The following is a 115,343-nucleotide window of genomic DNA, read 5'->3' as shown; positions in this document are numbered from 1 at the left end:
GACATCTGGGCGTAACGGCGGCTAAACCTGAGGAAACCCTTAGCGCTAGTGATTTAGGGGGATAGAAAGGGATATTAGTAGCTGAATGTGCTACCTGCGGTTTTCCCCCTGAAGTGTACGCCCAATCAACAACGGCATTAAATTTGTAAGCAACCTCTTATGTCTGCAGATCACAGGCGTAAAAAAACCAGGCCGAAGCCTGGTTCCTTAAATCAAAGCGCGAACTTACGCCTTTTCTGGCACCACGCTCAACAGTGCGGTCAGCAGTTTCCAGTACAGGCCAACGCTCTCGATGTGCACCTGCTCATCCGGTGAATGCGGACCGGTGATGGTTGGCCCAATCGACACCATATCCATGTTCGGATATGGCTTTTTGAACAGACCACACTCCAGACCCGCGTGAATCACCTGAATGTTTGGCGTTTTGCCAAACAGCGCTTCATAGGTCTTACGCGTCAGCGCCATCACTGGCGAATCGGCATCGGGCTGCCAGCCTGGGTAGCCACCTTTCGGTGCGGTTTTTGCGCCAGCCAGCTGGCCCAGTGAGGTCAGGGTTTCCACCACCCAATCTTTGCCGGTATCGATCAGTGAGCGAATCAGGCAGATGATTTCAGCATTATCCTGATCCATGGTCACCACACCGACGTTCAGTGAGGTTTCCACCACGCCTTTGGCCACATCAGAATTGCGGATCACACCGTTCGGGGTGCTGTTCAGCAAATTGATAAAGCGGTCGCGGCTGTCAGTGGTCAGCGCCTGACCCTGATGTGCCAGTGGCTCGGTAGTTAATGCAATGTTCTTCTCTTTAATGCCCAGCTCGTTCAGCAGGGTTGCCTGGAAATGGGCCGCAGCCGATTTCAGGGCGTCCACTTTATGGCTGTCGACGGCCAGCGTGGCAAAGGCTTCACGTGGGATCGCGTTACGCAGCGTACCGCCGGTGAACTCAATCAGACGCACATCCAGTTCCTGCGCGTAGACCGCGAAGAAGCGCGCCAGCAGCTTGTTGGCGTTGCCCAGACCATGATGAATGTCGGCACCGGAGTGACCGCCTTTCAGGCCCTTCAGCGTCAGCTTCAGGGTTTCAAAGCCGGCAGGAATCGCTTCACGGCTTAATGGCAGGGTAGTGATGAAATCAATACCGCCTGCACAACCCATGTAGATCTCACCTTCCTCTTCCGAGTCAGTGTTGATCAGAATATCGGCCTGCAGCCAGTTTGGTTGGAGACCAAAAGCCCCGTCCATGCCGGACTCTTCCGTCATGGTCAGCAGCACTTCCAACGGGCCGTGAATCAGCGAGTTATCCGCCAGCGCGGCCAGCGCAGAAGCCATACCAATGCCGTTATCTGCGCCCAGCGTGGTGCCGCGCGCTTTGACCCACTCACCATCAACGTAAGGTTGAATCGGGTCTTTAGTGAAGTCGTGTACCGTGTCGTTATTCTTCTGCGGCACCATGTCGAGGTGCGCCTGCAGCGCGACCGGGGTACGATTTTCCATGCCCGCAGTGGCCGGTTTGCGAATCAGGATATTGCCGACCTGATCGCGCTCAACCCACAAGCCTTGCTCTTTTGCCCAGCTGACCACGTGCTCAGCCAGCGCTTCTTCATGATAAGAAGGGTGTGGAATGGAGCAGATTTTAGCGAAAATATCCCACAGCGGTTGGGGGGAAAGTTGCGACAATTCAGACACAATGCATCTCCTGTGTCAGCGCGGCGGACATACCGCTCGCACGCCGGGTTCCAGTGAAAGATCGCCGTCAGCACATCTGACGTGATGTGGCTGAGAATATCACTGTTTTTCACCGGGTGCGTACTCAGGCGCGCTAAAATCCTGCATCCAGTGCGACAGATGCTGGTTTTTAACGCGTCAGATCCTTATAATCTCGCGCAACCTTTTCCCCCTTGTCTATTTTTTAAACCAACTATTGTTGGTCGGGATTTCTTTTATGAGCGAAAAATACGTCGTCACCTGGGACATGTTGCAGATCCATGCCCGTAAACTGGCCCAGCGCCTGCTTCCTGTGGAACAGTGGAAAGGTATCATTGCGGTAAGCCGCGGTGGTCTGGTTCCGGCATCGCTGCTGGCGCGTGAACTGGGTATTCGCTATGTCGATACCGTGTGCATCTCAAGCTACGACCACGATCATCAGCGCGAAATGAAAGTGCTGAAGCGTGCGGAAGGCGACGGTGAAGGTTTCATCGTGATTGATGACCTGGTGGATACCGGCGGCACTGCGCAAGCGATTCGCGATATGTATCCAAAAGCGCGTTTCTGCACCATCTTTGCTAAACCGGCTGGCCGTGCGCTGGTGGACGACTACATTGTCGATATTCCGCAGAACACCTGGATTGAACAGCCGTGGGACATGGGCGTGGTTTACATCCCACCCATCGTCAAAAGCTGATTGATGCAACGCAAACAACGCCCGGTTATGCCGGGCGTTGTGCATTCTACGCCTCGCACCCAGCATGCGGGTGCAGTACACTCTTAGGCATCTATGCGACTATCGCGGGAGAACGTCTAAGATGTCGGATAAAAACCTCAGCGAAGAGCTTTTTAAGCCCCGCTTTAAACACCCGGAAACCTCCTCTCTGGTGCATCGTCAGCACCATCATCCGGTTCAGGTGCACAACACCCTCGAAGGGGATACCCAACCTTGCTGGTATCGCATGCTCAACAAGCTGCTGTGGACGTGGCGCGGCCTGACACCGCAGGAGATCAGCGAAGTGCTGGCACGCATTGCCATCAGTGAGTATGAGCACACCGATGACACCCAACTTGATACGGTGATTGGCTATCGTGGCGGCAACTGGAACTATGAGTGGTCGAAGCAGGCCGCCTTGTGGCAACAGCGCGCGATGGAAAATGAAGATCACGAGGAAGCCGGGCATCAGTGGATGCGGGCATCCAATCTCTACAGTATTGCCGCCTATCCTTATATCAAAGGCGATGATCTGGCCGATCAGGCACAGGTGCTGGCAAACCGGGCATATGAAGAGGCGACACAGCGTCTGCCGGGTGAGCTGAAAGCGCTGACCTTCCAAATCAGCGGCGGTAGCCCGGTCACCGGTTTCCTGCATATGCCTGCGCAAGCTCAAGCCCCTTATCCTACTGTGCTGCTGTGCGGTGGTCTGGATTCGTTGCAAAGCGATCACTATCGCCTGTTCCACGATTATCTGGCGCCGCGTGGCATCGCCATGTTGACGCTGGATATGCCCTCCGTGGGCTTCAGCAGCAAATGGAAGCTGAACCAGGACACCAGTCAGCTTCACCAGCAGGTGCTGCGTGAACTGAGCAATGTGCCGTGGGTTGATCACACGCGCGTTGCGCTGTTTGGTTATCGCTTTGGCGCCAATGTCGCCACCCGATTAGCCTATCTGGAAGTCCCGCGTCTGCGTGCGGTCGCGACACTGGGCGCGATGGTGCACAACGTGTTTGTGGATGAGCAACGCCAGCAGCAACTGCCGGACATGTACATGGACATGCTAGCCAGTCGTCTGGGGATGCCTTCCGCGTCTGACAGCAACCTGCGCATTGAGCTCAATCGTTATTCATTGAAGGTGCAGGGCCTGCTGGGGCGCCGCACGCCCACGCCGATGCTGGCGGCTTACTGGCCGGGTGATTTGTTCAGCCCGGAAGAAGAGGCGCAGCTGATAGCTAACTCCTCCGCCCAGGGCAAAGTATTGGCTATTCCGACCACGCCGGTGTTCTCGAGCTTTGAGAAGGCGTTAAATCAAATTTGCGACTGGCTGGCAAAACAATTGGGTGTATGACTGGCAAAAATCCAACGCTCTGCTACTACTTATATCCGGGATATTTTGCGTTGCGCGCGTGAATCGCGTGACGAGAAACAATTTACGGTTTATTTGAGGGAGAATTAGCATGACGTTACCGAGTGGTCATCCCCGTAGTCGCCTGCTTAAACGCTTCACCGAATTGGGGCCGTACATCCGTGAAGGAAAATGCGAAGAACAGCGTTTCTTCTTCGATTGCCTGGCGGCGTGTGTCAACGTTAAACCTGCACCTGAACTGCGTGAGTTTTGGGGCTGGTGGATGACGCTGGAAGCGCACGAAGACCATTTCACCTATGAATACCACTTTGGTTTGTTTGATAAAGAGGGTGACTGGGGTGTGGCAACCATCAAAGGCAAAGAGAATAACGAGAGAGTGGAGAGTACGCTGCGTAACTTCCATGAGCGTCTGAAAGCGGTCTTGAAGGATCTGAAATTGGATCTCAAACCTGCATCGGGCTTTAAAGAAGAGCCAGTGAAGCTCAGCGCTTAAGTACGCAATAGAGTCGCACGGCTGTAATGCCTGCCAGATTGATAAAAGAAGAAAGAGCCGGTGATGAGCCGGCTCTTTTTTTATAGACACATTGAGGGTAAAGCTAACTACTTAGAACTGGTAAGTCAGACCTACAGCAACGATGTCGTCATTGTTCAGTGACAGACGGTTGTCGTCGTTCAGCTGGTTGATTTTGTAATCAACGAAGGTAGACATGTTTTTGTTGAAGTAGTAAGTCGCGCCAACGTCGATGTATTTAACCAGGTCAGCATCGCCGATCCCTTCGATATCTTTGCCTTTGGTCTGAACATAACCAATGGACGGACGCAGACCGAAGTCGAACTGGTACTGTGCAACCAATTCAATGTTCTGTGCTTTGTTTGCTGCACCTGACACGCTTAAACCGGTCACTGAGTTGGTGCCGCTGATTGGGGTCATGTTGCGGGTTTCGGTGTAGATTGCGGCCAGGTAAACGCTGTTAGCGTCATACTTGATGCCTGCGCCCCATGAATCTGCCTTATCACCTGAACCGTAAGCGCGAGCTTGCTGCTGGTTGGTACGGTCAGAAGAGGTGATGGCTGACATCAGGCTGATACCGGTGCTGCCGATGGTGTAGCCCAGTGACGCACCGTAACCGTCGCCGTTCTGGCGAGAGGTGTCAGTGGCGCTACCACGTGCGTTAGCGCTGGTAGAGTCGTTTTTACCCTGGTATTGCAGCGCAAAACGCAGGCCATCAACCAGACCGAAGAAGTTGCTGTTACGATAAGTCGCAACACCAGTCGCACGAGCAGTCATGAAGTTATCAGTACGCGCAGTACCGTCACCACCAAACTCAGGGAATACGTCAGTCCATGCCTCAACGTCGTACAGCACGCCGTAGTTACGACCGTAGTCGAATGAACCGTACTGACCAAATTTCAGACCGGCAAAGCCCAGACGGGTTTTGTTGCCTGAGTTAGCGTCAGAACCTTCAGAGTTGTTGACGTTGTACTGGTATTCCCACTGGCCGTAGCCGGTCATCAGATCGTTGATCTGGGTCTGACCTTTGAAGCCGATACGAACGTAAGATTTGTCACCGTCGTTTGAAGCGGCATCACTAAAGTAATGCTCAGCTTTAACGCGGCCGTAGAAGTCCAGTTTGTTACCGTCTTTATTATAAACTTCTGCGGCGTGTGCGGTGGAAGCCAGTGCAAGCGCTGATACGACTAATGCCAGTGTGCTCTTCTTCATTTGCTATCAATCCCAATGAGTAAAATTTGTTGTACCCTTGAAAGGGTTTGTAAAACAGGGGACTTTTTACCGATTGGTGATGAAAGTTTTATGACAGTTTTTCTGATTTCTTGTTAATCGCGAACTTTTGGTCTACCGCATTGTCAGGGGATTTTTGTGCTTTTCCCCTTGCTGCTGTTGGCTTCCTCGCTGACTCCTGATAAAACGTCCCTTCGCAGAATTTTTTTCTTACATGGCAGGAAAAACATGAGTGGCAGTCAGACCCTAGTGGTCAAATTGGGTACCAGCGTCCTCACCGGCGGTTCACGTCGGCTGAATCGTGCGCACATGGTGGAGTTGGTTCGTCAGTGTGCGCAACTGCATGCGGCGGGTCATCGTATCGTTATCGTCACTTCAGGCGCGATTGCCGCCGGACGCGAACACCTGGGTTACCCCGAACTGCCACCTACCATCGCCTCAAAGCAGCTGCTGGCTGCGGTGGGGCAGAGCCGTTTGATTCAACTGTGGGAACAGCTGTTCTCCATCTACGGGATTCATATCGGCCAGATGCTGCTGACGCGTGCGGATATGGAAGATCGTGAGCGCTTCCTCTACGCGCGAGACATGCTGCGTGCACTGCTCGACAACCATATCGTGCCGGTGATTAACGAGAATGATGCCGTGGCGACCGCTGAGATTAAAGTGGGCGACAACGATAACCTGTCTGCGCTGGCGGCGATGCTCGGTGGCGCGGATAAACTGCTGCTGCTGACCGATCAACAAGGCCTGTTCACGGCCGATCCACGCACCAACCCGGAAGCTGAGCTGATCAGCGATGTGCACCAGATTGATGATGCGTTGCGCACGCTGGCCGGTGGCAGTGTCTCTGGCCTCGGCACGGGTGGCATGGCGACCAAACTGCAAGCCGCTGACGTCGCTTGTCGCGCCGGTATTGATGTGATCATCGCGGCAGGCAGCCGCCCGGATGTGATCAGCGACGTGCTGTATGGCAAGCCGGTCGGCACACGATTCCACGCACAGCAATCCCCGCTGGAGAATCGCAAGCGCTGGATCTTCGGTGCACCACCGGCTGGCGAAATTGTGATTGATGACGGTGCGCTGGCTGCGGTATTAGAGCGCGGCAGTTCACTATTGCCGAAAGGCGTGCGTGAAGTGCAGGGCAACTTCTCTCGTGGGGAAGTGATCCGCATTCGTAATCTGCAGGGGCGTGATATCGCCCACGGCGTGACGCGTTACAACAGCGATGCCATGCGCATGATTGCTGGTCATCACAGCCAGGAAATCAGCGATATCCTCGGTTACGAATATGGCCCGGTTGCGGTGCATCGTGACGACATGATCGTCAGTTAAGGAGCAGATAATGTTAGAAGAAATGGGAAAAGCGGCGCGTGCAGCGTCGTACAAGCTAGCAGAACTCTCCACCGAACAAAAAAATCAGGTGCTGCTGACGATTGCCGATCGCCTGGAAGCGGAAAGCGCCGACATTCTGGCGGCTAACGAGCAGGATCTGGCCGATGCTCGCCAGAATGGCATGAGCGCGGCATTGTTGGATCGTCTGACGCTCAATCCACAGCGCCTGAAAGGCATTGCTGACGATGTGCGTCAGGTGTGCCGTCTTGCCGATCCGGTCGGACAACTGATTGATGGCGGCGTGCTGGACAGCGGTTTACGCATTGAACGTCGCCGCGTGCCGCTGGGCGTGATTGGCGTGATTTATGAAGCGCGTCCTAACGTCACCGTAGATGTGGCTTCCCTGTGTCTGAAAACCGGCAATGCGGCGATTCTGCGCGGTGGCAAAGAGACCTATCGCACCAACGCGGCAACCGTTCGCGTGATTCAAAACGCGCTGAGCGAACATGGTCTGCCGAAAGGTGCGGTGCAGGCGATTGAAAACCCGGATCGCGAGTTGGTTAACCAACTGCTGAAGCTCGATCGCTACGTCGATATGTTGATTCCGCGCGGCGGAGCAGGGCTGCATAAGCTGTGTCGTGAAAACTCGACGATTCCGGTGATTACCGGCGGTATCGGTGTGTGTCATCTCTATCTAGATGAAACCATGGATATTGAGCCCGCGCTGGAGGTGATTGTTAATGCGAAAAAACAGCGTCCAAGCGCCTGCAATTCACTGGAAACCTTGCTAATTCATCGCGAACAGGCTGAGCGCTTTATTCCTGCATTTTTGCAGCGTATGGCGCAGGAAAACATCCCGCTGCACGGCGATGAAAACGTGCTGTCGCTGCTGCAAAACGGCCCGGCCAGCGTGGTGGCGGTGAAAACTGAACAGTATGACGATGAGTGGTTATCCAACGATCTTAACGTCAAGCTGGTGGCGGATCTCGACGATGCGGTTGCCCACATTCGCGAGCACGGCACGCAGCACTCGGATGGCATCCTGACGCGTAGCATTGGCAACGCCAACCGCTTTGTGAATCAGGTCGATTCTTCCGCCGTGTATGTGAATGCCAGTACTCGCTTCACCGATGGCGGGCAGTTCGGTCTGGGCGCCGAAGTGGCCGTCAGCACGCAGAAGCTGCATGCGCGTGGTCCAATGGGACTGGAAGCGCTCACCACCTACAAGTGGATTGGCTGGGGCGACGATACGCTGCGCAGCTAATTTTCACTTCCGCAACATAATGGGCACCACTTTGGTGCCCATTTTTTTTGCTTTCGATCCAATTATTTCCAGAGCTTTTAGATTTATTTCTGTCATCTATGGCGCCGCCGAGCCTTTTCACCCATTTTTTGCTTTAGGTGCTGGTATCAGCGTCACAGAACAATCCTGAAAACCCCTGTCAGAACAAGCTGTCGGGCATTCATTGCTGGTTTCCACCCAGTCGAAGAGGATAATGATCATCCAGCTTCATTGATAAAAGCTGTTGGGTAGTAAACTGACGGTAATATAAAATGAACTGGTAGCAAAAATGAAAATAACATTCAGTCTTTAACTGATGGCAGATTATTAACTGATGGTTAAAAAAGAGAGTATTAGACAAGCTTTTACTGCCAGGCTGATTGCCGCGTGTGACAGCGCGGGAATTGTCGGACATGGACGAAACAAACAGGTTGCACAGGCACTGCAGGCAAGGGGATGCAGGATCTCAACACCGGGGGTCTGGAAATGGTTTAACGCTCAATCCATTCCAGATGATAGCAATTTGCTGGCGCTCAGCCAGTTACTGGATGTCCGCGTGGAGTGGTTGCAGTTCGGTATGGAGCAGCCCGATGCCACAATCAGCCAGCACTCGCTCATTGACCCACAGCTTCTTTTCCGTGTCGAAAGTCTGGATATTGGGCAGCGGAGTGCCCAGGGCATCGCTGCGCGTGATGAACTGGTCGAAACCATTCAGGCGATTGAGTATGGGCTGGATGAGGCGCGCGTGCTGTTTAACGGCCGCCCGGCAGAGAACATCCGCTTGATCGCGCTCAACAATGATTCAATGGCCGGTACCTTCGCGCCACGTGATCAACTGTTCGTGGATATCAGCGTGCATCGTTTTGAGGGGGACGGTATTTATCTGTTTACGCTGGACGATCAGCTTTACCTCAAACGTCTGCAACTGCAACACAGGAAGGTGGCAGTCATCTCTGATAACAAGCGCTATGAGACCTGGTACTTAACGCTGGACGAGGCGGCGTCACTGCAGGTTGTGGCGCGAGTGATCATGAGCCAGGCCCGTGATTACCAGATTTTGGGTTGACCACAAAACGCGCTCAGCGGGTAAAAAAATATTCTGGCTGAAATCATAAATTTAACTAACGGTAAATAAAAAATTAACTGTTGGTGTTTGCCAATGCATTAGATCCTGTTAATAATTTGAGCATGGAAGGACGACATCACTGCTCTCGGATGAGCCCGCTCTTAAACAATTGAGGCGCTGCACAAGCGCGATACCCACCACCCAAAGTCAGTGGATTTTGGGATGGGGTGGATGCGCATTTTGCAGCGTCGTCAGTTCTCCCCTGACTTCACTCTCCTCTGCTTATCCCTGGCCGCGAATGCAGCCGGGCGGGCTGATGTCGAGTGCATGCAGTGGAATAACGGACGTGTCGGCTTCAGCCGATACGCCGCGCCTGCCACCCCATCGCCAAAGACTCATTCACAGGAGGAGTTATGGCGATTATCCAGTATGGCAAGTCAGTTTTCACCGGTAACGCGCGTACCCGCCGTCACCGACGCCGCCAGTCACTTAGCCGCCTGAAGCGCAGTATCGACAGCGCCTTAGGCCTTGAACCCGATATTCCAACCCTACGTACCGCAGAACGTATTTGCCAGCGCCAGACGCAGTCGCGAGTCGACTGTGCAGTTATGGCACCTACCCGATCCCAGGCCGAACGCGAAAGCTTTGATAACTGCTGCTTGCCCCATGTCCATTTGTACGCCGTGCGTTAAACCCTACGTGGTATTCCCAGCTTTAAGCGGAACGTTTCGTTATTGCTCACTGTTTAGCCTCGCTTGAGCGTAGCGCGGGTCACGCGTTGCCACTTTATGGGGGATAGATCAGTGAGATTTATGTTTTGAACATTTGCGCAGTCATTTACTGACCGTTGCGCCCGTCAAAGAGGAATCGCTATGAGCCAGATTATTGCCATTTTGAATTTTGAAGAGGGCTACCGCGAGGCGCCCTACCTTGATACGCAGGGCTTTCCTACCGTTGCTGGCGGTATCCGCATCGGGCCGAAAGGGGCCTCACTCAGCAACTATATCTTCCAGGTCCCGCGCCGTGTGGGCGATGTGTGGAAGCAGTGCATTGTGGAAAACAAGGTGCTGGAGATGAACCAGCGTGCTTTGGTGCAGCAGGCGCTGAGTAAGTGCAGTGAAGCGCGCTGTGATGTGTTGATCAGCATGGCGTATCAATTGGGCGTCGACGGATTGGCGATGTTTCGCAGCATGTTGAGTGCCATCACCCAGGGCGACTTCAATGGCGCGGCCAATGCCATGCTCGACAGCTTGTGGGCACGGCAGACGCCAGGGCGTGCACGACGTCACGCCGAGGTGATGCGCAGCGGCAGCTACGACATTTATCGGGGGCTGTTATGAACATGAGATGGATGATGTTTGTCATCGCGGTGCTGGCGGCAGTGATTGTGCTGCTGTTGCTCCAGCGCTTTACCACGTTGGAGTTCGTTAAGCATGCGCGACTGCTGTTCAAAACCTGGTCAGTGTGGCTGGCCTCATTGGGATCGATGCTCAGTGCCTGGGCGCAATCCTTTCCTTCATCAGCACTGGATGCCTGGAATGCACTGCCTCAGGACATCAAAGACATTCTTCCTCACAACTACCTCGGATTGATTGGAGCCTTCATGGTAGCGATGGGCGTTCTGGCGCAGTTTGTCCGGCAGAAAACCTTGATTGAACAGCGCAAAACGCTGGAGGAGAAACCATGACGCTTATCACTTCACTGCTTGGCAGCAGCTGGCACTGGCTGGCTGCGCTGGCGGGCATTGTTGCGGCTCTGGTTGCCAGCTACTTCGGTGGCAGAAAGATTGGCAAGGTGCAGCAACAAGCCAAATCAGAGGTGGAATCCGCAAACAAAGCGGCAGTGCAGGCTGTCGCGTTAAACCAGCAGCAGCAACAGCTGCGCGAGGAGGCTAAACGTGTGGAAGCCAGCAATCTTAACCTTGATGACGCTGCTGCTCGCGACAAGCTGCAGCACTCGAAATACAACCAACCCTGAATCCCCCGTCGTTATCGACTCTGCTTGTACGCTTTTTTCCCCGATTTACACCCACGGCAATGACGCCAAACGGATGGATGTTCGCACTGTGCGCGCCATCAACAACCACAACGATCTCTGGGATCAGCACTGCGGCCCATCGGCGCAGTAACGCTGTTCCCACACTTGTATTGCAAACCTGAAAAGGCCGAGGAGGCTATGATGATCGAAGTTAACTCTTATGCTGAACTGCGTACTACCGTTCCCAGCAAAAACGGCGATTTGGCGTTTCTACGCCGCTACAACGCGGACTCTACCTTCCACGGTGGCGGTGACTTTACCGGTTTTATCGGCACCACTACCGCCACGGATGACGGCGGGACGCTGGCGGTGGGTAACGGCTTTTACTGGAAACGTGTGATTAACGATCCGTCCGACATCAACGTTTACCACTTTGGTGCGAAAGGGGATGGCTACGCCAACGACACCGACTCCTTTACGCGCATGCTGGCATGGACGCAAACCTACAGCGGTAATATCAAAGATTTGCCGGTGCGTTTTCCGGGAGGGAAATTTTTAATCAATCCGATCGACATCAGCGCCACAGACAATGCCTTCTTTGGCTTGCAGGGCGATGATGTTGAGCTGGGTTCTCTACCGCGCACCACCATCATTTCAGATAAAAGTGCCAACCCGGTATTTAAGGTGAAGGCGCGCCGCACCTCGATCCGAGGCATTGCCTGGAATGGTCAGGCTTCGGCCGATATCACCACCAACAAAGGCACGATCACTGCGGCCATGTGCAGCAACGTGCAGCCGTTCTTCGAAAATACCTGTATCGAAGGCACCACGGTAAATATCTACTGTTTCCGCGCGCAGAATAACGGCGGTACGGTGATTAAAGTGCTGGATACGCTGGACACCAAATTTGACCAGATTTACACCCTCTACACCTATGCGCGCGTATTTGATGTCGGCTGGTCAAATTCACCGAATGGCGCGTGGGATCACTCCACCGCGATTGAAATCTGCAACTGTAACTTCCAGACCGGCTATGGCGATGCCACGTTGTATATGCCGCGCTGTACCCAGGGGATTTTGCGCAATGTGTGGATCGAGCATACGCGTAATCCGGGTGATTTGTCGGATGGTGGCTGGACCATTGATACGCTCAATATTGAGGATTGCGGTAACCCTTTCAACCTCAATAATGCACGCGTAGTGATGCGCCAGATTAACCTGCAATCCGGCGCGAAAGTGTCGAACGATCTGGTAGCCGGCAGATGGCTTTCTACCTTTGAGTATGGCTATCGCCGCGATGAGAGTTACGGCAGTTTCCTCACCGGATCGCTGCGTGCCGGCTATTACAGCGGCTACAAAATCACCAATAACACCGCTACCGACAACTGGTATCGTCTGGGGCAGCTGTTCTTCCCTAATGCGAACCAGCAGTGGGTGATGGAGTTTATTGGGAAAGCCGATGCCACCCAGCCCACTGGAACAGCAGGCACGCCGGTTAACGTGGCCAGTAGCGGTAAAACCTGGATCAATCTGCAACGACTGGAAACCGTCTGGGCGGATGCCTTTCATATGGGGCAGCCCGCGATCCTGGATATGCGTTACAACCGCGTCGGCACCACTTATGCCGTGGTGTGGGTGAAGCTAAAAGCCAACAGCGGTGACACCATGCTGAACCTGAAAAACACTGGCCCAACGCGATTCGATAGCGGCTCCTGCTCGCTGTTCCAGTCCGATCTCTCAGTGGTGACGGATACCACCACGCTGGGCACGCTGAAACCGGCCGCCCGCTTCGGCATGCACAACGGGCTGGCAGGAATTGGTGCTAATGAGAAGGGCGTACTGACGGTCGCCACTGCTGCCGGCACGCCAACTAATGCGACAACGCCGACGGGCTTTGTATTAGTTAATATCAACGGCGTTGACCGTAAACTGCCTTACTACGACTGAGATCCAACCCATTTGGCGAGGCTGCGGCCTCGCCTTTTTTGTTTGTAGAAAGCATGCGACTCGTTTTATGGATTATTTTCAGGCTGGATGTTGATTGCAACGTTGGTTTGAAGGCTGATCATGCTCGGTCTCACTGCCAAAATTCACTGTATGCATTATCGGCATCTCACCCCATTCTTTAAAAATACATTTGAGGTAAGTGATCCCTTTTGGCTGCGCTTCGCTTAAATTTATAGTGTTTTGTGCTATTTGTTTGGCTTAATTTTGATAAAGAAATTGCCAGGAGAGTCTGGGAAGGGTTTTTACGTAGATTTGAGTTACTGACTACTAAATATAGTAGGTCCGATCTTATCTCAAGATTCATTACTGTTTAATTCGATCGGATAATTAGCAGGTTAACTTATAGAACAAGGTGTTAGCGATTTGTGGCCTTGTAAACCCATTTCAATCTTATTATTCCTAACAGTATGTGGTTGCCGCCCTAATCAATTTTCTGAAAACCAATTCATCCGCGCTAATCTTTCCCATTCAACGTTATCCAACTTTTAGCTAAGTAAATTCCGTATTGGCCTGTAGGCCATTGACCTTATAACGCTGTCTGGTGAGAATGCGGTTAAAAGTTTGAATCAGATCGCAAAATTAGGGCCCTGAGCCCATTGCAACCCAGCTGCGAGAGCTGTGTTGAATTAACGCCACTTGCCATTATCGAACGGTGAAAGACGCACCGTGATAATAAAATGGCAGGGCATACAGCAAACATCGTTAATGTCGTGACGTTCGTTGAGAAGGCCGTCTAAAGATGCACCTTTTCAATCCCGCCCGGCATTCCTTGTGGTGCGAGACAAATCAGTAAGCTGCACCGATTTTAATCATATTGAATGGCATATTGATGATTGGCGCTTTTTATTGGCGTTGCGGTTAATGCGTTAAGCGCCATCTTGCTTTCAAAATGGATAGTCATATAACCACATGATATTTAACTGAACTCATCTGAGTGCAGCGCGGTTTCTTTGCGCCAAAAATAGCCACAAACATGCAGTCAGTACTCTGGTAGCTGTAAGCCAGGGGCGGTAGCCTGCGTTTTAGTCAAATGAATGAATAATAAAATTGCACGATTTGATTAGCGATAATCTTATTTAACCCACCATTTTATGAGAGTTGAAAGGCCGACATTTTCTGCCTGAGGAAACTCCGAAATAAATCAAAGTTAATGTTAAGCCGGACGAAAGGGACGTGAAGTTTGGCCTGGCAATGAATCTCACTGAGGTTGATCTGTGAAAGATAAATTAAAAAATTCGATGTGGATGATTGCTGAAAAGCTCATCGCGGTGTTTGGTCTGATTTTTGTGACGTCCTATGTCGCGAAATATGTTGGACCGACCACCTTCGGCATTATCTCACTCTCCATGCTGGTGTTTCAGTTTATTCAGTCGATCGCCGTGATGGGTAGCGATGTGATTTTACTGAAGCGTATCTCGCAAAATCGTTATTCAGGTATTCGCCTGATGATGGCGACTTTTTTACTGGTGATGCTGATTTACTGCGGCTTAGCGCTCAGCGGCATGGTGATCATGGGCGAGGAGTGGAGCCACGAAGCGTTGGTGTTTATCTGCGCAGCGGCGATTGCCTGTCTGTTCTCGTCGATTGATCTGGTCAATATCTATAACGAGGCAATGCTCAACGCACGACTCAATGTGATCGCCAACGTGATTGGCCTCGCGATCAGTCTGTCGGTGCGCTTCATGATTTCGTATCTGCAACTGGATCCTCAGTTCCTGGCGATCCCCATTGTGCTGGCTACGTTGCTGCCGTTCAGCATCAAGTTAGCGATCTTCTGGCGCTATCATCGCCAGGGGCCGATTCCGGCACTGCGCCACATCAAAAAATATTCGCGCTACATGGTGGCTTCCGGCATTTCGCTGGTGTTCTCGGTGATTGCTATCGCGATTTATACCCGCGTCAATCAGCTCAGCGTCTCGTATTTCCTCGGCGTGAAAGAGGCGGGCATATTTGCCGTGGCCATGACGCTGGCAACCTCATGGGTGTTTTTGCCCAACGCTCTGTTGGCCTCCTTTTTCCCGGCGTTCTTTGCCGAGCGCGATGATGAGCAGTCCATTATCAAAGCGCAAAAACTGCATCTGTTAGTGCTGGGCGTGTCTGCCATTGTGATCATGGCGATATGGCAACTCGCAGGCTGGTTTATTCGTGATTTTTACGGCGAGGCGTATCTCGATGCCATCGCGCCAACGCTATTGCTCAGTGTGGGCGCGATGTGTGGTGTGCTCAGCAGCTTAATGGACCGTTTTATTATTAAGTACAACGGTTATCGCTTTTTAGTGAAAAAGACCTTTGCGGTATTAATTATCTGCCTGGCATCTTCCATTTTATTGGTGCCGCTTTTCGGTTTGACCGGCGCTGCTTTCAGCGTGGTATTAACCGAATTCCTCTCTTTCTCGCTGCTTAATTATTTCTTCACTGCGCAACCTGTGATGCGTATTCATCAGATTTTTTTCAACCCCAGGAAACTATGGCAGTTACTTGTCAATTACAAAACCTCAGACAGTAAAGAGAGTTTATCATGAATGAAAAACCACTTTTCAGTATTATTATTCCCGTCTATAACTCACAAAAAACCATCAAGCGGACATTGCTGAGTGTGCTTAATCAGACGTTCAACAATTATGAAATTGTGGTGGTTAATGATGGTAGCACTGATGCAACCCTGAAAGTACTGGAGGAGTTTTCACGTTATTCTCAGGTTACTGTGATTAACCAAATTAATGCCGGTGTCAGTGCAGCGCGCAATAGTGGGTTGCAACAGGCCAGCGGGGAATATGTTCTATTCCTTGATGCAGATGATTGGGTTGATAATGATTTCCTGATGATCTTCAAACAGAATCTGGATGCATGGTCGACAGAGTCTGTGGACTTGATCGTGGGTAATCTCAACGACGGCCGCGTGGGCAAGGTCTCTCAGTCTGGCTTTTTCAGCAACGAAGATATCCCTTACGTGCTCGGCGAGCTGGAGATGAGCGATAACATTGGTTATCTGCATAACAAGTGCTATCGCCGTCAGATTCTGAGTGAATTGAACCTGCGCTTTATCGAGGGGATCTCGATGAGTGAGGATCTGCTATTCAATCTCAAATTCTTCAGCTGTATTAGCAATTTCCTGGTCACTCAGGGATCGGCATATCATTATGAAGATGTAGCAGGCTCATTATCTAAGCAAAAGGTGCATTACAGCGAGTTAAAGGTGCGGAAACAGTTTCTGACCACGCTGTATGATTCTATCGTGGATAAATATCAGGGAAGTAATCTCGATTACCTGCTGAAGGGCATTTCCAAACGCGTGCTGGCGTTAGATATGCAAATTGTGACGGCGATGTATCATTCGTCGTTTTCACCTGCGGATATCGCGCAGGAGATCAATGAAATAAAGCGGGGGAAATACTCGAAAGGGATTTTTATTCTGCTCAATAAAAATGAAAAACTGAAGTACATGATTATGAATTTGAATACTATCACAGCGTACTATTTCCTTTATGCACTCTACAGAATGCGCGCATTCTGATTTGAAATTCCCCCGGGATTATTCTCTGTTATTGTCTGCTGCGGATATTCCTCAGAATACCGAGTGGAACAATGGCTTCGCCAGAGATTAGTTGCCGGGGGAGTTTCACCTTTCTCTACTGCAGTGCCTGTGGCAACGGTTCGCCGTTGCCACATTTTCCCCGCCAGCACAGCCCGCTTTCAACGCCCCTCTCTCGCGCATTACTCTACTGTCCACATCCCGTGCAGCCTGCACATCGAGCCCGACAAATCCTTGCACTCCTTCATGCTCTCAGGTCAAATAGCGCCCCATGCAAACGTTTGCGTGCGTGAATCATGCATGTCTGCTGGTTTAATAACCGATTTGCGCATTTATGACGGCTTTGTGATGCATGTCTTGCGTTCAGGCAACCTTAAGTCGTCAAAAACGCGTAGCATGTGCCCGTCGCACCATTGGCATGTTTAGCCGCCGTGATTTCGGCAGCATTGTTTATAAGCTTTAGATTCTGGAGAGACAGATGGACAACTCACAAACCGTTGCGCAGGGCACGGTTGAGGCCAGTTCAACAGGCTGGCGTAAGAGTGATACCGTGTGGATGCTGGGCCTCTACGGTACAGCGATAGGCGCAGGCGTTTTATTCCTGCCGATCAATGCGGGTGCAGGCGGTTTAATCCCCCTGATCATTATGACAATTCTCGCGTTCCCCATGACCTACTATGCACACCGCGCACTGACGCGCTTTGTGCTTTCGGGTAAAAATCCCGGTGAAGATATTACCGAAGTGGTGGAAGAGCACTTCGGTGTGGGCGCGGGCAAGATCATCACCTTGCTCTATTTCTTCGCTATCTTCCCGATCCTGCTGATGTACAGCGTCGCGATCACCAATACCGTTGACAGCTTTATCGTGCATCAACTTGGTATGGTGTCGCCGCCACGCGTGGTGCTGTCATTGGTGCTGATCATCGGCATGATGACCGTGGTGCGCTTTGGTGAGCAGATGATCGTGAAAGCGATGAGCGTGCTGGTGTTCCCGTTTGTCGCGGTGCTCATGCTGCTGGCGGCTTATCTGGTGCCTCACTGGCACGGCGCGGCACTGGAAACGCTGTCGTTTAGCCAAAGCGCGGGCGATAGCAGCATCTGGATGACACTGTGGCTGGCGATTCCGGTAATGGTGTTCTCCTTTAACCACTCGCCGATTATCTCGTCGTTCGCGGTGGCGAAGCGCAATGAATATGGCGCAGGCGCGGAAAAGAAATGTTCACGCATTTTAGCCAGCGCACACCTGATGATGGTGGTGACGGTGATGTTCTTTGTGTTCAGCTGTGTGCTGAGCTTGTCGCCGGCTGATTTACAGGCGGCCAAAGATCAGAACATCACCATTTTGTCCTATCTGGCGAACCACTTTAATGTGCCGATGATTGCCTGGATGGGACCGATAGTGGCGATGGTGGCGATCACCAAATCGTTCCTCGGTCACTACCTGGGGGCGCGTGAAGGCTTTAACGGGATTGTGGTGAAATCACTGCGCAGCCGTGGCAAAAGCGTCACGCCTCAGCGTTTGAATCGCGTGACAACCGGCTTTATGCTGTTGACCACCTGGCTGGTTGCAACATGGAATCCGAGCATTCTTGGGATGATTGAAACTCTCGGCGGCCCGATCATCGCGATGATTCTGTTCCTGATGCCGATGTACGCTATTCAGAAAGTCCCGGCGATGCGTCAGTACAGCGGTAAAATCAGCAACGTGTTTGTGGTGATGATTGGCTTGTTAGCGATTTCGTCGATTGCGTATTCGCTGATGCATTGATGCAAAAGGGCGGCGCGCTTTAACGCGCCGCACTGTCTTACACGGCGGCGGTCTTAAACACACTCATCGACTGCGCCAGACGATCGGCCTGCTCCTGCAGCGCCTGCGAAGCGGCTGAAGCCTCTTGCACCAACGCGGCGTTTTGCTGAGTCACCGCTTCCATCTGAGTAATCGCCAGATTGATCTCACTGATACCACTGCTCTGCTCGCTGCTGGCAATGGTAATTTCGCTCATGATATCCGCCACGCTCTTCACGCTGTTCACCACTTCACCAATGGTGGTTCCCGCGTGCGTCACCAGACGGCTGCCTTCATCCACTTTCGATACCGAGTCTTCAATCAGTACTTTGATCTCTTTGGCGGCTGAGGCGGAACGCTGCGCCAGATTGCGCACTTCGGTGGCGACCACAGCAAATCCACGGCCTTGTTCACCCGCACGAGCGGCTTCCACCGCAGCGTTCAGGGACAGAATGTTGGTCTGGAAGGCAATAGAATCGATGACGCTGATGATATCGACGATTTTCTTCGAGGAAAGGGTGATAGCTTCCATCTTCTCGATGACCTGTTCCATCACCACGCCGCCTTCTTTGGCGACCGTTGAGGTCGTGGCAACCAGCTGATTAGCTTCACGCGCGTTATCGGCGTTGTGTTTAACGGTAGCCGTCATCTGCTCCATGGCGGAGGCGGTCTCTTCCAGCGAGCTAGCCTGCTGCTCGGTACGGGAGGAGAGATCGATGTTACCGCTGGAGATTTGATTCGACGCGACGGCAATGGTGTCAGAACCGGCACGAACGTTGGACACGATGGTCAGCAGGTTATCGTTCATCGCCTGCAGCGCCTGCATCAGCACGGCGGTTTCATCCTTGCCGCTGACTTCAATGTGTGAGCTAAGGTCGCCCGCCGCCACCTTCTCGGCGATGCCTACCGCTTCATTTAACGGGCGCACGATTGAGCGCGTCAGCATAAAGCCGAGCAGCACGGAGGCGGCAATCGCGATAGCCGAGAAGATCAGGGTGATTTCAATTGCAGTCGAGCCGTCATCAATAATCCCAGTGCCTTCTTTGCGCAGCTGATCCGACTGTGAATTGGCAAAAGCCACGGCGCTATCGAGGAAGGCATTCTGCGTGCTGGTGATTTTCTTCAGCACATAAGTGCTGGCTTCATCCAGTTTGCCAGCGCGCACCAAGTCCAGCACTTCGTTCTTCTGCGTTTCGAACAGCTGGCTGGCGGCCAGCAGACCGGCGATTTTCTTCTTACCCACTTCGGTGGTCTGAATCGCTTCGATTTTTTTCATGGCAGTGTTGGTGCGATCGGTCGCTTCATCCAGCTGCTTGAAACGCTGTGCGTTGTTTTCCGGGCGCAGTGTATCGATCACCATGCCGCGCAGGTATTTGATCTGATCGTTCACGCCATCGCGCACGTCAAAACCCAGACGGACTTTGACATAGCGATCTTCCACAATCGAGGTGATGCCGTTTTTGATGTTGTTGATTTTCATAATCGATGTCACACCGACCACGCCCAGTAGTGCCACGACAAGCGCGAAGGCTATCCCTAAACGGGCGCCCACTTTCATATTCTTTAAGCTCAACATTGGTTCTCCCCGTAATGCTAAATAGTGTTGTTTTCAAGACGGAAAAGCAGGCGTATGGCCCGCATCAGGCTGATGTTTTATAAGGTAAAGATACTTTCCGGGCGTAATTAATCTGGTATGGCAGCACCGGTTCAAGCGCTATCAGTTATCGGTTGTTAATGTTTTAACTTTAATTTTTTAGAGGTGCGTCACAAAATCGTTAACATGATTAATGAGTGGATCGGTTTTGTCAGAGAGGGAAGGACGTAAAAAAGGCGCGAATATCGCGCCTTATGGGAGTGTGGGTGAGATGAGAAAGGATTAACGCTTCTTCTCCAGCACACGATGGATCACGCTCGACAGCTCGTTAATCTCAAATTTCGCCACATAGCCATCGGCGCCGACTTTACGCACGTGATCCTCGTTGGCACTGCCGGAGAGCGAGGAGTGGATCACAACCGGAATGTGACGCAGCGCATCATCGCGTTTGATATTTCGCGTCAGAGTAAAGCCATCCATCTCTGGCATTTCCAGATCGGTCAGCACCAGCGCGATTTTGTCGTGAATGGATTCGCCTGCCGCTGCGGCTTCTTTCTGCATCTCGTTAATTTTGATCCAGGCTTCCAGACCGGTGTTATGCATGATGGCCGGAATGCCCATGCTTTTCAGACCTTGCTCCAGCAGCTGACGCGCCACTTTGGAGTCTTCCGCCACAATGGCTACCTGGCCAGGCTTGAGATTGAAATCTTTCACTGTCTCAGCACTCGGCTCGACGCCGCGCACCGAAGGAATGATGTCATACAGAATCTGCTCAACGTCCAGCACCATCGCCAGATTGTTGCTCTGACCGTCGGTGTCGAGGCAGGCGATGCTGGTGATATTGCGGCTGCCAATGCCAGCTTCAGCTGTGTGAACCTGATTCCAGTCGAGACGGACGATATTCTCCACCGACTCCACCGCGAAGGCCTGGGTGCTACGCGCATACTCGGTGACCAGCAGCAAGTTAAGGCCGGTTTCCGGTTTACAGCCGGTGACAGCGGGCAGATCGATGACCGGGATAAACTGACCGCGGATACTGGCCATGCCGAGCAGTGGTGACTGCATACCTGCTGCACGGGTAATAGTCGGCATCGGTACGATTTCGCGCAGTTTAAACACGTTAATGCCGTAAAGCTCAGATTTGCCTTTCAGCTGATCGGAACCCAGGCGGAACAGCAGCAGTTCGAATTTATTGGAAAGCGCAAGGTTGGCGCGTTCATCGATCTCTTTCTGAAAATTATCCATCATGGCCTCAAGCGGAATCTGGGCTGGGTAAAGGGGCAATGATTAACTTATCGGCAGCGGGGAAAAAAAATGAAGGGGGCAGGGCAGAAAATTTAGCGCGAGAGTGGCTGCCCTCGCGCAAAGGGGGATTACTTCAGCAGGATGGCACGAACGCTTTTGCCTTTGATCTTGCCTTCTTTCAGCTTGATCAGCGCTTTCTTCGCGTGTGCTGCATCGATCGCCACATAAGCGTGGGTTTGCGTCAGATCGATCTTACCGATTTGATCGCCGCTGAATCCGGCTTCACCGGTGAGCGCGCCGAGGATATCGCCCGGGCGAATTTTGGCTTTACGACCGCCATCAATGCACAGCGTCATTTTAGTTGCCGGCAGCGGTTGAGCGGATTTGCCTTTCAAGGTGGCGGAGGAAACCCAGTTCAGTTTCTGGCTCAGGTACTCTTCCAGCGCATTGGCGCGTGTCATTTCATCAGGCGCCACGAAGCTTACCGCCATACCTTTCTCACCCGCACGACCGGTGCGGCCGATGCGGTGGATGTGCACTTCAGGATCCCATGCCAGCTGGAAGTTCACCACTAACGCCAGCGATTTGATATCCAGCCCACGTGCTGCCACGTCGGTGGCAATCAAAACGCGGATGCTGCCATTGGCGAAACGGATCAGGACGCGTTCACGATCGCGCTGCTCCAGATCGCCATGCAGTGCCAGTGCACTGATTTGACGATCGTTTAATGCCGCTGCGACGTCATCACACTCACGTTTGGTATTACAGAACACCACGCAAGAAGCGGGCTGCTGTTGGCTCAACAATGCACTCAGCAGGTTGCCGCGCTCATGGGCGCTGGCCTCAATAAACTGTTGCTCAATGGCAGGCAGTTCCGCTTTGTCTTCCGTGGCCACGGCCAATGCATCACGCTGGAAGCGCTGGCTGAGGCTGGCAATCGTATCTGGCCAGGTGGCAGAGAACAGCAGCGTCTGGCGCGCTTCCGGCGTGAAACCGATGATCGCTTCCATGTCGTCACGGAAACCCATCTCCAGCATACGATCGGCTTCATCTAACACCAGCGTTTGCAGTGCATTGAGATCGAGGTTGTCGCGCTTCAGATGATCAAGGATGCGGCCCGGCGTGCCGACCACAATATGCGGTGCGTGCACCAGCGAATCACGCTGCGCACTCATCGGTTGACCGCCGCACAGCGTCAGAATTTTAATGTTGCGGGTAAAACGTGCCAGCTGACGCAGCACATTACTCACCTGATCGGCCAGTTCTCGCGTTGGACACAGAATCAGCGCCTGAGTTTGGGTGCGGGTGTTGTCAATGCGTTGCAGCAGACCGATACCAAAGGCGGCCGTTTTGCCGCTGCCGGTTTTCGCCTGCGCACGCACATCGCGCCCTGCAAGAATAGCGGGCAGAGAAGCGGCCTGAATCGGTGTCATGGCGTCGAAACCCATCTCGCGCAGGTTGTCGAGTTGGCTGGCAGGGAGTTGCGTCAGGGTAGAAAAAGCGGTCACGGGAATGTCTCAAATAGCGGTAAGGATTGCGGCGGCCAGTCTCGCAGAAAGGGCTGCTATCGGCAATGCAAATTGCGTAATTGATAACATCGTGAAATCAATTAGCATGGCGATCATTTGGTTAATTAACCGCCTAAAATAGATGTAAAGTTCTAATCATTTACTTCTGCATGGCCGGTTGCTTAAAAACGTGTGAAACGTCTTTCCTGAATGAAAAGGTGCAATTAGCGTTAATAAAGGGACTATATAGCGTCTTTTTGGCCTGTTTTTGTCTGTGTTACGCTTATGTGTCACTTAAGATGGGTAAAATTCCGATTAAAATAACCTGCCGTTTTGCTTTATATTTGGCGCGCCATTTGGCGAACAATAATATATTCAGAGGTCCAGTTTGAGTCTTTACGTCCAGGGACAAAACGAAGACATTCTGAAAATCGTCGGCCGCGCCGTGTTAACCCTGCATCTGCACGGAGAGACCCTGTCTTCGGATAAAGTCAGCTCCATGATTGCCTGTTACGCGGAAGAAGAGCCTGTTAGCGACGATGAAAACCAGCGTTTATACGCGCTGGCGATTCAGATGTTATCGTAAATCCAGCACTCTGCATGGGGCGCTTGCCGCCCCTGCATTTTTCGTTCATCAAGCCTCCGCAAGGGGGCTTTTTTGATCTCAGACGCTGAACACCGGCGTTCCACGCTGGAAGGTGGCGCGCACCGGGGCGATACGAGCCACCGCTTCAGCGGAGCAGCTTGCTTCAACCAGCATCATGCTGGCGTCATCCTGCACTTTCGGCCACAGGCGATCGCCCTGGTTTGACAGCGGCAATATCCCGCCGGTGGCGATATGCAGTGCACGGCTCAGACCAAACTCATCAGAGCCGCGATAGAGCTGCGCATACAGGTTGGCCTTCTCCAGCATGCTGCCGGTGCCGAACGGTGACCAGTGATCGATCACGCTGTCGGTGCCGGTCATCACCGTGATACCTGCGGCCTGCAGTTGCGGCAACGGCATGGTCAGTTTGCCGATTGGGATGGTGGATGCCACGCTCATCTGCTGCTCGGCCATGCCTGCAATCATGTTATCGAGGGCTTTACCTTCCAGGGTGCCCAGCGCGAAGCCGTGACTCAGCGTCACTTTGCCTTTGAGTTGCGGGTTTTTGGCGATGGTATCCACCATGTACTGAATCGCCGCCACGCCAGATGGCGCGGTTTCGTGCAGGTGAATATCCACGCCGCGATTGTAATCCAGCGCAATCTGGAACATCGCATCCAGCGACGCCTGCATCGCACCATCCACATTGGTAGGATCCAGTCCGCCAACGTACTGCACGCCCATCTGCATGGCTTCGCGCATCAGGCCATCCACTTTCGAGTGCAGTAAACCGTGCTGCGGGAAGGCGACAATTTCACAGGGAAACTCGGGGTGGTTGGCTAACGCCAGTTTCAGGTGCTCAAGACTTTTTAGTCCACTCACCGGATCAATGTTGCAGTGGCTGCGCGCCTCGGTGGTGCCTTTGCTATGCAACAAACCGATCAACGCTTCGGCACGCGCCTGTGAGGTGGGCAGTAACTGCGGGATCAGCACCTGTTCACGGGCAATCATATCCATAATGGTTTTGCCCTGACGCGGACGCGGGGCTTGCCAGGGGCCGCTGTAAAAGGTTTTGTCCAGGTGGATATGCATGTCACGGGTGCGCGGCAACAGTAGCGAACCATGGGCGTCCCACTGCGGGATGTCGGCGTTGCGCGCTTTACCGGCGGCATCGATGGCAGCAAATTTGCCGTCTTTAACGGTGATATCGTAGAGGGCGGTACGCGTGGCAATGATTTCGTTGCCGTCACGCTCAAAACCTTCTTCGAGGCGGACGTTGAGCAATTGGTAATGAGCCACGCGCGGTGGCGGTGAAGACGTTAGCGATGCGGCAGAAGAGGGCGATTGTGCGGCAGTGCTCATACCGGCTGCCAGCAGGCTACCGGCAGCAGTGAGGCGTACGCCCTGGCTAATAAAATCGCGACGGCTGGGTGAAGTGAGGTGCATCAGAGGCTCCAGTCAACAAGGAAAACGTTAATCTGGCAAAACGCTGGCTGAGGCGCTGCGATATTTCCCACTGCTGAGCAGTGGAAAAATCACTGCCACTTTAACTGGCAAAATTCCACTAACGCCGCGGCCAGCGCCTGCTGCAAATCGTCTTGTGGGGATCGGCAAAAAAGTGCCAGCTCAAAGTGACTGATCGGCGGTAAACCCTGCGCTTCACCCAGAACGCGATGCCCGGGCAGGCGGCAGCTGGCAGGCAGTAAAGTCAATCCTAACCCCGCCGCGCTGGCACTGGCGAGTGCCACCAGACTCGCGCTGCTGTAACTGATGCGCCAGCTGCGGCCCAGCGCATCCAGCGTCTGACACATCTCTTCGCGATACAGCCCCTGCTGGGGAAACACCACCAGCGGCACCGGCGTTTGCTCAAAACAGGGATGCTCGGCGCTGTCCAGCCACAGCAGGGGTTCCGGTCGTGCTGCCAGCGGACGCTCACCACCCGGTTGCTTGATCAGCATAATATCCAGCTCCTCTCGTTGCCACGCGCGGTGCAGATCGACATACATGCCGCTCATCACATCGAGTCGCAGCTGAGGATGTTCACGGCTGAACTGCGCCAGCAGTGCTGCGGTGGGGGCGGCAAAATCCTCTGGGACACCGAGGCGCAGGACACCATCGCGCCACTTATCGCTCAGCACATCGTGCGCTTCGCCGTTGAGCGCAATGATACGGCGGGCATAGCCCAGTAGTTTCTCTCCCTCTTCGGTCAACACCACCTGATGCGAGGTGCGTTCCAGCAAGGCTTTACCAATCATCTCCTCCAGGCGGCGCACCTGCTGGCTGACGGTGGATTGCGATAAATGCACGCGGTCGGCGGCGCGCGTGAAGCTGGCGGTTTCGCATACTGCCACAAAACTAAGTAACTGCTGCGGCGTAAACATCGGCTGACGATTCATTTTTCCACTGATCGTTATGGTGTTATTTCATTTCCAAATAGTAACCATAAGTGCGACCCTGACAACCTTTCTACTGCAGGATTGTGTATGAACCGACATTCCAACGGATTGACGCTCGCCGCTTTGGTGCTGGCCGGGCTGAATATGCGTCCGTTATTAACCTCTGTCAGCCCCTTGCTGGGCGAACTGCGCCAGGCCATGGGCCTCTCTTCACTCGCCGCCTCGCTGTTGCCCGCCGTGCCGATGATAATGATGGGTGCGGTGGCGCTATTGAGTGCCTCCCTGATGCAACGTGTTCCGTTGCAACGTTTGTTGATTACCGGATTGATCCTGCTGCTGCTGGCGTTGGCCGCGCGCGGTGTGATTCACGACGGGCAGTGGCTGGTGGTGAGTGCGCTATTTGCCGGGCTCGGCGTTGGCGTGGTGCAGATGGCAATGCCAGGGTTGATCCGCCAGCGTTTTGCTCAGCGTAGCGCGCCTGTTACCGGGTTATGGGCTGGCGCGTTAATGGGCGGCGGCGGATTGGGGGCTGCACTTTCGCCGTGGCTCAGCGCGCACTTTGGCTGGTCGCTGGCGCTCACCGGTTGGGCACTGCCGGTGTTGCTGGCGATTGTGCTGTGGTGGATGGTGCGCGTGCCGGTGGCGCAGAGTGCGGAACCTATCGCTATGCCTTCGCTATGGCGCAAGCCGCGCGCCTGGTCGCTGGCGCTCAGCTTTGGTCTGGTGAATGGCGGCTATGCCACCTGCGTCGCCTGGCTTCCTGATGCTTATCACCACCTTGGCTGGTCAGCGCAGGCGGGCGGTTCGCTGCTGGGCGTGATGATTCTTTGTCAGGTGGCTGGCGCGTTATTGATGCCATTACTGGCGCGCAAGGCGGATCGCCGTCCACAGCTGATTGTCAGTTTGGTTTGCCAATTGCTGGGGATGTGCGGCTTCCTGTTTGCGCCACTGCTGGCGCCGTGGCTATGGGCAGCGATTGCCGGCTTCGGCCTTGGCGCGGCATTTCCTATGGCGATGGTGCTGGCGCTCGATCACCTGCCACATCCGCAGGCTGGCGCTCGCCTGGTGGCGTTTATGCAGGGGGCGGGATTTATTATTGCTGGTTGCATGCCGTTTATCGCCGGTCAGTTGCAGGCGCTGACGCACAGTTTTACCAGCGTGTGGCTGATGCAGGGGGCCGTAACGGTGGGATTGATTGTGCTAAATCTTCGCTTCCATCCCCACAGTTATCGTCGGGCCTTTGGTCAGACAGAGTGATTATTGGTCCTACCAAAACGATTTAAATGTTGCCACATCGTCACATAACACGAAAAATCACCCCAGCTTCGTTGCTTTAGGTTAACAATGCATTAACTATCTGGAGCCAGAAAGCCCCGCACTGCATTTTGGTCCTACCAATTTCGGTGAGCAGAAGGGCAAGACTTGTGGCGCAATCCTGCATTGCCGTTGCGCTGCACTCATCTGGTAACCTCTGGAGATAACGGCATGCCGGTGTGGCAACAAAACTACGATCCTCTCAACAATCTGTGGCTTTCCAGCCTGGTGGCGGTGATCCCGATTGTGTTCTTCTTCTTCGCGCTGCTGAAGCTCAAGCTAAAAGGCTATCAGGCGGGCACCGCCACGGTGGTGATTGCACTGCTGGTGGCGCTGTTCCTGTATGGCATGCCGCTGGGTCAGGCATTGGCCTCCGTGGTCTATGGCTTCCTCTACGGCCTGTGGCCGATTGCCTGGATCATCGTGGCGGCGGTGTTTGTTTATAAGATTTCGGTGAAAACCGGGCAATTCGACATTATCCGTGCTTCGATCCTCTCTATTACCCCCGATCAGCGCTTGCAGATGCTGATCGTTGGATTCTCTTTCGGCGCGTTTCTCGAAGGCGCGGCGGGTTTTGGCGCACCGGTGGCGATCACCGCTGCACTGCTGGTGGGATTAGGCTTTAATCCGCTGTATGCCGCGGGCTTGTGCTTGATCGTTAACACCGCGCCGGTGGCCTTTGGTGCGATGGGGATCCCCATTATCGTCGCCGGGCAGGTCACCGGACTCGACAGCTTCCAGATTGGCCAGATGGCCGGGCGTCAATTGCCGTTCCTGACCATCATTGTGCTGTTCTGGATCATGGCGATTATGGATGGTTGGCGCGGTATTAAGGAAACATGGCCAGCGGTGATCGTGGCGGGCGGATCGTTTGCCATTGCCCAGTTCCTCAGCTCCAACTTCCTTGGCCCTGAATTGCCGGACATCATCTCGTCGCTGGCCTCACTTATCTGCCTGACGTTGTTCCTGCGACGCTGGAAGCCGGTGCGTATTTTCCGCTTCGATGAGAAAACCGCAGTTGACCCGACGAAAGCCTCTCAGCGCTATACGCTGGGCCAGATTGTGCGTGCGTGGATGCCGTTCCTGTTCCTTACCGCCACCGTAACCCTGTGGAGCATTCCGCCGTTCAAAGCGCTGTTTGCCAAAGGCGGCGCGATGTATGACTGGGTGTTCAGTGTGCCGGTCCCGCTTCTGCATGAGCTGGTATCCCGCATGCCGCCGGTGGTGAGTGCGGCCACGCCGTATGCGGCTATCTTTAAGTTCGATGTGCTGTCAGCGACCGGCACGGCGATTATCGTGGCGGCGGTGCTGTCTGTGATTTGGCTGCGCATGAAACCTGCCGCAGCGATCCAGACCTTCGCTGAGACGCTGAAAGAGCTGGCCCTGCCGATCTATTCAATCGGTATGGTGCTGGCTTTTGCCTTTATCTCCAACTATTCCGGACTCTCGGCGACGTTGGCCTTAGCGCTGGCGCACACCGGCAGTGCCTTTACCTTCTTTTCGCCGTTCCTTGGCTGGCTTGGCGTGTTCCTCACCGGCTCCGATACTTCTTCTAATGCGCTGTTCGCGGCGTTGCAGGCCACCACCGCGCAGCAGATTGGTGTGTCGGATGTGCTGCTGGTGGCCGCCAACACCACGGGTGGCGTAACGGGTAAGATGATTTCACCGCAGTCGATCGCCATCGCCTGCGCCGCCGTGGGGCTGGTGGGTAAGGAGTCAGACTTGTTCCGCTTTACCGTCAAACACAGCCTGATCTTCACCTGTATGGTGGGCGTGATCACCACGCTGCAGGCCTATGTCTTAACCTGGATGATTCCATGACAGAAAACACGCCGCGATTAGCGGATACGCTACGGGCGCGACTGCGCGCCTGGATTGACGAACATCAGCTGGAGCCGGGCATGCGTTTGCCGGCTGAGCGTCAGCTGGCCGCTGAGTTCGGGGTTTCGCGCTCATCATTGCGTGAGGCGATCCAGCAGTTGATCAGCAGCGGCGTGTTAATCAGCAAACGCGGCGGCGGCACCTGGCTGTGTGAGCCGCAGGAACCCTGGTCGGAACAGCGTATTGTCGAGCCGATTCGCCAGCTGCTGGCGGACGACCCGGATTATCGCTGGGATATCCTGGAAGCGCGCCACGCCATCGAAGCCAGTACCGCCTGGCACGCCGCCTTGCGTGCCACTGAAGCGGATAAAGAGAAGCTGCGTCTTGCCTTCGATGCCCTGCTGAAGATGCACGACTGTGACGATCCCGATATCGCTGCGCAGGCCGATCTGCGCTTCCATCTCGCCATTGCTGAGGCCTCGCATAATGTGGTGCTACTGCAAACCATGCGCGGCTTTTTCGATTTACTGCAATCTTCGGTATTGCACAGCCGCCAGCGCATGTACACCCAGCCGGTGATCTTTAATCGCCTGAATGAACAACATCAGGCGATGTTCGATGCGGTGATGGCCGGGGATGCCGAGGCGGCACGTCAGGCGGCGATGGATCACCTCGGCTTTGTGCATACCACCTTGAAATCGCTCCATGAAGATGAAGCCCGACAGGCGCGAATTACCCGCTTGCCAGGCGAGTCCCTGGATAATCGTAAGGAAAAAAACTGATGATCATCTCTGCTGCCAGTGACTACCGCGCCGCGGCGCAACGCATCCTGCCACCGTTCCTGTTCCACTATCTTGACGGCGGTGCCTACGCCGAACACACCCTGAAGCGCAATGTGTCCGATCTGTCGGACGTGGCGCTGCGCCAGCGGGTGTTGAAGAACATGTCCGATCTCAGTCTGGAAACCAAACTGTTCAACGAAACGCTCTCGATGCCGGTCGCGTTAGCGCCCGTGGGCCTGTGCGGCATGTATGCGCGACGCGGAGAAGTGCAGGCGGCACGTGCCGCGGCATCGAAAGGCATTCCGTTCACGCTTTCCACCGTCTCACTGTGTCCGATTGAAGAGGTGGCGCCTGCCATCAACCGCCCAATGTGGTTCCAGCTGTATGTGCTGCGCGATCGTGGCTTTATGCGTAACGCACTGGAGCGCGCCAAGGCGGCGGGTTGCTCGACGCTGGTCTTCACCGTGGATATGCCGACGCCGGGCGCGCGTTATCGCGATGCGCATTCGGGCATGAGCGGGCCAAATGCGGCGATGCGTCGCTACTGGCAGGCGGTGACGCATCCGCAGTGGGCATGGGATGTGGGGCTGAATGGCCGTCCGCACGATCTCGGTAATATCTCCGCTTATCTCGGAAAGCCCACCGGACTGGAAGATTACATTGGCTGGCTGGCGAATAACTTTGACCCGTCGATCTCATGGAAAGACCTGGAGTGGATTCGCGAGTTCTGGGATGGCCCGATGGTGATCAAAGGCATTCTGGATCCCGAAGATGCGCGTGATGCCGTGCGCTTTGGCGCGGACGGCATTGTGGTGTCGAACCACGGCGGACGTCAGCTGGATGGTGTGCTGTCATCGGCACGCGCACTGCCCGCCATTGCTGATGCCGTGAAAGGCGATATTGCGATTCTGGCCGACAGTGGTATCCGCAACGGTCTGGATGTGGTGCGCATGATCGCGCTGGGTGCTGACACCGTGCTGCTGGGACGCGCCTTTATCTATGCGCTGGCGACTCATGGTCAGCGTGGCGTTGAGAATTTGCTGAATTTGATCGAAAAAGAGATGAAAGTGGCGATGACGCTAACCGGGGCAAAAACCATTGCCGAGATCACCCAGGACTCGCTGGTGCAGGCGAATGCGCTGCTGAGCGAAGCGGGGTTACATCCGGCTCGACCGCGTGCCGTGAGCTGAGGCGCGGAAAGCAAAATGAGTGACGTTGTCTATACTGACTGCTGTCTGACTAACAGGAGGAATGACATGACCATTCATAAGAAAGGATCGGCCCATTGGGAAGGCGACATCAAAGGCAAAGGTACGGTGAGCACCGAAAGTGGCGTGCTGAGCAACCAGCCTTACGGCTTCAATACCCGTTTTGAGGGTGAGAAGGGCACAAATCCGGAAGAGCTGATCGGTGCGGCACATGCGGCGTGCTTCTCCATGGCGCTGTCGCTGATGCTGGGTCAGGCTGGCCATCCGCCAAAAAGTATTGATACCACGGCGGATGTGTCACTGGACAAGCAAGGTGAAGGTTTCGCCATTACCAAAATTGCCCTGACCAGCACCATTGCGCTGCCGGGCATCGATAGCGCCAAATTTGATGAGATTATTCAGAAAGCCAAAGCGGGCTGTCCTGTGTCACAAGTCCTCAATGCTGAAATTAGCCTGGACTACACGCTGAATAATTAATCGCCCTTACGCTTTACCAGCGGTAGAATAACGATGCGCCTCAGGGCGCATCGTTGCTTTCTGCCGTCTGGAGGATGCGTGGGGAAAAAACTGGCTGCAACTAAACACTGGAAAATGATTGTGGTGCTGCTGTGCATCTGCGGCGCGCTGATGCTGATTCGCTGGGCGGCCATGATATGGGGCTGAAAGACTGGATCTGCCGCCATAAGCTCGGCGTACTAGTGATGGTGATTCTGGTGCTGGAAGGGATGCACTATCTGCTGACCGCCAGCTGGTTACCGTGGCAGCTCGGTTGATTCAGGCATATTCGCTGTCTGGCTGACGAACGTTACGCACACTGCTGCGCGCAATGCGATAGGCCTTGCGTGGGTCGCCCGCCACAAACTCAAAAGTGGGCGAGTAGTAGAACGGCAACCAGCCTTCAAAGCTGCTCTCCCATTCCCAACGTACCGGGCAGGGCCAGAGAATGCCATCATACAAAATGTAATAAACCCAGCGTCCGTTTGGACGACGGGGGCGAGTAGTCTTCATGGGATTCACAACGGTAATAGTGTAAAGCAGCTTATATTTTGGACGCTATGCGCCCATCTTGCAATGCCGCCTGGCTTATTTTTGTACAGTTCAAATAAAACTGGCACCGAATTAACGGTGCACTTCCCCGCACAGCAGGACCACATTCGGCCGGACTTTATGGATGCGGTCGGCCATTTGCTCACAGGCCACTTTGGTTGGGTAGATACGTTCTGACACGGGTAAGGCGTCACAGGCATCATGTCCACACGCGCTCACTAACAACACAAAACCAATCAGCATGATTGGACTCCTTTAACACGTTCCTGATGAGACGGAAGCAGTGGCTGTTCGTTCCTTTTTTTAATCCAGTATAGCCAAACGGCACGAGAGTCAATGATCGCCCTGAGCGGCCTGGTGGTGCGAACGGCGAGATTATAACCAGACGGACGCACAACAGCAGTACAATCTGGGCTAAACTGTGCGGCCCTGACAAAAATGATGAGTGAGTGACCAATGTTGAACGAAATTGCCCATCCGGCCAGCAGCCCGAAACAAGCCGCGCTGCAACTGGTGATTGAACTGGTGCGCGCTGGCAAACTGAGCCCGCTGCAAGGCGATGCTTCAAACATGATTTCCATTTACGAGCAGTTCAAAGCCCATTTTGAGGCGGATAAACACAAAGACTCGGCGATTTCCTGAAGCTTTTATTCTGAAAACAGCGCAAGAAATTGCGCTGTTTTTTTATGCGTAGAACCAGGCGGGCAGAATCGCGATCAGGTTATTGAGCGTATGCAGGAAAATGGGCAGCGCGAGGCTATTACTGCGCAGACGGGCATAGCACAGCAACAGTGAAAACAGCGTCAGGGCCACAATGGTCTCCCAGTGCACGTATTGCGTGTGCATCGCGGCGAACAGCAGCGAGGTGAGCAGCATGCAGGCGAAGCGACTCTTCGGTGCCCACAACAAAAATCCTTGTAACAGAAAACCGCGGAACAACACCTCTTCAAATACCGGCGCCAGCAGCACGGCAGTCAGCAGCAGGATCAGCATCGAACTGCGTCCCTGTTGGCTCTGCGCAATCAACCAGCCTTCCGGTTGCAGGAATTGCGTTTGCGCCACCATCAGCGCCACCAGCGCACCGACAAACAGCAACGCCTGACCGGGACGCAGATATCCCAGCGGAATGTCAGTTCGGCGTTGGCAGTAAAAACGATACAGCGGGTAAATCACCGCGAATTCAAACAAGCAGAGCACCGGCACCAGTAAACCGTTATTGCGCAGCGCCCCGTAGTTGGGAAACAGCGTAATCAGCATGGTCACGACGTAATACACCACAAAGCTCGCGGCGTAGAACAGCGTCAGCGTCACTTTGTCGGATTGGGTGTCCATAGTCAGCTCAATGGGCAGAGGAGAACGCATAGTAGCAATGGCGATCATTGCTGTCGAGATGGCCCCACACAGAATTGCACTGCTCAAAAATTCCGCCGCGAGGACTAAATCTGCAGCGGGCTGCGCCGATAACCAAAAAAACCATTACAGGACGGAGGCGCATCGAAAGCGCACCCTGTCTTCTTTTTTGCTGCCTCTGTTTGCGAGCACATTGCATGAATTCTGAGTATCACCGGCACGCGACCTTGCCTGCCAGGGCTAATATGGAAGCACACACGGTACGGGTGACGCGACGCAGTCTGCGCACCTTAACGTCGCTACTCTTTGGCGTGCTATTGCTTTCTGTCGTCATGGTGCTGGTGATTGCCCATCGACAAAACACTGACTCCATCCAGCAGGATGTCAACCTGATGCGCCAGGCCTGGCAACAGCAGCAGGAGAAGATGATCACCGATGTGCGTGATTACGCGAACTGGGGTGAAGGCTGGAAAAATCTGCACCTGACGGTAAATAAGGTCTGGGCGTGGGATGAAGAGAACTTTGGACCCAGCCTGTACAAGGAGTACCACTACGACGGCGTGTTTGTCATTGATGGTGCAGGCAAAACGCGCTACGCGGTGGTGGATGGCAAATTGTCAGAGGCGTCGCTGGAGAGCTGGTTAGGCGGGCAAACTGCGCTGTTGCTGGCCGCCGCACGTCACCAGCCTGACGATGGCATCACGCGCAACGCGATAATCAATCAACAGCCGGCATTGGTGGTGGCTGCGCCGATCACGCCAGGCAAGGTGCCCGATCTTCCCACCATCCCTGGCCCGTCTTCGGTGATGGTGTTCGTTAACATCATGACCCCGGAAAAATTGCAGGCCCTTGGCAAGTCGCTCAATGTGATCGCTCCGCGAATTGCGAATGGCTTAAACGATGCGTTGTATGAACCGCGGCTGGCTGAACCGGTGATTCAGGGCGAGCCGCTGGTGTTACGCTGGCAGGCCAAAAATCCCGGCTTTGGGGTGATCTGGCTGATGATGCCGCTGCTCTGTTTCACTGTACTGGCTGTTGCGCTGGTGACACGCCGGGTCATTCGCCATGCGCTGCATAACGCCGTCATTTCCGATCGTCGCTTTGAAATGCTGGCCATCAGCCAGCGTGAACTGGCCAACAGTGAAGAGCGTTTTCGCGATCTGGCGGAAGCGGCCTCGGACTGGATTTGGGAGGTCGACGATCAGGGCCGCCTTTGCTATCTCTCCTCGCGTTTTGCGGCTGTTACCGGACACGAAGTCAAAAGCTGGATTGGGCGCCCGCTGGATCAACTCCTCAGCCATCCCAGCCATTCGCTGGTGGCCTGGCTGTTGCGTCAGGGCGATGAAATCCAGCATGTGCCGCTGCGCTGCCAGTTCATGGCTGCCAACGGTGAGCGCCGTATCGGCGAATTGATGGCGAAGACCATTCGTCGTAACGGCTTGCGCACCGGTTTTCGCGGCACGGTGTCCGATATTACCCATGAAGTGGATGCGGAAGCGCGCATTCAGTTCCTGTCACGCCATGACCTGCTTACTGGCCTTGCCAACCGCATGCAACTGCAGGAATTCCTGACCACACATTTGGAAAATGCCACGCAAGAGGCACCGCTGTTTGTGATCAGCTTCGATCTCGATCAGTTCAAACCGATCAACGATTCGTGGGGCCACGCGGTGGGCGATGTGGTGCTGAATGAGATCTCTCAGCGGCTAAAAAATCTGATTGGGCCTGATGAACTGGCGGCACGACTGGGCGGGGATGAGTTTATTCTGCTGCTGCGCGAAAGCTCGCGTGCCGGTCTGGAGTATCGTTGCCGCGCACTGCAACGCGCCGTCCATCAGCCGATAATCACGGGATTGCATCAGCTGAATCTCACTGCCAGCATGGGTATCGTCAGCGCGCCGCAGGATGCCGCTCATCCGGAGGCGTTGCTGCGGCTGGCGGACATCGCACTCGGCCAGGCACGCACGGCTGGACGCGATCGCTGGGTGTGGTACTCCAACGATATGGCCAACCATATTCAATCGAAGCGCGATATGGTGCAGGCGATTGAAGAGGCGCTGCGCAACAACACGTTTTCACTGCACTATCAGCCGCGTTATCAACTGCAAACGGGACAGCTGGCAGGTGCGGAAGCGCTGATTCGCTGGCAGGTGGGCGAGGATCAATGGATTACGCCAGACCGCTTTATTCCGCTGGCGGAAGAGAATGGGCTGATCGCTGCCATCAGTGATTGGGTGCTAATGCGCGCCTGCCATGATGCCAGCGACTGGGGCGAACAGCGCTACGTATCCGTTAACATCTCACCGGTGGAATTCCGCAACAGTGATTTGGTGGATCGCGTGGCACATGCGCTGGCGGTCAGCGGCTTACCGGCAACCCGGCTTGAGTTGGAGATCACTGAAAACGTCACCTTCGAGCACCCCGATCGCGCACTGGAAATCATGCAGGGGTTGCGAGCGCTGGGCGTGAGGCTAACGGTCGATGATTTTGGCACCGGCTATGCGGCATTAGGTTACCTGAAAACTTTCCCATTCAACGGCCTGAAAATCGATCGGTCATGGATGAAAGAATTCCCGGAATCGAAGCAGGCGCAATCGGTAGTTGCGGGGATTGTCGGATTAGCGCGCGCCTTTGCGCTCACCATTACGGCAGAAGGGATTGAAACCGAAGCGCAGCTCAACGAGCTGAAGGCGCTTTCCTGTGAAGAAGGGCAGGGCTACTTCCTCGGCAAGCCGATGCCGCTCGCGGCGTTTCATGCGCGCTTGCAGGATGAAAAAGAAGCCGCTCAGTAAGCGCGGCTTCTCCGTCATGGCGGCCGTTTAGCCGCCAGCATCATCAGGACTTAACGCACCCGCACCGCCACCACGGTCATCAGGATGGTAAAGCCGATAAAAATGGCAAGTTCCATCATCGTCTCCTCAGATAATTCTTAGTTAATTATAGTGACTGAGTGCGTTATTTTTAGACAGGGCGTGCGATTAATCCTGGGAAATGAGAGGAAGATCGCGCGTTACAGCACAATTCTTCGACCAATCCACTGGCATTGTTTTCACATCAACGGCTTGCTTTGTTACTCTCGGGAACGGTTCGTTTACTATCCAGGAGGAGAAACTTGTGACCCATTATGGAAAAGCGTTACTGGCCACGGCCTTTTTTGCCTTAACCGCCTGCCAGTCCGCCAGCAAACCGGACAGCACTGCTGCCGCCAGCCACGATCCCGAAACCGATCAGTGTGGTGCATCGCAATATCAGAATTACATAGGTCAGCCGTTGGCCAGCCTTGATACCCAACGCTTTGCCGGGCCGATGCGGGCGATTCCGTGGAACGGCGCCGTGACCATGGACTTTAATCTGCGCCGTCTAAACTTTACCGCCGATCAGAGCGGTAAGATTTCGCGGGTTTACTGCGGATAAATCTAAACGGACATCGCATTGTCATCGGGCTGTCATGGCGCCGGGCGAGGATAGCTGCGCATTACGGAGATTTCCTCGTCACTCTCGAATATGCAATGCTCGTCTTGTTTCTTCCCGCCTCGGCGGGAATTTTTTTATCTATTAATCTGTAATGGATTAATTGAGGAGCGACGATGAGACACACCGGAAAAATTCTGCTAATCACCCTGCTATTAAGTCCACTGGCGCACGCCTCGAGCGAAGCCGCCTGGCAGCAAAACAGTCAAACCCGGCAGCAAGCTTGTCTGAAAGCCAGCGGCCTGAAGGCAGTAAAGGTGGTGGGTAAACCGATTCAGTATGACGATAGCGTCGGTTACGATGCGTTACTGCTGGAAGGGCGTTATCCACAGAAGCACATGAAAAATCAGATGGGACGTGAGCTATGCCTGTACCAGCGTGCGAGCGGTAAAGCCGTGGTCAGCGAAGCCGATCACCTGCGTGCAGTGAAGTAAACGGCGGTGGGGCGCGCCTGCAAAGGGCGCGTCGTGAAGTCCCTAAAGGCTGCGTATATCCCTTGAGTCCGCCCGCAAACGGCCGTCATGTAATCCATCAACGCGGTACCTGTGCTTTAAATATACGCGCACACCGGGCGGCGGCTGAATGATGGCACCTTACGGCTTTTGTTGCCGGGCTTCCAGCAGCTGCGCCAGCAAATTACGATAGTTTTGTAGCTGCTGCTCATCGCCCTCAAACTCCAGCTTGGCAATCACCCGCGCAATGATCGCTTTGCTGGTCGCGGGCTGACCATCATCCATCAATTCGCGCATGATCGCTGCCAGCAGATCGCTCTCGTGCGGCGCATGCCAGGCAGGACTGTTGAAGTAGTCGGTAATCGCCCGACTGGCGCTGTTAGGATGTGTTCTCATGGCTGACCTCCGCAGAGACAACGATGCCCACCGCCGATTATTGGCAGCATTGGGAAATATGGGTTAAGCATGGGAACTGTCCAGAACGGGCAGCGCCTCGCCAGCGATGGCCGGTGATTTTTTAAACATAGATGCGGCGTCGAATATTGTCAGTAATGGATAGACATATTTTTTCACGTTTGCTCTCCCTGGCGATGCGCTTATCTTGCTGAGTTGTTTGTTACAGCACATAAAGACACTACAAATCGTGCCCCTTACACTATTTGCTGTGAGCAGAATCACGCACGGCAGCGGAAAACTGCGTTTTTAACCCGATGCCATGTTTTGCCGTCCGGTGATGTTATGAGGTTGTTAGACTGAACCCTCATTTCATTTTTTCTGATGCACACGCCCATGCTACGCTCCATCGAGTCCTGGAAGGTCAATCTGATATCGGTCTGGTTTGGCTGTTTTTTTACCGGATTAGCCATCAGTCAGATCATTCCCTTCCTGCCGCTTTACGTTGAGGAACTCGGTATCCATGGCGCCAATGCTCTGAGCGTCTGGTCGGGTCTCACCTTCAGTATCACCTTCATCGTTTCTGCTGCAGTGGCACCGTTGTGGGGCAGCCTGGCTGACCGTAAAGGGCGCAAGCTGATGCTGTTACGCGCCTCTTTTGGCATGGGCGCAGTGATACTGCTGCAGGCGTTTGTGACCGAAGCGTGGCAGTTGCTGCTGCTGCGTGCGCTGATGGGATTAACCTCCGGCTATATTCCTAATGCGATGGCGCTGGTGGCCGCCCAGGTTCCGCGCGAGCGCAGCGGCTGGGCATTAAGCTGTGTCTCCACCGGGCAAATTGGCGGGGTGATTCTGGGGCCGATGATTGGCGGACTGCTGGCTGACTGGCTGGGACTGCGCATGGTGTTTATTGTCACAGCGGTGCTGTTGATGGTGAGCTTCTTTGTCACGCTGTTCCTGATCAAAGAGACCGGTTATACGCCGGTGAGCAAGCAGGACAAAATGAGCGGCCGCGAGGTATTCCGCATTCTCGACAATCCTCGCCTGATGATGTGTCTGTTCGTCACCACCATGGTGATCCAGATGTGTAACGGCTCGGTGAATCCGATCCTGACCCTGTTCGTGCGTGAGCTGGCGCCCGATGCGCAAAATCTGGCGTTCCTCAGTGGCGTGATCGCTGCGCTACCGGGCGTTTCGGCACTGATATCCGCACCTCGTCTGGGCAAACTGGGCGATCGGATTGGCACGCAGCGCATTCTGATTGGCACCATGCTGTTTTCTCTGGTGTTGCTGATGGCGATGTCATTTGTCACCAGCGCCACCCAACTCGGCGTGCTGCGCTTCCTGCTGGGTTTTGCCGATGGCGCAATGATGCCCGCGGTACAAACGCTGCTGGTACGTCACTCACGCGATAACGTCACCGGACGCATCTTCGGTTACAACCAATCGTTTATGTATCTCGGCAACGTGGCGGGTCCGCTGTTGGGCGCGGCGGTGTCTGCTGCAACGGGCTATCGCTGGGTCTTCTTCGCCACCGCCGTGGTGGTGCTGCTCAATGTGGTGCTGCTGCGCCGCTTCTATCGCCGCCCAAAAACCGAGCTGACTCAACCGCTGAGCCAGCCAGGCGAGGCGACGAAGAACCCTACTGGCGCAGGGTCAGAGCGTAGTGCCAGTGCTGCTGAGAAAGCAAAAACTCCGGGCTGACGCTGGGGCTCCAGGAGTCGTCTCCGCCCACGCCCATGTGGAAGCCATCAAGGTGCAGCCAGCAGCCTTCCTCTTCCCGTAACAGATGGCGATGCGAGGTATCCCGCAGCTGTTCGAGGCTGTAGCGGCTAAGCGAGAACGCAAAATCGCCGCTCGCCTGCCAGCTGCCGGTATCAAGCTGGCGCGTACCGCAGCGCAAACCATTCTCTCCCGGAAACACATAGGCGGTGCTCAACGAGGCCAGCGGCTGCTGCCAGTGTGAAAACTGCGCCGCCAGTTGACGATCCGGATAGTTTTCGTGCGGACCCAGGCCGAGCCAGCTCACCTGCTGTGGTGCGTTAATCAACTGACAACGCAACCCGATGCGTGCTGGAGCAGGCAAGCCCGGCGCCTGTTGCACCTCGACACTGATGCTCATCTCACCGTTGCCACCGATCTGATAACGCTTGTGGCTGGTAAATATCACCTGCCCATTGGCCTGCCACTGATGCCAGGTTTCAATCAACACGCTGTGCTTCAGGCTATCGACCTGCATATCCAGCAGCACCGCTTCCAGCTGGTTATAGCCCGCGTGTTTCCAGCGTTCTACCCAGGCATGAGGATCGACATTGGCGGCTTCACTGGTGCCGATATCGTTATCAATCGGCGCGCGTATAAAACACTCCTGCAACGGCGTCAGCATCGTCTCTTCGTCGTGAACAAACCACTGCACCAATTCCCCACTGCGGCGCGAGAAGTGCCAACGCTGTTGCGGAAGTTGCACAGCAACCAGATCGTGATTGGCAATCAGTTCTGGCGCGGTTGGCGTGGCATCAATCACACGTGGTATTAACGCGGCTGGCAGCGACCATTGATCCCAGGCGACACGGGCATCAGCTTCTGACCATGCGGTGGCAGCAATCTGATGCACCGCGAGATTCAGCCACGCATTGCCCTGCAAATGTTCAGCGGCTGGGATATCAATCATCTGGTTGCCCTGCGCGGCAAGGTGCAGCGGCAGTTCACCCTGCGCGAGGGAAACGCCATCCTGTTCAATCGACCAGCGCAGCACTTCGTTATCGCTGCTGCGGAACAGATACTCGCTGGAGATAGTGAAACGAAAGGCGTTACTGGCATCGCGCTGGAACTGGAAGAACTGCTGTGCACGCTGCGCTTCAAACAAAGCCGGATGCGGCGTTCGATCGGCAAACACCAGACCGTTCATACAGAACTGGCGGTCGTTAGGCGTATCACCAAAATCACCGCCGTAGGCTTGCCATGGCTGGCCTTGCTCGTCATAGCGTGTCAGGCTTTGATCGACCCAATCCCAGACAAAACCGCCCTGCAGACGCGGGAACTGGCGGAAGGCCTGCCAGTATTTGGCGAAACCCCCGAAGCTATTGCCCATGGCGTGCGCGTACTCACACAGGATCAGCGGACGCGTTTCACCCGGCAGGCCAATCCATTTTTTCAATGACCACTTCGGCACGGCAGGGAAGGGCTGATCCTGATCGACGCGTGCATACATCGGGCAGACAATATCGGTGGCGGCGGTATTGGCGCCACCGCCTTCATATTGCACCGGACGCGTCGGATCGCTGCTTTTCACCCACTGATAGAGTGCATCATGGGTGCTGCCGTGGCCGGACTCGTTACCCAATGACCAGATGATGATGCAGGCATGGTTGCGGTCGCGCTGTACCATGCGCGTGACGCGCTCGCTATAAGCGGCGAACCAGCGCGGATCGGCTGATAAGCGGTTCATTGGCTGCATGCCGTGGGTTTCGATATTGGCCTCGTCGACGACGTACAGGCCATACTCATCGCACAGGCGATACCACAACGGATGATTGGGATAATGGGCGCAGCGGACGGCGTTAAAGTTGTGCCGCTTCATCAATTCAATGTCGCGACGCATGCTGGCTTCATCCACCACCTGGCCGTTTTCCGGATGATGCTCATGGCGATTCACGCCGCGAATCAGCAGGGCCTTGCCGTTGACGCACAGCTGGCCGTTTTCAATGCTGACTCGCCGGAAGCCGACATCGTAGGCTTCGGCTTCAATCACCTGCCCGTTCTCATCCAGTAGCGTCACCACGGCACGATAGAGGTGGGGCGTTTCCGCATTCCACAGCAGGGGATTTTTTATCGGCAGCACCAGCAGCGCGCGCTCTGGATAATGCCCACGCTCGTCAATCACCGCACTGCCCGGCGCTTGTTCTTCGCTGCCTATACAGGTTTCGCCCTGCCACAGGCTCAGACGCAGACGGCACTGATTAAGCGGTTGTTCACCTGCGTGGATTTTGACACTCACGCGCAGATCGCCACGGATATATTCCGGGCTCAACGCCGTTTCAATCTGCACATCGGCTAGCTGGGTCGATGGCTTATGCAGCAGGGTGACGTCGCGGAAAATGCCGCTCATACGCCACATGTCCTGATCCTCTAAATAGCTGCCATCACTCCAGCGCAACACCATCACCGCCAGTCGATTCTGGCCACGCTGCAATGCGTTACTGAGATCAAACTCGGCGGGCAGGCGGCTGTCCTGCGAGTAGCCAATCCATTGTCCGTTGCACCACAGGAAGAAGGCGGAGTTGACGCCATCAAACACAATTCGCGTTTGTCCTTGCGTCAGCCAACGGTCATCAATATTGAATGTGAGCGAATAACATCCCGTGGGATTCTCTTTTGGCACAAACGGCGGATTCACAGGAATCGGATATTGCACGTTGGTGTAGATTGGCGCGTCGAAGCCATGCAGCTGCCAGTTTGCAGGCACGGGCAGGGAGTGCGCGCCAGACAAGTCCTGCAATAACCAGCTTTGTGGCACCGCTTCAGGTTGTGAGAAATAGCTGAAACTCCATTGTCCATTCAGTAACTGACGTGATGGAGAAGGTGCATCGTCGCGCGCACTGATTTCATCGCGCCAGCTGGAAAACGGTGGATGGGCATCAAGACGATTCAGGCTGGTGATCACCGGGTTTTCCCAGTCACGACGCGCCAGGATATCACTGAGAGAGAGGGCGGACAGAGTCATAGTAAGATCTCACTAATTGTAATGCGCTCACATTGCGTCATTTCACGCGGAGTGTAAAGTGATCGACCACCCTCAACGGCTGAAATTTTCGTCATTATGATGATGCCTCTGTGATTTTTTTGCGGGCGTAGTGCCAGTAATTTGTTAAGCGTGGTGAGCAGAGATGAATAGCGCCGGGTTGCAGAGAATTCTGTATTGTCGCGCCCGTTGCCGCCTCATACACTCAGCCCGATTTCACCATTCTGAGGTAATTATGGTCCGTATTATTAAACTCGCTGCCGTTGTGGCACTGGTGACCGCGCTGAGCGGTTGTATTTTCCCACCACCAGGCGGTGGCGGCGGTTGGGGTGGTCATGGCGGCGGTGGTGGTCCAGGCCATGGCTTTATGGGACCGCATTAATTAGCGCCATCCGTTAATTAATAACTACGCGCGAAACGTTTCGAAAAAGCATGACCAATGAAGTGAAACGTTTCGCCGTTACATATTGAAATTCCGTTTCTTTTTTCACGCTGCGCTTATGCTTAATTTTGTGCAAACCGCTAAAAATCCCTGTTGTTTTAACCCCCTCAATGCTAACGTCTGTTTTCCATCTCTTATTGAGCCCGTCGCATGAAAAACCTGATTGCGGAACTCCTGCTAAAACTGGCTGAGAAAGAAGAAGAGTCAAAAGAATTAGTGGTCCAGGTTGAGGCATTAGAAATTGTGCTGACCGCCATGCTGCGTAAGCTGGATCCTGAACAATTCAACGAGATTGCCGCGGGAATCGCCGTTGCGATGCCGCCGCTTGCTCCGGCTGCGGAAACGCCCGACACCACCCTGTTGCGTAATTACGTCGAAAAGCTGCTAAATCATCCCCGCGTATAAGCCTTATCTCTCCCTCTAAATAAGCTGTGGTGCTATCAACAGCTTTAACCGCAACGTCGGGCGAGGGAATATATTTTTTTCTGCATTGCTTATTTCCTGCCATGATTAAAAGGCAATAATTCTATGGAGATTCCGGCAATGAAATCGTGTCTTTTGGCAATGATAGCAGCAGGCCTGCTGTTGGCGGGCAATGCGGGTGCAGCAGAGAAAACGGCCCAGCAAAATAAAATGACCATGTGTAACCAACACGCTTCTTCTCAGGATTTAAAAGGGGACGCGCGTAAATCTTTCATGAGCGACTGTTTGAAAAAAGACAGTAAGATGGGCAGCATGACGCCGCAGCAAATGAAGATGAAAACCTGTAACACTGACGCGGCTGATAAAAAACTCAGCGGCGATGCACGTAAAACCTTTATGAGTTCCTGCCTGAAAAAAGCCTAACCGATTTATTCCTGTACTGAGGGTGCATACTGCGTATGCGCCCTTTTTAGTGCCTGCCTTTTATCTCCTCTTCGGGTCAGAAGAAAAAGTAATAGCCGGAGCGTCGTCACATTTTAAGCGCGGTAACGGTGCCAGGATGTATTAATCCTAGATAAGGACTAATTAAAAAATAACCTATCCTTCCCCTCGAACCGGGTTCTTTCGTTGGGCAGCTTTGACCTGTGGAGACTGCTATGAATGTGCTTGATTATGCTGTGATGGCGCTCTATGCGCTGATGATAGTGGCCATTACGCTCTGGGCGATGCGTAAAGTAGGCAGCACGCGAGATTTCTTCGCGGCAGGCGGAAAAATGCCCTGGTGGCTATCGGGCGTTTCACATCATATGTCCGGCTACAGTGCTGCGGTGTTTGTGGCTTATGCCGCGGTGGCTTACAACATGGGCATCACCATCTATTTCTGGTGGGCGTTTCCGATCTCGATTGCAGTCCTGATTGGGTCGCGGCTCTTCGCTCCACGCTGGGCACGGTTGCGAATTCATATGAATATCGAATCGCCGATGGAATATCTCGCTACGCGCTATAACCTGCCAACGCAAATGGTACTGGCGTGGAGTGGGGTGCTGCTAAAAACCTTCGACGTCGGCGCCAAATGGGCCGCCATTGCCGTGATCATCAATGTCTTTACCGGGTTAGATCCGTTAATTGGCATCTGTATTTCCGGGGCACTTAGCCTGTTTTATACCGTGATGGGCGGGTTGTGGGCCGACGCCTGTAATGACTTCGGTCAGTTTGTGGTGCAGTTCATCGCCGCGATTGTCATGGTGGTGGCCGTAGCGATGCATCTTGGCGGTTTCGGTGAACTGTTCAGCATCTGGCAGCATCTGCCTGCCACCCATACCGAGATCGTGCAGGAGCCGTATACGCTCGGTTTTATTCTGGCCTACTTTGTGATTTACACCCTGAGCTACAACGGTGGCACGTGGAATCTGGCACAGCGCTTCATCGCCGCGCCGGCGGGTCGTGATGCACGAAAAGCGGCACTGCTCTCGGCCGCACTTTACCTTATCTGGCCGCTGATTCTGTTCTGGCCGATGTGGGCAGCGCCGCTGCTGTTCCCTAATCTTAGCGATCCCTCCCGTTCTTACTCTGTGATGGCGATGGAGCTGCTGCCGAATGGCTTAATTGGATTAGTGCTGGTGGCGATGTTCACCCACACGCTGTCAATGACCTCATCGGATGCCAATGCCATCACGGCGGTGGTCACGCGTGACATCCTGCCCGGCATGCTGCCACACCGTTTTCAGCGCGGTAAAAGCTCGCTGTTAGTGGCGCGTCTGACGGCTTTTCTCTTCATCATCACCACCTTGATTATCGCCATGAACGCCAGCCGTTTCGGCGGAGTGCTGTCACTGCTGATTATCTGGTTCGGCGGATTAGTGGGGCCTATTTCGATCCCGATGCTTTTAGGCCTATTACCCGCATTTCGTCGCAGTGGCAGTGCCGCCGCGCTGGTGAGTTGGGCAGTGGGCGTGGGCACCTTTTTCTGCGTGAAATTTATCTTTACCGATGTCAGCACCGCCACTCAAGTGGCCGCACCTGTGATGTCATCGCTGGTGCTGTTTGTGGTCATGGGATGGCTGCGTCCCGCACCGGTGCGTCCGGAAGTTGACGCGCTGCTCGCGGCACTCAATCAGGATCAGGAAATGCCCGCCAGCACGCACTGGCCGAAAAGTCACAATGCTTCTCAGGAGGGATAGGAATGACGCTTTTACAACAGGGGAAGCGCGACCGCTTGTGGGTCAAGCGCTTCGCCCATCGTGATGCATTAGGTGCAGCGGCGGCACAGGACTGCATCGCGCATCTGCAGCTATTGCTGCAACAGCAGGCAGTGGTGCGGATGGTATTTGCTGCCGCACCCTCACAACGTGAGTTTCTCGCTGCACTGGCTGCCGCGCCGAATCTCGACTGGCAGCGCATCCACGCGTTTCATATGGATGAATACATTGGGCTGGATGAGGGGGCGCCGCAGCGATTCAGCCATTTTCTGCGTGAGCATCTGTTTGACCGGGTACAACCTGGCGAGGTACATCTCATTCCTTCGAGTGGCGATCCGGCGAAGATTTGTTGCGAATACGCCCGCAAGTTAGAGGCGGCGGCGATTGATGTAGTTTGTCTGGGCATTGGTGAAAATGGCCATCTGGCCTTTAACGATCCCCCGGTTGCGAATTTTAGCGATCCGCTGAGCGTCAAGGCCGTGGAACTGGATCATGCCTGTCGACAGCAGCAGGTTAACGACGGCTGTTTCGCCACGTTAGAGCAGGTGCCAACGCACGCGGTGACTTTGACCATTCCAGCGTTAATGCGCGGGGCCAGGCTGTATTGCATGGTGCCCGGATTAACTAAACGCGCTGCGGTGCAGGCAACATTGCACGACGCGATATCCACGGCTTGCCCGGCAACCCGGTTGCGGCAGCATCCCAACTGCACGCTGTATACCGACGCCGATGCCTGCGCGGAGGTGATTTTTGACTGAAACTCTGTTGCGTGGTCGCGATTACCGCACGCTGGACCCGATAGAACTCTACATGTGCGAAGGCACGCTGGCAGAAGTGCGATCGCTGCCCGAATCAGACAGCGATCTGATTCTGGCGCCCGGCCTGGTCGATCTGCAAGTTAACGGCTTTCAGGGGGTGGATTTTAATCACTTCCCCTTTAGCGAACAGGATGTGCTGCATGCCACGCACGCGTTGTGGCAACAAGGGGTCACCAGCTTTATGCCCACGGTGATCACCGCTCAGCCCGGAGAGATTACGCAAGCGTTGCAGCGGCTGGCCAGCGCCTGTGAGCACTATTCGGACGTCGCGCTGGCGGTGCCGGGTTTTCATCTGGAAGGGCCGTTTTTGTCACCGGAAGACGGCCCGCGTGGTGCGCATCCACGGGAGGCGATCTGTGCGCCGGATGTGTTCCTGTTTGAAAGCTGGCAACGAGCCGCGCAGCAGCGCATTCGTTTGCTGACGCTCTCACCGGAATGGCCGCAAAGCAGCGAGCTCATCCGGCATTGCGTGACGCAGCAAGTGCGGGTGGCGATTGGGCACACCTCGGCCTCTGCCGCGCAGATTCATGATGCGGTGCTGGCGGGCGCTTCGCTTTCAACTCATCTGGGCAATGGCGCACATCTGCAACTGCCGCGCCATCCCAATTACATCTGGCAGCAGCTGGCGGAGGATGCGCTGGCGGCCACGCTGATTGCTGATGGCGATCATCTGCCCGCAGAGGTATTGAAAGTCTTTTTACGGGCAAAAGGCGAGCAGGCGCTGCTGGTCAGTGATGTGACGTGCTTCGCCGGGCAGCTGCCGGGCATCTACGATTCGGCGATAGGCGGACGCGTGCAGCTCAGCGCGGAAGGGCGGCTGAGCATGGCGGATGCGCCACAGCTGCTGGCCGGTTCCGCACGTGGGCTGCTGGATGGCGTCAATTTCCTGCTGCGGCAAAAATTAGCCCCTTTGCAGCGGGCGATTGAGATGGCCTCGATTCGACCGGCGCAGCAGTTAGATTTGCCTCAGCAGCATGGCTTGTCACCCGGTGCACCAGCGGATCTCCTGCTACTGAAACCTCAGCCAGATAACAGCGTGGCGTTGGTGGCATGCATCAAACAAGGAAAAAAGGTGTGGCAAGCCGCTTCAGCCTGAAGCGTGATTTTATTTTTGCTCACTAACGGCGTGATAAGTAATAGCTTATTCGCCGTTACGCTTTGTTTCTCCAGCGAAATTCTCCTGCTTTGCCAGGCTTACTGTTTGTAGGGATTTAATGTCGTCAAATCCAATAACAACGCAGGAGGCTAATCGTGAGCTATCAATCTGTCGTGGAACTCAAGTCGCTGGCGCAGCGTAAGCCGACCAAATTCACCGTGGGTGATATCGATGTGGTGCTGATTCGTGATGGTGAGCGAGTACAGGCGCTGCAGGCAAAGTGCCCGCATGCAGGGGCACCGTTAGAGCAGGGCGCAATTTGCGGCGATAAGCTGGTGTGTCCTTGGCACAAGGCGGTATTTCAACTGCGCGATGGCAAAATGTGTGAGCCGCTGGCGCTGGCTAACCTTAAACGCTACCCGGTGCGTGTCGAACAGGGCAAGGTGCTGGTCAATCCGCAGGCGATGTCGCCTGCCAGTGCGCCTGCTGCTCAGGGTGAATCACCGGTGTGCGTGATTTTAGGTTCCGGAGCCGCAGGCAGTGCGGCGATCTGGACGCTACGAGATGAAGGCTTTAGCGGGCACATTATTTTGGTAGAGCGCGAATCTGCCGCCCCTTACGATCGCACCGCGCTGAGCAAATTTGTGCCTTCGGGAAAAATGGCGATCGAGGATGTGCCTAAACTCCTCAAGCCAGATGTACTGGGCTCGCTTCAGCGCATTCAGGGCGAGGTCGCGCAACTCAAGGCGCAGGATCAGACGTTGATTCTTGCTGATGGTCAGACAGTGAAATTTGATCAGCTACTTATTGCCAGCGGCGGTACTCCTCAGCCTCTTAATATCCCCGGTAAGGATTTGCAGGGTGTGCATCTGCTACGTTCGCTGAATCAGGCCGATGAACTGCTCAAACAGGTGGATGAGACACAGCAGTTGGTGATCATCGGCAATAGCTTTATCGGTATGGAGATGGCGGGTTCACTGCGCAATCAGGATGTGGATGTCACGGTGATTGCCCGTCACCCACTGCCGTTTGCAAAGCAGTTTGGTGAAGAGATTGGACGCCATTTTTACGAACTGCACCGCAGCAATGGGGTGAAATTTGTTGAGGGTGAGCCGGAAGCGCTGGAAGGCTATGAGCAGGTGCGTGCGGTGCGCCTGAAAGGGGGCAAATCTGTGCCAGCCAGTCAGGTGTTATTTGCCACAGGGGTGAAACCGGCGACGAATTTCATCCACGATTTGCCACTGCAGGACGATGGCAGCCTGCTCGCTGATGGGCAGCTACGCGTCGCAGAAAATATCTGGGTCGCGGGCGATATCGCCAGTTATCTTACGCCGCGTGGTCCGCAGCGCATTGAGCACTATCGTGTGGCACATCAGCAGGGACGTATCGCGGCACTCAATATGTTGGGCAAAGGGGTGATGTACGACCGCGTGCCGTTTTTCTGGACCGCGCACTACGGCACGCGCTACGAATATCTGGGCCATGCCGAAGAGTGGGACGACTACCGACTGCTGGGATCGCTTCAGGACAAAAGCTTTATCGCCTTTTATTGTCGTCAGGGCATCATCGCGGCCGTGTGTTCAGCTGGGATGTACACGCTGACGGCGGCGCTGGTGGAAACCATGCAGCAACCGATGACGCTGGCGCAAGGGCTGGCGATGTTTGAAGCGTATCAGGAGCAGGGCGCGTAAAGAGGTCTGCACAACATTGGGTGGATTCAGGTGCGCGGACATGCGCACCTGATGAAACCAAAATAGGTTATTGCTTACTTAATGCTTCGGACTTGGCCATGCACTGCTGCATCGCGTTGATCACCGCCGCGCGGAAGCCTTTCTCTTCCAGCACTTTCACCGCTTCGATGGTGGTGCCGCCGGGTGAGCACACCATATCTTTCAGTTCACCGGGGTGTTTGCCGGTTTCCAGCACCATCTGCGCGGAACCTTTTACCGCCTGTGCCGCGAACTGATAAGCCTGCGCACGCGGCATGCCGCCCAGCACGGCAGCATCCGCCATCGCTTCGATAAACATAAACACGTAGGCCGGAGCTGAACCACTTACGCCAACCACGGCATGAATCAGATATTCATTCACCACTGCCGCTTTGCCAAAGCTCTCGAAGATGCCGACGACTTCGTCGACTTCATGCTGCTCCACCAGTACGTTAGGCGTGATCGAAGTCATGCCTTCATTCACCAGCGATGGCGTATTCGGCATCACACGGATGATTTTGCGGTCGTGCCCCAGCACAGCGGCCAGCGAATCGAGGGTGACGCCGGCGGCAATCGACACCACGAGTGCATCTTTCTTCAGTTGGCCCGCGAGATCTTTCAGCACTTTGAGAATCACATTCGGTTTCACGGCACCAAACAGGATATCGACTTCACGTGCCAGGCTCTCTGGGCTTTCTGCCGCCGTCACGCCATATTGCTCAGCCATCGCCTGATTGGTGGCCGGTTTGCGGTCGCAAACCCAGATGTTAGCCGGGGCAATCAGCCCGCTGTTGACCAGTCCGCTGATAATAGCTTTCGCCATATTGCCGCAGCCGATAAACCCGATTTTCTTCTCCAGCATCGCTCTATCCTTTAAGTGGTTCATTTTCTCTTGCGAGTTAGCTTACGACAGCTGTGCTGAATAACAAGCCGCGTAAAAATATTTGCCATTCTGACGCAAGCGGGCAAGATCGCCTGCAATTCTGTGCGAAAAAGGAAAACACATGTCGATTTGGGTTGATGCCGATGCCTGCCCCAATGTCATCAAAGAAGTGCTGTACCGTGCTGCCGAACGCGCCAAAATCACCGTGACCTTTGTGGCGAATCAGCCGCTGCGCGTGCCGCCTTCGCCGTGGCTGAAAACGCTGCAGGTCGCGGCGGGGTTTGATGTCGCTGACAACGAAATCGTGAAGCGTGTGCAGCCGGGCGAGCTGGTGATCACCGGTGATATTCCGTTAGCGGCAGAAGTACTTGAGAAGGGCGCTGCGGCGTTGAATCCGCGGGGTGAGCGCTATTCACCGGATACCATTCGTCAGCGTCTGACCATGCGTGACTTTATGGAAACGATGCGAGCGAGTGGGGTGCAGAGCGGCGGCCCATCGGCGCTAAACCAACGTGACCGCCAGCTATTTGCTAACGAACTGGATAAATGGTTACGGCAACGCTAATCAGACGAAGCTGTCATCGTCGTCGTAGTCGCCACCGCCAAAGTCGCTGAAGTCGTTGTTATCCGCAAAGCTGTTGTTATCCCAGCTGGCGTTATCGTTAAGGAAGGCGTTGCTGCTGTCGTTACCGTTAAAGGTATCGAGGTTGTTGTCGCTACCGTTGAAGGTATCGAGATTGTTATCCACCTGCGGCAGTGCCGGTTCGTTAATGATATTCACGATCTCTTCCGGCTGTGAATGGTGGAACATGCTGGTGAGCATATCGGCCATCACAACACCACCGGCGACACCCACCGCGGTTTGCAGTGCACCACCGAGGAATCCAGTGCCGCGCGCAGGCGGAGCCGCATACTGCGGCTGTTGCTGCTGAGGCTGTGCATACGGCTGCTGAGGTTGCTGCGGCGCGCTGTTCCATACCGGCTGCTGCTGCTGTGGAGCTGACTGACGTGAACCGCCACCAAACAGGCTCGACAGGAAACCGCCGCTGCTCTGCTGAGGAGCTTGCTGCTGTTGTTGCTGAGCCTGGGCCAGGCGGTTCTCCAGATCGGTGACCTGGGCGTTAAGTTTCTTCAGCGCCGCTTCCTGGATCAAAATCGCCTGTGACATGTAGTAAGGCGCGCCTGGTTGGCTCTGTAAATGTTGTTTGATTAACTGCTCGGCACCGGCATCACGCGGTCCGCTCTGGGTTTCAGCCTGTTTCAGTCGGCTAAAGAGATTGTCGATTAACTGTTGTTCTTCATTCTGCATGGTGTGAACCTCCAATGATTCGTACCTCCTTATATGTGGTCAACGTGACAGAAAGTAAATCAATGGCCTGGTAAGGAAATGTTGCCCGCACTTACAAATAGGTTGATGCACGAAATACGCATCATTTAATCGTTAATAATCATATTGATAGTGAATTGAAGGCCGTAAATACGCGTAAATCGTGCTTCGCGGGTGGCTGATAAAATAAAATCCAGGTATCATGCGACGCAATATTGACCTGATGACCTTGCCCGTGCGGCATAAATACGGCGGAGGATGAGCCCGGATGTCATTACCCATCTATCTGATCGGCGCACGCGGTTGCGGTAAAACCACTATCGGCCAGGCCCTCTCTCAGGCGCTTGGCTATGCCTTTCGCGATACCGATCATAACCTGCAGCTCACCACTCAACGCACCGTGGCGGAAATCGTCGCGACTGAAGGCTGGGATAGCTTCCGTGCGCGCGAAACCGAGTCACTGCGTGCAGTGACCGCGCCGGCAACGGTGATCGCCACCGGCGGCGGCATGGTACTGGCTGAGGTGAATCGTCGCTTTATGCGCGAACATGGGCAGGTGATTTGGCTGAATGCCCCGTCGACGGTATTGGCCGATCGTCTCGAACGCCAACCTGAAGCTGCACAACGCCCGACGTTAACCGGCCGTCCGATTGCCGAAGAGATGAGCGATATTCTGCGTGAGCGCGCGCATCTTTACCGTCAGACCGCGCACCACGAAGTGAATGCCATGCAGGCGCCGGAACAAGTGGTTGATCAAATTCTTCAATGCCTTTCCCTGGCTCGCGCCAGCTAACCCCTTCAGATTTATCCCTCTTTTTTCTCGCGATCCTCCATTGTCTATACTGTGTTTAAGACAGGGGATCGCCGCTGTCTGTGTGGAAACCAGACATAAGAGGGAAATGTATGCCAACTAAACCACCGTACCCGCGAGAAGCGCGCATCGTTGCCGTCGAGAAAGGCGCGGCAGACAATACCGTGACCTGGTATGAATTACGCGCTGACCATCCGAAACCTGACTCACTGATCAGTGAACACAAAACCGAAGCGGAAGCGCAGGATGCGAAAGAGCGTTACGAAGACGCGGATAAAGAGTAATTCTCGCGGGCAAGGACGCCTTTTAATTATTGATAACTTTCCGTTGCTAAATAAAAATTTTCATCTGCCACAATATGGCCAATATACCCGCCTTAATCGCCATCCTTTTCTGCCATTCTGAGAACTTGCCTGATAACGTCACCCCATTTTCCGTTTGTGCCGTATTTTATGCTGCTGTGATTTGGCGCAAATTTAGCCGGTTCAAAATTTGCGCTTGACCCGATAAACGTAGCGAATTACTTTCATTGTATTGATATAGGAACTCGGTTCCATATAGTGAAACTAATGCCATGACCACTCTCGAAAACGCCGCTGCCGTACTGAAGCTTTTCCAGCGCTTTGGCGTGACGCAGGGCCATCCGGGCCTGACCTTCACCGAGGTGGTAGACGCGTTAGGATTACCGAAAAGTACCGTTTCGCGTCTGCTGGCGACCATGGAAAGTGAAGGATTGCTTGAGCGTGATCCGGATAGTCGCTGTTTTCAGATTGGTCGCGTGTTGCTTTCAGTTGCGGGGCACTACTTATCTACGCCGTTGGTGGATAGCGCTTCTGCGCCGATGGCACAACTGGCGGCCAGCAGTGGTTGTATGGGCTACATCTCCGTGCTGGATGGGCAAGACGTTCTGGTGATGCGCATGTATCACGGACGTTTTTTCACTCAGCTGGTTACGCCACCGGGCACACGCGTTTCCCTTTCCGGTACTTCGACCGGGCGCGTGCTGCTGGCACAGTTGAGTGATGACGAAGTGCGTGCGCGTTTTGCCGACAACTGGCAGGCCGCATCCGCGAACTCGCCGCTGGACATAGATGCACTCTGTAAAGAATTAGCGGTGATTCGCCAGCAAGGCTGGGCACTGGCACGCAATGAGACGTTGCCGGGCATCAGCTCACTGGCGGTGGCTGTCACCAATAAACATCGCGGCGAAAGTGCCGCACTGTGTCTCTCGTTTCTCTCGCAAGAAGCGGCCCCGGGTTATCCGGACGCGCTGCTCAGCGAATTGCGCTCTACGGCTGCATTGATGGCCGAGAAATACGGCGCATAACCTTATTTTCGATTTAAAGGCGTTTATTCGCGCCACACCAGGGAAATAGCAGGTCTTCGGACCTGCCTATTTCAAAAATCAGGGAACGATTTATAAAAAACGTTGGTGTCCCGCGTGTCGGGCATGAAACGTATTCGCGTTTTCTACAGGGTGAAAATACGGGGATAATATGCGTCAACATAATCCAATAAAGAGTTTTGGCGTGGGCTTAATGCTGGTTGTGCTCTCTGTTGCGGGTGCCATCATCGGAGTTCAGCTTATTACCACTATTGGGGTCACACCCAATACCTCAATTATCGGTGCGCTGTTTGCCATGTTGCTGGCGCGCATTCCTCTGCAATGGTTCCGTCGCTATCGCTCCATCGAAGTTCAGAACCTTGCACAAACCGCCATCTCCTCAGCCACTTTCGGCGCGGCCAACAGTCTGCTGATGCCGATCGCGGTGCCGTGGGCGCTGGGCGAACCGCAGTTGGTGTTGCCGCTGTTTGTCGGTGTCAGTGCAGCCATGCTTTTGGATGCCTACTTGTTGTACCGCTTGTTCGATACCCGCGTATTTCCGGCCAGTAATGCATGGCCTCCTGGCGTGGCAGCAGCGGAAGCCATCAAGGCCGGAGATAAAGGTGGCCGTCAGGCGTGGCTGCTGGTGGTCGGTATTGTCGGCGGCATCGCCGGTTCGATGCTGAAAATCCCCATGTCGGCGTTTGGTACCGCATTTATCGGCAACATCTGGGCGCTGAGCATGTTAGGTATTGGTTTCCTGCTGCGCGCTTATGCGCAACCGGTTGCTGGTATCGATATCAATGCGCTTTATATTCCTCACGGCATGATGGTCGGTGCAGGTTTAGTGGCGCTGATTCAGGTGGTACAGGTGATTGTCAGCCGTCGCAACGATCAGTTGAATGTCAGCCGCAGTGACAGCGAAGTGAAGCGTTCACTCGGTTTCGGCACCCTGGGCTACATCATTATTTCAACGCTACTGGCGCTGGCGGGCGGTTTATGGAGCCAGATGGGCTTGCCGATGCTGGTGCTGTTTATCGTTTATGCCGCGTTTGCTGCCTTTGTGCATGAGCTGATTGTCGGCATCGCCGCGATGCACTCGGGCTGGTTCCCGGCGTTTGCGGTGGCGTTGATTACCCTGATCCTCGGTATTCTGCTCAGCTTCCCACCGTTGGCGCTCTGCCTGCTGTGTGGCTTTACTGCCGCCACCGGACCGGCCTTTGCCGATATGGGCTACGACCTGAAAGCCGGCTTTATCCTGCGTGGTAACGGTGCCGATTTACAGAAAGAGCTGTGGGGCCGCCGCATTCAGCTTATCGCCGCCATGATTGCCTTTGTGATTTGTATTCCAGTGGTGTGGTACGCGCATAACTTGTTCTTCGCCGAAAACCTGCTGCCGCCAGTGGCCCGCGTTTACGCCAAAACCATTCAGGCCGGTGCTGAGCCTGGCATCGCGGGCAACCTGCTGATGTGGGCGATTCCGGGAGCCATTATTCAGTTTATCGGCGGGCCGAAGCGTCAATTAGGCGTATTGCTGGCGACCGGTTTGTTAATCAACAATGCCGCCGCAGGTTGGGCGGTGATGGTGGGGATCGCGCTGCGTATCCTGATCATTCGAGTGTGGGGCGAGCGTGGACGTTCACCGATGGAGGTGATGGCCGCAGGGTTTATTGCGGGCGACGCGCTGTACAGCTTCTTCCATTCACTTTTTGCCAGTAGCACCAAGAAATAACCCAGGGAATTCAATATGAGTTTACAGCAGACACTGCAGGTTTTTGAGTTACTCGACAGCGCCTACATCGACGGGCAACAGGTGGTGGATCTCTTCGCCAGTTATCCGGGCGTGAACGCCAGCTTCAAACGTGTGACCGGTCCTAAAGGACGTACTGATTTCGTGCGCATCGATATCCCGGGTTCGCAGGGCAAGAGCAAAGGCGGAACCGCGCCCACGCTGGGCATTGTCGGTCGTTTAGGTGGCATCGGTGCGCGTCCGACGCGTATCGGTATGGTGTCAGATGCGGATGGTGCAGTCGCGGCGGTAAGCAGTGCGCTGAAACTGGCTCAGATGCAGACCAAAGGCGATGTGCTGGCGGGTGACGTGATTATCACCACCCACATCTGCCCGGATGCGCCAACCCGTCCGCATGAGCCGGTGGATTTCATGGATTCGCCTTGCGATGACATCACCATGAATGACAACGAAGTGATCGACGGTGTTGACGCGATTCTCTCCATCGATACCACCAAGGGTAACCGCATTCTCAATCACAAAGGCTACGCGCTGTCGCCGACCGTGAAAGAGGGTTATATCCTGCGCGTATCAGAAGATCTGTTGCGCATCATGGAGATGACCAGCGGTAAGCCTGCGGTGACCTTCCCGATCACCACCCAGGACATCACACCTTACGGCAACGGTGTTTATCACCTGAACAGCATCCTGCAGCCGTCAACCGCCACCGATGTGCCTGTGGTGGGTGTGGCAATTTGCGCGGAATCAGTGGTGCCAGGTTGCGGCACCGGTGCCAGCCATGAAGTCGATATCGCGGCGACCGTGAAGTTTGCGGTGGAAGTGGCGAAAGAGTTTGGCCGTGAAACCTGTCAGTTCTATGACAAGCAAGAGTATGCGTTACTACACTCTCTGTATGGTAGTCTCAGCCACCTGCGTACGCGGAAAGCCTAATGATGAAACAGTCCCTGGTTACCTTAACGATTGGTCAATCCCCGCGTAGCGACATTTTGCCGCTGCTGCAGGATCATCTACCGGAAGAGCTGGTCGCCCATGCAGGGTTACTTGATGGCCTGACACTCGCCGAGGTGGAGCAGTTTTATGCACCGGAAGCGGGTGAGAAAGTGCTGGTTTCGCGGATGATCACTGGCGAGCAGGTGCGCCTGTCGGGGCCAAAAGTTGAGCAGGGGCTGCAGCGTAAAATTAATGCGCTGGAAGAGCAGGGATACGACACGATTTTGCTGTTGTGCACCGGTGAGTTTGGCACGCTGAAGACGCAAAAAGCCTTGCTGCTGGAGCCGGATCGTATTATCCCCCCGCTGGTTAAAGCCATTGTGCAGCAGCATAAAGTGGGCATTGTCGTGCCGGTAGAAGAGCAAATCGCCGAGCAGGCCAATAAGTGGCGCAATCTCAACACCGCGCCATGCTTTGCCGTCGCCAGCCCTTATCTGGCGCAGCAAAATGATTTGATCGAGGCGGGCCTGTCGCTGCAAGAGCAGGGCGCGGATGTGGTGGTGCTCGACTGTATTGGCTACCATCAGAAGCACCGGGATTTCCTGCAAAAAATGCTGGGTATTCCGGTGCTGTTATCCAATGTGCTGGTGGCGAAGTTAGCAGCAGAATTGATCCTCTGACTGAGGCCGATCACAACTCGTGTTCTAAGCTGCTTTTTCGCGTGACAGATCAGCGAGTTCCCTTGTAATCTGCCAGACACCATAATGTGCTGTGAGGAAGTAACATGCTCAACGTAAGTGAGTATTTCGACGGAAAAGTGAAATCCATTGGTTTCGACAGCGTAACCATTGGCCGTGCCAGCGTTGGCGTGATGGCGGAAGGTGAATACACCTTCGGTACAGGACAGCCGGAAGAGATGACGGTCGTGAGCGGCGCACTGAAAGTGCTGCTGCCAGGTGAAACCGAGTGGAAATGGTACGAAGCGGGTTCCGTGTTTAACGTGCCCGGCAGCAGCGAATTCCACTTGCAGGTGGCTGAGCCAACGTCTTATCTGTGCCGCTACCTGTAAACGCTGACTTTCAGCATGAGTCATCATTAAACCGGGAATGCTTTTAGCATTCCCGGTTTCTTTTTGGCTTCAGCATAGCCAGGTGTGGGGGTAATCGACTCAGGCTTTAGCGCTGGGCTTCGCCGCCTAATGCTTCCACCAGATTACTGATCAACGCGGCCAGTTCGCCGGTCATCAGGGTGAAATCGGCATCAAAGCGCATGGCGAAATCTTCGCGGTCGATATCGTCATTCTGCTCACGCAGCGTGTCGCTGAACTTCAGACGCTTGATCGAGGCATCGTCGGCAATCACCAGCTGAATGCGTTCCTGCCAGTCCAGAGCCAGTTTAGTGACGACTTTACCGGCTTCAATGTGGGTGGCGATCTCATCGGAAATCAGATCCTGTTTCTTACAACGGATCACGCCGCCGTCTTCAAGAATCGCTTTCAGCTCAGCTTCATCCATCAGCGCGAAACCGGCTGGCAGTTCACCTGAACGCACCCATTCGGTCAGCGTTAACTCAATCGGATTTTCCAGCGTCAGCGGCACCACCGGCAGTGAACCGATGCTTTTACGCAGCAGCGCTAAGGTGTCTTCGGCTTTTTTAGCGCTGGCGCAATCGACGATGATCAGGTTGTTAACGGTATCGATCCACATAAAAGTCTGGCTGAAACGGCTAAACGCGCGTGGCAGCAGGCTGTGCAGCACTTCATCTTTCAGCGAGTCTTTCTCGGTCTTCTTCAGCTTGCGGCTCTGTTCCGCTTCCAGCTTATCGATCTTCGCTTCCAGCGCTTGCTTCACTACTGGCGAAGGCAGGATTTTCTGCTCGGTGCGCGCGCAAATCACGATCTGACCATTGATTTCATGCGTCAGCGCTTCACCGCGGTTGCCCATCGGTGAGACCCAGCCGGTTTTCGCCATATCCTGACTGCCGCACGGGGAAAACGTGAAGGCGTCGAGCTGTTTTTCCAGATCGTCTGCGGACAGCGGGATGTCACGATTCAGACGATAAACCATCATATTTTTAAACCACAACATCGGGATTCCTTACCGTGGGTGCGATCGGGCGCACAAGTCTCAAAGTCAGCGCGCATGATAGCGAAACATCGGATGGGTTTCATTGCCTTTCCCGATTCAGCCTTCTACTGTATCTGTCACCTGAACGAATAATGAGGAATAAATCGTGCGTATTGGGATTGATTTAGGCGGTACCAAGATTGAAGTGATTGCGCTCTCCGATCAGGGGCAAGAGCTGTTCCGTCACCGCGTCAATACCCCGCGCGATGACTATGCCGCCACGGTGCAGGCGATTGTCGACTTAGTGCTACTGGCAGAAGAGAAAACCGGTGAAAAAGGCACGGTCGGCATTGGCATTCCTGGCACCATTTCGCCGTACACCCAGCGGGTGAAAAACGCCAACTCTACCTGGCTCAACGGCCAGCCGCTGGACAAGGATCTGGCCGAGGCGCTGAATCGTGACGTGCGCATCGCCAATGACGCGAATTGTTTGGCGGTTTCTGAGGCGGTAGACGGTGCAGGCGCGGGTCAGCCGCTGGTGTTTGCGGTGATCATCGGCACCGGTTCGGGCGCTGGCGTGGCAATTGGCGGTGAATCGCGTATTGGCGGTAATGGCAATGCGGGCGAGTGGGGGCATAATCCGCTGCCGTGGATGGATGAAGATGAACTGCGCCATCGCGAAGAAGTGCCGTGCTATTGCGGCTTGCAGGGCTGCATTGAGACCTTTGTATCGGGCACGGGCTTTGCCATCGATTATCAACGTTTGAGCGGCAAAGCATTGAAGGGCGCAGAGATCATCAAGCTGATTGAGCAGCAGGATCCGGTGGCAGAGCTGGCGATGAGCCGTTACGAAATGCGCTTGGCCAAATCGCTGGCGCAGGTGGTGAATTTGCTCGATCCGGATGTGATCGTGCTGGGCGGCGGCATGAGTAATAACGATCGTCTTTACCAGACGTTGCCAACGTTGATGAAGCAGTGGGTGTTTGGTCGCGAGTGTGAAACGCCGGTGTTGAAAGCGGTACACGGCGATTCCAGCGGTGTGCGTGGCGCTGCATGGCTGTGGCCGCTGAAATCGTAAGAAAGGTCGCTTCCATAGCGACCTTTGGACAGGGGCGCAGGTTTGCGCCCCTGCAATTTAACCATTACTCACCCATCAACATCGCATCCTGCGGTGCATTCTGACGCTGAGTTTTGGTCGCCAGGAAGTAGATATATCCCACCACCATAATCCCCACGAACAGGCCGCCAATCACCGGGTTGAACCACAGCATGGCAATCAGACACACCAGTGACAGCACCAACGCAATGCCCGGAATAATCGGATAACCCGGCGCGCGGAAGCTGCGTTCCATCTCGGGTGCCGTGCGACGAAGCTTGAACAGGCTCAGCATACTCATCAGGTACATCACGATGGCACCAAACACCGCCATGGTGATCATCGCTGCCGTCAGCGTCATGCCCTGCAGGTTAATCAGCCCATCGCTGTAAATCGCCGCAATACCGATTACTCCACCGGCAATAATCGCCCGGTGCGGTGTCTGGAAGCGTGACAGTTTTGCCAGACCCTGTGGCAGATAACCCGCGCGCGCCAGAGCAAAGAACTGACGTGAATAGCCAAGAATAATGCCGTGGAAGCTGGCGATCAGGCCAAACAAACCAATCCACACCAGCATATGCATCCAGTTTGAATGTTCGCCGACGATCATCTTCATCGCCTGCGGCAGCGGATCGTTGATGTCTGACAGCTTGCGCCAGTCGCCTGCGCCGCCGGCCAGCAGCATCACGCCAATCGCCAGTACCACCAGCGTCAGAATGCCGGTGATGTAGGCCTTGGGAATGGTGCGTTTCGGATCTTTAGCCTCTTCGGCGGCCATGGCAGCGCCTTCAATGGCGAGGAAGAACCAGATGGCAAACGGAATGGCGGCGAAGATACCCGAAAGGGCGGGCATGCCGAAGTGATCGCTACCCGCCCAGCCGTTGGCGGCAAAGTTAGCGATACTGAAGCCCGGTGAAACCACGCCCATAAACACCAGTAGTTCCAGTACCGCCAGCACTGTGACCACCAGCTCAAACATCGCCGCCAGCTTCACGCCGAGGATATTGAGTGTCATAAACACCAGATAGGCACCCACGGCGGCGGTTTTCGGATTGAGATCGGGGTACTGCACGTTGAGATAGGCGCCAATCGCCATGGCAATCGCCGGCGGGGCAAACACAAATTCAATCAGCGTCGCCAGACCGGCAATCAAACCGCCAGTTTCACCAAAGGCGCGGCGGCTGTAAGCAAACGGGCCACCGGCGTGTGGAATGGCGGTAGTCAGTTCGGTAAAGCTAAAAATGAAGCAGGTATACATGGTGGCGATCAGCGCGGTGGTGATCAGGAAACCCAATGTGCCCGCCACGCCCCAGCCATAACTCCAGCCAAAATACTCCCCGGAAATTACCAGTCCAACCGCGATACCCCACAAATGCAGAGTGCCCAGCGTGGGTTTGAGCTTACTCGTCATAATCGTCTCCCCGTCGTGATTGTTATGCGGCGGCTGCACCGCGCTGTTTTGTTCTATGCACTACAGTGAAGTGATAATGCCGCCGCCCGCTGCGGGAAAACTTGACGCGGGCGCAGTGAGTTTTGTCCTCCACGGTCAACTCTGAGGCAAGAAAAGTGCCAGATGTACGCTGCGGTCAACTTTGGGTTATCTGCGGTCAAGCAGTCAGGACGCCGTCATCCCATGCTGATAACACTTGCTTCCCTAAAGATTGATGCTGGAGAGAGATGAATGAGCGCGAAACAATCCGATTCCCTGACCGATGCTGCAATGGCGCTATTGGCACAGCAGGCGCTGGCCTGTTACCCCGCGCCATTCCACGGCGAGCTGAAGCTACTTTGTCGCTCGGAAAACGCCACCTTTCTGCTGCTGGCGGGCGGAAAGCGTTATGCGTTGCGCCTGCATCGACCTGACTATCACAGCAAAGCCGATATCCAGAGTGAGCTACTGTGGCTCGACGCGCTGCGTGAGATTGGCATTATGGTGCCGCAGGCGATTCCGGCCAGTGATGGCGAATCGGTGCTGACAATAGCCATGCCCGATGGCGGCGTGCGGCACGCGGTACTGTTCCACTGGATCGAGGGCGAGATGCCCACCACCGATGTCGATCCCAAAGCCTTCCAGCAGCTCGGACACATCACTGCGCGCCTGCATCAGCACAGCCGCAGCTGGCAAAAGCCGGCTGGCTTCCAGCGCATCATCTGGGATCATCACACCATGGTCAGCGATCGCAGCCACTGGGGGCGCTGGCAGGATGCACCGAACCTGAATCCGGCCGATCACGGTATCGTGGCTGAGGCCGTGGCGCGTGTCGGGCTGGAGCTGCAAGACTTTGGCAAAGGCACGGATCGTTATGGCTTAATCCACGCTGATCTGCGCCTCACTAATCTGCTACTGCACAAAGGTGAAACCCGGGTGATCGACTTCGATGACTGCGGCATGGGCTGGTATCTGCACGATCTGGCGGCGGCGATCAGCTTTGTCGAGCATCATTCGCGTGCGGCCGAGTGGGTGGATAACTGGATCCAGGGCTACGAGCGTGTCGCGCATATCAGCGATCAGGAGATGGCGCTGGTGCCGACGCTGCTGATCCAACGCCGCATCCAGATGACCGCATGGATGGGCACACACGCGGACACCGAGATGGCGCTGAGCCTGGGGCCGCGCTGGGCCGATCACTCCGTGCGTCTTTGCCGTCGCTATCTGGAAACCAATCTGCTGCCGGTCGGTGTTTGAGTTGCACCAGTAGCGAGCAGCACTGCGTCGTAGCGGCGCAATTCATTGCGCTCTGTGAGATGACATTCACGCCGTTGCGCGGCAAATTGCGCCGCTATGATCTGAACGGAGAGCGGGCGCGGCCTAACAGGATGCCATTGGACCTATTGGCCGCGTGTGCATCAATGCGCTTGCCAGGGAATACTCCCGATCCTTGCCGGGTCGTCATTGATGACGACCTCGCCGAGCGTCATGGTACGAATCTTGCTGGATCCCTCCATTAGTTTCACTCGCGCGATCCCTGTGAGGTTCCGATGCAATCACTGATGACTCCCTCTGAAGCGTACAGTTCGCTATCAGCTCAGGCCAACAACCGTGGCGTGCTGGCCGCAGCGGCCACCGGCTTAAGCACCTTTATCACCGACAAAGGCGGTGATGTTGATCGTATTTTTGGTATCAGCGGCATTGATTCCGAGTTGCTGGCCAGCCCCACGCTCAGTCTCGGCCTGGTGAACTACTGCCGTGTGATGGAAGAAGCGGCGCGCCACTCTGGTTTTGATAACTTCGGTTTGCATTACGGCAAGCAGTTCAAACCGCAGTCATTAGGGCTGATTGGCTACATCGGCTTATGTTCACCGACGCTGGAGCAGGCGCTGCACAACGTGGTGAATGCCTTTCCCTGGCATCAGCACGATACGCTGACGCGTCTCATCGATAAAGGCGACTGCTGGCGACTGGATTATCAGGTGCGGCATGGGGCGATATTGTCGCGTCGGCAGGATGCAGAGTTGACGCTCGGCATGTTCCTCAATCTGATCCGTCACGTGGCAGGCAAAAACTGGGCGCCGCGTGAGGTACACTTTGAGCATCCGCGCCCGGAACAGTGGCACGAGCACTGCAAAGTGTTTGATGCGCCGGTGTGGTTCGATCAACCGTTCAACTCACTGCTGATCCCAAAACGCGATCTGCTGCGCGCCATGCCGGAGCAGGATCCTATGCTGCTGATGGTCATGCAGGATGCCATTCGCCGTCTGAACAGCAGCGCTTCACTGCAAAGCGTGGTGGAGCAGGCGCGTTCGCAGGTCAACTTATCGTTGATGCAGGGCGAACCGGTGCTGGAAGAGATCGCGGATAAAATGGGGCTGTCGAGCTGGTCGCTGCAACGGCGGCTGCGCGAAGAGGGCATCAGCTTCACCGCGCTGGTGGATAAAGTGCGTTGCGAAATGGCCACGCACTACCTGCAACAGAAGCAGTTGCCGATCTCGGAGATGGCGCTGCTGCTGGGCTATTCCGAAGTCAGTGCGTTTTCACGCGCTTTCCGGCGCTGGTTTGGCATCAGCCCGCGCCAGTGGCGCCAGGATGGGCTGGCGAGTTAGCCTGATGCGGCGCGAAGCCGAACCACGCGGGTTGGGTGCGGTCTGGCGGCGGCGGTAAACCTTTCGACTGACCTATCAACTGCCAGGCGCGCAGGCACAGCGTTTCATCACCTTGCGTCTGCGTGACCGCATAACGTCCGCTGTTTTGCCACTCCAGCCGCACCATACATTGCTGTCCGGCGTAATGTGCCGCGTCGGTAAACTGCCGGTTGAGCTGGTGCTGCATCTCATCAGCCCACTTGCAGGATGCGCTGCCAGGTTCACTCTGAGGCTGACACAAATTGGTCATACTTTCCGTGGGATGCGATGGGGCATGCTGGCAGGCGCTGAGCAGGGTGCTCAACAACAACGTGCCAGCAACGCGGTGAAATAAGTTCATCTGTATGCCCGGATTTGCAAAACATGGGGCCAGTGTACTGAGCAGTAAGGGGATTGCTATGGCATTTCTCTGACTCTGATTAGATCCAGACTTTTTCGCAGAACAGTTCGCACGTGACACAGCCGAATAGGCAGGGGCGGCCGGAAAGCCGCACCCTGCCAAAGCAGGCCCAATTTATGGCAAGGCGAAAGATTATTCCCCCGGCAGCTCCAGCTTGCTGTAGCCCAATCCATTCATCTTACGCACCCTGATCTGCACCGGGATGCGCTCTTTCATCGCTTCAACGTGACTGATCACGCCGATGGTTTTACCGCTGGCGTTTAATGCGTCGAGGGCATCCAGCGCGGTGTCGAGCGTTTCGGCGTCCAGCGTGCCGAAACCTTCATCAAGGAACAGCGATTCAATGCGCGTTTTGTGGCTGACCAGATCTGACAGCGCCAGCGCCAGCGCGAGGCTCACGAGGAAACTCTCGCCGCCGGAGAGCGTGCGAGTATCGCGCGTGGCATCGGCTTGCCAGGTATCGACCACTTCCAGCTCCAGCTCATCCGTTACGCGGCGCTGCAACAGGTAGCGTCCGTGTAAGCGATCCAACTGACGGTTCGCCAGCCATACCAGATGATCGAGCGTTAATCCCTGAGCGAAGCGGCGGAATTTATCGCCTTTGGCTGAACCGATTAAATCATTGAGGCGACCCAGTTGTGTCAGCTCCACCTCGTCATGGGCAATTTGCGTCAGTAACGCTTGCTGCTGCTGGCGCTGCTGGGCGTCGCTGTGCAACTGCTGCTGTGCTTCACCCTGCTGGCGGGCATTGTCGCGCAGGGCCAGACGCAGAGATTCCAGCTGTTCAGCGATAACCGCCGCCACTTTGTCACTCAGGGCAGCAGGGCGCTGTTGCTGATGGGCAGTGACGCGCTGTGCCAGCTGTTGGCGCAGGGTAATCTGCTGCTGACGCTGTTGCTCCAGGGCTTGCAGGTGCTGGCGCAGATGCTGAATGTCCTGTTCGTCCAGTAACGCGCTGCGCAATGCCTGCTCATCGGCGAAATCGCTCTGCTGGAGTGCGCTGTTAAACGCCGTTTCCGCCGCCTGCATACGCAGATGTATGGCCTGAAGTTGGCTATCAATCTGCTCACACTGACCATTCAGGCTGTGCAGCTGACTTTGTGCCTGCTGCCACAGTTGTAACTGCTGCGCCAGCGCCTGTTCGCACTGTTGCAGCAAGGCCTGCTGCTGCTGGCGTGCGATGCTCACCTGGCGATCGCCAAACAGTTGCTGACGCTGCTGCTGCTGTTCTGCGTGCTGCTGTTGCAGGCTGCTGAGCGCGTGCTGCAATGTCTCCAGCTGCTGCTGCTCGCGCGTCAGGTTACCTTGCAGGTTGTTCTGCTCGCTGTCGGCTTTAACCAGCTGCGGCTGGAGCTCGGCCAGCATGCGCTCACTCTGTTGCCAGGTTTGCCAGCGCTGCTGCAACGTAGCCAGCCAACTGGCACGGGCATCGCGATCGGGCAGCGTAAACCGATGTGCCGCCAACTGCTGTTCCAACTGCAGCGCTAACTGCTGCCAGGCGCTGTGCTCCTGAGTTTCCCGCTGATTCAGTTCATCAAGCGTTTGCTGCAGGTTATTCAGCTGCTGTTGCGCCAGTAGTTGTGCGCTTTGCTGCTGTTGCCACTGCTGTTGCTGTAACAGATGCGAATCTTTGGCCTGTTGTAGCGCTTGCGCCGCCTTTTCGCGTTGCTGGAGTTGCTGCTGCTGTGTGGCTTCCTGCGCATCTTGCAGCTGCTGCCACGCCGTAAAGGCTTCCTGCTGATCTAGCGTGCAGGTAAGTGCCAGCTCACCGCTGAAACCTTGCCACTGCTCGCGTGCCACTGCGAGTTGCTGCTCGAATTCGGCGATCTCCTGTTGCAGCACCTGCTGCTGTTGCAGCGAGAGCTTTTGCTGTTCACTTTTCGCCGTGCCTGATTCTTTGAGCTTGTTAACCAGCACTTCCTGTGCCGCCAGCCGCTGCTGGTTTTCACCCGGTTGTAATTGCTGATACTGCGCAACAGCCGGATGCTGGCACGAACCGCAAAGCGGGCAGGGCTGATCGGGCTGCAGCCGGGCGCGTTCATCAGCCAGCTGTGCAATGGTACGCTCCAGCTCGCAGATTTTGCGGAGATCGAGCAGCGTCTGGTTCTCACGTTTGTAATCGTCGCGCAGCGCCTGCAAAGCGCGTTCGTCTTGCTGATGCTGTTGCTGCAACAGCGTCAGTTTTTGTTGCCGCTGTTGCAGCTGAGGCTGCAACGACTGCCAGCGCGCCGCCAGTAAGCTGAGCTGATGGCGTGCCGCTCGCTGATGTTGATGCTGTGCCAATGCTGCACGCAGTGAGGTGCTGCTGATTTCGGTTTCAAGTGAAGTGAGTGCCTGCTCCGCTTGCTGACGTTGCTGGCTGGCCTGCGCCTCAGCCTGCTGCAGAGGTTGCAACGCGCGATCACCCTCGGCAATCGCCTGCTGCTGTTGTGTCAGCTGCGCGTTTTGCTGCTGCTGTTGCGCACGAAGTTGCGTCAGCGCCTGTTCGCGTTCATCGAAACGAGCAATATCCGCCTGCCAACGCGTCAGTTCCGGCCCCCAGTGCGCCACCGCCGCTTCACGGCTGCGAAACGTCTCCTGCTCTGCCAGCTGCTGTTGTAAGCGCTCACGGGTTAGCTGATGCTGGCTGAGTGCGTACTGGCTTTGCTGCAATGTCTGTGACTGTTGCGCATGGAGACGCTGCTGTTCCGCCAACTGCTGCGCGCGGCTGGCGAGCTGTTGGTCGATCGGAATCACCTGTTCGGTGAGCAAGGTTTCCAGCTGCTGCTGATCGGCGAGTGCCTGCTCACGCGCCTGCTGTGCCGTCTGATAACTTTTTTCACCCTGCAGCAGCGCGGTTTGCGCATCTTGCTGCTGAGTGTGCAACTGCTGCGCCTGCCGGGTTGCGAGCTGTTGATCTTGTTGTAACTGCTCGCGCTGCTGGAGTTTTTCTCGCAGCTTTTCAGCCGGCTCCGCGCGTGCCAGGCGCTGACGATCGCTTTCCGCCTGCTGCCATGCCTGTTCGGCATCCTGGTTCGCCTGTTCGGCTTGCTGCTGCTCCTGCGCCAGCTGCTGCGAGTGCGTCAGCCACTGTTGTTGCTGTTGCGCTTGCTCAAGCTGATCGCTCAGCGTTTTTTCTTGCGCCGTCAATGCTTCAACCTGCTGCATCAGTTCTGTGCGACGCACTTCATCCAGCAACAGCATGCCGCCCGCCCGCGCGCGCAAGGTCTCCAGATCGCTGCGTGCGGTGCGCCAGCGCTCGTAAATCTGCATCGAGATTTGGCCATATATCTCTGTGCCGGTCAGTTCTTCCAGCAGTTCGGCGCGATCGCCCGGTTTGGCGTTGAGGAAGGCGGCAAACTGGCCTTGCGACAGCATCATCGAGCGGGTGAAACGGTCAAAATCGAGGCCGGAGAGCGTTTCGATGAGCTTGAGTTTGTCGCTGACCTTATCAGCCACAATCTGGTTATCCGCCACCCGCGCCAGTTCGACGCGCGGTGCCTGCAATTTGCCGTCGGCCTGGCCGCGCGCGCGGTTCTGGCTCCAGAAGGCACGCCAGGCTTCCCCTTTAACCTCAAATTCGACTTCTGCCAGACATTCGGCGGTGTCACGGGTAATCAGTTCGTTTTGCGTCTGCGACAGTACGCCGAGGCGCGGCGTCTGGTGATACAACGCCAGGCAGATAGCATCCAGCAGTGTGGTTTTCCCCGCGCCGGTTGCGCCGGTAATGGCAAACAATCCGTTGCTGGCAAAGGGTTCACGACGGAAATCGATAAACCATTCACCGCGCAGCGCATTGAGGTTTTTAAAACGTAACGTCAGGATTTTCATGCGGACGGGTTCTCCAGCGCGGCGAGGGTAGTGCGAAATAACTGCGTCAATTGTTCAGCCTGCTCGGCGTCTAACTGATCTTCCTGCGCCAGGCGACGAGCAAACACCTCTTCGACTTTCAACTCACTCAGGGTTTCGTTATCCATGCGCGCCAGGCTGCGCTGGCGCTGCTCTCGGCTGCGGCGCACCAGCAGCACTTCCACCGGCAATGCTTCAGTCAGTTGCTCAACACGGCGCTGCAAATCGCTGAGATATTCCTGCGTGGTGATTTCAATATCGAGCCAGACGGGCTGCTCGCGGTCTCCCTCGCTAAATTCACTCAGCTGTTGTTCAATCTCCGCCATTGAGCCTTTTAACATCTGCATCGGCTGGAACAGCGGGATCGGTAGCGCCGTGACGCTATTCAGCTGAGCGCCAAACTCCAGCAGGAACACGCTTTTATCACGTCCCAGTTCATCAAAGCTGAGCGGAATCGGTGAACCGCTGTAACGAATATGTTCACTGTCAGCAATACGCTGCGCACGGTGAATGTGGCCCAGGGCAATGTAATCCGCGGCGGGAAACGCCTGCGCCGGGAAGGCATCCAGCGTGCCGATATAGATATCGCGCACCGAGTCGCTTTTGGTCACGCCAACAGTGGTGAGATGGCCGGTGGCAATAATGGGAAGTGTGCGATCTGCGCGTTCGGCCAGCGCTGCGGCATAACACTGCTGGTAATGCTGCTCAATCGCTTCAAGCAGTGAGATCTGTTTCTCGCGCCCGGATTGTCCCGCCTGGCTGCGCAAAATATCGCGTGGACGCAAATAGGGAATCGCACACAACAACGCCCCCGGCGTGCCATCGCGCTGATGCAGCGTCAGCACCTGCTGTTCGCCCTGTGGCGTGGCGCTGGTGATCACTCGCGTATTTAAACAGGCGAGTAACTCGCGTGATTCATTCAGGGTAGCGACGGAATCATGGTTGCCCGCCAGCACAATCAGCTGGCACTGTGTCGGTTGCAGCGCGACCACGAAGCGGTTAAACATTTCACGCGCATAGCTTGGTGGCGAACCGGTATCAAACAGGTCTCCCGCGATGATCAGCGCATCCACCTGATGCTGGGTAATCTGGTCCAGCAACCACTCCAGGAAGGCCTGATGCTCGGCCGCCCGGCTTTTGCTGTAAAAGAATTGACCGAGATGCCAATCCGCGGTGTGAATAATGCGCATGAATACTCCCTGCTTCGTTAAGCGAAGGCGAATTATAACCTCTTCAGATCGCAAAGAAAAAAAAGCGATAATCGTTGTCACATTTCTGTTTTTTAACTATTTATCATAGGTCGGGTTTTTCATAAAAGTGTCATAAAACTGACGCATAATGGCGCCGCAAATCCCAGTGACCTATTGTCACAAAAGCAGGAGTTATAATGGCTAAGCGCATTTTGGTTGTGGAAGACGAAGCTCCCATCCGTGAAATGTTATGTTTCGTGCTGGAACAGAATGATTATCAGCCTATTGAGGCAGAAGACTATGACAGCGCGATTGGTAAGTTGATCGAACCCTGGCCTGATTTAATTCTGCTGGATTGGATGTTGCCTGGCGGCAGCGGTATTCAGTTTATTAAACATTTGAAACGTGAAGCCATGACGCGCGACATCCCGGTGATGATGCTGACGGCGCGCGGTGAAGAAGAAGATCGCGTGCGCGGTCTGGAAGTGGGCGCGGATGACTACATCACCAAACCTTTCTCACCGAAAGAGCTGATGGCACGTATCAAAGCGGTGATGCGCCGTATTTCACCAATGGCGGTGGAAGAGGTGATTGAGATGCAGGGTCTGAGCCTCGATCCTTCCTCGCATCGCGTGATGTCGGAAAGTACCCCGCTGGAAATGGGACCTACCGAATATAAATTGCTGCACTTCTTTATGACGCACCCAGAGCGTGTTTACAGCCGCGAACAGCTGCTGAACCACGTTTGGGGCACCAACGTCTACGTGGAAGATCGTACCGTTGATGTGCATATCCGTCGTTTACGTAAAGCACTGGAAGTATCTGGCCACGATCGCATGGTTCAAACCGTACGCGGAACAGGGTATCGTTTCTCTGCCCGCTACTAAACGGAGTCTTTTACCGTGCTGGAACGACTCTCCTGGAAGAGATTATTGACTGAGCTGGCGCTGGTCTGTTTGCCCGCGCTGGTGCTTGGTCTGTTGTTCGGTTATCTGCCCTGGCTACTGCTGATTGCAGTGTCGGGTGTGATGTTTTGGCACTTTAGAAATCTGATGCGTCTGTCGCACTGGCTGTGGGTCGATCGTTCTATGACGCCACCCGCCGGGCGCGGTAGCTGGGAACCGCTGTTCTACGGCCTGTATCAGATGCAACTGCGTAACCGTCGTCGTCGTCGTGAGTTGGGGAACCTGATTAAGCGCTTTCGTAGCGGCGCGGAATCCCTGCCCGATGCAGTGATACTGACCACCGAAGAGGGCACCATTTTCTGGTGCAACGGGCTGGCACAACAGCATCTCGGGCTACGCTGGCCGGAAGATAATGGCCAGAACATCCTCAATTTACTGCGCTATCCTGAGTTTTCCCGCTATATTCGCCAACGCGATTTTGACAAGCCGCTGACGCTGGTGCTGAACAATCAACATCATATGGAATTTCGTGTGATGCCCTACAGCGAAGGGCAATGGTTGATGGTGGCGCGCGATGTTACCCAGATGCACCAGCTGGAAGGGGCGCGGCGTAACTTCTTTGCCAACGTCAGTCATGAACTGCGTACGCCGTTAACGGTGTTGCAGGGCTATCTGGAAATGATGGACGATGCGGCGATGAACGAGCGCACGCGCGGCAAGGCGTTGCACACCATGCAGGAGCAAACCCGCCGCATGGATAGCCTGGTGAAACAGCTGCTGACCTTGTCGCGTATCGAAGCCGCGCCCGCTATCGATCTCAAAGAAACGGTGGATGTCCCGGGCATGCTGCAACTGTTGCAGCGCGAGGCGGAAACGCTCAGCCAGGGCCGGCACAGCATCCATTTCCGCACCGATCCGCACCTCAAAGTCTTCGGTAATGATGAACAGCTGCGCAGCGCCATTTCCAATCTGGTGTACAACGCGGTGAATCACACGCCGGAGGGAACGCGCCTCGATATCAGCTGGCTGCGCACCAAAGAGGGGGCGGAATTCAAAGTGTGCGATAACGGACCGGGGATCAGCGAGGAGCATTTGCCGCGCCTCACCGAGCGTTTTTATCGGGTCGATAAAGCCCGATCGCGTGCGACCGGCGGCAGTGGCTTAGGGCTGGCGATCGTTAAGCATGCATTGAGCCATCACACGGCGAGGCTGGAGATCACCAGTATTCCGCATCAGGAAACCTGTTTTAGTTTTGTGCTGCCACCACGCTTGATTGTGGCGAAAAGCGTTCACAGCAAGGTCAGTTAAACACGACGGAGCGGCGCAATTTATTGCGCTATGCCAATGGATTAGGCCATGTACGAGTTATTCGCACATACGGTAGCGGCGCAATGTATTGCGCGATCAATCGTGCCGCTACAGAATGTGCACTTGAATGTTCATGACCTGATTGACGGAAGACCTGATGAAATCGCTGTTGCTGTTCACGTTGCTGCTGTGCTCTACGCTGGCACCAGCCCAACAAACCATGCTCACCGGCAATTTAAGCAGCGTCGGTTCCGACACCCTCGGCTATCTGATGACCTTATGGGGCGAGGATTTCAGCCGCCAGTCACCGGGCGTTAACGTTCAGGTACAGGCGGCTGGATCCTCAACCGCACCCACCGCGCTGGCGGCAGGCGCAGCCCAACTCGGGGCGATGAGCCGCCCGATGCAAATTGATGAACGCCAACTGTTTACCTCGCGCTACGGCTATCCACCGCTGGCGGTGCCGGTCGCAATGGATGCGCTGGTGGTGGTGGTGAATCAGGACAATCCGCTATCCCGTATCGATCAACCACAACTCGATGCCCTTTTCTCTGTCACCCGCCTGTGCGGTGCGCACGCTGTGCCGCAGCGCTGGGGCGATCTTGGCCTCAATCAGGGGAATTGGGCGCAACGCAGCATTCAACGCTTTGGCCGTAACTCGGCATCGGGAACCTGGGGTTTCTTCAAACAGCAAGCGCTGTGCAAAGGCGATTTCCGTTCGGACGTTGCAGAGTTTCCCGGCTCGGCGGCGGTGGTGCAGGCAGTGGCGGCGACCCCTAACAGCATTGGTTATGCCAGTTTTGGCTTTCACCTGAGCGGCGTGAAAATGGTACCGATCGTGACTGCACAGGGCGACAGCGTGATGCCCGATGCCGAATCGATTCGCAATGGTCGTTATCCGTGGTCGCGTCCGCTCTATATTTACGTCAATAAAGCGCCGGGCAAACCGCTGCCGCCACTGGTGAATGCGTTCTTACATCAGGTGTTATCGTCAGAAGGGCAGCGCCGGGTGACGGAGGCCGGTTATCTGCCGCTTTCCGACAGCCAGATGGCGCAGGCACGTGCTGCCATTGAGTAAAATTGAAGAACGAACATCCGATCATGAATTTTATTCACGTCACCTGAATTTTCTTCCATTGCCCAATGTGTTTCGGCATGTCACTCTCTCTGGAAATTTAGCCATCCAGATGGCTATAGATAACCAGATGAAATTATACCCTGACGCAATTATGCGTTTAGCCAGGAGTGAACATGCCACAACAACAACCGTTCCGTGCCGATACCGTCGGCAGTTTTCTGCGTCCTGCAGCGATCAAGCAAGCGCGCGTGCAGTTTGCCAATGGCGAGATCACGGCTGAGCAGCTGCGTCAGGTAGAAGATAAAGAGATCCGCCATGTGGTCGAGCAGCAACGTGCCAACGGACTGCAAGTGGTAACAGACGGCGAGTTCCGTCGTGCCTGGTGGCACTTTGACTTCTTTGGCGATCTGCAGGGCGTTGAGCTGTTTGAAGCGGAGCAGGGCATTCAGTTCAATGGTGTGCAAACCAAAGCGCACGGCGTGAAAGTCACCGGCAAAGTGGCCTTTAATCCGCATCACCCAATGCTGGATCACTTCCGCTTCCTGAAAAGCATTGCAGGCGACGCCGTGGCGAAGATGACCATCCCCAGCCCAAGCGTGCTGCATTTCCGTGGTGGACGTAAGGTGATCGATGCCACCGTTTATCCCGATCTGAAAGAGTACTTTGCTGACCTGGCGCAGACTTACAAAGATGCGATTGCGGCTTTCTATGCGGCGGGCTGCCGTTTTCTGCAGCTGGATGACACCGTTTGGGCCTATCTATGTTCTTCGGATCAGCAGCAGCAGATCCGTGAGCGCGGCGAAGATCCGCAGGAACTGGCACGTATTTACGCTGAGGTTCTGAACAAAGCGCTGGAAGATAAACCGGCTGACCTGACGATTGGTCTGCATGTGTGTCGCGGCAACTTCCGCTCAACCTGGATTTCTGAAGGCGGCTATGAGCCAGTGGCCGAGATTCTGTTTGGTCAGGTGAATATCGATGCCTACTTCCTCGAATATGACAACGAGCGTTCCGGTGGTTTTGAACCGCTGCGCTTTATCAAGCCAGGTCATCAGCAAGTGGTATTGGGTCTGATCACCACCAAAAACGGTGAACTGGAAGATCCAGCGCAGGTAAAAGCGCGGCTGCAGGAAGCCTCACAGTTCGTTAGCCTGAACCAGATTTGCCTCAGCCCACAATGTGGCTTTGCCTCAACAGAAGAGGGCAACAGCCTGACGGAAGAGCAGCAGTGGCAGAAGATTCGTCTGGTGGTCGATATCGCCAATCAGGTGTGGTGAAGCTGTAAACTTGTGCAAACAGGCGCGTAAACCGCGCCTTTTGTGCATCTTAAAGCCCATTTTTGCAATGAGATCTCCCGCAGTGCGGAAACTTTAAGCAAATCATCTGAGGTGTTTTCACGCTATTCCCCGCTGATACACTGCTTTGTGTCACTTTCTTGTTATATCCTTCTGGTTTTCCGATCCCGTATTGCCTTTCTTCGCTATAAACGTTTTAATTTGCGCCGTTGTCGATTTATCCCTCTGCGAACAGAAGAAAAGTAGATTAAATCACCTGCGCTTTAACGATTAGGCCCGCATAACACTCTGATCTAATCAGATAAGCCTTTGTTTTCGCGCATGCAGAGGACAACACGCACTCAACTTCCACCGCAACATCAGCTACAGGCAGTACAGAAGTTTATGACACATCGTTTAACCTCCAAGGATATCCTGGCGCTGGGCTTCATGACGTTTGCCCTGTTCGTTGGCGCAGGGAACATTATCTTTCCACCTATGGTGGGGATTCAGTCTGGCGAACACGTCTGGATTGCCGCTTTCGGCTTTCTGATTACTGCTGTTGGCTTGCCGGTGATGACCGTTATCGCCCTGGCACGCGTCGGTGGCGGCATTGATGCCCTCAGCTCGCCGATTGGTAAAGCCGCAGGCCTGCTGCTGGCAACGGTTTGCTATCTGGCGGTCGGTCCGCTGTTCGCCACGCCGCGTACTGCGACCGTTTCGTTTGAAGTGGGGATTGCTCCGCTGACCGGTGATGGTGCGCTGCCGTTGTTCATCTACAGCCTGATTTATTTTGCGCTGGTGATTGGCATTTCCCTGTATCCAGGCAAATTGCTGGATACCGTCGGCCACTTCCTCGCTCCGTTGAAAATCGTGGCGCTGACCATTCTCGGTCTGGCAGCACTGCTGTGGCCGGCTGGTGGTATCGCGCCTGCAACGGCCGATTATCAGCGTGCGGCCTTCTCCAGTGGCTTCGTTAACGGCTATCTGACCATGGATACGCTGGGCGCGCTGGTGTTCGGCATTGTTATCGTCAATGCGGCACGTTCTCGCGGCGTTGAAGATGCGAAACTGTTGACCCGTTACACCATGCTGGCGGGCGTGATTGCCGGTGTTGGCTTGACGCTGGTGTACCTGAGCCTGTTCAAACTCGGCTCTGGCAGTGCGGGCCTGGTTGATCAGAATGCCAACGGCGCGGCGATTCTGCATGCGTATGTGCAGCAGACCTTTGGCGGTATGGGCAGCTTCTTCCTGGCGGCATTGATCTTCGTGGCCTGCATGGTGACGGCGGTGGGCCTGACCTGTGCCTGTGCAGAATTCTTTGCGCAACACCTGCCGTTGTCGTATAAAGCGCTGGTGTTTATTCTGGGTCTGTTCTCAATGGTGGTGTCGAATCTCGGCCTGAGCCATTTAATTCAGATCTCGATTCCGGTGCTGACGGCGATTTATCCGCCGTGCATCGTGCTGGTGGTGCTGAGCTTCACCCTGAAGTGGTGGAATAAGAGCTCGCGTATCATCGCGCCGACCATGCTGGTAAGCCTGCTGTTCGGTATTGTTGATGCCATCAAAACCACGAATTTCAAAGATGTGCTGCCGCTGTTTAGCCAGCATCTGCCGCTGGCCGATCAGGGACTCTCCTGGTTGCCGCCATCGCTGGTGATGCTGGTGATTGCCGCAGTGGTGGATCGGGCAAAAGGACGCGAACAAGTCGCTGTCCACCAGTAAGAAACATTGCTGTTAATTTCAACCACGGGCTTGCCCGTGGTTTTTTCATTTACAAGGTATTGGTGTTATGCAAGAAACCAACAAGCTCAAACGCGGACTGAGCACGCGCCACATCCGCTTTATGGCGCTGGGATCGGCAATCGGTACCGGGCTGTTTTACGGCTCGGCGGATGCGATCAAAATGGCAGGTCCCAGCGTGCTGCTGGCTTACATCATCGGCGGTGCGGTGGCGTACATCATCATGCGTGCGTTGGGTGAGATGTCAGTGAATAACCCACAGGCCAGCTCGTTCTCGCGTTACGCGCAGGACTATCTGGGGCCGTTGGCGGGTTACATCACCGGCTGGACCTACTGTTTTGAAATCCTGATTGTGGCGATTGCCGACGTGACGGCTTTTGGTATCTACATGGGCGTGTGGTTCCCGGAGGTGCCGCACTGGATTTGGGTGCTGTCGGTGGTGCTGATTATCGGTGCCATTAACCTGATGAGCGTTAAGGTATTTGGTGAAGTCGAGTTCTGGTTCTCCTTCTTCAAAGTCGCCACCATCATCATCATGATCATCGCCGGTTTTGGCATGATTTTCTGGGGCATCGGCAACGGCGGTCAGCCTACGGGGATCCATAACCTGTGGACCAACGGTGGCTTCTTCGCTCACGGCATTGTGGGCATGTTGCTGTCACTGCAGATGGTAATGTTTGCCTATGGCGGTATTGAGATCATCGGTATCACTGCGGGTGAAGCCGAAGAGCCTGAGAAGTCGATTCCACGCGCGATTAACTCAGTTCCGCTGCGTATTCTGGTGTTCTATGTGGGCACGCTGTTTGTCATCATGTCGATCTATCCGTGGAACCAGGTTGGCACCTCCGGCAGCCCCTTTGTGCTGACTTTCCAGCATTTGGGCATTGCAGCGGCAGCTTCGATTCTTAACTTTGTAGTATTGACGGCGTCACTGTCGGCAATCAACAGCGATGTGTTCGGCGTCGGGCGTATGCTGCACGGCATGGCGCAGCAGGGCCACGCACCGAAGATGTTCCAGAAGGTATCCGATCGCGGGATTCCGTGGGTCACGGTTGTGGTGATGATGTTTGCGATGCTGATCGCGGTGTATCTCAACTACCTGATGCCGGAAAAAGTGTTCCTGGTGATCGCCTCGCTGGCGACCTTCGCCACGGTGTGGGTCTGGATCATGATTCTGCTTTCGCAAATCGCGTTTCGTCGCAAGATTGGCAAAGAGCAGGCGGGTAAATTGCAATTCGCCCTGCCTGGCGGCAGCAAAACCGCCTGGGTTGGCGTGGCCTTCCTGGTGTTTATCATTGCCCTGATCGGTTATTTCCCCGATACGCGCGTGTCGTTGTATGTCGGCTTCGCGTGGATTGTGCTGCTGTTGCTGGCATGGCCGCTGGCGAAAAAGCGTAAAGCCTGATTATCCCGATGTGCCTGACGGGCAGAATGTTTGCTCGTTAAGCATGGTGAGAAAAGTATCGCTCAGGGCGGGAAAGATTCCCGCCCTGAGCTTTTCAGCATGATGAAACGTGCACGCCGAAGCGCGACTACCAGTTGCTCCCCAAGGCAATCTCGCCGCCCGCCGGGCTGAGGTGATTGTCGTCGTAATAGAGCGGCAGCCCCCCGCTGGTGATCATACAACCCTGCTCATTACATAGATTCTCTCGCAGCGATAATACGCGCACGCCCTGTTGCTTATAGCGTTGCAATAATTTCTCGACGGCCTCTTCCGGGAACTGGAACAACCTGGTGCGCTCTGAGAGCAGCGGCGGGGCTTCCCACTTGCTCAGCCAGGCGCTCAGTTCACGACGAATCGGGATGTTACGGTTATTGCTGTAGCGCAGCGGATCGACATCCACTGAGGGTGCATCCTCTATTACCGTGACCTTTTTACCCGCCTGAGTCAGCTGGGCCACCACGCGATCCATGCCCGCTTGCAGCGCATCCAGATTACTTTTTTCGGGATGATCGGTTTCGCGGAAACCGGCACCCGGTAACAGACTCATACCCGATGCCCAATAGGCGCTGATCACCACTTCGTCCACCTTGTCGCTCAGCACCATCTTCAGTACTTCCTGATTAAATGTGATGCATTGCTGCGCATGACGCGGCATTTGGTTCACCACGCGCGTGGCTCCAATCAGAAACGGGCAGGAGGCTTTAGTGAGTTGATAAAGCGGCTTGTGCTGACGTTGTGCATAGCTCGACACTGAAGCACGCAGCGCGGCAGCGTGACTGTCGCCAATTAAGGCGATACCGGGGCGGTCGGTGTTTGGATGACACTCCGCATGCCGGGAGGGCAGGTTAGCCCCGTACTCAAGCAGACACGGATTACGCTGTGCCGATATTTTCCAGCTGTCCGCATTGACCACTAACTCACTGACGCGCGATTTCATGCCCCCGGTTTGCCACAACAGCAACATCGCTCCCGCAGCAATGATGGACGAGGCACAGTAGCCGGGAATCACCCAATGCGTGCCGGTGCGAGCCTGGCGGAAAGGCTGTTCGACAAAGCGCCATGAAAACCAGGCGATGCCCAGCGCTACGCCGCTGATCATCAAACCTTGCCAGACAGTAAGGGGATGATCGCTGCAGATGCGCGCCAGACTCAGCAGCGGCCAGTGCCACAGGTACCAGGAATAGGAAATCTTACCGATAAAGCGCATCAGCGGATTTTCTAACAGTAACTGATTAAGCTCGCTGCGGGCGCCAATCATCAGACAACCTGCCAGCACCGGAACGATAGCCAACCAGCCGGGAAATTGGCTTTGGCTACTGAGCAGCAGGCTGGCAGAGAGTATCATCAGCCAGCCCAGCAGGTTGAGCATGCCGGCGGCACGGCCGGTGAGTGGCTGCGGTTTCAACAGCGCCAGCAGCACACCGGCGCCGAGTTCCCAGGCACGTGTTGGCAGCAAATAAAAGGCGTGGGTGGCGGCAAACGGCGTAACCCAGATACAGGACGCCAGAGAAATCACGCTCAGAATCAGCACGACACTGCTCATCGATCTTTTTAGTCGTACCGCCAACAGCAGAATAAACGGCAACACAATGTAGAACTGTTCTTCAATCCCCAATGACCAGGTCATGAGCAGGGGATTTAAATCAGAATCGGTACTGAAATAGTCGCCACTCTTCAGTAACAGCATATTTGGCACGGCGATAAATACCGCCAGGCTGTATTTGGCTAACTGGCTGAACTCCAGGGGCGATAGCAGAATAAAGCCCAACAGCAGCAATATCGTCATCATAAAAAATAACGCGGGGGCGATACGTTTAATTCGGCGTAAATAGAATTGATAAAAAGAGAATCGACCCTCGGATATTTCTTTGCTGATAATACCACCGATCAGAAAGCCGGAAATAACAAAGAACAGATCGACACCAATAAAACCGCCCTGCAGCGAGGTGACGCCAGAGTGATAAAGTACCACCAAAATTATGGCGACGGCGCGCAGGCCGTCAATATCCGCCCGATAGCGGTGAGAGGCATTCGCAGTCATAATTTAACCCAGAAGTTAGGATAGGGATGGTTAACCGTTCCAGAAAAAATAAATCGGCGCATCCTGTCGCCGAAAAAAGTTACAAAGGAGAAAAGTGGGTATTACAAGGGATGATTGACGCTGCAAGAATACGTGATTTTAGCCGCGAAATATCAGGTCGATGGAAAATTAGAATAATCGCAGATTAAGAGGGTGTTTATATTTACACTGCTGAAGCATAAATAGCGAAAAGATAAGCCCGGATTATCCTTCAGGCTTATCTTTGTGCGTGGTGAAAAGTCACTACAGGCTGATGTGGGCGGGTAACAGCGCCTTAAGCTGTGGGTAGATAACCGTATTGGCCAGCAGCACAGGATTACCCTGTTGCAGGCCATTGTGACCAAGATAATCATTGGTCATGCCGCCGGCTTCACGCATCAATACAATCCCAGGCAAACCGTCCCACGGATTCATATGCGCTTCGTAATAGCCGATCAAGCGGCCGGCGGCAGCCCAGGCACTCATTAATGCGCCGGAACCATTACGGATAAACATGCCGCCCTGTGACAACAAGCCACCAATGAAGGCCGTCAACGGTTCCACCGGTTGGCTGTTGGAACTGCTAAGGCCGAGCACGCCCTGATTAAGCTGCTGCGCGCTGTGTGCCTGAATGCGCTTTTCATTGACCCAGGCACCTTTACCGCGACAGGCATGGAAAGTCTCATGATGGTTGGGATCGCAGACCACGCCAATCACTGGCTCATTTTCACAAACAATCGCCAGCGACACGCACCAGTTGTGTAATCCATTCAGAAAGTTGCTGGTGCCATCAATGGGATCGATCACCCAGACAAAGCGCGCACCGGTGGTATCACCGCCGCTCTCTTCACCCAGCACAGCGTCATCGGGGAAGCGCTCGTAAATCAAATGCTTGACCAATTCTTCTACGTTGCGGTCGGCTTCGCTGACCACATCCTGTAAATCCTTTTTATGCTCAATCACCAGTTGATGACGCTGCTGATACCAGGATAAAGCACGGCTGGCTGCAGTTTTGGCGACATCACAGGCAAAGTGATAACGCGCGTCAAGTTCGGTTAGCGTAGCTGATGACATCTTTCCCTCTTATCATTTTCTTGCAAACGAAGTGACAAAAAACGCCGAAACAGGCGACCTGGCGATGTGACCTACTTAACAAAAGTTAAGAAAGGTTTCATTAAGCCGCAGATGACTGCGGCTGGCAAGAGGCGTAAATGCTGGGATTGTGAAAAAAAGCGGGTTTAGAGTTGCTGCTGGCGTGCAGCTTCCATCAGGCGCGGGTAGAACTGGAAGAATAGCGGTTCGAGTTGCTGATAATGATCGACGAAATCCTGATAGGAGTCGCGCAGTGCTGCCAGACGCGGTCGGCGGTGTGCCATACCGCTCAATACGCGGGCCAGCCGCGTCGGTTCGGCATAGTGCTCAAACCAGCGTTCACGCCACATCACTGAATTGAGTTCGATGAATCCTTCCGGTGTGCCGGGCAGCTGCGGCATGATTTCACGCTCGGCTGCCGCCGTGAACGCGACTAAGGATTGCGCGGGATGCAGTTTGTCCCAGTGCAGCGCAAGGAAGTGATCCCAGATCACATCCAACGTGATGGGCGCAACGCGACGGGTTTCAGCGCGAAAGAATTGCCGCGCTTCACGCACTTCAGGCAGGTTATCAGTCAAAACATCAAGGCGACGATGCATGGAGATGCCCGCGACAACCGGTTCCGGCCATTGCGACTGCACATTGCCGCGCACGAAGTCGGCCATTAGATTGCCCAGCAGGGAGCTGTCTGCCAGCTGTGCGAGGTGAAGGTGAGCGAGAAAGTTCATGGCGCATTATATACACGTCAACCTTCAAGTTACAGGTGCGTTGGCTGCTCTTGCTCACCTGAATCACTGACTAAAGTGAGCACATCGTGCTGCTCCCATTTGCCACCTTTCTGTACCTCGAATGATGTTGTGTAAAGGCAGCAGCACAGAGATGCAGCCAGTTGTTCAGAATTTCCCGCTTTTCCGCTAAACTATGCCGCCTGTTTTTTAGTCCTGAAGAAGTGATGCATGCGTGTAGCCGATTTTGCTTTTGAGTTGCCAGAATCTTTGATCGCCCACTATCCGCAGGCGCAGCGAAGCGGTTGCCGCTTGCTGGCGCTGGAGGGTCCGAGCGGTGCGTTGAGCCATGAAGTGTTTACCGATGTGCTGGATAAGCTCAATCCGGGCGACCTGTTGGTCTTCAACAACACCCGCGTGATACCGGCGCGCGTCTACGGCCGCAAAGCCAGTGGCGGCAAAATCGAGATGCTGGTAGAACGCATGCTGGACGACAAACGCGTACTGGCGCACGTGCGCGCCTCGAAAGCGCCGAAGCCGGGTGCAGAGTTGCTGCTGGGCGATGACGAAAGCGTCAAAGCCACCATGGTGGCGCGCCACGATACGCTGTTTGAGATCGAATTTGCTGATGACCGTGCGGTGCTGGATATCCTTAACAGCGTCGGCCATATGCCGCTGCCGCCGTATATCGATCGTCCGGACGAAGAAGCGGATCGCGAACTTTATCAAACCGTTTACAGCGCGCGTCCGGGTGCGGTAGCCGCACCGACCGCCGGTTTACACTTTGACGAGCCGCTGCTGGATGCGCTGCGTGCCAAAGGCATCGAAATGGCATTTGTCACGCTGCACGTTGGCGCGGGCACTTTCCAGCCGGTACGCGTCGAGAACATCAACGACCACATCATGCACTCCGAATATGCCGAAGTGCCGCAGGATGTGGTGGATGCGGTGCTTGCGTGTAAAGCGCGCGGCAACAAAGTGGTCGCGGTGGGCACCACTTCCGTGCGTTCTCTGGAGAGCGCGGCGAAGGCGGCTCAGGATGCGCTGATCGCGCCATTCTTCGACGACACGCAAATCTTCATCTACCCGGGCTATCACTATCAGGTGATTGATGCGTTGATCACCAATTTCCATCTGCCGGAATCGACGCTGATTATGTTGGTCTCGGCATTTGCTGGTTATAAAAATACCATGGCGGCTTACCAAAGCGCGGTGGCAGAGCAGTACCGTTTCTTTAGCTATGGGGATGCCATGTACATCACCCGTAATCCACACGCTCCTGACGAAGTGGTTGGAGCTTAATAATCAGACTGTTTCTCTGATTATCTAATGAGGTCAATGTGAAATTTGAATTAGATACCACCGATGGTCGCGCGCGCCGTGGCCGTTTGGTGTTCGATCGTGGTGTGGTTGAAACCCCGGCATTTATGCCAGTGGGTACTTACGGCACTGTAAAGGGCATGACGCCGGAAGAAGTGAAAGAGACCGGCGCACAGATCCTGCTCGGTAACACCTTCCACCTGTGGCTGCGTCCTGGCCAGGAGATCATGAAACTGCACGGCGACCTGCATGATTTTATGAACTGGCAGGGTCCGATCCTTACCGACTCCGGCGGTTTCCAGGTGTTCAGCCTCGGCGACATCCGTAAGATCACCGAAGCGGGTGTGCATTTCCGTAACCCGATCAACGGCGATCCGATTTTCCTCGATCCTGAAAAATCGATGGAAATTCAGTACGACCTCGGTTCAGACGTGGTGATGATTTTCGACGAATGTACGCCGTATCCAGCAGACTGGGATTACGCCAAACGTTCGATGGAGATGTCATTACGTTGGGCACAGCGCAGCCGCGATCGCTTTGATTCGCTTGGCAATAAAAATGCGTTGTTCGGCATTATTCAGGGCGGTGTTTACGAAGATTTACGAGATGTCTCGGTTAAAGGTCTGGTAGATATTGGCTTTGATGGGTACGCTGTGGGCGGCCTGGCGGTGGGTGAGCCTAAAGAGGACATGCACCGTATCCTGGAACACGTCTGTCCGCAAATTCCGCAAGATAAACCGCGTTATTTGATGGGCGTCGGCAAGCCAGAAGATCTGGTGGAAGGCGTTCGCCGCGGTATCGATATGTTTGACTGCGTCATGCCAACGCGTAATGCGCGAAATGGTCACCTGTTTGTGACCGATGGCGTGGTGAAAATCCGTAACGCCAGGTATAAAGATGACACGACAACGCTGGATGCGGAGTGTGATTGTTACACCTGTCGCAATTATAGCCGCGCCTACTTGTATCATCTTGATCGTTGTAACGAAATACTGGGCGCACGTCTGAATACGATTCACAATCTGCGCTACTACCAGCGTCTGATGGCGGGTTTACGTAACGCTATCGAAGAGGGTAAATTAGAGCACTTTGTTAGCGAGTTCTACCAACGGACGGGTAAAGCGGTTCCACCGTTAAACGTCTGATAATTCTATCAATGAGGGAAATTTAATGAGCTTTTTCATTTCTGACGCCGTTGCCGCAGCAGGCGCTCCGTCTCAGGGAAGTCCTTATTCTCTGGTGATCATGCTGGTGGTGTTTGGTCTGATCTTCTATTTCATGATTCTGCGCCCGCAGCAGAAACGTTCTAAAGATCACAAGAAGCTGATGGATTCCATCTCTAAAGGTGATGAAGTGTTGACCAGCGGTGGCCTGGTAGGTCGTGTGACCAAAGTGGCTGACAACGGCTACGTTTCTATCGCCCTGAACGACACCACTGAAGTAGTTGTAAAACGTGATTTCGTGGCCGCCGTTCTGCCGAAAGGTACTATGAAGGCGCTGTAATTTTTTCTTCCCGAAGGGAACTGCCGTGTTAAACCGTTATCCTTTGTGGAAGTACATCATGCTGGTCGTCGTGATTATCGTCGGCCTGCTCTATGCGCTTCCTAACCTTTATGGTGAGGATCCGGCCGTTCAGATCACTGGTGCGCGCGGTGGCGCCGCCAGTGAACAGACGTTGGATCAGATCCAGACTTTATTAAAACAAGATAATATCCAGAGCAAATCCCTCGCTCTGGAAAATGGTGCCATTCTGGCCCGTTTTGACAATCAGGATGTGCAGCTGCGCGCGCGTGATGCGCTCACCACGGCATTGGGCGACAACTATGTTGTGGCACTCAACCTCGCGCCGGCAACCCCGCGCTGGCTGACCCTGCTGGCCGCACAGCCGATGAAACTCGGTCTTGATCTGCGTGGCGGCGTACACTTCCTGATGGAAGTGGATATGGATACCGCTCTGGGCAAGCTGCAAGAGCAGAATGCCGATGGCCTGCGTAGCGATCTGCGCGACAAAAGCATCCCGTATACCAACGTCAATAAAATCGCTAACTACGGCGTAGAAGTGCGTTTCCGCGACGGTGCCAGCCGTGATGCGGCGATCAGCTATCTGTCAGCACGTCATCGCGATCTGGTGATCTCCAGCGTCGGCAGCGATACGCTGCGTGCGGTGATGACCGATGCGCGTCTGAGCGAAGCCCGTGAGTATGCGGTTCAGCAGAACATCAATATCCTGCGTAACCGTGTCAACCAGCTTGGCGTTGCCGAGCCGCTGGTGCAGCGTCAGGGTTCTGACCGCATCGTGGTGGAACTGCCGGGTATTCAGGATACGGCGCGTGCTAAAGAGATTCTGGGTGCGACTGCGACCCTGGAATTCCGTTTGGTCAACACCACCGTTGATCCAAGTGCCGCGGCCAGCGGTCGTGTACCGGGTGATTCGGAAGTGAAAGAAACACGTGAAGGCCAGCCAGTGGTGCTGTACAAGCGTGTGATTCTGACCGGTGACCATATTACCGATTCGACGTCCAGCATGGACGAGTACAACCAGCCGCAGGTGAACATTTCACTGGATGGCGCGGGCGGTAACATGATGTCGAACTTCACCAAGGACAACATCGGTAAAGCGATGGCGACCCTGTTTGTGGAGTACAAGGACAGCGGTAAGAAAGACGCGAACGGTCGTGCAATCCTGGTGAAGCAGGAGCAAGTGATTAACGTGGCGAACATTCAGTCGCGCCTCGGTAACAGCTTCCGTATCACCGGTATCAACAACCCGAACGAAGCCCGTCAGCTTTCGCTGCTGCTGCGTGCTGGTGCGTTGATTGCGCCAATTCAGATTGTGGAAGAGCGTACTATTGGTCCAACTATGGGCCAGCAGAACATCACTCAGGGTCTCGAAGCCTGCTTGTGGGGTCTGATCGCCTCCATTCTGTTCATGGTGTTGTTCTACAAGAAGTTTGGTCTGATTGCATCCAGTGCACTGTTGTGCAACCTGGTGCTGATTGTCGGTGTCATGTCATTACTGCCGGGCGCAACACTGACAATGCCGGGTATTGCCGGTATCGTGTTGACGCTGGCGGTGGCAGTTGATGCCAACGTGTTGATTAACGAACGTATTAAAGAAGAACTGCGTAACGGACGCTCGGTACAGCAGGCGATTCATGAAGGCTATAAAGGCGCCTTCTCCAGTATCGTCGACGCCAACGTCACTACGCTGATTAAAGTTATCATTCTTTATGCGGTCGGTACCGGCTCCATCAAAGGCTTTGCGATTACCACTGCTATCGGTATCGCAACTTCGATGTTCACCGCTATCGTCGGCACCCGTGCCATCGTTAACCTGGTGTACGGCGGCAAACGCATCAACAAGCTGTCTATCTGAGGAGTGCGTTGTGGCACAGGACTATAGTATTGAACAGCTAAACCACGGGCGTAAGGTCGTTGACTTTATGCGCTGGGATACGCTGGCCTTCATCATCTCCGGTTTGCTGATTGTGGCGTCTATCGCCATTATCGGTGTGCGAGGCTTCAACTGGGGCCTCGACTTTACCGGCGGAACGGTGATTGAGATTAACCTGGAAAAACCGGCCGATCTGGACGCATTGCGTGAAGGTTTGGTGAAAGCGGGCTTCCAGGAGCCGCTGGTGCAGAACTTTGGCAGCAGCCGTGACGTGATGGTGCGTATGCCTCCGGTAACCGGGCCAGAAGGTCAGGAACTGGGCACCAAGGTTCTGGCATCGATTAACCAGACCACGCAGCAGAACGCGACCGTGAAGCGTATCGAATTCGTTGGCCCGAGTGTGGGTAGCGATTTGGCGCAGGCGGGGGCGATGGCGCTGTTGTCGGCACTGATTGCGATTCTGATCTATATCGGCATCCGTTTTGAGTGGCGTCTGGCACTGGGTACCGTACTGGCACTGGCGCACGATGTGATCATCACCTGCGGCATTTTGGCGCTGGTGCACATCGAGATCGATCTGACGATTGTGGCCTCGCTGATGTCGGTGATTGGTTACTCGCTTAACGATAAGATCGTGGTTTCCGACCGTATTCGTGAGAACTTCCGCAAAATTCGTCGCGGTACTTCTTACGATATCACCAACGTGTCGTTGACCCAGACGTTGAGCCGTACCTTGATCACCTCGCTGACCACGTTGGCGATGATCATGATTCTGTTCCTGTTTGGTGGCGCGTTGCTGAAAGGCTTCTCGTTGACCATGCTGATCGGTGTCACCATCGGTACCGTTTCCTCAATCTATGTTTCTTCTGCTCTGGCGCTGAAACTGGGTATGAAGCGTGAACACATGCTGGTGCAGAAAGTCGAGAAAGAGGGCGCAGATCAGCCTTCGATCCTGCCTTAATTGTGCTGATGAAATGAAACGGGCTGCCTAAGGGCAGCCCGTTTTTTTTATACGAAGTACGCATGAATGGTAGGTACGCATGAATGCGTACCCTACGGTGCATCGGCGTATCTCCGTAGGGTCGCCATTCATGGTAACCGTTCCACAACGTCGCGTCTCCGTAGGGTCGCCATTCATGGTAACCGTTCCACAACGTCGCGTCTTCGTAGGGTCACCATTTATGGTGACCGCCATGCTCCCTACGATCAGGGCGTCTTCGCTTTTTCCGCTGCAGGTAACACATCATGCACGCGCACATAGCCGAGTTGCTCCGGGGTCAGTCCGCTCAACCGCAGCGGCACCGTGACAGAACTTCGCGGCGTCAGACTGGCTTCAACCTGAATCGTCTGGCTCAAACTTTCTGCACTCAGCGGTTTGCCGCTCGCCGGATCCAGTTCACCCCACACCACCGTAGCGGTCAGGGCAGGGACTGGCTGGTCATCGGTGGAACGAATATTCAGGTTGGCGCGGCTGCCGCTGGCTTCCCCTCCCACACGAGACAGTGACAGACGCAATTTGCCGACCTGCGTTTGTAACTCGACGGGCGTGTTGGCCTGCGGCAATAGCCATGCTCCCTGGGTTGACTGCCCATTGAGCTGACCCTGAATTTCCAGCGCCGTTGCCTGATTAGTGAGCTTGCGCATCTGCTGATTAAGCTGGCTGACTTCCTGATGTAACTCTTTGACCTGCGGTGAAGTCGGCGTTGAACTACAACCACTGAGCACCAGCAGCGAAAGTGCCGCGGGCGCCCAAAACGTCCTGATCGTCATGCATTGTCCTTTCTGTTATTTCGGAATACGTAATACCTGGCCAGGATAGATCTTATCAGGATGCGTCAGCATTGGCTTGTTTGCTTCGAAAATCTTGTTGTATTCATTGGGATTCCCGTAAACCTGTTTGGAAATCGCGCTTAGGGTGTCGCCTTTTTTCACCGTATAGAATTCCGCTTCAGGCGCACTGTCCGTCACGGTGACCTTGTCATCGACCTTAGTGATCCCCGCGACGTTACCGGCGGCCACCAGGATTTTCTCTTTCAGCTCCTGCGAAATGCCATCGCCGCTCACGGTAACGGTGTCGCCTTGCACATCGACTTTGACTTTATCGCTGTCAGGTAAGCCGAGCTGGTTAATATGATCCTGTAATTTTTTGCTGGGATCGTCAGCGCCGGTAACGGCATCCCATAACTTTTCACCTGCTTCTTTCACGAAATTGAACAGACCCATGTGACCTCCTGCAAATGTGCCGGATTGGCTGTTTAAGCTTAGTGGCTTTTCTTGTTTACAGAGCGTGACATCCTGCGTCTGTGAGCCGGGCGGTGATTCGGTCCGGTGTATTTAGTTGCCTGCGAGATCGCGCTACACTGTGTGGCCTATTTATCTCGCGACAGGAAACGTCATGCATTGCCCCTTCTGCTCCGCTGTGGACACCAAAGTGATTGATTCTCGCCTGGTCAGTGAAGGTTCATCGGTGCGTCGCCGCCGCCAGTGTCTGGTGTGCCATGAGCGTTTTACCACCTTTGAAGTGGCTGAACTGGTGATGCCGCGCGTGGTGAAAAGCAACGATGTGCGTGAACCCTTTAACGAAGATAAGCTCGCCAGCGGCATGATGAAGGCGCTGGAGAAACGTCCGGTCAGCGCGGACGCCGTTGATAACGCGGTGAACCACATTAAAACCCAGCTACGTGCCACGGGTGAGCGCGAAATTCCCAGCAAGCTGGTGGGCAATCTGGTGATGGAAGAGTTGAAGAAGCTCGATAAGGTCGCCTACATCCGCTTTGCCTCGGTTTACCGCAGCTTCGAAGATATCCGTGATTTTGGCGAAGAGATCGCCCGCTTACAGGACTAAGCCATGACTGACGAACGCTACATGGCGCGCGCGCTGGAACTGGCGCGACGCGGACGTTTCACCACCACACCAAACCCTAATGTGGGCTGTGTAATTGTGCGCGACGGCGAGATTGTCGGCGAAGGCTGGCATCACCGTGCGGGTGAGCCGCATGCAGAAGTGCACGCGCTGCGTATGGCGGGGGACAAAGCCAAAGGCGCGACCGCCTTCGTTACGCTGGAACCCTGCAGTCATCATGGCCGCACGCCGCCGTGCTGCGATGCGCTGATCGCCGCCGGCGTCAGCCGCGTAGTGGCGGCGATGCAAGATCCCAATCCGCAGGTGGCGGGGCGCGGCTTATACCGTTTGCAGCAGGCCGGTATTGAAGTCAGCCACGGTTTAATGATGAGCGAAGCTGAAGCATTGAATCGTGGTTTTCTGAAACGTATGCGCACCGGCTTCCCGTGGATTCAGCTCAAACTCGGCGCATCCCTTGATGGGCGCACCGCGATGGCCAGTGGTGAAAGCCAGTGGATCACCTCGGCGGCGGCAAGGCGCGATGTGCAACAATTACGTGCCCAGAGTTCGGCTATTCTTACATCCAGTGCAACGGTGCTGGCAGATGATCCTTCATTAACGGTGCGCTGGAACGAACTGAATGAAGATGTGCGCCAGCAGCTGGATGAAGCAACGCTGCGCCAGCCGATTCGCGTGGTGATTGATAGCCAGCAGCGTGTGACGCCACAACATCGACTGCTAAGTCAGCCGGGCGAAACCTGGCTGATGCGCAGTGAAATCGATCAGCAAACCTGGCCCGACAGCGTCAGCCAAATTGCGGTGCCGCTGCGCGGAGAGCAACTGGATCTGGTGGCGATGATGATGTTGCTCGGCCAGCGTCAGATTAACTCGGTGTGGGTCGAAGCCGGTGCCCGTTTAGCCGGTGCGCTGTTACAGGTCGGATTGGTCGATGAACTGATCGTTTATATGGCACCGAAGCTTCTGGGCAATGCGGCACGGGGTCTGTGCGAACTGCCTGGACTGGAACAATTGGCTGATGCGCCAGGCCTGAAGTTTAGCGATGTGCGCATGGTTGGCGCGGACCTGCGACTGACCCTGACGCCCGCTTGAGCACCGACTGAAAAGCCTGAGCGCGTCGCCGAAGAGTATGATAGAATCCGCCCCCTTCTGCGGGGCCATAAATCAAACACCCAAAGGATATGTATGAAAGTTATCGAAGCTCCTGTTGCCACGCCTGATGCTAACATTGCCATCGTTATTGCGCGTTTTAACAACTTCATTAATGACAGCTTGCTGGATGGCGCCATCGATGCGCTGAAGCGTATTGGCCAGGTCAAAGCAGACAACATCACAGTGGTTTGGGTTCCAGGCGCTTACGAACTGCCATTGGCAGCGCGCGCGCTGGCGAAAGCCGGTAAGCACGACGCGATCGTGGCACTGGGAACCGTGATCCGTGGCGGCACCGCCCACTTCGAATATGTGGCAGGTGAAGCCAGCTCTGGTATTGCCAACGTGGCGATGACCAGCGAAATTCCGGTGACTTTCGGCGTGTTAACCACCGAAAACATCGAGCAGGCGATTGAACGCGCCGGCACTAAAGCAGGTAATAAAGGCGCCGAAGCGGCCCTGACTGCACTCGAAATGATTAACGTATTGAAAGCCATCAAAGCCTGATTTTTGGAAGGGGAATTTTGTGAAACCTGCTGCTCGTCGTCGCGCCCGTGAGTGCGCTGTTCAGGCGCTTTACTCCTGGCAGCTGTCTAAGAACGACATTGCCGATGTGGAATACCAGTTTCTGGCGGAACAAGACGTCAAAGACGTCGATATTAGCTATTTCCGCGAATTGCTGGCCGGTGTGGCGACTAACAGCGCGTACCTGGACGGTCTGATGAAGCCTTACCTGTCACGTCAGCTGGAAGAGCTGGGTCAGGTAGAAAAAGCCATTCTGCGTATTTCGCTGTATGAGCTGAGCAAGCGTTCTGATGTGCCTTATAAAGTGGCCATCAACGAAGGCATCGAGCTGGCCAAGGTGTTTGGCGCTGAAGACAGCCACAAGTTTGTCAACGGCGTGCTGGATAAAGCAGCTCCACAAATTAGACCCAACAAAAAATAATGCATAAGGCCGGTTTACCGGCCTTTTTTTCATTGAGACCTGACTTATGTCTTGTGGTGAATTCGAACTGATCGCACGTTATTTTAATCGCGTCACCAGCTCCCGCCGCGATGTGGAGAAGGGAATTGGTGACGACTGTGCGTTACTGAACGTGCCCGAAAAACAGACGCTGGCCATTAGCACCGATACGCTGGTGGCGGGCGTGCACTTCCTGCGTGATATCCATCCTGCCGATCTGGGTTACAAAGCACTGGCCGTAAATCTGAGTGATCTGGCGGCAATGGGCGCGGACCCGGCGTGGTTGACGCTGGCGATTACCTTGCCTGAAGTGAATGAAAGCTGGCTGGCGGCATTTAGCGACAGCCTGTTTGAGCTGCTGGATTACTACGATATGCAGCTGATTGGCGGTGATACCACGCGCGGACCGCTGAGCCTGACGTTGGGTATTCACGGTCTGGTGCCGACAGGACGCGCATTGAAGCGTTCGGGTGCCAAACCTGGCGACTGGATCTTTGTTACCGGTACGCTGGGTGACAGCGCGGCTGGTTTGTCGCTACTGCAACATCGTCATCGCCTGAACGATCCGGCCGTGCATGAAGTGTTGATAAAGCGCCATCTGCGTCCGATGCCTCGTGTCCTGCAAGGCCAGGCACTGCGCAATCTGGCGACCTCGGCGATTGATATCTCCGATGGTTTGATTGCCGATCTCGGCCATATTCTTACGGCCAGCCGCGTTGGTGCGCGTCTCAATCTGGAAGCGTTACCGCTGTCCGCTGCGTTGCGCGATCATTTTGAACCGGAACAGGTGCTGACCTGGGCCTTAAGCGGCGGCGAAGATTACGAGCTGTGCTTTACCGTGCCGGAAGTGAATCGTGGTGCGCTGGACGTGGCGCTGGCTCATCTCGGCGTGTCTTACACCTGCATCGGGCAGATTGCGCCTGAATCCGATGGGTTGACGCTGCTGGAAAACGGCAAGCCGCGGAGTTTTAATCACAAGGGATTTGATCACTTTGGCGGCAAGTAAAGATGTAGCGAAAGGCCGTTTGCGCCTGAGCAACCCATGGCATCTGCTGGCAGTCGGTTTTGGCAGTGGCCTGAGCCCGATTATGCCAGGCACCGCCGGTTCGATTGCGGCGATTCCCTTCTGGTGGCTGATGACGTTTTTGCCATTGCAGATTTACTCCCTGCTGGTGCTGATTGGCATCAGCGTGGGCGTTTATCTGTGTCATCGCACGGCGAAAGACATGGGCGTTCACGACCATGGCAGCATTGTATGGGATGAATTCATCGGTATGTGGATCACGCTGATGGCCATTCCGGCAATGAGCTGGCAGTGGGTGCTGGCCGGGTTTGTCATCTTCCGTATCTTTGATATGTGGAAACCCTGGCCGATTCGCTGGTTCGATCAGAATGTGCATGGCGGCATGGGCATTATGGTTGATGACATTATCGCGGGTGTGATATCAGCGGCGATTTTGTATGGATTGGGGCTGGTGCTTTAATTCACATTGCGCGATGAATCGCGCCGCTACAGATTTGTCCGTTAGCAGCGCAATTCATTGCAGATGTTTAACGTTGCAGATTTGTGCGGTAGCGGCGCAGTTTATTGCGCGAATTTACCGCTACTCGAATCCCACCACCGGATGCGGTTGATACACCGTCTCCAGCTCAGCGATATCCGTTGAACTCAACTCCACATCCACCGCTTTAACCAATTCGGCAAACTGCTGCTCACGTGATGCACCAATGATCGGCGCGGTCACTACCGGTTTATGCAGCAGCCACGCCAGCGCCACTTGTGCACGCGTCACGCCTTTATCGGCGGCAATGGTTGCCAGACGCTCTGCAATCGCTGCATCGTTCTCCTCGGTGCCGGTATACAGTTTCTCCATCACGTTATCCGATACCGAACGCGCGGTGGTTTCACCCCATGGACGCGTGAGCTTGCCGCGTGCCAGCGGGCTCCACGGCAGCACTGCAATGCCTTCTCGTTCACACAGCGGGTGCATCTCGTTTTCTTCTTCGCGCTGAATAAGGTTGTACTGATCCTGCATGCTGACAAAACGCGCCCAGCCATTCTGCTTTTGCAGATCCAGCGCCTGAGCGAACTGGGAAGCATGCATGGAAGAAGCGCCGATGTAGCGTGCTTTACCGGCTTTCACCACATCATTGAGCGCTTCCAGCGTCTCTTCGATCGGCGTGTCGTAATCCCAGCGGTGAATCTGCAACAGGTCAACGTACTCCATGCCGAGGCGCGTCAGGCTGTCGTCGATAGATTGCAGGATGTTGTTACGCGACAGGCCCTGAGAGAGATTGCTGAGCGGGAAATAGACTTTGGTGGCGACGACAACCTGATCGCGTTGGGCGAATTCTTTCAGAGCACGTCCGACAATCTCTTCGCTGCTGCCATCGGAGTAGCTGTTGGCGGTGTCGAAAAAGTTAATCCCGGCGTCTAACGCCTGTTTGATCAGCGGTCGACTGCTCTCTTCGGGCAGGGTCCATGCGTGATTGCCGCGCATCGGATCGCCGTAAGTCATGCAGCCTAAACAGAGACGCGAAACCTCTAAGTCGGTTTGGCCTAAACGAATGGTTTTCATGGGAGCTCCTGCTCTTATGCGTTAGGAATGCCCTAAGCATAGCAGCAGGAGCGGGGAGGGGATTACTGCGCCAGCCAGTCAGTGATTTGTTGCTGAATACCCACGGCATCCAGCTGATAATCCTGACGAACTTCTTCCTGCGTGCCTTGCGGGATAAACTCATCCGGCAGGCCGAGGTTCAGCACATGCACACGCAGACGTTTCGCCATCACGTATTCGTTGACGCCGCTACCGGCTCCGCCTTTGATGGCGCCTTCTTCCAGCGTCACCAGCGAATCATGGATGGTGGCCAGTTCGGCGATCAGGGCTTCATCCAGCGGCTTCACAAAACGCATATCCACCAGCGTGGCGTTAAGCGCTTCAGCGGCAGCCTGCGCTTCAGGCAACAACGTACCGAAGTTAAGGATCGCCAGTTTTTCACCGCGGCGCTTCACAATGCCTTTGCCCAGCGGCAGGCTGGCCAGGGGCTCCAGTGTTGCGCCGGTGCCGGTGCCGCGCGGGTAACGTACCGCACTCGGCCCATCCTGATAGTGATAGCCGGTGTACAGCATCTGGCGACATTCGTTTTCGTCGCTTGGCGTCATGATCACCATCTCTGGTACACAGCGCAGGAAGGCGATATCAAACGCGCCCTGATGCGTCTGGCCATCAGCACCCACGATGCCGCCGCGATCGATAGCAAACAGCACCGGCAGCTTCTGGATCGCCACATCGTGAATCAGCTGATCGTAAGCGCGCTGCAGGAAGGTGGAGTAAATCGCCACCACCGGCTTATAACCACCAATCGCCATGCCCGCGGCAAACGTCACCGCGTGCTGCTCGGCAATCGCCACGTCAAAGTATTGCTGAGGATAGTCACGAGAGTAGCTGACCATGCCGGAGCCTTCACGCATCGCCGGCGTCACCGCCATCAATCGCGGATCGTCAGCGGCCATTTCGCTCAGCCAGCTACCGAAAATCTTCGAGTAACTCGGCAGGCCAGGCGCGCTTTTTGGCAGAGAACCACTGGCCGGATCGAACTTCGGTACCGCATGCCAGGCGATAGGATCTTGTTCGGCAGGCGCGTAGCCTTTGCCCTTTTTGGTCATGATGTGCAGGAACTGCGGGCCTTTCAGGTCGCGCATATTCTTCAGCGTGCTTACTAGCGTCAGCACATCGTGGCCATCAACCGGACCGATATAGTTAAAGCCCAGCTCTTCAAACAGTGTGCCCGGCACCACCATGCCTTTCAGGTGCTCTTCGGTGCGCTTCACCAGCTCTTTGATCGGAGGCAGCCCGCCCAGCACGCGTTTTCCACCTTCGCGCAGACGTGAATAGGTTTTGCCGGAGAGAATCTGTGCCAGACGATTGTTGAGTGCGCCAACGTTCTCGGAGATCGACATCTCGTTGTCGTTAAGGATCACCAGCATGTCAGGTTTGATATCGCCTGCGTGGTTCATGGCTTCGAACGCCATGCCCGCGGTGATGGCGCCATCGCCAATAATACAGGCGGTACGACGTCCTTTGCCTTCACGCTCAGCGGCAACCGCCATGCCCAATCCGGCGCTGATCGAGGTTGATGAGTGACCGACGCTCAAGACGTCGTATTCACTTTCGCCGCGCCATGGGAACGGATGCAGGCCATTTTTCTGGCGGATAGTGCCGATACGATCGCGGCGTCCGGTCAGAATCTTATGCGGATAGGCCTGATGGCCGACGTCCCACACCAGATGGTCAAACGGGGTGTTATAAACATAATGCAGCGCGACTGTTAGTTCGACGACGCCCAGACCCGAAGCAAAGTGGCCGGAAGATCGGCTCACGCTATCCAGCAGATACTGACGCAGCTCGTCACACAGTACCGGAAGTTTTTCTTTCGGTAATAAACGTAATTCCTGAACCGTGCTCGCTAATGCCAGTGTCGGGTATTTTGCAATATCAAAACTCATCAGAGACTCATTATGAAAGTTATTTATCGCGTTCAATTATGAAGCTTGCCAGTGCTTGTAATGCGGTGGTGTCGTAGGACTGCGCCGCCAGAATCTCTAACGCGCCCAGTGCTTCCTGATAAAGATCCCACGCTTTGCTGCGGGCATTTTCCAGTCCCATCAGCGCCGGATAAGTGCTCTTACCCAACGCCTGATCCGCGCCCTGAGTTTTGCCCAGCACCGCGGTATCGCCCACCACATCAAGAATGTCATCCTGCACCTGGAACGCCAGTCCAATGGCGTTGGCGTAGGTATCCAGTACCGGAAGTGCCGCACGGCCACGTTCACCCGCCGTCAGTGCGCCAAGACGCACCGCAGCGCGAATCAATGCGCCGGTTTTATGACGATGAATCTGCTCCAGCTGGGCGAGGTCAATGTGCTTGCCTTCAGCGGCGAGATCCAGCGCCTGGCCACCGCACATGCCTGCCACACCGCTGGCCTGAGCCAGTTCGGAGATCATCGCAATGCGATCTTGCGGGCTGACGCCGGGCATTGGCTCATCGGCCAGAATCGAAAACGCCAGGGTTTGCAACGCATCACCAGCGAGAATCGCTGTGTCTTCACCATATTTAATATGGCAGGTTGGTTGTCCACGACGTAACGCATCGTCATCCATCGCGGGCAGATCATCATGAATCAGAGAGTAAGCATGGATGCACTCTACGGCAGCGGCCGGAGCATCCAGGCTGGCCGCATCGGCCTTTAACATCTCGCCCGTGGCGTAAACCAAAAATGGACGCAGACGCTTACCGCCTAATAGTGCCCCATATTGCATGGATTGCACCAGAGGAGAACTCTGAAAAGGAAGTGGATCTATTAAGCGTGTCAACGCCAGATTAACGCGTTCGTGATACGCGTTGAGTAATTTGGCGAAATCCATCAGTCATTTTCCGGTGTGAACGGCGCGAGCGCAGCATCTTTGTCATCGCTGAGCAGAATCTGTACGCGCTGTTCAGCCTGCTGCAGGGTTTGCTGACCGGTGCGTGCCAGCTGTACGCCGCGTTCAAATTCGTTCAGCGCTTCTTCCAGCGGCAGTTCACCACTTTCCAGACGGCTGACGATTTGTTCCAGCTGCTGTAATGCGCTTTCAAAACTGGCTGGCGCTTCGGCTTTTTTCGGCATAATCAGTGTCGACTCACAGGTTAGGAATCATCTTGCAATCGGTCATGGTAGCCGACGAGGAATAATTAGCAAAATAATGAATGTGATTGCGGTTGCAGAAGCGGTCATCTGACAAAGGTGGTATACTTTTGCGCCTCGGATGCGGGCGCTTCTGCGTTACCCGTAATTATATGATTTTACCAGTTAAGTGCCGATGTTTTTAGCACTTATTTGCCCAACGAAGCTGTGTCGCCATGAAGTTTATCATTAAGCTCTTCCCTGAAATCACCATCAAAAGTCAGTCGGTGCGTCTGCGCTTTATCAAGATCCTGACCGGTAACATCCGCAATACCCTGCGTACTGTCGACGACGAAATCGCCGTGGTGCGTCACTGGGACCATATTGAAGTACGCGCTAAAAAAGAAGCGCTGCGTACCGTCGTTATCGATGAGCTCACGCGTATTCCCGGTATTCACCATGTACTGGAGGTTGAGGATCAGCCTTACACCGATATGCACGATATCTTCGAGCAGGCTCTGGCGCTGAATCGTGAACGTCTGGAAGGGAAAAGTTTCTGCGTGCGCGTGAAGCGTCGCGGCAAGCACAGCTTCAGCTCGATTGATGTCGAGCGTTACGTGGGTGGTGGCCTCAATCAACACATTGAGACTGCACGCGTGCAATTGAAAAATCCCGAAGTGACGGTCAACCTCGAGATCGAAGACGATCGTCTGCTGCTGGTCACCGGCCGTTATGAAGGGCTGGGTGGTTTCCCGATCGGGACACAAGAAGATGTACTGTCGCTGATCTCAGGCGGCTTCGACTCCGGCGTCTCCAGCTATATGCTGATGCGTCGTGGCTGTCGCGTGCACTACTGCTTCTTCAACCTCGGCGGTGCCGCCCATGAAATCGGCGTCCGTCAGGTCGCGCATTATCTGTGGCAGCGTTTTGGTCGTTCGCATCGTGTGCGCTTTGTGGCGATCAACTTCGAGCCGGTAGTCGGTGAGATTTTAGAGAAGGTAGACGACGGCCAGATGGGCGTGGTGCTGAAGCGTATGATGGTGCGTGCGGCATCGATGGTCGCTGAGCGCTACGGCGTGCAGGCGCTGGTAACCGGTGAAGCACTGGGCCAGGTATCGAGCCAGACACTGACCAACCTGCGTCTGATTGATAACGCCTCGGATACCCTGATCCTGCGTCCGCTTATCTCGCATGATAAAGAGCACATCATCGATTTGGCGCGCCATATCGGCACCGAAGACTTCGCGAAAACCATGCCAGAATATTGTGGTGTGATTTCGAAAAGCCCAACGGTGAAAGCGGTGAAGGCGAAGATCGAAGCAGAAGAGCAGAACTTCGATTTTGAGATCCTCAATCGCATGGTGCAGGAAGCCAGCAATGTGGATATCCGCGAAATCGCGGAGAAAGCACAGGAAGAAGTGGTTGAAGTGGAGACGGTGGTCTCATTCACCGCGGAAGATGTGGTGCTGGATATCCGCTCTGTGGATGAGCAAGAGTCATCACCGCTGGCGCTGCAAGGCGTGGAAGTGAAATCCCTGCCGTTCTATAAATTGAGCACGCAGTTTGGTGACTTGGATCAGAACAAAACCTGGTTGCTGTATTGCGATCGCGGCGTGATGAGCCGTTTGCAGGCGCTGTATCTGCATGAGCAGGGCTTTAAAAACGTGAAGGTTTATCGTCCGTAAGTCTGGCGTGCGCACACCGGCGCACCCAGTGGATTGATTGATGAAAGGTCGCCAGGTTGGCGGCCTTTTTTCATTCGCGCTCTTCAAATTCCTGATAGTTATAAATCCCCGCCGCTAACACCAGCTGTGACGCGACTTCACGTGCTTTCTCTTTATCCACCAGCAGATCAATCAGCTTCAGTGCAAAATCAATCGAAGTGCCTGGCCCCTGGCTGGATAGCAGGTTGACGCGCGGATCCCATACCACGCGGCGATCCATCCAGTGTTTGTCAGGAATGGTGTCACGCAAGCCAGGAAAGCCGGTCATATTGCCCACCGGGAAGAGGTCATGCGGAATCAGCACCGTGCCGGGTGCGGCACATATCGCGGCAACGATTTTCCCAGCCAGATGAAACTGGCGCACCGTTTCCACCAGCAATGGGCTGTCACGGAATGTCTCTGCGCCCTTCAGGCCGCCGGGCAGCACAACTGCGTCATAATCGTTATCCGCCACCTCGACCAGAGGCGCATCGGCCAGCAGGCGCACGCCGCGTGAGCAGACGATCTCACGTGTGCCATCACTTTCGACACTGGCGGTAGTGACGCTTAAGCCGGCGCGGACCAGCAGGTCGATAGTGGTGACAGCTTCAATCTCTTCACTGCCATGTGCCAGGCAAACCAGAACCGATGCGGTCGCGCTCATATTGGGACTCCTTGCGTTTAATCAGATCGTACAAACGGGTGTTTTCCGGCAACGAAATGCCCTGGGCGCGAGCGCGGCGCAGCAGGTAGCCGGTGATGTAATCAATTTCTGTCAGGCGCTGTGCGCGTACATCCTGCAACATTGAGGAGGTATTCGCCGCGGTGCTGTCAATGACGTCATAAATGATGTCGCGCAGATTATCGACCGCGATGTGCTGGCCTTCACGCTCCATCACCCAGGCAATCTCTTCGCACAGCGTGGCAATCTGCTGCGGCCAGGCGCGCAGTGCACCGTTCTGACAATCGTGTTCAACGGTAAGCGGATTAATCACGCAGTTCACCGCCAGTTTGCGCCAGCTGGCAGAAGCAATATTGTCGTGCCAGGCCACGTCCGGCAGCGCCTGATGCAGGATGTCGGCGATGTCGCTCATCGCTGCACTTTCGCGTCCGGTGGGACCGATATGCGTGATGCCTTGTGCGACGTGTTTGATCACCGTGCCATCGCGCATCGCCGCGTGGGTGGTAATGCCGCGCAGTAGCGGTTGCTGCAACTCCTTCAGCTCTTCCAGCGTGCCCATGCCATTGTGCAATAACAAAATGGCAGCATGAGCAGGCAGGATGCTTTGCAGGTTTTTGACTGCCGGGGAAACCTGAGGCGCTTTCAGTGTCACCAGCAACAGCTGGCTTTCGGCAAGAAACAGTGGATCGTTGGCGATAAACGTGTGATTGCTGACATGGCCTTGCGGATCAATCACGTTCACCGAGCAATAGGGCTGCGGTACACGCAACCAGCCCTGAACCTCATGTCCCTGACGTGCGAGCGCGGCGAGCCAAATTTGACCCAGGGCGCCACAACCCAACACGGTAATTTTCATTTTGCCTCCCGCTGACGGGTTCTCAATTTCACGACATGGTTAAGTATAGCTTTCCGCGTATCGTGTTTAATTAGCGCCATAAGACGCGTATTATGCATGTCACTTTAGTATCAGGAGAAGAAAAGATGCCATCTTTCGATATCGTTTCCGAAGTCGAACTGCCGGAAGTGCGTAATGCGGTGGAGAATGCCAGCCGTGAGATCTCAACCCGTTTCGATTTCCGCAACGTGAGCGCCAGCATTGAGCTCAACGAAAAGAATGAGACCATCAAAATCACCAGCGAATCTGATTTCCAGGTTAAACAGCTGGTGGATATTTTGCGTGAAAAGCTGCTGAAACGCGGCATTGAAGGCGCAGCGATTGAAGTGCCAGAAGAGATCATTCACAGCGGTAAAAGCTGGAGCGTGGAAGCCAAGCTGAAAAAGGGTATCGAAAGCGATATCGCTAAAAAGCTGGTGAAGCTGATTAAAGACAGCAAGTTGAAAGTGCAAACGCAGATTCAGGGTGAAGAGCTGCGCGTGACCGGTAAATCACGCGACGATTTGCAGGGTGCGATGGCGCTGGTGCGCGGTGGCAACCTCGGCCAGCCGTTCCAGTTCAAAAACTTCCGCGATTAATCGCGTTTGTCGCGTGCGGCACGACGATAGAGCGTGCTGCGCGCAACACCTAATGCCTCCGCTGTTTTACTGATATTGCCATTAAAGCGTTGAAGCGTTTCGCTGATTAACCGCTCATCATGACGTTGTCTGTCCTCCACCGGTAGCACCGTTGCCCGTCGATACTCGGCCGGTAAATGCACGTCGGTGACTTCTTCCCCTTCGTCCGCCAACGCCAGCAGCACGCGCAACAGACTGCGCAATTGACGCACGTTGCCCGGCCATGGCAATTGTGCCAGTGATGTCAGCAGTGCTGGGGAAAGCTGGATGTCGCGATCTGCGCCGCCCAACTCAATCCATAACCGACCAATAAAGTCTTCGATATCTGGCCAGGCACGCAACGGCGGGATGGTCATGGAAAACTCCTGCAAGCGATAGAGAAGGTCCTCGCGGAACTCGCCTTCCGCCACACGCTGCGCCAAATCACGGTGCGTCGCGCAGATCACCGCAAAATTCACCGGCCAGCTGCGGCTGGAGCCGAGCGGCGCGACCTCTTTTTCCTGCAGTACGCGCAGCAAACGGGTTTGCAACGCCAGCGGCATATCACCGATTTCATCGAGAAACAGCACGCCACCATCCGCCTCGCGAATTTTACCGATATAGCCGTTTTTGCTGGCTCCGGTAAAAGCGCCAGGCTGATAACCAAACAACTCCGATTCAATCAACGCTTCCGGAATGGCGGCGCAGTTGATGGCAACGAACTTACCCTCGCGCCAGCGACTCTGCTGATGCAGCGCACGGCTGACATACTCTTTGCCGCTGCCGGTTTCACCGTGAATACACAACGACACACCGGCATTCATCAGACGCACCATTTTCTCGCCATCACGACCCAGCGAAAAGGGAAGATCGACGCTGGGTTCGCTCGGCGTAGCAAAGTGGGTGCGATGTGGCGCCCGCAGGCGGAAGTAGAAGCGCTGTTGTGCAAAATGAATCGGTAAAGGAATGGTGTTGGCCTGCTGCTCCAGTTGAGCAAACAGCTGCTGGAAAGTCAGGGTGCCCAGCTGCTCGGCGGTGAGATCCAGTTCACGCATCGCCAGGCGGTTAGCGGCGGTGAGTACATTATCGGAGAACACCAGCAGCAGCTCATCGCTGGTATCAATACCGTGCGGCTCAACGTGCAGGCTCATCAACCACTGCTGGGGGTGCAGGCTCTGTTTTACCCACAAATACTCAATCTGTTTAGCAGCAGCCTTAACCCACTGGAAGGTTTGCGGATGTGGGAAGTGCGCCGGGCCGGAGATATCCAACACGCCCGCAATCTGACCGTTGGGCATCTGCAACGGCATGGCGGCGCAGTACAGCCCCTGATTCAGGGTGAGAAAATGCTGCTGGCCTTCAATTTCACAGCCATCGTCAATCGCCAGCGCGGTGCCAATCGCATTGGTGCCGCGCCCGCATTCGCTCCACAAATTGCCGGGGGCGAGCGCAAATCGCTGTGCTTTCTCCATCGATTGCATGTCGCCAAACGTATTCAACACCAGCCCGGTGGCATCAGAAAGGATCACCACGGATTGTTTTTCCGCCAGTTTCTGCGCCAGCTGTTTGATCACCGGCTGGGCGAACTGTTGTAGCCCGGCATTACTGGCCAGCACATCAGCCAGTTCGCCCTGACGGACGCGAGGGAAATCATCGGCGGTGCGGTCGAGACCATACAGCTGGCTACGAAACCAGGAGTCGCTCAAAAGCGGGTTGGTATTAACGGCAGACGCGGCTGAATTTCCCTGCATTGGTAACCTCATGCCTAAGCGAAAGTGTTGCAGCATTGTAGCGACTCGGTTTCTGCGGTGTTGCGATACGCAACACAGATGAGGATTTTGGTGGCAGAACCCGTGCGTTTTTAAGGGCTATTGGTTTTATAAATCGATGATAGATAAAACGATTTTTCGAAATTTCGCAAGCTGAAAAAAACTGGCACGCCCGCTGCAATAGCTTATCAGGCAGCGGGCTGTTCAATCTGTTGACCCACAGGTTGCCGCTGCCAGCTAACAATAAACGACCCTACACGAAGGAGTTTGCGATGCGTTATGCACATCCCGGCACGCCCGGCGCTTTGGTCACCTTTAAAGCGACATACGGCAATTTTATTGCGGGCAAATTCACAGAGCCGCTCAGCGGCCAGTATTTCACTAACACCTCGCCTGTTGATGGCAGCGATATTGCGCAGTTTCCGCGTTCTGATGCGCGGGATATCGATTTAGCACTGGACGCTGCTCATCAGGCTGCTGACGCCTGGGGAAAAACCAGCGTGCAACACCGCGCCAATCTGCTGCTGCAGGTGGCCGACTGCATCGAACAAAATCTCGAAATGTTGTCTGTGGCGGAGAGCTGGGACAACGGCAAACCGATCCGCGAAACCCTCAATGCTGACTTGCCGCTGGCGGTGGATCATTTCCGCTACTTCGCCGGTTGTCTGCGTGCACAGGAAGGCAGTACTGCTGAGATCGATGAAACCACCGTCGCTTACCATTTCCATGAACCGCTGGGCGTGGTCGGGCAGATCATCCCGTGGAACTTCCCGCTGTTAATGGCGGCGTGGAAACTGGCTCCAGCGCTGGCAGCCGGTAACTGCGTGGTGCTGAAACCGGCTGAGCAAACGCCACTGGCGATCACCTTGCTGATGGAGTTGATCGGCGATCTGTTTCCGGCGGGCGTGCTTAATGTGGTGCAGGGCTTTGGTCGTGAAGCGGGTGAAGCACTCGCCACCAGCAAACGTATCGCCAAAATCGCCTTCACCGGCTCTACGCCAGTGGGTCGTCATATCATGGCCTGCGCCGCTGAAAACATCATTCCGTGCACCGTCGAGCTGGGTGGCAAGTCGCCCAACATCTACTTTGCCGATGTGATGGACGGTGAATCGGACTTTATCGAAAAAGCGGTGGAAGGGCTGGTGCTGGGCTTCTTCAATCAGGGCGAGGTCTGTACTTGCCCCTCACGTGCGCTGATCCATGAATCGATCTATGAGCCGTTTATGGCGCGGGTGATGGAGAAAGTGGCGAACATCCGCCGTGGCGATCCGCTGGATACTGACACCATGATCGGTGCTCAGGCTTCCCGTCAGCAATTCGACAAAATCCTGTCTTACATCAACATCGCGCGCGACGAAGGGGGGCAAATTCTTACCGGAGGCGATCGCGCCAGCGTCGCTGCGGAACTGGATAACGGATTCTATATCCAGCCAACCCTGATCAAAGGCACCAACCAGATGCGGTGTTTCCAGGAAGAGATTTTTGGGCCGGTGATCGGCATCACCACCTTTAAAGATGAAGCGGAAGCCTTGTCGATTGCCAACGAAACCCAGTTTGGCCTGGGTGCGGGTGTGTGGACGCGCGATACCAATCTGGCCTATCGCATGGGACGTGGCATCAAAGCCGGTCGCATCTGGACCAACTGTTATCACATCTATCCTGCACACGCGGCCTTCGGTGGCTACAAGCAGTCTGGTGTGGGTCGTGAGACGCACAAGATGGCGCTGAGCGCCTACCAACAAACCAAAAATCTGCTGGTCAGCTATGGCACCGCGCCTTTGGGCCTGTTCTGAGTCTGCATCCGATCAAATGGAGAGTGAAAGATGAATATGCAAATCAAAACCACCATGAAAGCCGCTGTTGTTAAAGCCTTTGGCGAACCCTTAGTGATTGAGCAGGTACCGGTACCGCAAGTGGGACCGGGTCAGATCCTGGTGAAAATCGCCGCGACCGGCGTGTGCCATACCGACTTACATGCCGCCGAAGGTGACTGGCCGATTAAACCTAATCCCCCATTTATCCCTGGCCACGAAGGCGTAGGGCAGGTAGTGGCGCTGGGCGAAGGTGTGAAGCATTTGAAACTGGGCGATCGTGTGGGTGTGCCGTGGCTCTATTCCGCATGCGGTCACTGCGAGCACTGTCTGGATAGCTGGGAAACGCTGTGTCTGTCTCAACAGAACGCCGGGTATTCCGTGAACGGCAGCTTCGCCGAATATTGCCTCGCTGACGCTAATTATGTCGGCATCATTCCGGACAACATCGATTACAACGAAATCGCGCCAATTCTGTGTGCTGGTGTGACGGTGTACAAAGGCCTGAAAATGACCGATACCAAACCGGGTGACTGGGTAGTGGTGTCAGGTATTGGTGGTCTGGGCCATATGGCGGTGCAGTACGCGGTGGCGATGGGGCTGAATGTGGCTGCGGTGGACATCGACGATGAGAAGCTGGCCTTTGCTAAACGTCTTGGTGCCAGCGTAGTGGCGAATGCGAAGAACGTCGATCCCGCTAAGGTATTCCAGGAAAGCTTCGGCGGTGCGCACGGTGTGCTGGTGACGGCTGTTTCACCGAAGGCGTTTGAGCAGGCGATCGGGACGATGCGTCGTGGCGGCACCATGGTGCTGAACGGTTTGCCACCGGGCAAATTCGATCTGTCGATTTTCGATATGGTGCTGGACGGGATTACGGTGCGTGGTTCGATTGTCGGTACGCGTAAAGATCTGCAGGAAGCGTTGGATTTCGCTGGTCGTCATAAAGTGAAAGCCAACGTGGCGGTTGAACCGCTGACCAACATCAACGACATCTTTGCGCGTATGCATGCGGGTAAAATTGAAGGGCGTATCGTGGTGGATATGTCGTTGTAATGTTTTGCAGCGGCGTAATTTATCGCGCAATAAATTGCGCCGCTACAATGTGTGCAACCGCTTACTAACAGCTAGCGAGCAGCGCTTCTATCTCGACGCGGCTCGTCACTTTACTGTCGATCTTGATATAGGCGCTTTTCTCTTCCGGTACGATAAAGACTGAAGAGACACCCGGTTGCGCTTTCAAACGCTTCTCAAGGTTTGGCACCGCCAGTACAGCATCACTGAGCACCATGCGCAGGCTGCTGACATAGGGTGGTTCCTGCATCGACATCGCCACAAACAGCCACGCTGCCGCCACAATCGCGCCGACCAGAAACACGGTTTGCGCATCGAAGTGACCAAAGATCCAGCCACCCATGCTGCCGCCAATCGCCACGCCGATAAACTGGCTGGTGGAGTAAATCCCCATCGCAGTGCCTTTATAGCCCGGCGGTGACTCTTTACTGATCAGAGAAGGCAGAATCGCTTCCATCACGTTGAAGGCAAGGAAGAAGAGCTGCACGCCAATCACCAGCGTCCAGAAATGACCCACCGCACCCCACAGCACAATTTCAGCGATAAGAATCAGTGCCACACAACCGACAAACACGCGCTTCATGCGGCGCTTAACTTCGGCATAAATTATAAAAGGTACCACCGCCACAAATGCCACCAGCATGGTCACCAGATAAATTTTCCAGTGCTCTGATGCCGGAAGACCGGCTTGCTCAAACTGACCCGGCAGGGCGACGAAACTCGACATCAGTAAAATGTGCAGGCAGAGAATGCCGATGTTGAGTTTTAACAGTCTTGGATTGGTGAGCACCGCACGGATGCTGCCTTTTACTATGCCGGACTCACGATTGAGTAAGTGATTAGGCGCGTTTGGCACCACCAGCAGCGTGATGACAATACCCAGGCTGGCAAGTATAGCGATCATCCAGAACAGGGCGTTCAGCCCTAATGCGTGGGTCACAATCGGTCCGACGACCATCGCAATCGCAAAGGTCACGCCAAAGCTAATGCCGATAAACGCCATCGCTTTAGTACGGTTCTGTTCGCGAGTGAGATCAGACAACAGCGCCATAACAGCAGCGGCAATCGCGCCAGAACCCTGCAGCGCACGACCCAGGATCACCCCCCAGATGGAGGTGGTCATGGCGGCGATCACGCTACCGAGAACAAAGATTAATAATCCGCCGACGATGAGCGGTTTGCGACCGACGCGATCGGAGAGCAGACCAAACGGAATCTGGAATAGGGCTTGCGCCAGACCATAGATGCCAATCGCCAGACCAATTAAGGTTTCACTGGCTCCCTGTAACGCCATACCGTAAGTGGTGAGAACCGGCAGGACCATAAACATTCCCAGCATGCGCAGGGAAAAAACTGTGCCTAAACCCCATGTAGCCCGAAGCTCTACTGGCGTCATTTTGTTATCGTTCATTCCAACCTCTGTAATTTTGCTGCTCTCATTTTAGGGAGCAGGGCAGGGCGGGTAAAACATTTGTTCTTAAGCAGTGGTAACAAAAAGAAAGGGCGCGAAATTCGCGCCCTTTCTGGTGTTGCGGAGCTGTATTACCAGACGTATGTCAGGAGATCTTTCGACGCTGGCGTCATGAAATCTACCGACATCATCACGCTCAGTGCAGTGATAGCGACAATCGAGAACACAAACAGCTTACGCGCCCAAACTTTGTCGTTTGAGGTTTTGTAACCTGAGAGTGCCATGCCCAGCCACCACACGCTAACCGCTGCTGCGACAACCAGATACTTATAGCCCGCATAACCGCCGAGTGTCAGCATCAAGGTGGCAATCATAAACGCCAGGATATACAGCGTAATATGATTTTTGGCCACAGAGATGCCTTTCACGACCGGCAGAACCGGGATATTGGCCGCCTGATAATCTTTGAAGCGGAAAATCGCAATCGCGTACGAGTGCGGCATCTGCCACAGGCTAAAAATAGCCAGCAAGATCAAGGCACCAGCATCAAACTGGTTGGTCACCGCACAGTAGCCAATGACGGGTGGCGCTGCACCAGAGAGGCTACCAATCAGCGTGCCATAGACGGAGTTACGCTTCATATACAGGCTATAAACGCCCACATACACGACGAAGCCCATCACCGCCAGCCACATGGCCAGCGGGTTAGCACCGAAATACAGCAGCGCAAAGCCAGCAATACCCAATGCGGTTGCATAAACCAGGCTTACTTTCGCCGAGATCAGGCCTTTGACCAGAACACGGTTCCGCGTTCTCTCCATTTTGATGTCGATATCGCGGTCAATCACGTTGTTGAATACACAACCTGATGCGACAACCAGCGAAACGCCTACCAGTGAATAGAGAAACAGGGGGTAATCAATGCTGCCTTTCGAGGCCAGCAAGAATCCACCGATCACAGAAATTAAGTTGCCGAAAATAATTCCTGGTTTTGTTACTTGCAGGTATTGCTTAATCATTACGTGTGACTCTTTAGTCGGCCATCATGTTGTAGTTGAGGTTCCACATGATCCACAGTGAGCCCACGACAACAATCAGAATGATGAGTGCTGAGAAGACTATCGCCACCATGTTCCAGCCACCTTCTGACTTGCTGTCCAGGTGCAGGAAGTAAACCAGGTGAACCAGCACCTGAATTACCGCACACACCAGAACCACAGCCAGAATCGTGCCGTGAGATGCGCCGCCATCCATTACCATCCAGAACGGAATACCGGTCAGGATGATAGAGAGGATGAAGCCGATCATGTAAGACTTCACGCTACCGTGAGAAGCGCCATGTTCGTTAACTGAATGACTCATTACATGGCTCCCATCAGATAGACAACGGTGAATACGCAGATCCAAACCACATCCAGGAAGTGCCAGAACAAGCTCAGGCACATGATACGGGTGCGGTTGGTTGCAGTCAGACCACGTTTAGAAATCTGGAACATCATCACTGCCATCCAGATCAGGCCTGAGGTCACGTGCAGACCGTGGGTGCCGACCAGCGTAAAGAACGCCGACAGGAAGCCACTGCGGTCAGGACCGAAGCCTTCTTTGATCAGGTGATGGAATTCATAGATTTCCATGCCGATGAATCCAGCACCGAACAGGAAAGTCAATGCCAACCAGCTGATGACTGAACCTTTGTTCTGGTTGTTCATCGCAATCACTGCCATTCCATAAGTAATGGAACTGAGCAGCAGAAGCGCGGTTTCAACCAGCACAAACGGCAGTTCAAAGATGTCTTTACCTGCCGGGCCACCGGCAGTGTTATTGACCATGACAGCATAGGTCGCAAACAGGGTTGCGAAGATAATGCAGTCACTCATCAGGTAGATCCAGAAGCCAAAGACTTTATTGGCTCCTGCATCGTGATGCCCATGCTCCGCATGGGCGTCGTGGTGATGTTTTGCAGTTTCAGTTGACATTATTTCAGACCTGCTTTGCTGATTTCGTCAAAGTGCTTCTTCTCGATCTGCTCAACTTCAGCAACCGGAACGTAGTAATCCACGTCTTCGTCGAAGCTCTTCACAATCCAGGTCACTACTGTGGCCAGGAAGGTAAGGCCAGCCAGCCACCAGATGTGCCAGATCATCGCGAAACCAAAGATGGTCATGAACGCTGCGATAACAATGGCTGCGCCGCTGTTTTTCGGCATATGAATTTCTTCATATTTTTCTGGTTGCTTGTACGCTTCGCCTTTCTCTTTCATTTCCCAGAACGCATCGCGCTCGTGGATTTCAGGGATGACAGCAAAGTTGTAGAACGGCGGCGGTGAAGAGGTTGCCCACTCCAGCGTACGACCACCCCACGGGTCACCGGTCAGATCGCGGTTCTGGTCGCGGTCACGCACAGAAACGTAGAACTGAGTCAGCTGGCACAGGATACCGCATGCAATCAGTGCCGCACCGCCTGCTGCAACAACCAGCAGTGAGTGGAACTGTGGATCGATGTCCTGGCTGATACGACGGGTCATACCCATGAAGCCCAGGGCATACAGCGGCATAAAGGCAACGAAGAAACCAATGATCCAGAACCAGAATGCACGGATACCCCATTTTTCGTTCAGGGTGAAGCCGAATGCTTTCGGGAACCAGTAGGTCACGCCAGCCATACAACCGAACACCACACCACCGATAATTACGTTATGGAAGTGTGCAATCAGGAACAGGCTGTTGTGCAGAATGAAGTCTGCGCCTGGAACTGCCAGCAGAACACCGGTCATACCACCGATAGAGAAGGTGACCAGGAAGCCGATAGTCCACAGCATCGCTGAGTGGAACTCAACGCGACCCTGATACATGGTGAACAGCCAGTTGAAGATTTTCACGCCGGTCGGAATCGCGATGATCATCGTCATAATACCGAAGAAGGCGTTAACGTTCGCACCGGCACCCATGGTGAAGAAGTGGTGCAGCCAAACGATGAACGACAGAACGGTAATCGCGATGGTCGCCCACACCAGAGAGGTGTAACCAAACAGACGCTTTTTGGAGAAGGTTGCAGTGACTTCCGCGAACACGCCGAATACTGGCAGTACGAGGATGTATACTTCCGGGTGACCCCAGACCCAAATCAGGTTGACGTACATCATCATGTTACCGCCCATTTCATTGGTAAAGAAATGGAAGCCAAGGTAACGGTCAAGTGTCAACAGTGCCAACGTTACGGTCAGGACCGGGAACGCAGCGATGATCAGGACGTTAGTACACAGTGATGCCCAGGTGAAAACAGGCATTTTGAACAGGTCCATGCCCGGTGCACGCATCTTCAGAATGGTCACGAAGAAGTTGATACCGGTTAGTGTCGTACCGATACCGGATAGCTGGAGACTCCAGATCCAATAATCGACCCCGACGCCAGGACTGTATTCCGCGCCCGAAAGTGGTGGATAAGCCAACCAGCCAGTCTGTGCGAACTCGCCCACACCCAGAGACAAGTTAACCAGGATCACACCGATCGCGGTAAACCAGAAGCTCAGGTTGTTCAGGAACGGGAAGGCAACGTCACGTGCACCGATTTGCAGCGGTACCGCGATGTTCATCAGACCTACCACGAAAGGCATCGCCACGAAGAAGATCATGATCACGCCGTGAGCGGTGAAGATCTGGTCGTAGTGATGCGGTGGTAATATGCCGGCTTCACCTGCGGAAGCCATCACTTGTTGGGTACGCATCATTACCGCATCGGCAAAGCCGCGCAGCAGCATGACGAAAGCCATGATGATGTACATGATACCCAGTTTTTTGTGGTCGATGGAGGTGAACCATTCTGACCACAGGTACTGCCACTTACCAAAATAAGTAATCGCGGCAACCAGTGCCAGACCACCTAAGATGATAGCGGCAACCGTAACCACGATAATGGGTTCGTGGTATGGCACTGCATCCAGTGTTAATTTTCCTAACATCGTATTATTCCTCGGCTCCCGCAGTAGCGGCGTGATTCATGTCCATGCCTTTGTGCTCTGACATGTCCATTTTCCCGTGGCTCATCATGAACTTATCAATAACTTGCTTGAACAGTTCTGGATTCGCAGTTGAGAAATATTCCACCGGGTGATTTTCGCTTGGCGCAGCCAGTTTCTCGAAATCATCCATAGTGGTCAGCGCGTTAGGTGCCGCTTTAACTTTGGCAACCCACTGCTGGAATTCCGCATCGTCTTTGGTTGCAATGGCTTTGAACTTCATACCAGAGAAACCGCGACCACTGAAGTTCGCAGAGATACCGTCGAATGTTCCTGGCTCGTTGGCGATGAGATGCAGTTTAGTCTGCATACCGGCCATGGCATAAATCTGGCTGCCAAGCGTAGGAATAAAGAAGGAGTTCATAACGGAGTTGGACGTGATCTTGAAGTTCACCGGAGTGTTTGCCGGGAAGGCAATCTGGTTCACGGTTGCGATACCCTGTTCTGGGTAAATGAACAGCCATTTCCAGTCCAGCGCGACAACATCAATCTCAATCGGCTTCACATCAGAAACAAGCGGTTTGCTCGGTTCCAGTGCGTGGGTCGATTTCCAGGTCAGCACGCCGAGGAAGATAATGATCAGGATCGGAATGGTCCAGACCACGGCTTCCACTTTGTTAGAGTGTGACCAGTTAGGGCTATATGTTGCATTAGTATTTGTTGCCCGATATTTCCAGGCAAAGAATACCGCCATGAAGACTGCCGGGATAACCACGATCATCATCAAGCCGAAAGCTGTCAGAATCAACGAACGTTGCTCCAGTGCAATCTGTCCTTTGGGATTTAACAACGCACTATCACAGCCACTGAGTAATACAGCGCCTGCTATTAATGACAAAATCCCCAAACTTTTATTGTATTTACTGAGTCTCATTTAACGACCTCAATGACAAAGGGCTCTATTGTCGTTTAAGTGTGCGCGCATTTTACGGGAAGGTTTATGCAGTGTAAACCAGCTTAAGGATGTGTCAGAAGGCTGTTGACACCTTTTGCTAAGGGTGTCACAGATGTTGCGCAGGGTGACAAATTATTAATTGCGACAAGCAGTTGCCGTCAATATAACAAAAATCAATGATAGAAACCGCAGAAAAATCAGGGAAAGCATAAACCGTACTCTTAATGCTCATTTATTTAACAATTATGTAGCATTTGGGTGATGACTTTTCTACAAAGTAATTGCGCACCGGATTTAAATATAATCTAAGGATGTTAATTTAATGTTTCTTTTTCGCGATGAAAAAAATGCTATTCGTTAAAATGAGTTCGTTGTTATTTTTTTAGCCAAATATTAGCGGCTGGCAAATTATCATTACTTAACTCAGATTTTTTCCCGGAATTTTTCTTAACGCCAGGCAATCCAGAATCACACCCAGCGCCACAGCCATCAGTGCCAGCGCCATGCCCAACTCAAAAAGCGGTGTCAGCAAGGCATTGACATGCCAGATGTCCGTTGCATTCAGTGCCAGCAGCACTAACCAGAGCGCCAGCAGGCCACAACCGGTGCTAAACAGGCGTACTGTCCAGCGATAACCTTGCGGCCACAGGCTCCGCATGACAAAACGCCCATCCTGCTGAATGGCGTGCAGAGTGCCGCGACTAATCCACAACAGCAATAAGCCAGGCACGCCAGCAAAGACGGTGAATGCGTAGAAAGTCGGCCAGCCCCACAGCTCAACCAGCCATCCCGCTGCAGGTCCCACATAGACACGCCCAACGGCAGAAAGGGCAGAGAGCAGGGCAAACTGCGTCGCGGAAAACGATTTGTTGCACAGCGTCATCAGCAGCGCAACAAAGGCGGCGGTGCCCATCCCTCCGCAAAGGTTCTCAATGAACACGGCACTGGCCATGCTCCATAAATGAGGTGGCGTCACGGCCAGTAGCCAATAGGCGAAGTTGGAAACCGCCTGAAGAATGCCGAAAATCATTAGCGCGCGGAACAGGCTCAGGCGCTGCATCAGCACGCCGCCGTACAGCGCACCAATAATGGTTGCCAGCAATCCCAACGTTTTATTCACCAGCCCTACATCACCGGCGCTGAAACCCACGCCGCGAATCAGGAAAGTGGTGGTGAGTGATGCAGCAAAAGCATCACCCAGCTTATAAAGGATGATGAGGGTGATCAGCAGCCAGGCATTGTTGCGCAGGAAAAAATCTTTCAGCGGGAACGATACGGCCTGACGCAGGGTGTGCGGCTCACGCGCAGGTGTCGCGGGCTCTTTAGCCAGCAATGTCGCAATCAACCCTGGAAGCATTAATAGCGCCATTAACCAGTATGTTGCCTGCCAGCCGAGATAACGATCGGCCAGCCACAGCGCCAGGCCGCCTGAAATCAGCATCGCCAGGCGATAACCCAGCACGGTAATTGCCGCGCCGCTACCACGCTCTTCTGGCGGCAGCACATCGGTCTTCCAGGCATCAAACACGATGTCCTGCGAAGCTGAACAGAAGGCCACCAGCACGGCCAGGGCAGCCAGCAGCGTCAGGTCGCGCGAGGGCTGCATAAAGCCCATGGCGATAATTCCCGCGATCAGCGCGAATTGTGTGACCAGCAGCCAGCCACGACGACGTCCGAGAAATGGCGGGGTATAGCGATCCATCATCGGCGACCACAGGAACTTAAATACATAAGCCTGGCCGACAAGGGAGAAGAAACCGATGGTTTTCAGGTCGACATTCTCAACGGTCATCCACGCCTGCAAAGTCCCGGCTGTGAGTGCTAAAGGCAGTCCGGAAGCAAAGCCGAGCAACAGCAATACGGCGGCATTACGTTGGGTGAAAATGCGCAGATAGTGAGAAGTCATAACCAACCTGAAATGATGCCCGGCCAAAGATTGCCGGGCAGAATAGCTGAGGAATTAGCGGGCGTTCTGTTTGATAAACTCGTGAACGCTGGTGTCCTGCGCCATATCAGCAATCACGTCACTCAGGGTAGAGTTGACCGCGTTGGTGATCTTCGCGTTAGTGGCGGTAAATGCGCCTTCTACGCTGTAAGTCTGACGATAATTTTTAACCTGCTTGTTACCGTTTTTCGCGGTCGCAATGATGGAAATGTCAGCCTTGGTGGTAATGCTGTAACGCACGTTACCTTGTGTCACATCAGCGTAAAGACCATTGACGACAATCTGCAGGTCAACCGCACCGTTTGGTCCGATCATGTAACCGCGTGCTGTCATCTGCTTCTCCAGCACTTCCTGTAACAGGAAACGCAGATCGCGGGATGGCGTCAAAGTGACTAACTGGCCGTCACGATTCACTTTTGCCAGTGCCTGATCGGAACGCTGATCGGCACCGTTAACGCTGATGGTCGCACCCATCAGACCAGGATCTTGCTGTGGCAGCTGGATCTTAGGCTGAATGTTCAGGGTGGTGTTATTGCTGGCGCAGCCGGCCAAAATAAAAGCAGCCAGCAGAGGGAATAACAGTTTTTTCAACATACTCATTCTCGTTAGCATATGGGTTGGTTTGCAAAACTGCGGCCATCATAGCATTGCGCGACGGCGAAAAAAGCCCCGTGCCAGTGGAAATTGATTGTAAAGGCTTTTTTCGGACAGACGGTCACTTAACAGCGTTGACCTGACGAATGAGCCCGTTAAGATGCGCAGCAGATCAGGATTTATTTCCGGCGCGCCTGCGGGTTGGGCAAAAAACCTACTAATATTTAAACAGATGGGCACAGCGCTCGCCGTTGAGGAGAGTTAACAATGATTCGCGAACAAATAGAAGAAAAGCTGCGTAAGGCGTTCGAACCTGCACATCTCGAAGTGCATGATGAGAGCTACCGTCATAACGTGCCCGCTGGTTCTGAAAGTCACTTTAAAGTGGTGATTGTCAGCGATGTGTTTACCGGCCAACGATTCCTGCAGCGTCATCGCGCCATTTATGGCGAATTGACCGAAGAGTTAGCAGGGAGCGTGCACGCGCTGGCGCTGCACACTTACACGCAAAAAGAGTGGGATGGATTACAAGATACCGTCCTGGCGTCACCTAACTGTAGGGGTGCCGGCACCCTCGCCTGAGTTCACACTTCATCCTCTCTCAAAACGGCCTGCGGGCCGTTTTCTTTTCATTAATTACCCTTAAACGCGATCCATGGCGCAAAAAAGCAGCAAAACCGCTAAAAAGTGGTGAGTTTGCAGCCTCGACTCATTCCAGCGATGTCGCTATAATGCTGCGTCTATTTTTCCGGAATGTCTTCGGGACGCTTCTGGTGACAGGGATTAGGTTCTGCCTGCAGAGGCCGTCCCGGTTGTTGGATACGGCGCATTTAATGTGTGGTGTCTGAAGTTGACCGAGCACGTGATTTTTTGAGGTAACAAGATGACAGTTTCAGTAGAAACCACTCAGGGTCTGGGCCGTCGCATTTCGATTACTGTTCCAGCGGACAGCATCGAAAGCGCAGTGAAGAAAGAACTGGTGGAAGTAGCTAAGAAAGTCCGTATCGACGGTTTCCGTAAAGGCAAAGTGCCGGCACACATCATTTCTCAGCGCTACGGTGCTTCTGTTCGCCAGGACGTGCTGGGCGAGCTGATGACGCGCAACTTCGTTGACGCCATCATCAAAGAGAAAATTAACCCAGCTGGCGCACCGAACTACGTGCCAGGTGAGTATAAAGAAGGTGAAGATTTCACTTACGCGGTTGAGTTCGAAGTGTATCCAGAAGTTGAGCTGAAAGGCCTGGACGCTATCGAAGTTGAGAAGCCAGTGGTTGAAGTCACCGATGCTGACGTTGATACCATGCTGGAAACCCTGCAGAAGCAGCAGGCGACCTGGAAAGAGAGCGATGCAGCAGCTACTGCTGAAGATCGCGCAACCATCGACTTCTCCGGTTCTGTAGACGGCGAAGAGTTCGAAGGCGGCAAAGCGTCTGACTTCGTACTGGCGATGGGCCAGGGTCGTATGATCCCAGGCTTCGAAGAAGGTGTTGTTGGCCACAAAGCGGGCGAAACCTTCACTATCGACGTGAAATTCCCAGACGATTACCACGCTGAAACCCTGAAAGGGAAAGACGCGAAGTTCGAGATCGTGCTGAAGAAAGTGGAAACTCGCGAACTGCCAGAGCTGACTGAAGAGTTCATCAAACGCTTCGGCGTTGAAGATGGTTCAGTGGCCGGTCTGCGTGCAGAAGTGCGTAAGAACATGGATCGTGAGCTGAAAGGCGCTATCCGTAACCGCGTTAAGTCTCAGGCGATTGATGGTCTGGTTGAAGCCAACGACATCGACGTGCCAGTCGCGTTGATCGACAGCGAAATCGACGTTCTGCGTCGCCAGGCTGCTCAGCGTTTTGGTGGCAACGAGAAGCAAGCTTTCGAACTGCCACGTGAGCTGTTCGAAGAGCAGGCTAAACGTCGCGTTGTTGTCGGTCTGCTGCTGGGCGAAGTGATTCGCATCAACGAGCTGAAAGCTGACGAAGACCGCGTTAAAGCGCTGATCGAAGAGATGGCTTCTGCGTACGAAGATCCGCAGGAAGTGATCGAGTTCTACAGCAAGAATAACGAGCTGATGAACAACATGCGCAACGTTGCGCTGGAAGAGCAGGCTGTTGAAGCGGTTCTGGCGAAAGCTAAAGTGACCGATAAAGCAACCAACTTCCAGGAACTGATGAACCAGACCTCAGCGGCCT

Annotated in this window: 106 protein-coding genes (1 of these 106 cut by a window edge); 67 read left to right on the top strand and 39 right to left on the bottom strand. The window is 54.6% G+C overall.

Going from position 1 to position 115,343, the window contains the following annotated elements:
- Positions 1–225: 225 nt before the first annotated feature.
- Positions 226–1,686, bottom strand: a complete 1,461-nt coding sequence (gene pepD, locus LBW88_RS21890) for a beta-Ala-His dipeptidase (protein ID WP_224934215.1) — start codon at positions 1,684–1,686, stop codon at positions 226–228.
- Between the two features lie 256 nt (positions 1,687–1,942).
- On the opposite strand from pepD, the gene gpt reads away from it, so the two are divergent.
- From gpt to crl, 3 genes are all read left to right on the top strand, one after another.
- Complete coding sequence (gene gpt / locus LBW88_RS21885; protein ID WP_007887137.1) at positions 1,943–2,401, top strand: xanthine phosphoribosyltransferase; 459 nt, start codon at positions 1,943–1,945, stop codon at positions 2,399–2,401.
- 121 nt (positions 2,402–2,522) lie between these two features.
- Entirely contained in the window at positions 2,523–3,770 is a 1,248-nt protein-coding gene (gene frsA / locus LBW88_RS21880) for an esterase FrsA (RefSeq protein WP_224934214.1), read from the top strand.
- Positions 3,771–3,879: 109 nt separating this feature from the next.
- Positions 3,880–4,281, top strand: coding sequence for a sigma factor-binding protein Crl (gene crl, locus LBW88_RS21875; protein WP_224934213.1), 402 nt, complete (start codon positions 3,880–3,882; stop codon positions 4,279–4,281).
- 111 nt (positions 4,282–4,392) lie between these two features.
- Here crl and ompC read toward each other — a convergent pair whose 3' ends face one another.
- Positions 4,393–5,511: a porin OmpC gene (ompC, locus tag LBW88_RS21870; protein ID WP_224934212.1), complete on the bottom strand. Its 1,119-nt coding sequence runs from the start codon at positions 5,509–5,511 to the stop codon at positions 4,393–4,395.
- Positions 5,512–5,757: 246 nt separating this feature from the next.
- On the opposite strand from ompC, the gene proB reads away from it, so the two are divergent.
- The 11 genes from proB to LBW88_RS21815 all read left to right on the top strand — a co-directional run bounded on the left by proB (position 5,758) and on the right by LBW88_RS21815 (position 18,493).
- Entirely contained in the window at positions 5,758–6,861 is a 1,104-nt protein-coding gene (gene proB / locus LBW88_RS21865; protein ID WP_034825331.1) for a glutamate 5-kinase, read from the top strand.
- A 10-nt stretch (positions 6,862–6,871) separates the two neighbouring features.
- Positions 6,872–8,125 carry a glutamate-5-semialdehyde dehydrogenase gene (gene proA / locus LBW88_RS21860; RefSeq protein ID WP_224934211.1) on the top strand — a complete coding sequence of 418 codons (1,254 nt, stop codon included), beginning with the start codon at positions 6,872–6,874 and terminating at the stop codon, positions 8,123–8,125.
- Positions 8,126–8,477: 352 nt separating this feature from the next.
- The gene (locus tag LBW88_RS21855) at positions 8,478–9,209 is read left to right on the top strand and encodes a S24 family peptidase (protein WP_224934210.1); all 732 of its coding nucleotides are present in this window, start codon (positions 8,478–8,480) and stop codon (positions 9,207–9,209) included.
- A 413-nt stretch (positions 9,210–9,622) separates the two neighbouring features.
- Positions 9,623–9,901, top strand: a complete 279-nt coding sequence (locus LBW88_RS21850) for a hypothetical protein (RefSeq protein WP_224934209.1) — start codon at positions 9,623–9,625, stop codon at positions 9,899–9,901.
- Between the two features lie 180 nt (positions 9,902–10,081).
- Positions 10,082–10,549, top strand: a complete 468-nt coding sequence (locus LBW88_RS21845) for a glycoside hydrolase family protein (RefSeq protein WP_224934208.1) — start codon at positions 10,082–10,084, stop codon at positions 10,547–10,549.
- A 2-nt stretch (positions 10,550–10,551) separates the two neighbouring features.
- Positions 10,552–10,896, top strand: coding sequence for a hypothetical protein (locus LBW88_RS21840; protein WP_224934255.1), 345 nt, complete (start codon positions 10,552–10,554; stop codon positions 10,894–10,896).
- The gene (locus LBW88_RS21835) at positions 10,893–11,186 is read left to right on the top strand and encodes a hypothetical protein (protein ID WP_224934207.1); all 294 of its coding nucleotides are present in this window, start codon (positions 10,893–10,895) and stop codon (positions 11,184–11,186) included. The genes LBW88_RS21840 and LBW88_RS21835 overlap by 4 nt, the downstream gene beginning before the upstream one ends.
- Positions 11,187–11,387: 201 nt before the next feature.
- Positions 11,388–13,133: an amylovoran biosynthesis protein AmsF gene (locus tag LBW88_RS21830; RefSeq protein ID WP_224934206.1), complete on the top strand. Its 1,746-nt coding sequence runs from the start codon at positions 11,388–11,390 to the stop codon at positions 13,131–13,133.
- Positions 13,134–14,407: 1,274 nt separating this feature from the next.
- Entirely contained in the window at positions 14,408–15,715 is a 1,308-nt protein-coding gene (locus tag LBW88_RS21825; protein ID WP_224934205.1) for an oligosaccharide flippase family protein, read from the top strand.
- Positions 15,712–16,707 carry a glycosyltransferase family 2 protein gene (locus LBW88_RS21820; RefSeq protein WP_224934204.1) on the top strand — a complete coding sequence of 332 codons (996 nt, stop codon included), beginning with the start codon at positions 15,712–15,714 and terminating at the stop codon, positions 16,705–16,707. The genes LBW88_RS21825 and LBW88_RS21820 overlap by 4 nt, the downstream gene beginning before the upstream one ends.
- 496 nt (positions 16,708–17,203) lie before the next feature.
- A complete protein-coding gene (locus LBW88_RS21815) occupies positions 17,204–18,493 on the top strand; it encodes an HAAAP family serine/threonine permease (protein WP_224934203.1) in 1,290 nt (429 codons plus the stop codon).
- 37 nt (positions 18,494–18,530) lie between these two features.
- On the opposite strand, the gene LBW88_RS21810 is transcribed toward LBW88_RS21815, so the two are convergent.
- The 3 genes from LBW88_RS21810 to dbpA all read right to left on the bottom strand — a co-directional run bounded on the left by LBW88_RS21810 (position 18,531) and on the right by dbpA (position 22,858).
- Positions 18,531–20,087: a methyl-accepting chemotaxis protein gene (locus tag LBW88_RS21810; RefSeq protein WP_224934202.1), complete on the bottom strand. Its 1,557-nt coding sequence runs from the start codon at positions 20,085–20,087 to the stop codon at positions 18,531–18,533.
- Between the two features lie 300 nt (positions 20,088–20,387).
- Positions 20,388–21,350 carry a chemotaxis protein gene (locus LBW88_RS21805; protein WP_224934201.1) on the bottom strand — a complete coding sequence of 321 codons (963 nt, stop codon included), beginning with the start codon at positions 21,348–21,350 and terminating at the stop codon, positions 20,388–20,390.
- Positions 21,351–21,478: 128 nt separating this feature from the next.
- Positions 21,479–22,858 carry an ATP-dependent RNA helicase DbpA gene (dbpA, locus tag LBW88_RS21800; RefSeq protein ID WP_224934200.1) on the bottom strand — a complete coding sequence of 460 codons (1,380 nt, stop codon included), beginning with the start codon at positions 22,856–22,858 and terminating at the stop codon, positions 21,479–21,481.
- A 388-nt stretch (positions 22,859–23,246) separates the two neighbouring features.
- On the opposite strand from dbpA, the gene LBW88_RS21795 reads away from it, so the two are divergent.
- Positions 23,247–23,444: a hypothetical protein gene (locus LBW88_RS21795; RefSeq protein ID WP_038648725.1), complete on the top strand. Its 198-nt coding sequence runs from the start codon at positions 23,247–23,249 to the stop codon at positions 23,442–23,444.
- Positions 23,445–23,522: 78 nt separating this feature from the next.
- On the opposite strand, the gene LBW88_RS21790 is transcribed toward LBW88_RS21795, so the two are convergent.
- Both LBW88_RS21790 and LBW88_RS21785 read right to left on the bottom strand, forming a co-directional pair.
- Positions 23,523–24,890: an amidohydrolase family protein gene (locus tag LBW88_RS21790; RefSeq protein ID WP_224934199.1), complete on the bottom strand. Its 1,368-nt coding sequence runs from the start codon at positions 24,888–24,890 to the stop codon at positions 23,523–23,525.
- 89 nt (positions 24,891–24,979) lie between these two features.
- Positions 24,980–25,840, bottom strand: coding sequence for a LysR substrate-binding domain-containing protein (locus LBW88_RS21785; protein WP_224934198.1), 861 nt, complete (start codon positions 25,838–25,840; stop codon positions 24,980–24,982).
- Between the two features lie 87 nt (positions 25,841–25,927).
- Here LBW88_RS21785 and LBW88_RS21780 point away from each other — a divergent pair, with 87 nt between their 5' ends.
- The 6 genes from LBW88_RS21780 (at position 25,928) to yniD (ending at position 31,628) form a co-directional block, all read left to right on the top strand.
- Positions 25,928–27,097: a cyanate transporter gene (locus LBW88_RS21780; RefSeq protein WP_224934197.1), complete on the top strand. Its 1,170-nt coding sequence runs from the start codon at positions 25,928–25,930 to the stop codon at positions 27,095–27,097.
- 228 nt (positions 27,098–27,325) lie between these two features.
- Complete coding sequence (gene lldP / locus LBW88_RS21775) at positions 27,326–28,975, top strand: L-lactate permease (protein ID WP_224934196.1); 1,650 nt, start codon at positions 27,326–27,328, stop codon at positions 28,973–28,975.
- The gene (gene lldR, locus LBW88_RS21770) at positions 28,972–29,757 is read left to right on the top strand and encodes a transcriptional regulator LldR (protein ID WP_224934195.1); all 786 of its coding nucleotides are present in this window, start codon (positions 28,972–28,974) and stop codon (positions 29,755–29,757) included. Before lldP ends, lldR begins: the two co-directional genes overlap by 4 nt.
- A complete protein-coding gene (lldD, locus tag LBW88_RS21765; RefSeq protein WP_224934194.1) occupies positions 29,757–30,947 on the top strand; it encodes an FMN-dependent L-lactate dehydrogenase LldD in 1,191 nt (396 codons plus the stop codon). Before lldR ends, lldD begins: the two co-directional genes overlap by 1 nt.
- 66 nt (positions 30,948–31,013) lie before the next feature.
- Complete coding sequence (locus LBW88_RS21760; protein ID WP_100702213.1) at positions 31,014–31,442, top strand: OsmC family protein; 429 nt, start codon at positions 31,014–31,016, stop codon at positions 31,440–31,442.
- A gap of 78 nt (positions 31,443–31,520) precedes the next feature.
- Entirely contained in the window at positions 31,521–31,628 is a 108-nt protein-coding gene (yniD, locus tag LBW88_RS26660; RefSeq protein WP_097117533.1) for a small membrane protein YniD, read from the top strand.
- Positions 31,629–31,739: 111 nt separating this feature from the next.
- Here the strand turns inward: yniD and LBW88_RS21750 are convergent, their stop codons facing one another.
- Positions 31,740–31,973, bottom strand: a complete 234-nt coding sequence (locus tag LBW88_RS21750; RefSeq protein WP_224934193.1) for a hypothetical protein — start codon at positions 31,971–31,973, stop codon at positions 31,740–31,742.
- A 111-nt stretch (positions 31,974–32,084) separates the two neighbouring features.
- Entirely contained in the window at positions 32,085–32,255 is a 171-nt protein-coding gene (locus LBW88_RS21745; RefSeq protein ID WP_007887091.1) for a hypothetical protein, read from the bottom strand.
- A 213-nt stretch (positions 32,256–32,468) separates the two neighbouring features.
- Between LBW88_RS21745 and LBW88_RS21740 the strand changes: the two genes are divergently transcribed.
- Entirely contained in the window at positions 32,469–32,654 is a 186-nt protein-coding gene (locus LBW88_RS21740; protein WP_100702215.1) for a hypothetical protein, read from the top strand.
- A 42-nt stretch (positions 32,655–32,696) separates the two neighbouring features.
- On the opposite strand, the gene LBW88_RS21735 is transcribed toward LBW88_RS21740, so the two are convergent.
- Positions 32,697–33,344 carry a CPBP family intramembrane glutamic endopeptidase gene (locus tag LBW88_RS21735; protein ID WP_034830547.1) on the bottom strand — a complete coding sequence of 216 codons (648 nt, stop codon included), beginning with the start codon at positions 33,342–33,344 and terminating at the stop codon, positions 32,697–32,699.
- A gap of 215 nt (positions 33,345–33,559) precedes the next feature.
- Between LBW88_RS21735 and LBW88_RS21730 the strand changes: the two genes are divergently transcribed.
- The 3 genes from LBW88_RS21730 to LBW88_RS21720 all read left to right on the top strand — a co-directional run bounded on the left by LBW88_RS21730 (position 33,560) and on the right by LBW88_RS21720 (position 37,267).
- Entirely contained in the window at positions 33,560–36,154 is a 2,595-nt protein-coding gene (locus tag LBW88_RS21730) for an EAL domain-containing protein (RefSeq protein ID WP_224934192.1), read from the top strand.
- Between the two features lie 322 nt (positions 36,155–36,476).
- The gene (locus LBW88_RS21725) at positions 36,477–36,776 is read left to right on the top strand and encodes an I78 family peptidase inhibitor (RefSeq protein ID WP_224934191.1); all 300 of its coding nucleotides are present in this window, start codon (positions 36,477–36,479) and stop codon (positions 36,774–36,776) included.
- A gap of 173 nt (positions 36,777–36,949) precedes the next feature.
- On the top strand, positions 36,950–37,267 hold the full coding sequence (locus LBW88_RS21720) for a hypothetical protein (RefSeq protein ID WP_224934190.1): 318 nt from the start codon (positions 36,950–36,952) through the stop codon (positions 37,265–37,267).
- Between the two features lie 159 nt (positions 37,268–37,426).
- On the opposite strand, the gene LBW88_RS21715 is transcribed toward LBW88_RS21720, so the two are convergent.
- On the bottom strand, positions 37,427–37,681 hold the full coding sequence (locus tag LBW88_RS21715; protein WP_224934189.1) for a biofilm development regulator YmgB/AriR family protein: 255 nt from the start codon (positions 37,679–37,681) through the stop codon (positions 37,427–37,429).
- Positions 37,682–38,074: 393 nt separating this feature from the next.
- On the opposite strand from LBW88_RS21715, the gene LBW88_RS21710 reads away from it, so the two are divergent.
- On the top strand, positions 38,075–39,382 hold the full coding sequence (locus LBW88_RS21710) for a multidrug efflux MFS transporter (protein ID WP_265112634.1): 1,308 nt from the start codon (positions 38,075–38,077) through the stop codon (positions 39,380–39,382).
- Here the strand turns inward: LBW88_RS21710 and LBW88_RS21705 are convergent.
- Entirely contained in the window at positions 39,321–42,401 is a 3,081-nt protein-coding gene (locus tag LBW88_RS21705; RefSeq protein WP_224934188.1) for a beta-galactosidase, read from the bottom strand. The genes LBW88_RS21710 and LBW88_RS21705 overlap by 62 nt on opposite strands.
- A 253-nt stretch (positions 42,402–42,654) precedes the next feature.
- Here LBW88_RS21705 and LBW88_RS21700 point away from each other — a divergent pair, with 253 nt between their 5' ends.
- From LBW88_RS21700 to LBW88_RS21670, 7 genes are all read left to right on the top strand, one after another.
- Positions 42,655–42,801 carry a hypothetical protein gene (locus LBW88_RS21700; protein WP_224934187.1) on the top strand — a complete coding sequence of 49 codons (147 nt, stop codon included), beginning with the start codon at positions 42,655–42,657 and terminating at the stop codon, positions 42,799–42,801.
- 210 nt (positions 42,802–43,011) lie between these two features.
- Complete coding sequence (iraP, locus tag LBW88_RS21695; protein ID WP_224934186.1) at positions 43,012–43,266, top strand: anti-adapter protein IraP; 255 nt, start codon at positions 43,012–43,014, stop codon at positions 43,264–43,266.
- A gap of 138 nt (positions 43,267–43,404) precedes the next feature.
- Entirely contained in the window at positions 43,405–43,707 is a 303-nt protein-coding gene (locus LBW88_RS21690) for a PsiF family protein (protein WP_034830548.1), read from the top strand.
- A 233-nt stretch (positions 43,708–43,940) separates the two neighbouring features.
- Positions 43,941–45,464 carry a sodium:solute symporter family protein gene (locus tag LBW88_RS21685; RefSeq protein ID WP_224934185.1) on the top strand — a complete coding sequence of 508 codons (1,524 nt, stop codon included), beginning with the start codon at positions 43,941–43,943 and terminating at the stop codon, positions 45,462–45,464.
- Between the two features lie 2 nt (positions 45,465–45,466).
- The gene (locus LBW88_RS21680) at positions 45,467–46,240 is read left to right on the top strand and encodes a 6-phosphogluconolactonase (protein WP_224934184.1); all 774 of its coding nucleotides are present in this window, start codon (positions 45,467–45,469) and stop codon (positions 46,238–46,240) included.
- A complete protein-coding gene (locus tag LBW88_RS21675) occupies positions 46,233–47,396 on the top strand; it encodes an N-acetylglucosamine-6-phosphate deacetylase (RefSeq protein ID WP_224934183.1) in 1,164 nt (387 codons plus the stop codon). Before LBW88_RS21680 ends, LBW88_RS21675 begins: the two co-directional genes overlap by 8 nt.
- A gap of 155 nt (positions 47,397–47,551) precedes the next feature.
- On the top strand, positions 47,552–49,087 hold the full coding sequence (locus LBW88_RS21670; RefSeq protein WP_224934182.1) for an FAD-dependent oxidoreductase: 1,536 nt from the start codon (positions 47,552–47,554) through the stop codon (positions 49,085–49,087).
- A 67-nt stretch (positions 49,088–49,154) separates the two neighbouring features.
- Here LBW88_RS21670 and proC read toward each other — a convergent pair whose 3' ends face one another.
- Positions 49,155–49,967 (bottom strand): pyrroline-5-carboxylate reductase, encoded by an 813-nt coding sequence (proC, locus tag LBW88_RS21665; protein ID WP_224934181.1) that lies wholly within the window; start codon positions 49,965–49,967, stop codon positions 49,155–49,157.
- A 142-nt stretch (positions 49,968–50,109) separates the two neighbouring features.
- Between proC and LBW88_RS21660 the strand changes: the two genes are divergently transcribed.
- The gene (locus LBW88_RS21660) at positions 50,110–50,553 is read left to right on the top strand and encodes a YaiI/YqxD family protein (RefSeq protein ID WP_034830508.1); all 444 of its coding nucleotides are present in this window, start codon (positions 50,110–50,112) and stop codon (positions 50,551–50,553) included.
- Here LBW88_RS21660 and LBW88_RS21655 read toward each other — a convergent pair whose 3' ends face one another.
- Positions 50,554–51,297, bottom strand: a complete 744-nt coding sequence (locus LBW88_RS21655) for a DUF2076 domain-containing protein (protein WP_224934180.1) — start codon at positions 51,295–51,297, stop codon at positions 50,554–50,556.
- 286 nt (positions 51,298–51,583) lie between these two features.
- Between LBW88_RS21655 and aroL the strand changes: the two genes are divergently transcribed.
- The 7 genes from aroL (at position 51,584) to ppnP (ending at position 57,199) form a co-directional block, all read left to right on the top strand.
- On the top strand, positions 51,584–52,108 hold the full coding sequence (gene aroL / locus LBW88_RS21650) for a shikimate kinase AroL (RefSeq protein WP_224934179.1): 525 nt from the start codon (positions 51,584–51,586) through the stop codon (positions 52,106–52,108).
- A gap of 110 nt (positions 52,109–52,218) precedes the next feature.
- On the top strand, positions 52,219–52,410 hold the full coding sequence (locus tag LBW88_RS21645; protein ID WP_100702230.1) for a YaiA family protein: 192 nt from the start codon (positions 52,219–52,221) through the stop codon (positions 52,408–52,410).
- A 290-nt stretch (positions 52,411–52,700) separates the two neighbouring features.
- Positions 52,701–53,453 (top strand): IclR family transcriptional regulator, encoded by a 753-nt coding sequence (locus LBW88_RS21640; protein WP_224934178.1) that lies wholly within the window; start codon positions 52,701–52,703, stop codon positions 53,451–53,453.
- A gap of 169 nt (positions 53,454–53,622) precedes the next feature.
- Positions 53,623–55,182 (top strand): OPT/YSL family transporter, encoded by a 1,560-nt coding sequence (locus LBW88_RS21635; RefSeq protein ID WP_224934177.1) that lies wholly within the window; start codon positions 53,623–53,625, stop codon positions 55,180–55,182.
- A 15-nt stretch (positions 55,183–55,197) separates the two neighbouring features.
- Positions 55,198–56,130, top strand: coding sequence for a DUF1177 domain-containing protein (locus LBW88_RS21630; RefSeq protein ID WP_224934176.1), 933 nt, complete (start codon positions 55,198–55,200; stop codon positions 56,128–56,130).
- 2 nt (positions 56,131–56,132) lie between these two features.
- Entirely contained in the window at positions 56,133–56,810 is a 678-nt protein-coding gene (locus LBW88_RS21625; RefSeq protein WP_224934253.1) for an AroM family protein, read from the top strand.
- Positions 56,811–56,914: 104 nt separating this feature from the next.
- A complete protein-coding gene (gene ppnP, locus LBW88_RS21620) occupies positions 56,915–57,199 on the top strand; it encodes a pyrimidine/purine nucleoside phosphorylase (RefSeq protein WP_224934175.1) in 285 nt (94 codons plus the stop codon).
- Between the two features lie 106 nt (positions 57,200–57,305).
- Here ppnP and rdgC read toward each other — a convergent pair whose 3' ends face one another.
- Positions 57,306–58,217 (bottom strand): recombination-associated protein RdgC, encoded by a 912-nt coding sequence (rdgC, locus tag LBW88_RS21615; RefSeq protein WP_224934174.1) that lies wholly within the window; start codon positions 58,215–58,217, stop codon positions 57,306–57,308.
- A gap of 145 nt (positions 58,218–58,362) precedes the next feature.
- Here rdgC and mak point away from each other — a divergent pair, with 145 nt between their 5' ends.
- A complete protein-coding gene (gene mak / locus LBW88_RS21610) occupies positions 58,363–59,274 on the top strand; it encodes a fructokinase (RefSeq protein ID WP_224934173.1) in 912 nt (303 codons plus the stop codon).
- A 64-nt stretch (positions 59,275–59,338) separates the two neighbouring features.
- Here the strand turns inward: mak and eat are convergent, their stop codons facing one another.
- Positions 59,339–60,703, bottom strand: a complete 1,365-nt coding sequence (gene eat / locus LBW88_RS21605) for an ethanolamine permease (RefSeq protein WP_224934172.1) — start codon at positions 60,701–60,703, stop codon at positions 59,339–59,341.
- Positions 60,704–60,973: 270 nt separating this feature from the next.
- Between eat and LBW88_RS21600 the strand changes: the two genes are divergently transcribed.
- Positions 60,974–61,978, top strand: coding sequence for a phosphotransferase enzyme family protein (locus LBW88_RS21600; protein ID WP_224934171.1), 1,005 nt, complete (start codon positions 60,974–60,976; stop codon positions 61,976–61,978).
- A gap of 293 nt (positions 61,979–62,271) precedes the next feature.
- Complete coding sequence (locus LBW88_RS21595; protein WP_224934170.1) at positions 62,272–63,333, top strand: AraC family transcriptional regulator; 1,062 nt, start codon at positions 62,272–62,274, stop codon at positions 63,331–63,333.
- Here LBW88_RS21595 and LBW88_RS21590 read toward each other — a convergent pair.
- The 3 genes from LBW88_RS21590 to sbcD form a co-directional block, all read right to left on the bottom strand.
- A complete protein-coding gene (locus LBW88_RS21590) occupies positions 63,293–63,712 on the bottom strand; it encodes a cell envelope integrity TolA C-terminal domain-containing protein (protein ID WP_224934169.1) in 420 nt (139 codons plus the stop codon). The genes LBW88_RS21595 and LBW88_RS21590 overlap by 41 nt on opposite strands.
- 192 nt (positions 63,713–63,904) lie before the next feature.
- Positions 63,905–67,582, bottom strand: a complete 3,678-nt coding sequence (locus LBW88_RS21585) for an SbcC/MukB-like Walker B domain-containing protein (protein ID WP_224934168.1) — start codon at positions 67,580–67,582, stop codon at positions 63,905–63,907.
- The gene (sbcD, locus tag LBW88_RS21580) at positions 67,579–68,790 is read right to left on the bottom strand and encodes an exonuclease subunit SbcD (protein WP_224934167.1); all 1,212 of its coding nucleotides are present in this window, start codon (positions 68,788–68,790) and stop codon (positions 67,579–67,581) included. Before sbcD ends, LBW88_RS21585 begins: the two co-directional genes overlap by 4 nt.
- Before the next feature lie 197 nt (positions 68,791–68,987).
- Here sbcD and phoB point away from each other — a divergent pair, with 197 nt between their 5' ends.
- From phoB to proY, 6 genes are all read left to right on the top strand, one after another.
- Entirely contained in the window at positions 68,988–69,677 is a 690-nt protein-coding gene (gene phoB, locus LBW88_RS21575; protein ID WP_034830536.1) for a phosphate response regulator transcription factor PhoB, read from the top strand.
- A gap of 15 nt (positions 69,678–69,692) precedes the next feature.
- Positions 69,693–71,003, top strand: coding sequence for a phosphate regulon sensor histidine kinase PhoR (gene phoR / locus LBW88_RS21570; RefSeq protein WP_224934166.1), 1,311 nt, complete (start codon positions 69,693–69,695; stop codon positions 71,001–71,003).
- A 157-nt stretch (positions 71,004–71,160) separates the two neighbouring features.
- Complete coding sequence (locus LBW88_RS21565; protein WP_224934165.1) at positions 71,161–72,081, top strand: PstS family phosphate ABC transporter substrate-binding protein; 921 nt, start codon at positions 71,161–71,163, stop codon at positions 72,079–72,081.
- 173 nt (positions 72,082–72,254) lie between these two features.
- Positions 72,255–73,358 carry a cobalamin-independent methionine synthase II family protein gene (locus tag LBW88_RS21560; protein ID WP_224934164.1) on the top strand — a complete coding sequence of 368 codons (1,104 nt, stop codon included), beginning with the start codon at positions 72,255–72,257 and terminating at the stop codon, positions 73,356–73,358.
- A gap of 402 nt (positions 73,359–73,760) precedes the next feature.
- A complete protein-coding gene (brnQ, locus tag LBW88_RS21555) occupies positions 73,761–75,080 on the top strand; it encodes a branched-chain amino acid transporter carrier protein BrnQ (RefSeq protein ID WP_224934163.1) in 1,320 nt (439 codons plus the stop codon).
- A gap of 67 nt (positions 75,081–75,147) precedes the next feature.
- Positions 75,148–76,503: a proline-specific permease ProY gene (gene proY, locus LBW88_RS21550; RefSeq protein ID WP_224934162.1), complete on the top strand. Its 1,356-nt coding sequence runs from the start codon at positions 75,148–75,150 to the stop codon at positions 76,501–76,503.
- 127 nt (positions 76,504–76,630) lie between these two features.
- Here the strand turns inward: proY and LBW88_RS21545 are convergent, their stop codons facing one another.
- The 3 genes from LBW88_RS21545 to LBW88_RS21535 all read right to left on the bottom strand — a co-directional run bounded on the left by LBW88_RS21545 (position 76,631) and on the right by LBW88_RS21535 (position 80,421).
- A complete protein-coding gene (locus LBW88_RS21545) occupies positions 76,631–78,583 on the bottom strand; it encodes an acyltransferase family protein (protein WP_224934161.1) in 1,953 nt (650 codons plus the stop codon).
- Positions 78,584–78,865: 282 nt separating this feature from the next.
- On the bottom strand, positions 78,866–79,675 hold the full coding sequence (locus LBW88_RS21540; protein WP_224934160.1) for an inositol monophosphatase family protein: 810 nt from the start codon (positions 79,673–79,675) through the stop codon (positions 78,866–78,868).
- 164 nt (positions 79,676–79,839) lie between these two features.
- Positions 79,840–80,421 carry an ACP phosphodiesterase gene (locus LBW88_RS21535; protein WP_200573307.1) on the bottom strand — a complete coding sequence of 194 codons (582 nt, stop codon included), beginning with the start codon at positions 80,419–80,421 and terminating at the stop codon, positions 79,840–79,842.
- 228 nt (positions 80,422–80,649) lie between these two features.
- On the opposite strand from LBW88_RS21535, the gene queA reads away from it, so the two are divergent.
- From queA to secF, 5 genes are read left to right on the top strand one after another with little or no spacing between them, the layout of a single operon-like run.
- The gene (gene queA, locus LBW88_RS21530) at positions 80,650–81,720 is read left to right on the top strand and encodes a tRNA preQ1(34) S-adenosylmethionine ribosyltransferase-isomerase QueA (RefSeq protein WP_224934159.1); all 1,071 of its coding nucleotides are present in this window, start codon (positions 80,650–80,652) and stop codon (positions 81,718–81,720) included.
- 38 nt (positions 81,721–81,758) lie between these two features.
- Entirely contained in the window at positions 81,759–82,883 is a 1,125-nt protein-coding gene (gene tgt / locus LBW88_RS21525) for a tRNA guanosine(34) transglycosylase Tgt (RefSeq protein ID WP_224934158.1), read from the top strand.
- Positions 82,884–82,908: 25 nt separating this feature from the next.
- A complete protein-coding gene (yajC, locus tag LBW88_RS21520; protein ID WP_034831018.1) occupies positions 82,909–83,241 on the top strand; it encodes a preprotein translocase subunit YajC in 333 nt (110 codons plus the stop codon).
- A 25-nt stretch (positions 83,242–83,266) separates the two neighbouring features.
- Complete coding sequence (gene secD / locus LBW88_RS21515) at positions 83,267–85,114, top strand: protein translocase subunit SecD (RefSeq protein WP_224934157.1); 1,848 nt, start codon at positions 83,267–83,269, stop codon at positions 85,112–85,114.
- A 10-nt stretch (positions 85,115–85,124) separates the two neighbouring features.
- Complete coding sequence (gene secF, locus LBW88_RS21510; RefSeq protein ID WP_224934156.1) at positions 85,125–86,093, top strand: protein translocase subunit SecF; 969 nt, start codon at positions 85,125–85,127, stop codon at positions 86,091–86,093.
- Between the two features lie 245 nt (positions 86,094–86,338).
- Here the strand turns inward: secF and LBW88_RS21505 are convergent, their stop codons facing one another.
- Entirely contained in the window at positions 86,339–86,902 is a 564-nt protein-coding gene (locus LBW88_RS21505; RefSeq protein ID WP_224934155.1) for a DUF3251 domain-containing protein, read from the bottom strand.
- Between the two features lie 15 nt (positions 86,903–86,917).
- Entirely contained in the window at positions 86,918–87,355 is a 438-nt protein-coding gene (gene lysM / locus LBW88_RS21500) for a peptidoglycan-binding protein LysM (RefSeq protein WP_224934154.1), read from the bottom strand.
- 172 nt (positions 87,356–87,527) lie between these two features.
- Here lysM and nrdR point away from each other — a divergent pair, with 172 nt between their 5' ends.
- The 6 genes from nrdR to pgpA all read left to right on the top strand — a co-directional run bounded on the left by nrdR (position 87,528) and on the right by pgpA (position 91,589).
- Positions 87,528–87,977 carry a transcriptional regulator NrdR gene (gene nrdR / locus LBW88_RS21495; RefSeq protein WP_034831027.1) on the top strand — a complete coding sequence of 150 codons (450 nt, stop codon included), beginning with the start codon at positions 87,528–87,530 and terminating at the stop codon, positions 87,975–87,977.
- A 3-nt stretch (positions 87,978–87,980) separates the two neighbouring features.
- On the top strand, positions 87,981–89,084 hold the full coding sequence (ribD, locus tag LBW88_RS21490) for a bifunctional diaminohydroxyphosphoribosylaminopyrimidine deaminase/5-amino-6-(5-phosphoribosylamino)uracil reductase RibD (protein WP_224934153.1): 1,104 nt from the start codon (positions 87,981–87,983) through the stop codon (positions 89,082–89,084).
- A gap of 93 nt (positions 89,085–89,177) precedes the next feature.
- A complete protein-coding gene (gene ribE / locus LBW88_RS21485) occupies positions 89,178–89,648 on the top strand; it encodes a 6,7-dimethyl-8-ribityllumazine synthase (RefSeq protein WP_224934152.1) in 471 nt (156 codons plus the stop codon).
- Positions 89,649–89,667: 19 nt separating this feature from the next.
- Complete coding sequence (nusB, locus tag LBW88_RS21480) at positions 89,668–90,087, top strand: transcription antitermination factor NusB (protein WP_007887007.1); 420 nt, start codon at positions 89,668–89,670, stop codon at positions 90,085–90,087.
- A gap of 46 nt (positions 90,088–90,133) precedes the next feature.
- Positions 90,134–91,111 carry a thiamine-phosphate kinase gene (gene thiL, locus LBW88_RS21475; protein ID WP_224934151.1) on the top strand — a complete coding sequence of 326 codons (978 nt, stop codon included), beginning with the start codon at positions 90,134–90,136 and terminating at the stop codon, positions 91,109–91,111.
- Positions 91,098–91,589 (top strand): phosphatidylglycerophosphatase A, encoded by a 492-nt coding sequence (gene pgpA / locus LBW88_RS21470; protein ID WP_224934150.1) that lies wholly within the window; start codon positions 91,098–91,100, stop codon positions 91,587–91,589. The genes thiL and pgpA overlap by 14 nt, the downstream gene beginning before the upstream one ends.
- A gap of 120 nt (positions 91,590–91,709) precedes the next feature.
- On the opposite strand, the gene LBW88_RS21465 is transcribed toward pgpA, so the two are convergent.
- From LBW88_RS21465 to xseB, 4 genes are all read right to left on the bottom strand, one after another.
- On the bottom strand, positions 91,710–92,684 hold the full coding sequence (locus LBW88_RS21465) for an aldo/keto reductase (RefSeq protein WP_224934149.1): 975 nt from the start codon (positions 92,682–92,684) through the stop codon (positions 91,710–91,712).
- A gap of 62 nt (positions 92,685–92,746) precedes the next feature.
- Positions 92,747–94,612 (bottom strand): 1-deoxy-D-xylulose-5-phosphate synthase, encoded by a 1,866-nt coding sequence (gene dxs, locus LBW88_RS21460; RefSeq protein ID WP_224934148.1) that lies wholly within the window; start codon positions 94,610–94,612, stop codon positions 92,747–92,749.
- A gap of 19 nt (positions 94,613–94,631) precedes the next feature.
- Complete coding sequence (gene ispA, locus LBW88_RS21455; RefSeq protein ID WP_224934147.1) at positions 94,632–95,531, bottom strand: (2E,6E)-farnesyl diphosphate synthase; 900 nt, start codon at positions 95,529–95,531, stop codon at positions 94,632–94,634.
- Entirely contained in the window at positions 95,531–95,773 is a 243-nt protein-coding gene (xseB, locus tag LBW88_RS21450; protein ID WP_034831045.1) for an exodeoxyribonuclease VII small subunit, read from the bottom strand. The genes ispA and xseB overlap by 1 nt, the downstream gene beginning before the upstream one ends.
- Positions 95,774–96,006: 233 nt before the next feature.
- Here xseB and thiI point away from each other — a divergent pair, with 233 nt between their 5' ends.
- Positions 96,007–97,455, top strand: coding sequence for a tRNA uracil 4-sulfurtransferase ThiI (thiI, locus tag LBW88_RS21445; protein WP_224934146.1), 1,449 nt, complete (start codon positions 96,007–96,009; stop codon positions 97,453–97,455).
- 70 nt (positions 97,456–97,525) lie between these two features.
- Here the strand turns inward: thiI and yajL are convergent, their stop codons facing one another.
- Positions 97,526–98,137 carry a protein deglycase YajL gene (gene yajL / locus LBW88_RS21440; RefSeq protein ID WP_097117495.1) on the bottom strand — a complete coding sequence of 204 codons (612 nt, stop codon included), beginning with the start codon at positions 98,135–98,137 and terminating at the stop codon, positions 97,526–97,528.
- The gene (gene panE / locus LBW88_RS21435; RefSeq protein ID WP_224934145.1) at positions 98,091–99,011 is read right to left on the bottom strand and encodes a 2-dehydropantoate 2-reductase; all 921 of its coding nucleotides are present in this window, start codon (positions 99,009–99,011) and stop codon (positions 98,091–98,093) included. Before panE ends, yajL begins: the two co-directional genes overlap by 47 nt.
- 125 nt (positions 99,012–99,136) lie before the next feature.
- On the opposite strand from panE, the gene LBW88_RS21430 reads away from it, so the two are divergent.
- Entirely contained in the window at positions 99,137–99,628 is a 492-nt protein-coding gene (locus LBW88_RS21430; RefSeq protein ID WP_034831052.1) for a YajQ family cyclic di-GMP-binding protein, read from the top strand.
- On the opposite strand, the gene LBW88_RS21425 is transcribed toward LBW88_RS21430, so the two are convergent.
- Positions 99,625–101,397, bottom strand: a complete 1,773-nt coding sequence (locus tag LBW88_RS21425; protein WP_224934144.1) for a sigma-54-dependent Fis family transcriptional regulator — start codon at positions 101,395–101,397, stop codon at positions 99,625–99,627. The genes LBW88_RS21430 and LBW88_RS21425 overlap by 4 nt on opposite strands.
- 290 nt (positions 101,398–101,687) lie before the next feature.
- Between LBW88_RS21425 and LBW88_RS21420 the strand changes: the two genes are divergently transcribed.
- Both LBW88_RS21420 and adhP read left to right on the top strand, forming a co-directional pair.
- Positions 101,688–103,208 (top strand): aldehyde dehydrogenase family protein, encoded by a 1,521-nt coding sequence (locus LBW88_RS21420; protein ID WP_224934143.1) that lies wholly within the window; start codon positions 101,688–101,690, stop codon positions 103,206–103,208.
- A gap of 30 nt (positions 103,209–103,238) precedes the next feature.
- Positions 103,239–104,279, top strand: a complete 1,041-nt coding sequence (gene adhP / locus LBW88_RS21415; RefSeq protein WP_414004107.1) for an alcohol dehydrogenase AdhP — start codon at positions 103,239–103,241, stop codon at positions 104,277–104,279.
- Positions 104,280–104,343: 64 nt separating this feature from the next.
- Here adhP and LBW88_RS21410 read toward each other — a convergent pair whose 3' ends face one another.
- The 8 genes from LBW88_RS21410 to LBW88_RS21375 all read right to left on the bottom strand — a co-directional run bounded on the left by LBW88_RS21410 (position 104,344) and on the right by LBW88_RS21375 (position 113,157).
- Complete coding sequence (locus LBW88_RS21410) at positions 104,344–105,708, bottom strand: MFS transporter (protein ID WP_224934142.1); 1,365 nt, start codon at positions 105,706–105,708, stop codon at positions 104,344–104,346.
- A 131-nt stretch (positions 105,709–105,839) separates the two neighbouring features.
- The gene (cyoE, locus tag LBW88_RS21405; RefSeq protein ID WP_200573283.1) at positions 105,840–106,727 is read right to left on the bottom strand and encodes a heme o synthase; all 888 of its coding nucleotides are present in this window, start codon (positions 106,725–106,727) and stop codon (positions 105,840–105,842) included.
- Between the two features lie 13 nt (positions 106,728–106,740).
- A complete protein-coding gene (locus tag LBW88_RS21400; RefSeq protein WP_200573281.1) occupies positions 106,741–107,070 on the bottom strand; it encodes a cytochrome o ubiquinol oxidase subunit IV in 330 nt (109 codons plus the stop codon).
- On the bottom strand, positions 107,070–107,684 hold the full coding sequence (locus LBW88_RS21395; protein WP_007886985.1) for a cytochrome o ubiquinol oxidase subunit III: 615 nt from the start codon (positions 107,682–107,684) through the stop codon (positions 107,070–107,072). The genes LBW88_RS21400 and LBW88_RS21395 overlap by 1 nt, the downstream gene beginning before the upstream one ends.
- On the bottom strand, positions 107,684–109,666 hold the full coding sequence (gene cyoB, locus LBW88_RS21390; protein ID WP_224934141.1) for a cytochrome o ubiquinol oxidase subunit I: 1,983 nt from the start codon (positions 109,664–109,666) through the stop codon (positions 107,684–107,686). The genes LBW88_RS21395 and cyoB overlap by 1 nt, the downstream gene beginning before the upstream one ends.
- Before the next feature lie 4 nt (positions 109,667–109,670).
- Positions 109,671–110,597: a cytochrome o ubiquinol oxidase subunit II gene (cyoA, locus tag LBW88_RS21385; protein ID WP_200573279.1), complete on the bottom strand. Its 927-nt coding sequence runs from the start codon at positions 110,595–110,597 to the stop codon at positions 109,671–109,673.
- A gap of 439 nt (positions 110,598–111,036) precedes the next feature.
- The gene (gene ampG / locus LBW88_RS21380) at positions 111,037–112,524 is read right to left on the bottom strand and encodes a muropeptide MFS transporter AmpG (RefSeq protein ID WP_224934140.1); all 1,488 of its coding nucleotides are present in this window, start codon (positions 112,522–112,524) and stop codon (positions 111,037–111,039) included.
- Positions 112,525–112,578: 54 nt separating this feature from the next.
- Positions 112,579–113,157: a lipoprotein gene (locus LBW88_RS21375; protein WP_034828101.1), complete on the bottom strand. Its 579-nt coding sequence runs from the start codon at positions 113,155–113,157 to the stop codon at positions 112,579–112,581.
- A gap of 267 nt (positions 113,158–113,424) precedes the next feature.
- Here LBW88_RS21375 and bolA point away from each other — a divergent pair, with 267 nt between their 5' ends.
- Together bolA and tig are read left to right on the top strand one after the other, a co-directional pair.
- Positions 113,425–113,739: a transcriptional regulator BolA gene (bolA, locus tag LBW88_RS21370; protein ID WP_034828103.1), complete on the top strand. Its 315-nt coding sequence runs from the start codon at positions 113,425–113,427 to the stop codon at positions 113,737–113,739.
- 301 nt (positions 113,740–114,040) lie between these two features.
- Positions 114,041–115,343: the 5' portion of a trigger factor gene (tig, locus tag LBW88_RS21365; protein WP_200573274.1), read on the top strand. The gene runs 2 nt beyond the window's last position; only the first 1,303 of its 1,305 coding nucleotides appear in the window; its start codon is at positions 114,041–114,043; the stop codon is cut by the window's right edge — 1 of its three bases falls inside, at position 115,343.

It is taken from the genome of Pantoea sp. alder81 (genome assembly GCF_020179835.1).
In the GTDB taxonomy this organism is placed as follows: domain Bacteria; phylum Pseudomonadota; class Gammaproteobacteria; order Enterobacterales; family Enterobacteriaceae; genus Pantoea.
The sequence above is the reverse complement of the archived record's forward strand: the minus strand, read 5'-3'. Positions and strand labels throughout refer to the sequence as shown.

Coding starts and splice junctions, on each gene's coding strand:
- gpt (WP_007887137.1), top strand. CDS start 1,943: ATGAGCGAAAAATACGTCGTCACCTGGGACATGTTGCAGATCCATGCC.
- frsA (WP_224934214.1), top strand. CDS start 2,523: ATGTCGGATAAAAACCTCAGCGAAGAGCTTTTTAAGCCCCGCTTTAAA.
- crl (WP_224934213.1), top strand. CDS start 3,880: ATGACGTTACCGAGTGGTCATCCCCGTAGTCGCCTGCTTAAACGCTTC.
- ompC (WP_224934212.1), bottom strand. CDS start 5,511: ATGAAGAAGAGCACACTGGCATTAGTCGTATCAGCGCTTGCACTGGCT.
- proB (WP_034825331.1), top strand. CDS start 5,758: ATGAGTGGCAGTCAGACCCTAGTGGTCAAATTGGGTACCAGCGTCCTC.
- proA (WP_224934211.1), top strand. CDS start 6,872: ATGTTAGAAGAAATGGGAAAAGCGGCGCGTGCAGCGTCGTACAAGCTA.
- LBW88_RS21855 (WP_224934210.1), top strand. CDS start 8,478: ATGGTTAAAAAAGAGAGTATTAGACAAGCTTTTACTGCCAGGCTGATT.
- LBW88_RS21850 (WP_224934209.1), top strand. CDS start 9,623: ATGGCGATTATCCAGTATGGCAAGTCAGTTTTCACCGGTAACGCGCGT.
- LBW88_RS21845 (WP_224934208.1), top strand. CDS start 10,082: ATGAGCCAGATTATTGCCATTTTGAATTTTGAAGAGGGCTACCGCGAG.
- LBW88_RS21840 (WP_224934255.1), top strand. CDS start 10,552: ATGAGATGGATGATGTTTGTCATCGCGGTGCTGGCGGCAGTGATTGTG.
- LBW88_RS21835 (WP_224934207.1), top strand. CDS start 10,893: ATGACGCTTATCACTTCACTGCTTGGCAGCAGCTGGCACTGGCTGGCT.
- LBW88_RS21830 (WP_224934206.1), top strand. CDS start 11,388: ATGATCGAAGTTAACTCTTATGCTGAACTGCGTACTACCGTTCCCAGC.
- LBW88_RS21820 (WP_224934204.1), top strand. CDS start 15,712: ATGAATGAAAAACCACTTTTCAGTATTATTATTCCCGTCTATAACTCA.
- LBW88_RS21815 (WP_224934203.1), top strand. CDS start 17,204: ATGGACAACTCACAAACCGTTGCGCAGGGCACGGTTGAGGCCAGTTCA.
- LBW88_RS21810 (WP_224934202.1), bottom strand. CDS start 20,087: ATGTTGAGCTTAAAGAATATGAAAGTGGGCGCCCGTTTAGGGATAGCC.
- LBW88_RS21805 (WP_224934201.1), bottom strand. CDS start 21,350: ATGGATAATTTTCAGAAAGAGATCGATGAACGCGCCAACCTTGCGCTT.
- LBW88_RS21790 (WP_224934199.1), bottom strand. CDS start 24,890: ATGCACCTCACTTCACCCAGCCGTCGCGATTTTATTAGCCAGGGCGTA.
- LBW88_RS21785 (WP_224934198.1), bottom strand. CDS start 25,840: ATGAATCGTCAGCCGATGTTTACGCCGCAGCAGTTACTTAGTTTTGTG.
- LBW88_RS21780 (WP_224934197.1), top strand. CDS start 25,928: ATGAACCGACATTCCAACGGATTGACGCTCGCCGCTTTGGTGCTGGCC.
- lldP (WP_224934196.1), top strand. CDS start 27,326: ATGCCGGTGTGGCAACAAAACTACGATCCTCTCAACAATCTGTGGCTT.
- lldR (WP_224934195.1), top strand. CDS start 28,972: ATGACAGAAAACACGCCGCGATTAGCGGATACGCTACGGGCGCGACTG.
- lldD (WP_224934194.1), top strand. CDS start 29,757: ATGATCATCTCTGCTGCCAGTGACTACCGCGCCGCGGCGCAACGCATC.
- LBW88_RS21760 (WP_100702213.1), top strand. CDS start 31,014: ATGACCATTCATAAGAAAGGATCGGCCCATTGGGAAGGCGACATCAAA.
- LBW88_RS21750 (WP_224934193.1), bottom strand. CDS start 31,973: ATGAAGACTACTCGCCCCCGTCGTCCAAACGGACGCTGGGTTTATTAC.
- LBW88_RS21745 (WP_007887091.1), bottom strand. CDS start 32,255: ATGCTGATTGGTTTTGTGTTGTTAGTGAGCGCGTGTGGACATGATGCC.
- LBW88_RS21740 (WP_100702215.1), top strand. CDS start 32,469: ATGTTGAACGAAATTGCCCATCCGGCCAGCAGCCCGAAACAAGCCGCG.
- LBW88_RS21735 (WP_034830547.1), bottom strand. CDS start 33,344: ATGGACACCCAATCCGACAAAGTGACGCTGACGCTGTTCTACGCCGCG.
- LBW88_RS21730 (WP_224934192.1), top strand. CDS start 33,560: ATGAATTCTGAGTATCACCGGCACGCGACCTTGCCTGCCAGGGCTAAT.
- LBW88_RS21720 (WP_224934190.1), top strand. CDS start 36,950: ATGAGACACACCGGAAAAATTCTGCTAATCACCCTGCTATTAAGTCCA.
- LBW88_RS21715 (WP_224934189.1), bottom strand. CDS start 37,681: ATGAGAACACATCCTAACAGCGCCAGTCGGGCGATTACCGACTACTTC.
- LBW88_RS21710 (WP_265112634.1), top strand. CDS start 38,075: ATGCTACGCTCCATCGAGTCCTGGAAGGTCAATCTGATATCGGTCTGG.
- LBW88_RS21705 (WP_224934188.1), bottom strand. CDS start 42,401: ATGACTCTGTCCGCCCTCTCTCTCAGTGATATCCTGGCGCGTCGTGAC.
- LBW88_RS21700 (WP_224934187.1), top strand. CDS start 42,655: ATGGTCCGTATTATTAAACTCGCTGCCGTTGTGGCACTGGTGACCGCG.
- iraP (WP_224934186.1), top strand. CDS start 43,012: ATGAAAAACCTGATTGCGGAACTCCTGCTAAAACTGGCTGAGAAAGAA.
- LBW88_RS21690 (WP_034830548.1), top strand. CDS start 43,405: ATGAAATCGTGTCTTTTGGCAATGATAGCAGCAGGCCTGCTGTTGGCG.
- LBW88_RS21685 (WP_224934185.1), top strand. CDS start 43,941: ATGAATGTGCTTGATTATGCTGTGATGGCGCTCTATGCGCTGATGATA.
- LBW88_RS21680 (WP_224934184.1), top strand. CDS start 45,467: ATGACGCTTTTACAACAGGGGAAGCGCGACCGCTTGTGGGTCAAGCGC.
- proC (WP_224934181.1), bottom strand. CDS start 49,967: ATGCTGGAGAAGAAAATCGGGTTTATCGGCTGCGGCAATATGGCGAAA.
- LBW88_RS21660 (WP_034830508.1), top strand. CDS start 50,110: ATGTCGATTTGGGTTGATGCCGATGCCTGCCCCAATGTCATCAAAGAA.
- LBW88_RS21655 (WP_224934180.1), bottom strand. CDS start 51,297: ATGCAGAATGAAGAACAACAGTTAATCGACAATCTCTTTAGCCGACTG.
- aroL (WP_224934179.1), top strand. CDS start 51,584: ATGTCATTACCCATCTATCTGATCGGCGCACGCGGTTGCGGTAAAACC.
- LBW88_RS21645 (WP_100702230.1), top strand. CDS start 52,219: ATGCCAACTAAACCACCGTACCCGCGAGAAGCGCGCATCGTTGCCGTC.
- LBW88_RS21640 (WP_224934178.1), top strand. CDS start 52,701: ATGACCACTCTCGAAAACGCCGCTGCCGTACTGAAGCTTTTCCAGCGC.
- LBW88_RS21635 (WP_224934177.1), top strand. CDS start 53,623: ATGCGTCAACATAATCCAATAAAGAGTTTTGGCGTGGGCTTAATGCTG.
- LBW88_RS21630 (WP_224934176.1), top strand. CDS start 55,198: ATGAGTTTACAGCAGACACTGCAGGTTTTTGAGTTACTCGACAGCGCC.
- LBW88_RS21625 (WP_224934253.1), top strand. CDS start 56,133: ATGAAACAGTCCCTGGTTACCTTAACGATTGGTCAATCCCCGCGTAGC.
- ppnP (WP_224934175.1), top strand. CDS start 56,915: ATGCTCAACGTAAGTGAGTATTTCGACGGAAAAGTGAAATCCATTGGT.
- rdgC (WP_224934174.1), bottom strand. CDS start 58,217: ATGTTGTGGTTTAAAAATATGATGGTTTATCGTCTGAATCGTGACATC.
- eat (WP_224934172.1), bottom strand. CDS start 60,703: ATGACGAGTAAGCTCAAACCCACGCTGGGCACTCTGCATTTGTGGGGT.
- LBW88_RS21600 (WP_224934171.1), top strand. CDS start 60,974: ATGAGCGCGAAACAATCCGATTCCCTGACCGATGCTGCAATGGCGCTA.
- LBW88_RS21595 (WP_224934170.1), top strand. CDS start 62,272: ATGCAATCACTGATGACTCCCTCTGAAGCGTACAGTTCGCTATCAGCT.
- LBW88_RS21590 (WP_224934169.1), bottom strand. CDS start 63,712: ATGAACTTATTTCACCGCGTTGCTGGCACGTTGTTGTTGAGCACCCTG.
- LBW88_RS21585 (WP_224934168.1), bottom strand. CDS start 67,582: ATGAAAATCCTGACGTTACGTTTTAAAAACCTCAATGCGCTGCGCGGT.
- sbcD (WP_224934167.1), bottom strand. CDS start 68,790: ATGCGCATTATTCACACCGCGGATTGGCATCTCGGTCAATTCTTTTAC.
- phoB (WP_034830536.1), top strand. CDS start 68,988: ATGGCTAAGCGCATTTTGGTTGTGGAAGACGAAGCTCCCATCCGTGAA.
- LBW88_RS21565 (WP_224934165.1), top strand. CDS start 71,161: ATGAAATCGCTGTTGCTGTTCACGTTGCTGCTGTGCTCTACGCTGGCA.
- LBW88_RS21560 (WP_224934164.1), top strand. CDS start 72,255: ATGCCACAACAACAACCGTTCCGTGCCGATACCGTCGGCAGTTTTCTG.
- brnQ (WP_224934163.1), top strand. CDS start 73,761: ATGACACATCGTTTAACCTCCAAGGATATCCTGGCGCTGGGCTTCATG.
- proY (WP_224934162.1), top strand. CDS start 75,148: ATGCAAGAAACCAACAAGCTCAAACGCGGACTGAGCACGCGCCACATC.
- LBW88_RS21545 (WP_224934161.1), bottom strand. CDS start 78,583: ATGACTGCGAATGCCTCTCACCGCTATCGGGCGGATATTGACGGCCTG.
- LBW88_RS21540 (WP_224934160.1), bottom strand. CDS start 79,675: ATGTCATCAGCTACGCTAACCGAACTTGACGCGCGTTATCACTTTGCC.
- LBW88_RS21535 (WP_200573307.1), bottom strand. CDS start 80,421: ATGAACTTTCTCGCTCACCTTCACCTCGCACAGCTGGCAGACAGCTCC.
- queA (WP_224934159.1), top strand. CDS start 80,650: ATGCGTGTAGCCGATTTTGCTTTTGAGTTGCCAGAATCTTTGATCGCC.
- yajC (WP_034831018.1), top strand. CDS start 82,909: ATGAGCTTTTTCATTTCTGACGCCGTTGCCGCAGCAGGCGCTCCGTCT.
- LBW88_RS21505 (WP_224934155.1), bottom strand. CDS start 86,902: ATGACGATCAGGACGTTTTGGGCGCCCGCGGCACTTTCGCTGCTGGTG.
- lysM (WP_224934154.1), bottom strand. CDS start 87,355: ATGGGTCTGTTCAATTTCGTGAAAGAAGCAGGTGAAAAGTTATGGGAT.
- nrdR (WP_034831027.1), top strand. CDS start 87,528: ATGCATTGCCCCTTCTGCTCCGCTGTGGACACCAAAGTGATTGATTCT.
- ribD (WP_224934153.1), top strand. CDS start 87,981: ATGACTGACGAACGCTACATGGCGCGCGCGCTGGAACTGGCGCGACGC.
- ribE (WP_224934152.1), top strand. CDS start 89,178: ATGAAAGTTATCGAAGCTCCTGTTGCCACGCCTGATGCTAACATTGCC.
- thiL (WP_224934151.1), top strand. CDS start 90,134: ATGTCTTGTGGTGAATTCGAACTGATCGCACGTTATTTTAATCGCGTC.
- LBW88_RS21465 (WP_224934149.1), bottom strand. CDS start 92,684: ATGAAAACCATTCGTTTAGGCCAAACCGACTTAGAGGTTTCGCGTCTC.
- dxs (WP_224934148.1), bottom strand. CDS start 94,612: ATGAGTTTTGATATTGCAAAATACCCGACACTGGCATTAGCGAGCACG.
- ispA (WP_224934147.1), bottom strand. CDS start 95,531: ATGGATTTCGCCAAATTACTCAACGCGTATCACGAACGCGTTAATCTG.
- xseB (WP_034831045.1), bottom strand. CDS start 95,773: ATGCCGAAAAAAGCCGAAGCGCCAGCCAGTTTTGAAAGCGCATTACAG.
- thiI (WP_224934146.1), top strand. CDS start 96,007: ATGAAGTTTATCATTAAGCTCTTCCCTGAAATCACCATCAAAAGTCAG.
- yajL (WP_097117495.1), bottom strand. CDS start 98,137: ATGAGCGCGACCGCATCGGTTCTGGTTTGCCTGGCACATGGCAGTGAA.
- panE (WP_224934145.1), bottom strand. CDS start 99,011: ATGAAAATTACCGTGTTGGGTTGTGGCGCCCTGGGTCAAATTTGGCTC.
- LBW88_RS21430 (WP_034831052.1), top strand. CDS start 99,137: ATGCCATCTTTCGATATCGTTTCCGAAGTCGAACTGCCGGAAGTGCGT.
- LBW88_RS21425 (WP_224934144.1), bottom strand. CDS start 101,397: ATGCAGGGAAATTCAGCCGCGTCTGCCGTTAATACCAACCCGCTTTTG.
- LBW88_RS21420 (WP_224934143.1), top strand. CDS start 101,688: ATGCGTTATGCACATCCCGGCACGCCCGGCGCTTTGGTCACCTTTAAA.
- adhP (WP_414004107.1), top strand. CDS start 103,239: ATGAATATGCAAATCAAAACCACCATGAAAGCCGCTGTTGTTAAAGCC.
- LBW88_RS21410 (WP_224934142.1), bottom strand. CDS start 105,708: ATGAACGATAACAAAATGACGCCAGTAGAGCTTCGGGCTACATGGGGT.
- cyoE (WP_200573283.1), bottom strand. CDS start 106,727: ATGATTAAGCAATACCTGCAAGTAACAAAACCAGGAATTATTTTCGGC.
- LBW88_RS21400 (WP_200573281.1), bottom strand. CDS start 107,070: ATGAGTCATTCAGTTAACGAACATGGCGCTTCTCACGGTAGCGTGAAG.
- LBW88_RS21395 (WP_007886985.1), bottom strand. CDS start 107,684: ATGTCAACTGAAACTGCAAAACATCACCACGACGCCCATGCGGAGCAT.
- cyoB (WP_224934141.1), bottom strand. CDS start 109,666: ATGTTAGGAAAATTAACACTGGATGCAGTGCCATACCACGAACCCATT.
- cyoA (WP_200573279.1), bottom strand. CDS start 110,597: ATGAGACTCAGTAAATACAATAAAAGTTTGGGGATTTTGTCATTAATA.
- ampG (WP_224934140.1), bottom strand. CDS start 112,524: ATGACTTCTCACTATCTGCGCATTTTCACCCAACGTAATGCCGCCGTA.
- LBW88_RS21375 (WP_034828101.1), bottom strand. CDS start 113,157: ATGTTGAAAAAACTGTTATTCCCTCTGCTGGCTGCTTTTATTTTGGCC.
- bolA (WP_034828103.1), top strand. CDS start 113,425: ATGATTCGCGAACAAATAGAAGAAAAGCTGCGTAAGGCGTTCGAACCT.